We start from the raw sequence: 115343 nt of genomic DNA on the forward strand, positions 1-115343 counted from the left end.
ATAAGAAATTCGGAAATTTATGATACAATTAGATTAACTAAATTTGTGATTTAACATTATGTCTATGGGGGTATCCAGATGGAAATTCAAAAACGAAAGGTCCAAAAAATTTTTGGAAACGTTACAAAGAAAAAGCAGATACATGAATCTGTTCTTCTAGTTGAAAACTCCAATGGAGATGTTTCATATAGTTTTGGGCACGGGGGTAAGAATACAGATACACCGTTCTTAATTGCAAGTATCACAAAGCTGTTCACAACCACTTGTATTTTTATTTTGAGAGAGCAGGGAAAACTGTCATTAGATGATGAAATAACAAGATATTTAAAAAAAGACACGTTAAAGAACCTTCATGTCTACAAAGGTCGAGAGTATTCTAATAAACTTACACTCTCGAACTTATTGTTTCATACAAGTGGATTGCGGGATGTGATTGATGAGGGTAGCAATAAGTCGAAAATACGTGCTCTTAATAAGGATGTGCAAACTGATTTTAATGAAACCATAATAAAGACGAAGGGAATCAAACCACACTTTGCACCGGATATGGGAAAAAGAGCTCATTACGCAAATATAAACTTTGAAATCCTCGGGGAAATAATTGAAATAGTTACTAATTCAACATTGGAAGAAGTGTTTAGACAATTAATTTTTGATCCTTTAGGACTCAAAAATACTTATCTTCCGGAAGATGAGGATGATTTTATCCCGTATATTTATTATAAGGACACTGCCTTTTACCTTCCAAAATCACTTTTGAGCATTCGCGCAAGTGGCGGTTGTGTCTCTACGGCTCGTGAATTAATGGTATTTATCAAGGCATTCTTTAAAGGGAAATTATTTGATAATACTGTTTTTCATGAACTAAAAGTAAACAACAGGCTGCAGGCTTCTATGCTTCCAATTCATTACGGTTCTGGATATATGAGAGTTCCACTAAATGGTTTTGCAACACTTTTTATGGGGAAAGGTGAGTTAATTGGTCATTCTGGTTCAACAGGTTCCTTTGCATTTTATTATCCCGAAAAGGACATGTTTTTTATAGGAGATGTCAACCAAATGGAAAACCCCGCGACCCCTGTACGGCTGGTGATGCAACTTGCCATGTCTATGAAATCATGAAGATTAAAGTATCTTCCACTAACGGGTTCGCTAGTAGAAGAAGACTATACTAAGAATTAGAACTTCCAGATAATCGGAAGTTCTAATCTTTTAATACATATCAACATTAAACTTTAACAGAGCCTTATTTTTAAACCTTTGCACTAACAACGACTATCCTTATGCCCATCCTGTTAGATGATCAGATAAATTCACATACTTCAAATGAGGCATACGAGATAAAAATGTAGGCTTAGTCTTAATCAGGTTATTACTCACATTCAAAAAGCGAAGCTGAGTTAAGTTTTCTAGTTCAGGAGGCAATTCTTCAATACCTGTGTAACTGATGTTTAAAGATTCTAATTGCTTCAATTGACCTAACTCAGGAGGTATACGATTTAATAACAAGTCGGACTTGGCTTTTGGAGCCCATCCTGGCATTGTGCGATCTGAGCTGCCGCAATATATCTTTAAATCTTTCAACTGCTGAAGATTGGCAATTTCCTTCGGAATACATTCCAGATCGGCTGTCATAATCTGTAATCCCTCTAACGTGCGTAACTCAAATAATGCGGGAGGAAGTCTAGTGACATCCTGTTCGAATATTTCTAAAAATTTCAATTGCTTCAATTCACGTATGCGATCCGGTATTTCCACAAGTCGATAGGAAGAGATCGACAAACGGTCACTTTGATGTTTAATGGCGTCATCCAAAAAACATTCGAAATCCCGATGAGATTCTAGCTCAATGAACAATCCTGGAATAAGATCTGCCAGTTGTTCCGCTTCCTCTTCGTTCAATCGGATTCCACACACTTCTTCATGTGAAGTACAGTACAGAAAGTCCGCTCCATTCTCATCCACAAAACACAAGTCTTCAGGCATTTCCGGATGGCACCAGTCAAATAAGCCATTAACCGCCTCTTTTAACACTTTTCCTGCTTCCTTGCAACATCGATATATGTAATATGTCCCTTCAGAATAGTTAGCTCCGCTCTTTGCTTGCATTTCCTCCATACTACATTGTTCTAACAAAAATGGCTTTAATTGAAGCATGACCTCTGCGTAACTATTCCCGTCTTCAAAAGGAGCTTCAACAAGCACAAATTTAACAGTACGCTCAATGACATAATCAATGAGGCGTTCGTATGCCTCTCCCTTGGGATCAGTATAAAATCTCATTTACAACCCATCTCCTTGACATAAAATTCCTTGCATGTTATTTTGACCATATCCAATTCTAGACGACATATGGAAATAAATCACAATGTATCTTAGGTGAACCCATTCTTCTTAGCCGTTGGCTTTCATACAGAAAGAGGTAAACAAGTGTATTTAACAACAAAACTTCTAATCTTTCAATTAAGACCAAAGCAGTGGACGAAAAATCTACTCATTTTTGCTGCCCTTCTATTTTCTTTCGAAAAGATCAACTTCTCAGCTTTCTTGAATACGTTATTAGGATTTTTTCTGTTTAGCTTCATATCTGGATGTGTCTATATATTAAATGATTATGTAGATAGAGAGGCAGATCAAAATCATCCAACTAAGAAGAATCGACCGATGGCATCTGGTGCGCTTAACCCTTATGTGGCTTTAACATTTGGTGGGTTTCTTTTAGTTGCTTCATTAATTGTATCGTATTTTCAGAATCCACTGTTCACTTTACTATTAATAGTCTACTTCGCACTGAATGTTGCTTATTCCTTCATTCTTAAGCATGTGGTCATTATTGATATTATGGTCATCGCTGCTGGATTCGTGCTACGTGCCATTGCAGGCGGACTCGTTATTCATGTACCTTTTACCCCTTGGTTTTTAATTTGCACGATGCTACTTTCCTTGTTCCTGGCCATTGGTAAGAGAAGACATGAATTGTTTCTACTTGAAAATGATAAAATTACACACCGGAAAGTGCTAGAAAAGTATTCATTCCCGTTACTCGATCAGCTCAACAGCATCGTTACGACGGCCACCATTATCAGTTATTCCTTGTTTACCTTCACCTCAGGACGTACGATCCATTTGATGTGGACCATACCATTAGTGATTTACGGTATTTTTAGATATTTATACTTAATTCATATTGAAAATAAGGGCGGTTCACCAGACAAAGTATTATTCGAGGATAAGCCCATTTTGGTTACCGTTATTTTGTATGTCATCAGCGTCGTATTTATTTTAGCATTGTTCGAATAAACTTTTTAAAGCATAGAGGGATTAATCATGTACACTAAAATTGCAATGTTTGATATCGACAAAACGATTATTAGTAAAGATTCGATGTTTCTGTTCGTATGGTATGGGATCAAGAAAAGACCTTTGGCATTTGTGAAGTTGTTTGAAATCGGATTAAAAACATTGTTGTACAAGCTGAGGCTTATACAAGTAGAAAAAGTTAAATCATCCTATTTTCATGCGATCTCTTTTTTGGAGGAATCCGATCTGGAACACTTTTATGATTCTGTCCTAGTACCCTATATTTATCAAGATGCCATGAAAGAATTGAAGAATAGAAAAGAAAATGGTTATCACGTGCTACTCGTGTCCGCCTCCCCACATGCTTATTTGAAGTACTTCAAGAAGTTACCTTATGTAGACGAAGTTATCGGAACCGAACTCATCCAGAATAATGGGCGTTACACACATGTAATCGAAGGCAACAACTGCAAGGGCGAAGAGAAAACGATACGTATTAGCCAGTATTTAAAAGACGCCGGACTCCAAATTGATTATGACAATTCCTGCGCGTATTCTGATTCATTGTCGGATTTACCGATGTTTCGGTTAGTAAAGAATAGATACTTGATTAACCTACATAGTCCAGACTTGGAGGTGCTTAAATGGAACAGATAGGTTATCGCCACGCTGGTAAACTCTTGATGATCATCTCCGCATTTCTCACAGCCACAGGGCAGCTCTTTTGGAAATGGGGTCATTTCAATCTCCTATACATGGCAATCGGATTTCTTTGTTACGGATTAGGTGCTGTATTTATGCTCAAAGCTTTTTCCATGGAAAAACTGTCTGTAGCCTACCCTTTAATGTGCATTAGTTACATCTTTGCTTTGATTTACGGCCAACTGTTTCTTGGTGAAGATATTACCTTGAAGAACACATTAGCTATTGCATTATTAGGGATCGGAGTGACATTAACATCCTATGATAAATAATTGGCTTGTCGGCTTACTACTTATGATGACATTGATGGGGTCACTAGGTAGCGTTTTTTTTAAATATTTCACACTCCGAAGAAAAGTTTTCTATCTTTTAACCGGGTTTATGTTCTATGGTATCGGTGCGCTTCTCAATATTTACCTGTTAAAAGAGCTTCCCCTTACCTTTGTACTTCCGGCCAATGCCTTCACATTTATCTGGACTTTGATATTTGCCAAATGGATTTTCAAAGAAGGCATTGGGATCTATAAAATTGCCGGTGTTGCTTTTATCATTTCCGGTTTAATCTTATTGGTTTTGTGAACGGTTTGCCAAAAATAAACATGATTGGTGGAAACTCATGGTATTCTCGAGCTATTTAATGAAGAATAAGAAGGATAATTACAAAGCTTGTTGGCTGTTTATCGGTTTTCTTCTTTTTTATTTCGGTAACAATGTTCCGTTTTTGATGTATATGAAACAGAACATGGCTGATTTAGCAGGCTATAGCCCTTTTTATGGTGCACCCTTCGTATTTAACATTTTCAATTTCGATCCTTCTATGTATTACGGTTCGGGCAATTCTTCCATTATCCATCCATTGATGAACTTTTTATCCGGTCCATTATTGTATTTTTCTAAATTTTTATTCGGAAATCTATTCTTTCTAGTGATCCAATCTGTTATCAATGCGCTCAGCGTTGTCATGATTTATTATTACTTACGTAAAAGCGGCTCGGACAATGTATTGGCTGTGCTCTTTGCAACTTTTTTCGGCGTAAGTTCATACAATATTTTCACGGCCATGATTCCAGACTCTTATTCTTATGTCCAATTTATTATCATCTTGTCCGTACTGTATTTGCAATACAGCAGAGTTCTTGCCAAGACGTATGTTCTACCTAGCGCTTCATTCGCACTACTTAACTTTGCCGCAACTTCGACCAACATCGTCCCATTTATAGGAGCTTTGTTCTTTAACATGATCGACAGGCGCGATAGCAAGACGTTCAAAAAATTCATCTCTATCCTTTTAACCTTCCTGCTGTTCGTTGTCCTATTTACTTTATTGCAGTCTGTATTATTCGAAGGCCAGACATGGATTAATAACTGGATAACAGGTCTCAATAACGGTGGATTTAGCTATGCTGCCCCCTTTGTATTCAGTCAACATTGGAAAGCTACCTATATGTTAGTGATCAGTCCTATACTGTCACCCGACATGATGCTAGTTGATACGGGAATTATGGCATTCGTAACCGATCTAACGCGTCCTTATCCGTTGTATGTCACCATTATTGGTTTCACTCTTATTATTCTATCAGTGCTTGGATTTATCAAAGGAATTAAATCTAGAGAAACATGGATGCTGGTCCCTTACATTTTCTTCGCGATTCTTCTACATATTATTGTAGGCTTCGGTCTTGCTGTGTTTAAGTTTGATTTGTACTTATATGCCGGACATTATTTATTCGTCTTTTTCCTGCTCGCTGCAAGGTTCATCATGCAGATCAATCACCCCTTTATAAGAAGAGGATTGATAGCAATTATTTTCTTATTTGTTCTTACAACACTGGGTAACAACGTCATTAAACATATTGAAACCTTGAATTATATCAAAGACATCTATTCGGGTTTATGACAGCCATTATTCCGTTTCACCGTTTAGACGGTTAAGAAATTGTAGTGCGCGGGTACTTTTAGGATGTATGAGTACATCCTGCGGAGTGCCTTTTTCTAATATAAGGCCATCATCCATCAAAATAACTTTATCCGCCACGTCAGCTGCAAATTTCATCTCATGGGTAACAATAACCATTGTCATCCCTTCTGCTGCCAACTGCTTGATGACCTTCAGTACTTCTCCGACCAGTTCAGGGTCAAGTGCGGACGTTGGCTCATCGAACAGAAGTACCTCCGGATCAACAGCCATCGCCCTAGCAATCGCTACCCGTTGCTGCTGTCCACCAGATAGTTGGTGTGGATAGAAATCCGACTTTTCAGCAAGCCCTACCTTATCTAATAGCGCCAAAGCTCGCTTCCGAGCATCCCCTTTAGATTGCTTCTGTACTGTGACCGGTCCTTCCATCACGTTACCGAGTGCCGTCATGTGTGGGAATAAATTATACGACTGAAAGACCATGCCTGTTCTTTTTCGCAGTGCCAGAACATGATGTTCCGACACTTTCTTCATATCTGTAAAGTTCAACTTCGTATCACCGAATACAATACTACCCCGATCAGGAAGTTCTAGTAGGTTGAAACAACGTAATAGCGTTGTTTTCCCTGACCCTGAAGGACCAATAATGACAAGTACCTTGCCGGACTCAAGCTTCAGATCAATGCCCTTTAATACCTCAAGCGGACCATAAGACTTATGCAAATCAAGTATCTCAATCAAGCGGGTTCCCTCCTTTAACTTGCAGAATATCTAGCAAGCCTTCTCTCTAAGTAATTTTGAAAAGCAGACAATACGGAGCAGAATAGCAGATAGATAACAGCGACTTCGCAATACAGCAGCAGAGGTTCGTAAGTTGTAGCGACGACTTGTTGTGCAGTTCTGAACATTTCCATATAAGTAATACTTGCGGCAAGTGATGTGTCTTTAACTAGGCTGATGAAGGTGTTCGCAAGCGGTGGAACCGACACTCGTGTGGCCTGCGGCAGTATAACACGGCGCAATGCTTGACCACGAGTCATACCGACTGAGAAGGAAGCTTCCCATTGACCTTTTGGTATCGAAAGGATTGCAGCACGTAGTATTTCTGAGGAATAGGCTCCGACATTAAGCGAGAATCCAATGATGGCAGCCGTTAACGGCTCTAAAATAATTCCAATGGCAGGTAATCCATAAAAAATGATAAATAACTGTACCAATAGCGGAGTTCCCCGGATGACCCATACATAAAAACGGGCGATCAGCTTTGGAGTGGTCCATGAGGAAATTCGGACAAGTGCAGTTAATACTGCCAGCAATAATCCAATAGCAAATGAAATCAAAGTTAGCGGAATGGTAAAAGCTACCCCCGCTTTGAGCAGAGGCAGCAACGAATCGATAACTATCTGTATTTTACGCTCATCCATTCATCAGACATCCTTCTTGGACCTTTGGCAAGCATTCATCCATAGTCCCCTGTTATTTAGAAACGTCCGCACCGAAGTATTTATTAGAAATTTGTAGATATGTTCCGTCATCCTTTATTTCGGCAAGTGCTTTGTTGACTGCTTTAATCAGCTCATCATTTCCTTTTAGGAATACCGCTGCGCTGTGTGAGCCATTCTCTATTTCGTCAACTTTTTTAATCTTCACGTCCGGCTTTTGTTTCTTCAAGTCCAGATAAGATAAGCCGTCATTAATCGTTGCATCAATACGTCCTGAGGTGAGTAGGTCAATCGACTGATTGAACCCATCCGTAGCTACAATCTCCGCACCATTCTCACGAGCTATACCAGATAGATTACTTGTAAGCGATTGGCCAGATTTTTTACCCTTCAAGTCAGCAAATGACTTAATATCTTCGTTGTCTGATCGTACGACGAGCACAGCCTTAGAGACAATATAAGGGTCGGAGAAGTCATATTTGACTTTCCGTTCGTCATTGATGGATACCTCATTAAAAATAACATCAAATCTGTTAGCATCCATTCCTGCAAAAAGTCCGTCCCATTGTGCCTCAATAAACTCAGGTTGTACGTTCATACGCTTAGCTATCGCCTCTGCAATTTCTACGTCGAAACCCGTCAACTTACCATTAGCATCATGATAGGAGAAAGGTGCGTACGTCCCTTCCGTCCCAATACGAAGCTTACCGCTTTCTTGTATCCTATCGAAGCTGTTATGTTCCGTTGAATCAGAAGTCTTATTGTTATTGACATTATTCCCGCAAGCCACAACCAACACCACGATCAGTACTAGCAGAAAATTTATGTATCGTTTGTTCATCATTATCATCCTCTCCATATGTCCTAGATATGAATTGCCGGTGAGTAAATAGGGGTTGTTCAAAAGGTCACTTCATTACACCTCTTGTTTTGTCCTTCTAGGAACAAAAATATCCCCGAACTATGATTAGATAGTTCGGGGATATAACTTAGAACAAGCAATGATTGATTATTTGCGTGAGAAGAACACAGCGAATTCATTATATTCGTAAACACAATCTGCTTCTGCGAACCCAGCGTCGAGTAACCACTTTAGCTGATCTTCTACAGATGCATTTATATCTAGTTTTCTTCGTTCTATTGCGGATTCAACCACTTGAATGGATAGTCCACTCTTGCGGATCGTTGCTTCCCATTCTGCTTTATAACGATTGTCGAGATCGAAAGACGCACCCGCTGCTTGATCGGCGTTAACGAAGATTCCACCATCTGTTAAGAGGCGAAATACGTTGTGAAAAAGAGTTCTTTTATCTTGATGAGATAAGTGGTGAATGGATAGCGATGAAATAACAGCGTCATACCCTTCCTCATCGAAAGAATATGTCGTATAATCTGCTGAAATATATTTCACCTTAGGATCATCTCGGAATCTGACCCGTGCCTCCTTAAGCATCTCCTCACTTAAATCTATCAATGTCAATTCTGCTTCTGGGTATTGTTGTCGAACATAAGATGCGAATAGTCCCGTTCCTGCACCTAAATCCAAGATTCTAGGAGTCTTCTTCTCAACATGAACACATCCCATAGCCACGCCATAGAAATCATCGAAACAGGGAATTAACTTCCTGCGTTGTAAGTCATAGTCCTTTGCCACTTCATCAAATTTCCTTTTAATTGAATCACTCATCTTAGAACCTCCCTTTTTCGAACAATCAGTCAAATCCCGCTTGTAGTTATCCTGTATATTACAGTTATTTTATGACAAACGGAAATATATAAAACAGATCATTCTAATAGGTTTTCCCTATGCGGTATTCTCACGATCATTAATAACGGCCATACATGCTTCCGCAAAACTTTTTCCAAATTCGCGACAAAGGACTTTTTCATCCGTGCTCGGACCATACTCAACCTTAAGGCTTTCCTGAAGCAACATTGCACCACAGGTTCTAAGCTTATCCTCCAATTGATCCACAGCTCCACAATAGATATCGTAACCAGTATCTCCGCTTCCGAATACGGCTGCTCGACTTCCCTGTAAGTCAACCTCATCCATTTCATCACAGAAATCTAAAAATTCATCTGGCATTTCACCATCACCCCACGTATAAGCACCTAATAAATACCCTCTATATTCAAGCAGTTGTTCCGCATGACTATTCTCAACCGTTTTCAACTCAACTTCTGCTCCTGATTCACGAATTCCATCAGCGATCAGTTCGGCCATTTCTTCCGTATTTCCTGTTAAACTTGCATAGATAACTGCAAACTTATTTATCATTAATCATCACCTCATGAGTCATTTGTTTCTTTCATTATAATTGATAATGATTATCAGTGTCAATTAAACAACGATACTTCTCCCATTATTAGGCTTCACGGTATAACTATTACCTATTTAATGATAGAATGGACAAATATTGATCTCGCCTGTAAAGGAATGTAATGATGAAATTAAATCTTCTTCGGAAATTGAAATATAACTGTTTAAAGTTGCTTCGAATCAAAAATTCAGATCATCAAGTTGTCATTGGTTTTTTAGCTGGATTCTTTCACTGCTGGTTTCCTACATTCGGTCTAGGACTGTTCCTTTCTCTTGGTCTTGCTAAATTACTACGAGGAAATCTAGTTGCAGCTATTATTGCGGGGACTTTCGGAACGGTGATATGGCCTTTATTGTTCTATCTAAATTATATAGTCGGTACTATAGTTATGAGTTTGTTCACTTCTCCTTCGGTGCAGATTGATGAAATTATGGATACCCCGATTACGGAACTCGATTATTCTGAATCTGCCTATCATTTTAGTGAACTTGGCAACATGAGTCTTTATTTCATAGAAGGATCGATAATAAACAGTATCCTATTCTCGGTAGTGGCATATTTTATACTACGTTTTATTTTAAAGCGATACCGCAGACCCTTACTTAATTTGCTAAGAAGTACATGAATACTCCCACCACTTACCAACGCTGTCGCTTCGGCTGAAGTGGGGGTTTCTGATGTATCATCCCATTTATTTCAGGATTCTTAAGACCCGTGGAGTTGACACGTTGATGGTCTGGTTACCATCCAACCCCTCTATCCCATTCGCTCCTTTGGCGGATACGTTTGGGAATACTTTTCGCATAATATTGGCTGCGCCGTTCACATCGGCATGAATCAAGCCCTTCGTATTCTTATACAGACCGCGATACATCCGTTTACCTGAGAAGATCCATGTACCCTCTTCACCATACCTCGGCAACGGGTCTTGGTCCAGGAAGCTGGCTTTCGAGGTATACGCCTCTTCGGTCAGGATAACGACAATTCCCTTTTCTGCTGCCTTATACTTCATCATCCGGATGAGCATCTGATGGGGAATATGAGTGAAGGACTGATTGTTTCGCCGTCCGATTCCAGGAGATTTCTTCCATCCATCGTTATGACCAATGACGATCATGCCGATGTTGTGCTCCACTGCCAACGTAATAATCTGATGACTTGCCTTGTGGAACAAGTCTTTGATCCTACGGTGGCGCTTCAAATGGAGCCGTTCTAAGCGTCTAGACGTATGCGCTCCTTCTCGCGGTTCCTTGCCTTGGCGAAGAATGCCAGTATAGTGCGCTTTCATCTTGTTGTAATACTGATTGATCGATTTAACAATCTTGCCCTTCACGATGATCGGTTTCGCTCCGGTGGTCGTGACGATGGTTGCAAGATTGACGACGCCAAGATCAATCGCCAGCACATGTTCTTGTACCGCTTCTTTCTGTTGGATCGGATAAGTGAAGATCAATTCAATCACGTATTGTCCATGCCTTGGAACGACACGCACTTGCATCAGTTGTCCGTCGGTATAACCCAGCTTACCGATGTTCAGTTGCAGCTTGGTCTTTGGAAACTTGAGAAATTTTCGTTCTTTGATCACACAGTCCTGATTGGAGAACTTGACTTCCTTTACTTTATTCCGAGCGTATCCCGGAATATTAGGCTTGCCATTGTACTTCTCAGGATGTTGGCGGTAGTCCTTGATGCTGGCAAAGAAGGCTTTCCAATTGTGGAACACTACTTTCATGATTCCCTGACTACACTGCGTCGGGAGCGCTCGATAATCGATTTGATTCATCACTTTGAACAAAGCGTCCAAGAAATTGTAATGAATAAAGGGACTCTCTTGCGAGGGTAGCTTGAACGGATGGGAACGGTTTTTTTCACTTCGTCGTTCGTTCATGACGTCAATATGCGATGCCAGCGTGTCGAGAACTTCCTGTTGCAACGGCTGTAGTGACTCATTCTTCCCAAAGGCGGTAATAATCTGTCGGATGTAAAAGTTGGTCGTGTTATACAAGTTCTTAGCATCCTGACACGCTTGATCGAGGTGTGCAAACAAGCGATGTCCCGGCTTAATCCACACTTGATGAGTTCTGTACATTGACTTTGAATCTGACAAAACTTCACCCCCTTCCAACTTGTATAATACGAATATATGTTCTATTCTTATTATACCTTTTAAGATTTAGGAAAGGAAGAACATCTTGTGGGAGTTCTCTCGGCGAAAATTGATAGAAATGACTGTTGATGATCTACAAACGGGTAAGTACACAATGAACCTATTATCCAATATTTCCATGGACGATAAACCAAAGTCCCGTGTTCGCATTTCACTTATGCCAACACGGGTCTTTCTATTCATCACTTTACTAGACATATAAGATCTCTTACTGATTATTAAATGCTTCCCCCACGCTTGATCTTCTTGGTCTCATACATACCCACTGTTGTGCTTATGATATACTCAGGCGTAACATTCCCTCTCTTTTGGCGATGACCTTGGATATGAACATCACTTTTCTCCCAATTCTTCCATGCTTCCTCCGATTCCCAGCGAATCATGATCATAACCTCTTCATTTTCTTTACTTATTTTTTCACGAGAATACTAATATCTATTAGCCCATCCATACCTTCTACTGGACTTTCTTGGCTAAATTTTTAAACAACCTTCTCTGCATTACCCATCTCTACCACAATCGTTCTAGTCTGAATAAGCAAATGAATCCCTCCAAAATTTTAATTTATTCATTATATGAGGTTGTTCAAATCGTCATACATCAAAATTGAATTGAGCATCATGTAATCTACTATACGTACCCCCAGCGACTACTAAATCGTTGCGACTACCCCAATAGGAAACAGCCACTTGTATGGCTGATAATATAAAAAAATCAACGTAACACTGAATATCTCCTTTCTAGATGCATGATATTGATAATCATTATCGTAACTATCTATATTAAATCCAAATTGTCCAATCCTTCACATATTAATTAAAATTACGGGTATGCTACACAGCAGGAATAAGATGCTATGTATGAAGGGGATACAGAAGTGAATTCTTCAATCGGTAAAATAAGTTTTTTACAAGTAGCTATGATCCTGTTGTTAATGAATGGACTGATGACCCACGTCATTATCAATCCTATGCTCTTAGATGCATCAGGAAGAGATGCATGGATCACTGTGTTACTGTCCTCGCTTGTTTGTCTACCTTGGTGTGCAATTATTGTCATTATTATGAAGAAATCAGGACAACAGAAATTACTTCCATGGCTTATTGAACGTACAAATCCGATTATAGCTTGGATCATCATCATTCCAGTCTGTATACAACTATACTTGATTGGTGGAGCTACGATATTCCATACCGTCACATGGATTTTTCTTGGTTATTTACCTGCTACACCAAGACTTGTACTCATTGTTCCATTAGTACTTACTTGCTTTTACTGTGCTAAATTAGGAATCCAGACGATTGCCATAGGAGCCGGAATTTTACTGCCATTTGTCATGGCTCTCGGGATATTCGTATCCGTAGCAAATACATCTCAGAAAAACTACGCATTATTAAGACCTTTCGTAGAACATGGTTGGGGACCTGTATTCGAAGGGTTCGTGTATATGGGAGGGGCATTCACAGAATTAATTGTCCTCATCGTGTTACAACATCATTTAAAAACAAAGATACGTTTCTGGCAGCTCATCATACTCGGAGTTTTCCTGCTAGGCATAACCCTTGGACCAATCGTTGGAGCCATCACTGAATTCGGACCTATTGAGGCAGCCAAACAATTCGTATCACCTTACGAGCAATGGCGTCTCGTCAAGCTAGGTGAGTATATCGAACATGTAGACTTCCTTTCCATATTCCAATGGTTAGCGGGTGCCACTATTCGAATTAGTCTTGTACAATTTCTACTGTCTGATCTACTTCCCTTTACAAATCAGGTCATGCGGACTCGTTTCCTTCTTCTCATTGCGACAAGCTATATACTACTAAGCCTCTTACCCATCAATCAGGCAACATTTTATCAATGGAGCTTTAAAGTATATGTTCCTGTTTCCTTATGGATAAATGTGATTCTTTCAATCATATGGCTCTATATTGCGTTATTTACTAAACCACCTAAGGGGGAAGTGAATTGAATTTCTCTAAGGAAGATGCAGAATTGAATTGGACTGAACAGAAAATAAGAGATTTATTTGAGAAATCAAAAGATATCATCATCTTTTCACATCAATTTGATGAGTCCGAATCATCTACTGTAGTATTGATATATAGTGAAGGCACGGTAGAATCTAGTCTTATTAGCCGTACTGTCCTGCCAGAACTACAATCGTTGTATCGAGTGAATAATGAGTTTGTTATTCATAAAGGTAAAATGTTTGGAGAGCTACAACTTGAACCACTAGAGAACAATGTCTCTGAGGAAATCCTCTGTGAGTTATTATTTGAAGGAAATCTGATGATTCTAATTCCGCATATTCATTCTTTCTTCACTTTCAATATGAGTCAACTTCCACAAAGATCTCCTGAGGAATCAAGCACAGAAATATCCATTAAAGGTCCTAAAGATGGTTTTGTAGAAAGCATCGTTGTCAACGTTGCCCTTATTCGCAAACGAATACGGAGTAAGTCACTTTGTTACGAGAGTTATATTCTGGGAACAAGAACTAAGACCAAAGTTGGTTTACTGTATTTCGATGATATTATCTCTCCCAAGATTCTGAAGGAAGTCAAACAACGATTAGACAATATTGATGTCGATGGAATATATAGTATTGGTCAGCTTGAAGAAATGCTATCTGATTCCAAGTATTCTCTCTTTCCATTACTTGACTTTACCGGTCGTCCAGATTTCACAGTAAATTGCTTACTGAACGGAAGATTTGTCATTGTTATTGATGGCAGTCCTATGGTGTTAATTGGACCGGGAACATTCACATTGTTATTGAAATCACCAGAAGATATCCATTTCAATTTTTATTATGTTTCTTTTGTTCGGATCATCCGTGCGGTTAGTTTCTTCTTGTCAATTCTACTTCCAGGGTTTTGGATAGCTTTAACTGGATTACATCAGGATCAGATTCCTTTCTATCTTATGGCTACCGTAGCCACCGCAAGGTTAGGAATTCCATTCCCTGCCCCCTTAGAAATGTTCCTACTTATTATTCTGCTCGAGATCTTTCGCGAAGCAGGCGTCCGTTTACCTAGTTCAATTGGACAGACCCTGACTGTCATTGGAGGGCTAATTATTGGTGATGCTTCTATTCGAGCTGGTCTAGTGTCACCATCTGTCGTTGTTGTTGGGGCGATTACAGCGGTGTCAGGTGTAACATTAGTTAATCAAACTTTAAGTTCCATGGTTAGCATTGTGCGATTAGCATTATTCTTTTTATCAGCTTTATTAGGTTTATATGGACTAATGTTAGGCTCTATCCTTCTTGTAATTTACATGTCTAGGTTACAGAGCTTCGGAGTGCCATACTTGTCTCCTCTTTCACCACCCATTTATAAAGATATGATAAGTACCCTCTTTCGTTTGCCTTGGATTAAAACAAAAAATAGACCCAGTGATTTACACACAATTGACTCTGATCATCAAGGGGATGATCCCACATGATGTATTGTAGAAGGATTATATCGTCGCTTATGCTGATGGCATTGTTATCAGGATGCTGGAATACCAAGGAAATCCAAAATATGATCTATGTTACCGCGATTGGTTATGACTATGTTGATGGGAAGTACATCTCCTATGTGCAAGCTCTTAATTTCAGTAATGTTGCCAAGACGGAAGGAGCAGAACTAGGTAAGAATATACCTACTTGGATTGGAAAGGGTGAAGGAGAGACCGTCATAGAATCCTTAATCTCACTCTATCAAACATCACAGAAAAGATTGTACTGGGGTCATGTCAAGGCCATTATCTTCTCGGAGAATTTATTGAAACACGGTATTCAAGGTGTCGAGGATTCTTTGCTCCGCTATCGAGAATTCAGGTATACCGTTCTGGTATACGGTACAAAAGAGCCTTTACACAATATCCTAACCCAGAAATCAATTCTTAACCTCTCTCCGATCGAGACGATTATGAGTACTCCCAATGATGTCTACACCCAACGGTCATATATTAAGCCCATCTATATTAATGAATTGCTTGCTAATCTGCACGAACCGGCTCTATCTACAAAGCTACCATCCCTTTCTATTGATACAGGTACATGGCATGAAGATAATGCTAAAAAATCGTTACTGAAAATTAACGGAGCTTATTTCCTGAAAAATTATAAATTTACCGGTTGGCTGTCTGAGGATGATCTTCAAGGATCACGTTGGATACAAAGGAAACTCGTAAGAACACCCATTACCATTCCTGACGAAGGCATTCCAACTGCAACGATCCTATTACGCAAACCTCATTTCACTATTACCCCAGAGATTGTTGGTAATGAAGTTAAATACAATATTAAAATTACAGCGCAAGCTCTTATCGAAGAAATGCAAGAACCATTTACCGAAAATACTGTTGAGAAAGAAGTGGAAAAGGCGATTGTATCAGAAATAAAGAACACCTATAAAAAGGGTGTAGAGCAAAAATGTGATGTTTTAAGATTGGAAGAGTCGCTTTTTCGTTCTAATCCTCGAAAGTTTCATGAAATATATCCACATTTGGATAATACCTTCTTGTTAACAGAAGATACTCTCCAAACGATCGATGTTAAAGTCCATTTACTCTATGCCGGGCTATATAAGCAAAGGCCTCGATAGTCACTTTCCTTTCATTTGGGAAGTATATATCCCTGAATTTCCGGAGAATATGTAACTTACCAAGCACGCGATAAACATAAATAGGGCACCCTCAGCACCAAATAACTCAATCCCCATTAGAAAACAAGCAAGAGGGGTATTCGTTGCACCACCAAATACAGCAATGAATCCTAATGCAGCTAGAAAAGGCGCATATAGTTGAAGCACCCCAGCTAACGAATTCCCAAGTGTGGCACCCATGGCGAATAACGGTGTCACTTCACCACCTTGGAATCCTGCTCCCAGAGTAACCGATGTGAAGATCAGTTTCCCCAGGAATGCGAACGGATGAACGTCCCCCTCGAAAGATTGAGAAATTAATGGGACTCCTAACCCTAAGTAATCTCGGGATCCAACTACATATACCATGAGGATAATGATGATCCCTCCAACAGCAGTTTTAATCATCGGATTATGAAAGATGGATGCAAAGGTTTTTTTGAAGAAATGCGTTAACTCGCTGAAGAACATGCTCGTTAAGCCAAAACAAATCGATGCAACAATAACTTTCAGTAATACTATAAATGTAATTGAAGGAACAGTCCCCATTTGGAAGTGAACATGTGTAACGCCCCATAAATTCATCGCAACCCAATTTCCAGTAAAACTTGCTATGAAACAAGGTATTAACGCATCATATCTCATCCTACCTAGAACGATTACCTCTAGTGCGAAGATGGCTCCCGCTACCGGTGTTCCGAATATCGATCCAAAGCCCCCACTAATCCCACACATCAACAGAATTTGGCGGTCTACGGGTCCAACCTTTAGCCATCTGCCGAATTGCTCTGCCAGACTCCCCCCCATCTGAACCGCTGTACCTTCTCGTCCTGCCGAACCACCCAGTAGATGGGTTACTAATGTCCCCAATAAGACTAACGGTGCCAATCTTAAAGGAACAGGCTCATATCCCCTCCCTTGGATTTGTTCAATGATCAGATTGTTGCCTTTAGCACTATTCTTACCGTATGTATAATACAGGTAACTTACGAAAGCTCCACCCAATGGTAATAAGAATAGCAACCATGGATTCGTTAATCTGACATCCGTTACATAATCAAGACTCATCAGAAATATCGCTGAAGCAGACCCTGTTAATAAGCCAACAACGCTACCAAAGAAGATCCATTTCAATAAAAATCGTAACCATGACATCTGGATAAATCTGTTCGAGCTATTTAACACCATCTTCCGCATCCCATCCACTTTAATAAACCCACTTTCTCAAGCGCAAATAACCTCTATTTCCGAAATAGTAGATCATATGCAATAGCTTGTCAATGTTATTTAACCAGATCTGACTAAAGCTTGATTTCTTGATCTGTAATCATTATGATGATAGTTAGAAAGTATAGAGGAGGTTACATTATGACAATGAAAGTAGAATTCTGGTCTGATATTGCATGTCCATGGTGTTATATAGGAAAAAGAAGGTTTGAGAAAGCATTATCTCAATTCGAACATCGTGATGAGATCGAGGTCATCTGGCGTAGTTTCGAGCTTGATCCATCCACACCACGTCAAGGTAAGGATCTTATTGACTCCTTATCTAAGAAGATGGGTAGATCAGTAGATGAAGTGAAACAAATGATGGCTCAAATTACAACGGTAGCTGCGAAAGATGGACTTGAATATCGATTTGATCTTATGAAATCTAGTAATACGTTTGATGCCCATCGACTAATCCACTATGCTGCCGCTCAAGGGCTTGTGGAAGAAGTTAGTGAGCAACTGTATCATGCCTATTTCACTGAAGGTTTGCTAGTTAGTGACATCGATGCTCTTCTTCAAGTGGCTGTGAAGGCTGGTCTCAAGGAGACTGAAACTCGACAAATCTTAGAGAGCGACAAGTATTCTGAAGAAGTTCGCTCCGATGAGAGTCGTGCACAATCTCTACAAGTGAGTGGTGTTCCATTTGTACTTGCTAATGAAAAATTCGCAATATCTGGAGCACAATCAACTGAAGTATTCCTTGATGCCCTTCGTCAAGCTTGGATTGATGCTCACCCGATTACCGTTGTAGGCGGTGCTGGAGATAGCTGTGATGATGGGAATTGTCTTATATAACATCAAGATAAATATCAAAAGAACTCCGCATATGCGAAGTAACGTCTCGCAAATGCGGAGTTTCCAATTATTTTGCGTTTTTCATAACCCAATCGCGGACACGATCGCTTTTAACCGGATGAACAAACATAACCCCCCCTTTTTTCAGCGCCTTTTTTACATCTTTCTTACTAAGCATAGGTTTCCATCGATTATATTGTTTGAAAGATATGGGATATGTGCGTGCTTTAGCACCACATTTCTTTGCCAATGTTGGAAAGATCATCTCGCCCAATGACTCTACCGGACTTTTGGCTAATAATTTTTCTAATTTCTCTCCATCAACTATCTTCAGGATCTTCTGGATTATTGTATAACTATAAGTTTGAAATGGGTTCGATGTTTTGCAAAAATAACTTTCTTTAAAATATTCCTTCCACCGCTTCCAATCCTTAAACATCGACTTCGTTCCCGGAGATCTTGGGTAATCTTTTTTAGGATTATATTTTCTCCAATGCTGCCCCATAAAATCGTACCCTTTCATTTTTTTATAAATATATTTACTAAACCCATCTTTTACAAACATCGTATCTGATTCCAAGTAGACTAGATAGTCATAAGAAATATTCATAATCTTCAGCCATCTGGTGACATCATATAATACTCTTCCGGTTTTTCTGTTTTTTAATGGACTGCTATAAGGACATAACTTTACTTCGTTGTACTTTAGACAGACCTCTTTGCCGAATTCTTTATTCGGGCCCCCATTATATAATACAATAAAGTAGTCTCCTCTAATAAAACGACGAATATTTTCTATTTGATCCATCACAGCCTTCTCATTTTCATGTGCTACCAATGAAAAACAGATCATGAGTTTCATCCTCCTAATTAACCTTTTTGTTAACAAACATTATCATGAAGTCATGAGATTAAATGCTCTTGTCTGCTATTTGTTTATACAGTGTTAACGCCCGTGCTACAGCCTGATCCATATTGTAGTATTTATAATCTGCCAGCCGTCCTGCAAAAAGAACTTTATCTTTGATTTGTTCCGCTTCCTTTACATATTCGCCATAGAGCTGACGGTTCTCCGCGCGCGGAATGGGGTAGTAGGGTTCGTTATTCTGGTTGTCTTCCATCGGATAAACAGTGGTGATTGTTGTATGCGGCGCGATTTGACCAGTGAGGTGCTTTGTTTCAAGAATGCGTGTAAATTCATACTCATTCGTGTAATTGATTGTTCCAGCCTCCTGATAATATTCTTGATTTAATGTCTCGAACTCGAAGCGAAGACTACGATAAGGGAGGCGCCCATGCTTGTAATTAAAGAAAGCATCTATAGGTCCCGTATAGATCATGCGCTTAAACTTAATATCTTCTATGACTGCACGATAGTCCGTGTTCAAGAGAACGCTAATATTAGGATTCTTTAGCATTCGACTAAAGAGATCTGCGTAGCTGTGCTTCGGAATGCCTTGATAGGTGTCTTGGAAATAGCGATTGTCCCTGCTAATATAAACCGGGACTCGCGCAGTGACTGAAGAATCCAACTCATCCGGCTTCAACTGCCAATGTTTAAGGGTATAGTGATAAAATACTTTTTTATAAATATATTCAGCCAAGAAGATGAGGTCTCCGCTTGCGCTTTCCCGAAGTTTTAGTATGGGTACCTTCACGCCGTAACCGTAATGTTGGATAAGCAAATCCTCAAGCTTTTCCGCGTACTTTTGAGGGAAAAGAGCATAGATAGAATTTAGATTAAATGGAACAGGGACTTTCTTGCCATCCACTACGGCTAACACATGATGAAAATAAGGTCTCCACTCTGTAAATTTCGAAAGATAGTTCCATACCATAGAGGAGTTGGTGTGAAATGTGTGTGAACCGTATTTGTGGATCAAGATGCCGTCCTGATTATAGCAGTCGTAAGAGTTACCCCCGATATGATCTCTCTGTTCTATCAATAATACTTTTTGATTCAGTTCAGAAGCGATCCTCTCCGCCAAAGTAGCTCCTGTAAATCCAGCACCGACAATCACCCAATCTACTTTCACGTATATCACTCCTCTATATCAATGTACAATTTAATATATTCAAAATAATATAAGAGGTGCTGTGCAACAGTTTGTTTTTACATAACTATTTAATATCTAATTCGCTTACAAAATGGTTGGAGTCATGAAGTTGGATAAAACCATTGTCCATAGGATTCACAACGTGTCCTCGCCTGAATATGATAATATTAATAGTTTATTTTTCAGAAAGGATGGTAGTAATGAGTGAGAATTATATAAAAACAAGGGATCTGGATACAATTGTGAAGTGGATTAAAAAAGTAGAGAAAATGGATGCTTATCAGAAGCAATTCAGTATTACTCAAGCCTCGCGTAAATTAAAGCTATCCTATAAAGTAATTGGGACAGGAAGAAGCAGGATTGTATTTGACCTAAAAAACGGCTTTGTATTGAAAATTGGCTATTCGATAAAGGGTATAAAAGATAATGCATCGGAAGCTTTATTATATGAATCCTCAATACCGACGATAAAAAGTTATCTTTCTAAAGTGGTAGACCATGGTCATGGCTGGTGCGTAATGGAGAAGATTAATTGGTCAGTAGTTTCTGATACTAAAAAAAACAGGGGTTTAGTTTACCAATTGCGAGATGAATTTTTAAGAGAGGGAATAGCACCAAATGATTTAACTAACAGAAGAAATGATGAACCGAGGTGGAAAAACTTCAACATCGATAATAATGGTCGAATTGTTGTTATTGATTATGCAAACTTTAAAAATAGTATGTAACTCCATCAGGGAAAGGGGCATCTATTATCTTAACTAGAAACACAACAAAAAAACTGTCCGTGATGAGACAGCCCTGACCCTTGCCCTATAGGTGTAAAATATAGTTTTACTAGATTAGAGGCTCAGTAAATCTGATACTTTAAGGACACCACTAAGTTTTCCTTGCTTTGTCATCATGATATATTCCCCAAGCCTATGTTCCTGACGTCTACCTAACTCCTCACGTATGGATTGAACATGAGTTCCCTCCTCTACTATGAGTGGGTTCCGATCCATCAGCTTGGTTACAGGTTCCATATACAAACTATCCATTCCCATAGGACCGACTAATCGCAAATAAAATTTACTGCAGTTCACAAGTCCTACAGGTTGATCTGCTTCGTTACAGACCACGATGCATTCCGCTTCTGGATGAGCGAATAAAACGCGTAATGTATCTTTACATTTCTGATTCGTGTAAACATGGGGACTATCTTGAATGAACTTGGAGAGTTGAGAAAGGGAGAGGCTTTGATCATCCTTAATCACTAACTGTGGACTTTTATAAAGAACAATGGCTGTCATGGTGAATCACCCTTTCCTTTTTATGCTTACAGCTCTATATTAAACTTGAATTATCAAATCTAATACTAGTAATGATTAACTCAATATTAAATTTATTCTCCAGAGATACTGAGCAATTGAAATAAAACCTACAATAATCAACTGAGTATGTCCGGATCATCATAGAAATTGCACACCGAAGAAGCTACCGAAAATTCAGTAGCTTCTTCGATGTGCATCTATTCCGCCTTGATCAGGTTGACTCGTTATTTAAGTGAGTTTTCTATAATTCTTCACCAATAAACTTAACTTCCGTTTCCAAATCGATATCAAATTTAGCTTTAACGGTGTCTCTCACATGATGAACTAGACCAATATAATCGCTTGCAGTAGCGTTATCTACATTAACAATAAATCCAGCATGTTTCGTTGATACTTCAGCTCCACCGATTCGTACACCTTGTAAGCCGCTCTCTTGGATCAATTGACCTGCGAACCGATTCGGTGGACGCTTAAACACACTTCCGCACGAAGGGTACTCCAAAGGTTGCTTCGACTCTCTCAAGTATGTTAATTCATCCATTTTTTCTTTTATGGAGGTATGTTCACCAGGTTGTAGGCTAAATCTTGCCTCTAATATAGTATACAATCCACCTGCAAAAATACTCTTTCTATAACTCAGCGCCATGTCCTCTCGCTTTATGGTCAATAAGTTCCCGCTGGAATCCACCACAAGAGCATCAATGAGCACATCAGCAACTTCTCCACCATAAGCCCCAGCATTCATATAAAGTGCACCACCTACGGTACCCGGTATGCCACAAGCAAATTCAAGCCCGGTTAAGTGCTCATCTAAGGCCATTCGTGATGCCTGTATAATGGATGCCCCACTTTGAGCACATAGTGTATGTTCGGAAACCGTCATTCGTTTTAATTGGGTCATCTGAAGAACGATTCCGCGAATACCGCCATCTCGAATAATGACATTCGATCCATTCCCAAGTGTTGTAATCGTTAGATTACGCTCTGCCGCATATTTAATGATACTTTGAACTTCGTCATATGTAGATGGTTGAACACGAATATCCGCATTCCCACCCATTTGGGTATATACATGATCCTTTAAAGTTTCATGACACTGAATTTCCGCAAGCGGGATTAGTGACTTCAACTCCTTGTAAATCTGGCTTATCTCCATTTCTGTACTCCTCTTCCATGTTATATAATCCTTTACCTATGTTATATCTTATTTTACCATAACATGATAAATGACGATAATCTATGTTAGCTTTCATAACCCTCCAAATCTAACCATTTCAGTTCAGAGTTCATACGTGGGCTACGATTGCTATGAAGTAAACTATCTTAACAGGATTCATTTCAATCCACGCACTCCATACAGAGTGCGACGAAGCATAGTGCACAGTAGACACAATCTACGAAGCAAAGGAGAAATGAAAATGACACAACCAAAATTCAGGGTTTTAGCCTGGAAACTAACAGTTGGCATTATGGTCACGGATGGTTCGAAGTTGACTACACGGAAGAATACAAATTGGAAAAAGGTATTAATGATAGAGCAATGCTTTATACAGATGGTTATCCTGTTGAATGCGAACTAAGCTCAATGGGTCAATTTACTGGTGAAATTGTGAGAAGCAAAGAAATTTATAACGGAGATATCATCAAAGTAAACAAGCTAAGATTTGATAGTTCTGCTCCATTACCTGAAAATTTAAATGTTCAATACTATGGTGGAATGTTTCAACTATTTAGAGGTAAAGAACCATTGATGGGCTTACACCTTCTTTACTTAGAGGACGGGGAAGTTATCGGTACGATGTACGAAAGTCCAGAACTAATTAATGAGTAGTTCGACTGCAAATAAGACACATAAGGCGCAACAAGACAAGAACGCATAAAAAAAGACGCCGCATTATTTGCGCCGCCTACGATTATGTAAAAATCCTAGTAATGCCAATACAAAACAAAATATAGCTATCCAAAATTGATTACCCATAACCACACTCCTTTGTAACTAATACGACATTGAGTAGAAGAAGTTGCAACTATCAAGATTGATTAACAGTACGAAGATTTTGTCCATCAGCAACTTTCATATCATTGACAACTTCAATCCACGCACTCCATACGGAGTGCGACGTTATTATTCATCTAGGGGATCATGACCCGTCAGACTTCAATCCACGCACTCCATACGGAGTGCGACTGCGAAAAGATCACGAAAAGGTACATTTTCAATGATACTTTTTCAAAAATAAGTGATAATTCAAATTATAACACCATCTTTATATCCAGCATTACCCAATTATGGGCCAATATCCGATATATTCAGGTGCGAACCCCCTAGAGATTTCATGTGTGCTTATGGTTCGCACCTGAACTTCAATAACCAATCTACATCTGTAGTTGACTTAACTTTGAATGTTCGACCCTATTATTATCATTCATATAATGATCATTACTCCCAAAGTATACCATATAAGTTAATAAATTATGTTGATTTAATAGTGGCTCAACACTACAATCAGCGCTTGACGATTTCGATAAGATAAAATTACAGTTGTACTCAACTAAACCTTATACCGGTCTTGTTCCGTTGTGAAGTAACTTAAGAACCACCTTGCTACCGTTCTATAGAGCCAACACGAACCGCCGTATGGTATAAAGCCTGCAACGGTACATTTTTTTCCACTTGATCTATCGATTCACTCCAGATGCCTGCGATGATACATCCTTTTTCTTACTAAAGGGACAATCTCTCCTACTTATGATTAAATACCTGCATGATTGCAGGTATATTCTTTATATCATTGGTTTTGAAAGAAAAGCCTGTACTTTCGAGGGAATATGACACTCATCTAAACAATTAGGTAGGAAGAGCGTCTCTTTCTGATTCCGCGGTCTTTAGCCACTAATAAGAGGGATTAGACTTGATGGAATGGAGAAGCACGAAACAGCGAATTATTGATTTCCATTACGGAGGATGCCAGGAAATGATTATTCCATTTACAGGAAGCTACTGTGCGAAATAAGAATACTAGGCGCCTATGATACCGAAACAATCCCTTAGCTCAGTTGAATCTAACTCTACTCTTTGGCGAACAATCCATCCCAAATATGACCTTTATGCGAATTCATCCATGATCACTTGGAAGTATTCACAGCAACGCATCTATAAAGGCGATGAATATTCAGTCTACCGGTTTGATAAGATTTGTTTAGCTAACCAGGGTGAATTAAGCGTAATCTTGAGAAAACTCTATTCATTCATTGATTGATAATCTTATTAATCTTTCCTTCGCTACACCCAGATCGTTACCGTGGCTGCGGCTTTATCAGCTTTATCAGCTGCATCAGCATCAAATTATGCCATTTCCTCACTTTTTCAGATGGTCAAAAAAAAGACCCTTCCAACTATCTGAAAGAGTCCTTTGCATCGTTGAGCGATTATTCCACTGACTTCAAAGCTTCAATCATATGAATCCGCTTGAGCTTAATATGCATGAAAGCCATAACAATTCCTGAGAATAACAGTGTCAATAGTGCAGCATAAAGATAGCTTTGCCACTTGATGATCTGGGCGAACATTGTCGAATCCAGCTCAGCCGTATTCAGAACGAAGCTGTGCAACACAATGCCGAGGCCCGATCCGGCCACTATACCGAGTATACTCAACAATATATTCTCACGGTAAATATACATCGTTACTTCTTTATCATAAAAGCCCAGCACCTTGATTGTAGACAGCTCCCGAATCCGCTCGGACACATTGATATTGGTCAAATTATAGAGCACGACAAAAGCCAATGCTGCTGCCGACACAATGAGCACTAAGGTTACAATGTCCATACTCTTCATCGTCTCGTCGAAGGCGGAACCTACGCTACTAGAGAAGCTGACCGCTGCAACACCTCCATTCGCCGTCAATTGCTCGCCGAACTTATCTTCCCAGGTTTTATCTTCCACGTCATAGTTCAGTAGTTCTGTGTTGAACATCGGTTCATCCCCGAATATGAAAGAATAATACGCTGGTGTCATATAAACATAATGCATCACATAGTTCTCTGTGATCCCCGCGACCTGAATTTTGAATATTTCGTTCTCATTGTCCACCAACGTTAACTGGTCGCCAGGTTCAAGCCCGTACAGTTTTGCTAGCTTCTCCGAGACTATAGCTCCCTCGTCAGTAAGCGCCTGCCCTTCTCCACTCACACGGTCCCGCAACTCCACATATTCGGAGAGAGAATCAACGGATGCAGGAATGAACAGATTCACATTCTGGTCATTTACACCGTCCTCGCGTGCGGCCACCGTTTCCTGCGCTACATTCAATGTTCCAGTTATGGCGGACTCGTCAGCGATCATTTGCTCATAGGCATCCAATACATCGGTAGACACATCTTCATGCAACGCTATAAGTGCATCATATTTCATAATCGTGCCGAATTGCTGTCCTGCGATACTTCCGATCGAGTCCTTGAGACCAAACCCGGTCAGGATCAGTGCAGTACATCCTGCAACTCCGAACACTGTCATGAACATCCGCTGTTTGTACCGGAATAAATTCCGTGCAGTAACCTTCTGCATAAAGCTCATCCGTTTCCATACAAAGGGAATCCGCTCCAATAAAATCCGCTGCCCACTCTTTGGCGCTTTCGGACGCATCAATACGGAAGCGTTGCTGCGCAGCTCTACCCGGGAAGCAATCCAGGCCGTCAATGTAGTGCATAACAGCGCCACAATGATGGAGATGATGGAATACGAAGGATAAAAGCTTTTGATAATATCCGGTAGGTTATATAGTGAACTGTACGCATTATAAATAATGGTTGGGAACAGAGTAAAGCCGACGGCAAGCCCCGCAACCGAAGCGGCTAGACTGGCAAGCGTGCCATAGACCAGGAATTTGGCCATGATATCACGGTTGCCATAACCAAGCGCTTTAAGTGTGCCTATCTGCAGCCGATGCTCCTCGACCATCCGCGTCATGGTCGTAAGGCTAACCAGCGCTGCAATGAGGAAAAAGAACACCGGAAACGCACTCGCAATCGCCGACAATCTGTCAGCGTTGTCTTTATATTCAGCATACCCCGGATTGGCGTTCCGATCTGTGACATAGATCTTGGGGAGCTCCAGCCCTGCTTCCGGCAAGCCGGATAGCGCCTGCTCTACCGCATGGCTGTGCTCTTCGATCAGCGCCTCGTACTCAGGCGTATAAGCCTTCAATCCGGCTGTATCTGTGAAGGACAGATAGGCTTCTGTATAAACCGGTAGCTTGAAGTCTGCCTCGGGAATTGCGGCGAACGCATCCACCGTACCTTTGCCGATCCCGCTGGTGCCCCTGGCGTTCTTCTCGATAAACTGGGGACTCCTAACAAAGCCCACGACAGTATAATCCACTGTTCCGAAGTCGTTTGACAGCTCTGCATTCTCACCATTCTGGCTAAACGTCACCTTGTCGCCCAGCGTATACTCTCCGGTCATCCTGTCATCCAGTATGATTTCACCGGAATGCTCTGGAAGATGCCCTTCAATAATGCTGTACTGGTTAAGCGGATTATCTGTATTGTAAGAAAAGACCTTGAATATTAAAGCGTTGTCGCCGATGAATACATCCGCGCTGTAACCCGGCTGGATCTCATCGACGCCTGGCACATCACTCAACAGTTCTATGTTATTTTTCGTCAGACCATAGGTGGTCTGCACCTTCAGGTCCATCAGCCGCATTTCCTGGTAAAAAGTTTCGGCTGTATCCAGCATATCTGGCCCGGCCGCCTTGATCCCGGCAAAAAAGCTGACACCCAGCATAATGATTGCAAAAATCGAAATAAAACGGGCCTTGGTGTGCCTAATTTCACGAAATATATCTTTCCACAACGATCGTTTTTTCATGGATGTCTTCTCCTTACCATTCGATATCATCAACGGATACCGGCGATGGATTAGTTACCATCTTCCGTACCTTAGCGTTGTTGATCTCTATGACTCTGTCTGCCATTGGCGCAATCGCCAGATTATGCGTGATTACGATGACTGTGGTCCCCGTATTGCGACAGGCATCCTGCAGTAGCTTCAGCACCTGCTTGCCAGTATTATAGTCAAGCGCACCCGTCGGCTCGTCGCAGAGCAATAGCTTTGGCTGCTTCGCCAGCGCTCTGGCAATGGCGACGCGCTGTTGCTCACCCCCGGACAATTGAGCCGGAAAATTATCCAGCCGCGCACCTAATCCCACATCCTCCAGTACCTTACGCGCATCCAATGCACGCGGGGAAATCTGGGAAGCAAGCTCGACATTCTCCAGCGTTGTCAGATTAGGCACCAGGTTGTAGAACTGAAATACAAAACCTACATCATTGCGACGGTAACCTGTCAACTCTTTGGCACTGAACTTAGCAATATCCGTACCATCAACAATGACCTGGCCCTCGTCGGCGGAATCCATCCCGCCAAGAATATTAAGCACGGTCGATTTGCCAGCACCGCTGGGACCGACAATCACGGCAAATTCACCCTTATTAATCTCGAAATCAATTCCATCATTGGCGACAATCATATTCTCGCCCATCTTGTAACGCTTGTACTCACCTTTTACGGTAACAAAGCTCATTCCTCATCCTCCTGTCTCTATCCAAACCTAAACCAGTCTTCGATCTATATCCATCTCAATACGATGTCTGGTGGGGCTATGTATTCTTTCAGTCTATCATAAATACAAAGTCTAAGTCTCTGAGGCTTTTCCTGACGGCATTGTTCGATCGCTCCCCCCAGTTTCACTTTCAAAAGCCTACGATTGGGTAAGCCGGTCAATTCATCATGATAGGTCATCTACTGAATCTTATCCTTCGACCGTTTCTCTTCGCTGATATCTCTAAATATAAGATATGTTCCTTTCACATCTCCACCGACAATGACCGGAATGCTTAACGAACTCAAATGAACATGATGACCCTCACGATGAATGATTTCGGTTTCCATCGTCTGTAATTGCCCTTGCTGCAAAGATGATAAGAATAATCCCTTCCTGATGATTATCGCATAGTGACTTATACCAGCTCTCATGATTGGTGATCTGATCGTCCTTACTATATAGTTGAACAATAAATGCCTATAAAAGAAAGGATACAAAATGAAAAATATGAATCTAAGTGAAGCCGTTGAACGTTCTATACAGTTAAGAGAAGTCTATCATCGTTTAGAGCGCCAATATCATGAAAAAGAATGGACAGTAGAAGAAGATGCGTTAGCTTTCCTGACAGATGCTGGTTTGGTCGGTCGTCTAACTATGTCCCAACAGGGTCGTTGGCCAACAAATGGAGAAACTGCATCTGAACTTGAACATAAAATTGGTGAATGCATGTGGTGGTTGATTATTTTGGCTGAACGTATGAATATTGATAGTAGTGAAGCGTTAGGAAAATTCCTAACCAAAACTGAAATAAAACTAGGGGATTGAGATTGTTAAACCTGTTGGAAGTGAGATATAAGGTCTAACATTCATTAAAAAAAATGCTATAATGATTAAATCAGTGTGTAGAGATATTGGTCTTTTTTTGACTGAAAATATATGTCGCATGATACGTCTGCGATCTGAAATATTATTTGCGGAGATGACAAACATGCACGGAGAAACGAGACTTCCTAGAAACGGAAAAGAAGGTATATTATTTTTATTGATTATTTCAATTATTTCAGTAAATACGATTGCCCCTATTATTGTGGGATTGGAACGTGGTTTCAGTAAGGAAGTGTATATAGATACACTAAAGATTATTCCGTTCATGTGGATAATCGTAGTTTTATCGGTAAGATTAGTTGCAGGACCGATTGTTGGGAAAGTAATGCCGAAATTCATGGGACAAACTGATGGATTTAATGCTAGGGTTCTATTGAATACTTTATTAAATGTCACAGTGTTATCTATTTTACTATCGATTATCGGCACATGGGTTGGGACGAAACAAATAAGCCTAGAACCATTTAAAAACTTCCTTCACATCTGGCCAAGAAACTTTGGTATAGCATTTTGGATTGAACTGTTGGTTGCGCAACCGATAGCAAGATTTGCAATGAAAGCATTACACGCAAGACAGGATCGTAAAACAGAAAGTGTGAATGCGTAACTAGCTGGAACGTTGTAGTCGAATAAAGAAACTTAGGGAACGTCCATGGGGCGTTCTTTTCTTTTGCTCATTTGGACGATACTGCAACATAAATTTCAATCCACGCACTCTCGTGAGAGTGCGACGACGCATATGACACATTATGTACAATAGGAAAATCCGACATAAGGGCCGGCTAATGATCAATTAATGATGGTTCATAAAATATAAAAACCAAACTGCATGATTTTGTTCATCTGCTGCAGCTTGTTGAAACGAATCCTTAATAAAAATATCATTGGTTTTTCTTGATATTCTATGATAAAAGTCAACTGTTTCTTGCTCATCCTTAAATGATGCAAGTACTCTACTTGGAAAGTTATCAGCACATTGTACAGATAGTTGTGGAGAAGGTTGATTTCCCGCAAGAAATGTATAGATATGGGAGAACAAGTGATAGTGTCTAATTTCAACATTTGGAGCCTGATTTGCTAATTGCTCATAGCAGTGAATAGCACGATACTCACCGCTGATGGCCTTGGATATATCGGTAACGATCTCCATGTTTGTTGAAGGCTGTCTAGCGTGATTTTACACCTTTCCATCACTCCTTTTTATCAATGTATGATTAAGCCTAATACACTGAATCTTGTCAACCAACAATATTTCTGATCTTTACTAACTCGTTAATAAAATAATCAAGTTGATTCTTAGTTGATTTACTAGAAGCGTTACGACTACTGATTTTGGTTTTATAATCCTGTTCTAAAGCGTCTAACGCCAATCCGGCAGCTAGCGCGGCGATTCCATCACCTAATGTAGCAATGGAGGCCCCTATAAAAGCCAGCTTGGCAATTTCAATATTTCGTAGCTCCTTATTAATGGCCAATTACTGTACCCCCTATTTTCATATGTATTAATATATGTTCGTAATCACAACATGTTAAAAACTCGTTCGGAACGACGTGTTGCAGTTCTTATATTCTTATAGGTTGGCTCCATTTATATTGCACAGTACGAAGATTGATCCCTTCGCTATTTTTAGCAATATAATATATGGGGAAATCTGCAAATGAATATTATTTATCTGCTCAGGAAAGGTTTCCTTACCCTATAAAATATCACGGCCCTTTAAGAAGGGTTAACTCCCTACTAGGTAGAATATTGAATGTATGAACGGAGGGATCGAATGGATATAAAGAAAGAACTTAATATAGCTGCCGACGCAATCAGACAGTCACCTTAAAGCTCCGTAGCTACAATGCACTTAAATATAATCATTAATTGAAAGGATAATTAAAGATGAGTAAAAGCAAGAAAAAAGATTTAAAACAACTTTGCATGGAAATCATTGAACAAAATCAATCTTTAAGTCAACAAGAAGTTATTTAAATGATTGTCTTAACTTCACAGTCTTTTAGCCCTGTGTATTGCCCTACTGTTTCGGGATCGACTAGCCAATTTTCATTATCAGTCCATATCACATGCTCATCCTTAATTGCTCCGTATAAGTAATATCCATAAGCCCACTCACCGTTATCAAGTCTTTTTCCACGGAACTTGATCTCTCTCTCATATCTCTTCTTCCTCTCTAACTCGCTTAATTTCTTCTTTAAATCGCCGTTTGATAAATTCGATATGTCTATCATTCCGAACGTTCGGAATGTCTATGTGATTGGTTATTTCCCATCTCGGATACAACTGAATTTCCTTTCCTAATGCTTTTTATAGAATATTTACATTTGTTCTGGGAAAGATAATCTTGGTATCTGCACCTAAACCACATAAGTCATAAATTTCTGGAAGGAGGGAAACTCAATGATGAAAATTCTTGCGTCTTTTTTAGCTACATTGAGTATTGCTTTGGTTCTTGTTTTTCCTGCATTTGCAGAAAACAACAACATGAATTCAAACGATATGAACACAAACGAAATGAACACAAACAGTTATAAGGCTAATGCTACAAACGATGACAACGGTACAAATTGGGGATGGCTTGGATTACTTGGTCTTGCAGGCCTCGTAGGTCTAAAAAGTCGCAATCCAGAACGTCATTAAACAAATTTCTAAAGGAGCTAAAATAATGGGTATTTTAAACGGAAATCCCAAAGACGAACCAATGCATTATGGTGAAATTTTTAGTGTATGGAGTAGCTCTATGGTTGCAAGAGGCGCTGTATCATGTTACCAAGCATTTTTAAACCACGCTGGTGACAGAGATCTTTAAAAAATATTAGACAAGCTTATTGATCAAGCAAAGCTTGAGATTACAGAATGCGATAAATTGCTATCTGATAACGGAATTGCCCCCGCACCAATCATGCCTGAGAGACCAACTGCAAAACTCGAAGACATTCGTGCTGGAGCAAGATTTACTGATCCTGAAATAGCCGCTAAAATTTCTGCTGATATCGCTATCGGACTGGTTGCTTGTAGCCAAGTTATGGGTCAATCAGTTAGAGTGGATATTGGTGCTTTATTTGCTAAATACCATCTCACTATGGCGGCCTTGGGTGTTCAAGTACTCAAGATGAACAAAGAAAAAGGTTGGCTCATCCCTCCTCCTCTTCAAGTGAAGAGACCTGAACCTCAAGCTTAAATATAATTTATAGTCCTGCTCATTGAGCAGGATTTTTTTTTTTTTTTGATACTATCCTCTCGGCTGGCCATGGTCTGCTGTGCCTCTGCCAACTCACGAGAGGAATCTTGTATTATCTGATCAAACTGTGAAACGAGCTTACTTAATCCGTCTACGTGCGCTTTTAAAATCACATTATCTTCCTCTGTCTCTACCAACTCTTTACGCAATCCTCCGATAAATTCAATTGCAGGCTTAAACTGTTCTACCTCAAATCCATCTGATAGGACTAGATATTCTCCTATTGGTACTAGATTCTCTGTTGTATTCACCTTTTGAAGAAATTCCGTTGAGAAGGAACCGCTAAACCCTTCAAGAAATCATGTCCTATGTGGCGGAATGCATCTGATTTACAGGTCCATACTTTGCCGAAGTTATCAGGAGAGTCATGTTCCATACACGTATGCATCACGACCATATCGCCTTGCTTGAGCTTGTATTGCTCTTTCATTGTTATCGCTCCTTTATGGTTATTTATTTGATATAATCAAACCGAGGTGAAAATTATGAATGGTAAAGTATTTGTTACTATAATGGTTATTGTTTTGTTGGTAATTGGCGCTTGTGCTATTTATGCAGCGCACCTTATTAGTTCCGTTTAGGGATATGGGTTATATATAACCTCAGCTCTTTTGTACCTACCTTCTTTTATTAGCTTCGAAATGATTTGAGCTGCCTTTATCCATATGACTTTTGTTTCAACCTGTTCACCATCAGCCGAGCGCCACTTAAACTTAATCCCAGTGTGATCATGCATTTCGTTTCGTATTTCTTGACCTATGTGAGATCGTCCACCAGCCAAGAGTACAGACTCTATGTGTTGAGACTCTATGTCCTCGGGTTCACCTTCAGTAACATCTATAAAATCGATCAAACTCATTTACATGGCGGATACGCATCGATCTTGGCTATCATTCTGATGGCAAAAGAAATCGTCCAAGTGAAACCGTAGAGATTGAAGAGCCGTCACTAATGAAAATGTCTGAGAAATGCAAAGGATACAGAGATGTAAGTCGAAAGCTTAAAGATTATTTGGACGATCAACTCGCAGACTTTAAGTGTAGAGTGATCTCAGGGGAATTTATCAAAGCGAGTAACATGACGTTCAGGGAATTTACCGAAAATCATTGGAAACTTAAATATGCCAGTGATCCAGATAACTTATCCGAGTATAGTCTGGTCGTTTGTGATCAACATTTGCGTAATCATATCTACCCCCATTTTAGACATCTGGAACTTTAGGACATTACAACGATACATGTCGTAAATTTCAAGGAGTACTTAAAATCACCCGAAGCGCGAAAAGATGGTAAACCTGGAACGCTTGATGCGGATACACAGCGATATGCTTTAAGAGTCCTGAAGAATGTACTCGAACGAGTAAAAGAATGGCAAGTGATAGCAACCAACCCATGTGATGGAGTAAAGTGACCGAAGGCTACGCAAGTAGAGGTAGAGTTCTATGAAGAGAGCGAAATAGAAGAAGTCTTAATTGCATTAGAAGAGCAACCACTCAAATGTAAACTACTCATACAGGCTGCCTTTTTTGGGGCTTTTAGACGCGGAGAGGTTGTCCCGCTTGAGATTTCAGATTGTGACTTTGGGGACAATAGGATTTTAATTGGTGAAAGTATACCTGCAAAGATTGCGGGACGGCATCCCTTACCACCCAAACACACCATATTCGTAGTGGCGAGATTTTCTAACCGAAAACGGTTTTCGGTACGTAAAGCTTCACGGATTGCGACATACGTCCGCTACTTTCCTATTAGAGAGCGGCATACCAGCTAAAGCTGTAGCCGAACGATTAGGACACAAAAATGAGAAAATGCTCCAGACCACGTATAGCCACGTGACCAAGAGCATATCTGACCGAGCAGCCTCTGAATTTGACAGATTCGGAGAACGCACTAAAAAACATATATAGAAACCGTCCCCATTTCGTCCGCTAGATGATTTCGAGACGGCAACTAACCTCTTAAAGACCCCACTATATCAAGGTTCCTACACATAGCACACCCACAACATTGGCACTCTCGTGAGAGTGCGACGCCAAAAAGCAATGCAAAAGTGTGTTTTCAACGATTTTTTAATGTAAATAAACAAATCAGCACTTTTAAATTACCTCTCAGTTTCCAATTTAACTATAAATGGATATTATTAAGTGATCTTTGGTGCGAACCTCCCAGGGAATTCATGTGTGCTTCAGGTTCGCACTAGATAATTAACGACCATTCAAAATGTAACCTCGTCTTTCTATCTAGATGCTTGATCTTATGTATTTCATTATTTCCTAGTATATCATACCATCCGATTACCCAAAATAAGGTATTGATTGTGAAATTTCAAAATTTTCAACATCTAACCCAATCAGAAGAAAAAGAGTTGCAGAATACCCAACAGCACCGAAGCGGCTAGGAATACTTTTGCGATCATCTCTTTTTTCATATACTTCAGAATAATTCCAATCACTGCCAATGCTCCGAAACTTAGTGCCACGATTCGTGGAATAACGAAGTTACTCGGAGGAGCAGTAACATTCATATAGCTGATAAAACCCGCTATTACTAGCGTAATTCTAAAGATCATACTACTCCACTTAGGGTCTTTTACTAGAAATAACAAAACAATACTGGTAATACTGAGAACTGCAATAACAATTAACATGACGAATAAAACTCCGAGTGCCATAATGTCATCCTCCTTTGGATATTTAATCTATCATAAGAATAATTGGACAGTGATCACTCCCCATAACTTCGAAGTCAATTTGAGCATCCTTTAAGGAAGATCCCATTCTAGAGGAAACCAGGAAATAATCAATTCTCCAGCCAATATTCCGCTCTCTTACCTTTGCCATATAAGACCACCAAGTATACGCGTCTGTCCGATTCGGATAAAAGTGTCTGAATGTGTCTATAAATCCCGATTCCAACATTTCAGTCATTTTACTACGTTCTTCTATAGTAAATCCTGAGTTACCACGATTGGATTGTGCATTCTTAAGATCGATCTCATGATGGGCAACATTTAAATCCCCACATATAATAACGGGCTTGAGTGAGTCCAATTGTTGAATGTAGCTACGGAATCGTTCTTCCCAGGCTAGTCTCAAATCGAGGCGCGACAGATCACGTCTTGAATTGGGAGTATATACATTCACAAGATAGAAGCTCTCGAACTCCAGCGTAATGATTCGTCCCTCAGGCTCTTCATCCTCTTCTAGACCATAGCGTACAGAAATTGGCTTGACCTTTGTGAAAATAGCTGTGCCAGAATACCCCTTCTTCACAGCGTAATTCCAATACTGTGAATATTCTTCGCCCAACTCCAGCACAATTTGATCTTCCTGCAATTTGATTTCCTGAACACAAAATATATCCGCATTCACTTCCCGGAAATAATCATTAAATCCCTTTTTCACACATGCTCTAAGCCCATTTACATTCCAAGATACCAGCTTCATATCGATCTATCTCCTAACATTTCTCATTAACTTCAACAAATCCCCTATCCCAACGCGACAGGATCGTATGGTAACTTGAGTATAACATTATTCCAATAATGGAGCATTGACGCTTACACTAGACTATTTTCAGATTACCTGATGTTGTTAGGAAGTAACCTTTTGTAGTACATTACGTCTAATGCATATAATGAAAATCCCCAGAGGAGGAGTAATACATAAATGAAAAAGTGGATACTTACGTTCGGAATTGTCGCCACCGCTTTTACTATTAGCACAAGCTCGGTACCAGTGTCAGCTACAAAAGAAAAGTCAATTTTGGTAAATTATAAAGATAACGGACTGAGTGCCAATCAGATCATTCTAGAAGGCACAACTTCGGTTCCACTGAGGTCGCTCGCGCCCTCTATGGGTTATACACTAACCTGGAACCAGCCAACTAAAGTAGCTAGACTGATTCGTCCAGAACGTGAAGTTATCTTCACGGTGGGTTCTGACGTGGCGAAGGTGAATGGCTCAGCGTTATCCTTAACGAAGGCACCTCGCATTCTTAATGGTGCTGTATACGTACCTTTAGTCTCGGCAGTAAGTGCAATGGGCGGAAAGACATGGTACAACGATAGCGATGGTAATTTGAATATTATGGATATGCCAAGATCTATTGCTTTTGAGCGACAATCATTATGCCATGTTCAATGATTTCACAAATAGCTATCAGGCATTAATCCAACACAAAGAAATTCAGAAGATAATGGAGTATCACTCCGTCACCTCTTCCTATATTCTTGCTCCCCAACTGATAACAACGCAACTCTTCATGATTGATGGACGAAACCTTCAATATATTACTCAGAATGGTAGTCTCGGGGAACTATTTGAGTTGGAGGAAATCACCGGTCAAACGGGAGATTTTATGGTGGAATATGTCGCACATGATATAGCTCTAGTTCGTGCAATGGATACAACTCAACTATTTGCGATTAACGCCACAACAGGAGTAAGTACCAATCTTAATTTAAAGCTGATTAGTATAGATGACCAAAAGGAATGGAATCGGGTCGATCCTAGGGACCCATATGTTTTATCCGAAATGCTTGTTTTAAAGAAACGTACAGGGAATGTCTTGATGTTTACTTATATACCTCTACCAGAAGGTCAGGTGAAAACAGTACTCTACACGCTCATCTCTAATTAGATTTAATATATTTCATAACAGTTCGAAATTTAATAACCCTCCAATTCATGGTATAATAGAAAAGTTGCCTTTCAGAGAATCGTGTAGTAACGATATATTAGCAAAAAATTACTCCATAACTTGAATATACTTAATGAAAGAGAGGAATTACTAAACCTATGATTATTAAACCAAGAACACGTGGCTTTATTTGTACGACATCACATCCAGTAGGCTGTGCCAGTCAAGTACAACAGCAGATAGAATATGTACAAGCACATCCAGCAATAAAAGGACCCCTTAATGTATTAGTGATTGGAGCCTCCACTGGATATGGACTAGCATCTCGTATTGTCGCAGCCTTTGGCGCACAGGCGAATACAGTTGGCGTCTATCGCCCTAGCAGTGGAAGCGAGAAACGTACAGCTTCCGCTGGCTGGTATAATTCAGCAGCATTTGAGCAAGCGGCGGATGATGCTGGTCTCAAATCATTCAGTGTCACAGGTGATGCTTTTTCTTCAGAGACAAAAGCAAAGACAATCGAAGTGATTCGCACTGAACTAGGTCAAGTTGATTTGGTTATTTATAGTGTCGCATCTGCACGAAGAACAGATCCTCAGACAGGTGAAATGGTTAATTCCGTGCTCAAACCGATTGGTGAACCCTTTACGAACAAAACCGTTAACTTCCATACCGGCGAAGTAAGTGAAATCACGATTGATCCTGCCACGGAAGATGAAATTCATGATACGGTTACTGTCATGGGCGGTGACGATTGGGAACTGTGGATCAATGCGCTTCGCCAAGCGGGCGTACTAGCCGATACCGCTAAGACGATTGCTTACTCCTATATCGGTTCAGAAATCACACAAGCTGTCTACAGAGAAGGTACTATTGGTCGTGCGAAGGATCACCTTGAAGCAACTGCCATCCGCATGAACGACCAACTCGCTATATCGGGTGGTTCAGCATATGTCTGTGTAAGCAAAGCCCTTGTGACACAGTCCAGTTCAGCTATTCCAGTCGTACCATTATATGTGTCCGCTCTATATAAAGTCATGAAAGAGAAAGGTCTCCACGAAGGCTGTATTGAGCAAACCTATCGTCTATTTACAGAACGCTTATATACAAATGATGGCACAGGAACACCCGTAGATGAACAAGGTCGTATTCGCATCGATGACTGGGAACTACGCGATGATGTACAAGCTGAAGTTACGCAGATATGGAATCAGATATCGACCGAGAACATTCACGCACTTACGGATCTAGAAGGCTATCGGCGCGAGTTTTTCCAACTATTTGGTTTTGAATTTGATGGTGTTGATTATGAAGCTGACGTTAATCCCGATGTTCAGGTCCCTCATCTCCTGTAATCCATATTCCTAAGTGTAAGGTTCGTCATTGACGAACCTTATTTCTGTATATATGATTACTCACAAAACAGGAGCTACAAGCCGTCTTATTTGAAACTTTAGCAAGCCTGTTATTTTGCGGGATTGGATTATATTTGTTTGCCTAACGGGAACAACGTATAATGGTATCGTGTCCAATATTTCACAAGATTTTCGCTAGGTCTATATGTCCGATTTCATACTAGGAGGAATGAGTGTTATGCGTTTGGAAAAAGACTTTCTTGGTACGAAAGAAGTTCCATCCAATGCTTATTATGGCATCAATACTATTAGGGCAGCGGAGAACTTTCCGATTACAGGAGAACGAATCCACCCAGAATTAATCCGTTCAATAGCTATGGTCAAAAAAGGGGCCGCTATAGCTAACATGGAGATTGACCAGTTACAAGCTGCTCAAGGTGATGCCATCGTTAAAGCTGCAGATGAGATTATTAGAGGTAAATGGTTCGAACAATTCATTGTCGATCCTATTCAAGGTGGTGCAGGTACTTCCATTAATATGAATGCCAACGAGGTCATTGCTAATCGCGCACTTGAACTAATAGGTAAGGATAAAGGAAGCTATGAAGACATCAATCCGAATAATCATGTCAATATGTCCCAGTCCACGAATGACGCTTTCCCAACGGCAGTACATTTAGCAGTACTGACGATGATTGAGAAGCTACTTGGGACCATGAAGGACTTACATAAAGCATTCAACGATAAATCTACGGAGTTCGACGGTGTTATCAAAATGGGACGAACTCACCTGCAAGACGCTGTACCTATCCGCCTTGGTCAAGAGTTCCAAGCATACGCACGCGTGCTTGATAGAGATATCAAACGTCTTCAAGCCACGAAAAATAACTTACTTCATATTAATATTGGAGCAACAGCCGTCGGTACTGGACTTAATGCCAATACACATTATATTAAGAGAGTAGCAGAAATCCTTGCAGAATTGAGTGGCTTTCCATTAGAACCTGCCGAACACCTTGTAGATGCGACACAGAACACGGACGCTTATACAGAAGTATCAGCCGCTCTAAAAATTTGTATGATGAATATGTCAAAAGTAGCTAATGACATTCGCCTAATGGCCTCTGGTCCAAGAGCAGGTCTAGGTGAAATCACACTTCCCTCTCGCCAACCGGGTTCATCGATTATGCCAGGTAAAGTAAATCCTGTGATGTGCGAAGTGATCAATCAGATTGCGTTCCAGGTCATCGGAAATGACCATACGATCTGTCTTGCGTCAGAAGCCGGTCAATTGGAACTGAACGTTATGGAACCAGTCATGGTATACAATGTACTACAGTCATTAGAAATTATGAACCAGGGCTTTCGTGTCTTTAGAGAGCATTGTATTGAGGGAATTCAGGCGAACATCGAACGATGTCTTGATTATGTTGAGAATAGCGTAGGTATTATTACTGCACTTAGCCCCCACTTGGGATATGAACTGGTAACGAAGATCGCACGTGAAGCTATTACAACAGGTCAATCGGTGCGTAGTCTATGCCTTCAATACCAGGTATTGTCCGAAGAGCAATTAAACATTATCCTTGATCCATTTCAAATGACGAACCCGGGCATTGCAGGTGAAGCATTACTACACAAGGTGCCACATATTTGACTTAATAGAATGGACAATAAGGAGCAACTTTAATGTTGCTCTTTATTTTTTCATCTGGTGATGCTAAATGGTTTAGAATGCTCTCTTTTTCGAAAAATAGATACATACACATGATGCGTATAGATTAATGTATCTAGAATTCTTGTTTTACTATTATGAATTTTTCATATGGTGAATTATGATAATATCGACATCTATTCTAACTCCTTCTCCGAATCGTTCGTTAACCAGATATAACGCAAACAGCACCCTGATCCATTAGGATAAAGGTGCTGTTTGCGTTGTAACGAAATAATAATTATCGTTCAGTTCCCCTTGATGTGTTTTACCATATTGGCTATTCCAGTAAAAGCAAATAATAATGCAACGAATCCAAAACCATAAGTTACCTTCCAATCACTAAGATCTGAGAACGCAACTGCAACAATAAAAGCAATTGCCGCTAAGAAATTTAAAATAGCAACGAATAGATAATTCAAACCTTTCATTAAGAACACCCCTTCCGTATTATAAAGCCCACAGACATCTAAAATTCATCTCTCTATCCAGTGTCCGTAAGAAATATTTTGTAGATATAGCTGCTTCTGTATTGTATTCCTTTAGAATCATTCTTTCAATATTCAACTATATTCCCTATAAAAAAGAAAAGCCACTTTCGCGGCTTCTCTTCTAATTAATTCGATAAATATATGGCGTTATTCTGGCCATCCCATACGACTTCAATTCCGGACAACTCTAGCATATTCCGTAGCGGAAGCATCACTGTCGCACCTTGATATCTTGATGGCGTAATCGTGATAACATTTCCGTTAACCGTCGCTTTGTTCGTAAGTGGCTTATGGGTAATCGTTCGATCCCCAATAGAGATCGTCGCCATCTGGTTCTCATTATTCCACTGTACAGTAGCTCCTAGTAATTCTAGAATCTCCCGCAGCGGAATGTAAATACGAGAATCAACATTCTCAAGCGAGTTCTTTAATTTCTGTTCTACACCGTTAATGATTACTGTTCCTTCAAATATCTTAGAGCCTACTGAGTATCCATTCTTCACAGCTATTTCCTCAAACGTTAAATCAGATGTAGTTATAATAGCATAAGAGTTTACTTTCACTTGAGTAAAGAGCCAATGAACCTCATCATTGTGCATTCGAATACAACCAGCACTTACATACTTACCGATTGAGTTCTCATTACTATTGCCATGGATCGCATACGTCGTTCCTTGTGTTCCGTTCACTTCAAGCCCAATCCATCGATCCCCTAGTGGATTTCGAGGATCTCCACCAGCAATTTTTTCCTTATAATAAGGTCTATTCTTGATTTTGTTCACAATTCTGAATTTACCTTCAGGTGTTAGACTTGGGCTCTTACCCGTACCAACAGCAAATTCCTTTACCAATTTCCCATCTTTAAAATAAGCCAATTTGTTACTCTTCTTGTTCACCACGATCAAATCTGTATTTACTTGATCGGCATTCGCCTCCTCAACATATAAGGGCATCCCAATAAGTAGAAACACAACCACAAGTACAATATAGCGCTGAATAGAATGAAGCAGTTTGCAAAACCTCCTTTATAATAAATATATTAATGGGATGAATGTCCTACGACATATATATGGCGAACAACTTTTTTTAAAATAAGCTCTTTCCTGCTTTATCGTCATAACATCTATTATAAATGGAGATACTACTTCCATATTTTCAAATGGAGGTGTCAAGATTGACGACAAAGGAAAATAAGCTTTCTATTGCCGCTCTCGGCGGTGTGAATGAAATTGGAAAAAATATGTACATGCTTCAATATGGTGACGATATCATCGTTATTGACTGTGGCTCCAAGTTTCCTGATGAGAGCTTATTGGGGATTGATCTAATCATTCCTGATATATCTTATTTACTGGAGAATAGCGACAAAGTTAGAGCCCTCATCGTCACTCATGGACACGAAGATCACATCGGAGGCATTCCTTATATTCTCAAACAGTTGAATATCCCTATCTATGGGACACGCTTAACTCTAGGGTTAATCCAAATTAAACTCAAACAGCATGGTCTTCTCAAGAGTACAAAACTAATCACAATCGATTCTGAATCGAGCTTCAAATTAGGCACGATAAATTTAAGTTTCTTTAGAGTAAATCACAGCATCCCTGATTGTCTCGGTATCGTATTCAATACCCCTGAAGGCACTGTTGTACATACAGGAGATTTCAAATTCGATTTAACACCTGTAAATGAACAGCATCCAGATCTATATAGGTTGGCAAGCATTGGTAACAACGGTGTCTTGGCTCTTTTGTCTGAGAGCACCAATGCGGAACGTCCCGGATTTACCCCCTCTGAGCGTCTCGTAGGAGCACACATCGAAGAGGCATTTATAAAAGCCGAGCAGAAAATATTCATTTCCACCTTCGCTTCCAATGTTCATCGTCTACAGCAAGTCATTGATGCGGCGGTAAAAACAAATAGGAAAGTAGCTTTACTCGGTAGAAGTATGGTGAATGTCGTATCCATTGCTACCGAGCTAGATTATTTACAAATTCCTGAAGGGACATTAGTTGATGCGAATGAAGTTAGCAAAATGCCTTCCCATGAAATTGTTATACTCTGTACCGGAAGCCAAGGCGAACCCATGGCCGCTTTATCGCGTATAGCCAGTTCTAATCATAGACAAGTAGAAATTCTACCCGGTGATACGGTTATTCTAGCTGCTACATCCATCCCTGGTAATGAACGCAATGTATCAAGAATCGTAGATAATCTATTTCAACTGAAAGCCAACGTCATTTATGGATCAGGGTCGGCAACGGGAATGCATGTATCCGGTCATGCTAGTCAGGAAGAAATGAAGTTAATGCTTGCTTTTATGAAGCCGAAATACTTTATTCCTATTCATGGTGAATTCCGCATGCTTCATCAGCACCGTTTATTAGCTGAAACGATGGGTGTAGCCAAGGATAACATCTTTATTGTTAATAATGGAGATGTTGTCGACATTCGAAATCAAGAAGCTTATCAATCTCGAACAATAACGAATGGGAATACTCTTGTTGACGGGTTGGGAATCGGTGATGTAGGAACGATTGTTTTACGTGATCGTAAGTTACTCTCCGAAGATGGCATTCTCATCGTAGTAGTCACTCTTAGTAAAATGGATGGTAAAATCATATCCGGTCCCGATGTTATTTCACGTGGTTTCGTGTATGTCCGTGAATCAGAGCAATTGCTAGACGAAGTACGTCGCATTACAGTGGCAACCATCCATCAATTACAAGAAAAGAACATTACGCAATGGGGTATTCATAAACAAACGATTAAAGAATCGGTTGGAAATCACTTGTATAGTCACACTAAAAGAAGACCCATCATCCTTCCCCTTATTATTCAGGTCTGAGTGGGCTGGAATCGGGAATTCATCGAATTAAGGGGGGGGGGGGAATGAATTGGATTTTTTCAAGAGTCAAGAATCGTTGACAACAGTTGAATGGGTCTTGAGAGCCATCGTTAGCTTTGTCTTTTTGCTACTTGCAACGAAAGTAATGGGACAACGTTCCATTTCTCAATTAAGGTTTCTCGACTTCATCATTGCCCTGACACTCGGCAATATTATCGCTCATCCGCTTTCAGACGAGAGATTAGGTGTAAAAGGCTCTATGCTAACTACCGTCACTCTAATCATTCTATATGTTGCTGCGACGTGGTTGAGCTTAAAATGGCCGTTATTCAGACGTTATCTCGATCCGCCGCCGATTACACTCATTAGAAATGGACAAATCCAATTCCATAACCTTTCAAAAGCAAGAATTTCTATTGATTTTCTGTTCTCTGAGCTTCGGAAAGAAAAAGTAGAGAATATAGAAAAAGTATCCCTCGCAGTATGGGAACCTGGAGGAACAATTTCCGTGTTCATGGATACCCAATATCAACCGCTTACCCCAGCAGATATGAAGCTTGCGAGCCAACCGTTTACCCTCGCAAGACCGATTATCATTGAAGGAAAAGCCAATGCATCCCTTCTTAAAGAAATCGGGAAAGACCATAACTGGCTCACAAAGAAAATATCACCTGCTTATTCAGAAATCGAAGATGTTATATTAGCGACAATCGACGACAACGAAAATGTACGAGTATACACTAACCCCAATGATTCATGAAGCTTTATCAAAGATGACCATTTCCCTGTCTATTCTAGGGAATTGGTTGGATAACTCCTTAAGATTTTTGCTTGGATTATGGACATTCAAACAATTAGTTTATACTAAAGAATGCAAGTTCTTTTCCACAATTAAATACTTTAAAATCCTTAAACAATAGGAGCCGATAGCAACTATGATCTTTCACATCACTTACTTATCACATGGATTGAAGGTAAAAGGGTATCTTAGCTTACCGCATGGGTATGACCTGCCTACCTCAGAGTTAGAGTCCTTCATTGCTCAGTCCTATGGTTCAATGAAGCTTCCCGTAACTGGATTATCCAGTTCTTATCCACCAGCACGCAATGATCTTCGATCACAACAATGGCCTGTCTTGATTTATTGTCGTGGAGGCATCGGTAAATTCGGACGAGTCAAGACAGACTGGCTTGAGCAATTCTCAAATTACGGACATATCATATTCGCTCCTACCTATCGAGGAAATGAGGGTGGGGATGGGCGTGACGAATTCGGGGGCAGCGATCAAGAAGATGTTTTATCCGCATATCGTCTTGTGGAGAGTCTTCCTTTTGTAGATGAGAAACGAATTTCTGTAATGGGCTTCTCTCGTGGGTCTATTAATGCTACACATACCGCAACACACATACCTAAAGTACATAAATTAATCCATTGGGGTGGTGTATCCGACCTTGCCCAGACCTATGAAGAACGAGTGGATCTCCGTAAAATGTTGAAACGAGTCGTTGGAGGCTCCCCCAATAAAATACCTGAATCCTATCAACTGCGCTCTCCTATCTTCATGGCGGATAAAATTCAGTGCCCCGTGCTTATTATGCATGGCACCCAAGATACCCAAGTCGATTTCAGTCACGGACTCAATATGTACAACAAGCTTGTCGAGGCAGGGGTACCCACTGAGTTTCATCCATATGACGGCTACGACCACCATCTTCCACTCGATACACATTTAGTCGCCATTGAACGAATGTTTCAGTGGATTGAACAGTAGGCCCCACACAGAAACGTATGTTCGGCAAACTATTGACATTTTCCATATTAAAGGATAGACTAAGTTTAAATTTAACATGTTAGCGAGCGAAGCACCTCGCAAGATTAGGCGTACTAGCCTTTCTTGGAGGTGCTTTTTCTGCGCTATAAATTTCATGGAATGGAGTTGATTTAATTTATGAATAAGGCAATGGTTAGAGGATTTCGAGGTTCAATATTAATCATTCTTTGTCTATTGATTATGTTACAAAGTAATGTCTCACAAGTGAGTGCAGCGGATCATTGGGATACTGCATTGGAACATGTCAACCATATTTACGATGATTTGACAGTTCTTAAGATGGCTATTTCGTCTGAAAAACAACTTATTCAAGAGCAACGTACAGTGAATAATGATGCATTGAAGCAAGTGAACATAAAGATCAATAACATAGACCTAGAGTTAATAAACAGATTGCAAATTCAATACGATCAGACCTTACGTAAGCATTCTCCGCTTTTAGAACAATACTCAGCACTAACCAAACAAACTACTGCAGCTAAGAAGAATAAAGATAAGAAACTCGCTGATCTACTGAATCTTAAGCGTAATAAGATACTAACTTCTGTGTTAACTGCTCGTTCTGAGGTGAAAGCTACCAAAGATGCACTCGCTTCCGCCAAAAAGCAGCGTTCAATCAAGTTGAAGGCAGTTAAGGAGGTGCTTGCTCCTGTCCAAAATTACAAAAAAATGATTACTGCGGAGAACAAAACAATAGCTACGACGAAACAATCTTATTCGGCAGCAGAGAAACGTTATAAAGCAAGTGTCAAGCAGGGCAATGCCGTTACAGCCGCTGAAGAAATAACGCTTATGTATAACGAAATGCAAAACATTCAAACATCTCAACAACATATTTACGGCTGGGAGAAGCAAATTTCACAGATCATACTACTAACCGAGTCCAAGATTCCTAAGTGACGCTTATCGTTAAAAAGAAAAGGACCACTTCTGTGGTCTTTTCTAATTAATTTGATATATTAATGGCTTTATTCCTGTATAATATATAATAACTAATACAATATACATAAAAATTGGAGTGAATACCATTTATGAATTCTATTTGTATTTTTGCAGGATCTAATCTTGGGGAGCGTCCGGACTATCAAATCAAGGCTACTGAGCTTGGTCATTATATGGCTCAAGAGCAATATCGCTTAGTGTATGGTGGGTCCAATATGGGACTTATGGGAGTGATCGCCAATACCGTCATGGAACAAGGTGGCGAAGCGATTGGAGTAATGCCCAAAGGATTATTTAAGGGCGAAATCGTGCATCAACAACTAACTGAATTTATTGAAGTTGAAGGTATGCACGAACGCAAAGCTATGATGGGGAAATTAGCAGATGGATTTATCGCCTTACCTGGTGGATTCGGAACATATGAGGAGCTTTTCGAGGTTCTATGCTGGTCACAGATTGGTATACACCATAAGCCTATTGGCATATTAAATATTTGCGGTTACTTCGATCCACTGTTGAAGATGATTAATTATGGTGTTCAAGAGGGATTTGCCAACGAATCAAATCTGAGCCTAATTATCGTGTCTAGTGATCCAATAGACCTTATCCAACGCATGGAGAACTATGTTCCACAAGTGATGGATAATAAATGGAAACAGCTTGATTAAGGGTAAGCTCTACCTCATCCAAACAATAAACAACCAGGCATCCTAATGGACTGCCTGGTATATTCATTCAGAACACTATTTCAATCTTCTCACTCATCATCCGAGAACAATATGTCGAAATACCTCTCGCGATGATTTAGGAAATCTCGAGTCAAGCTATAGTGTTCCGTCTCTTCGTATTCAATAGGATCTATAGAGCTTTCCGAAAAATGTAGAATTTGAGCATTCGGGTACGCCATAAGCATCGGCGAATGCGTCGCAATAATGAATTGAGCCTGTCCACTCTGTTCCATCTCCCGAATCAACCTCATAAAGGCTAACTGACTCTGCGGCGACAAGGCTGACTCTGGCTCATCTAACAAGTAAAGCCCCTTCTTATCGAGCCGATTGTTAAAAAACGTTAGAAACGCTTGACCGTGAGAGCGTTCATTTAAGGACTTCCCACCGTATGGACCATAAGCGGAATTACCAATAAAAGGATCATCTGCTAGCTCATCGATATAGTTCGCAAACGTATCAAATGTCTCAGCACGGAAGTAAAAGCCGCTATTCACCTTAGGCATCCAGCTTAATTTCATGATAGATGACAGCGATACATTATCCTTTTCCTTCTGAATGACAAGATCTTTTCCCCCAATAATACTGAAACCACAACAAAGTCCAATGGATTCCAATAATGTGGATTTACCTGATCCATTCTCTCCTGTTAGAAAGGTCACGTTACTCTCTAAGTTTAAGCTTCTCAAGCTACGTATCGCAGGGATCTGAAATGGAAATTGATGTTCATCTTCATGGGATAAGTTATCCCAATCTAGATTTATCTTCTTTAGAAAAGGCATAGTACCTCCTTTAAGTTAAATAAAGAATCCCCCCACAAAAGTAGGAGGAATGTCATCATGTAAAGTTTAAATATAGAATTCGTCCGGAATTCTCCCGAATTTCCTTTTATGATATAGGAGCGGTTCTTTGTTATTACTTTCAATATCGATGATTTCACCTATCAAAATAGTGTGATCTCCCGCTTCAATCGTTTTGAACGTCTTACATTGCATCACTCCTGAAGCTCCTGCAATAATCGGAAGATTATGTTGTGATAACTTCCAATCACAACTTCCAAATCGATCAATATCTCTACTCGCAAATAGGGAACAAATATCGCCTTGATCACCAGATAGTACGTGTACAGCGAATTTATCCGTTTTTATAAAAGTTTCATAAGTTGAAACTCTTTTGTCGATGGACCATAGGACAAGTAATGGATCTAATGATACAGATGCAAATGAATTAACGGTAAGTCCCAGTGGAACTCCTTCTTCATTCACTGTTGTTACGACGGTCACTCCTGTAGGGTAATTCCCCATTACTTCTTTAAAGCGTGATACATTCGTGCTGTTATCCATATTTAAAGCCACCTTTCAACGTATAGAGGTAGTTCAAAAAGTCATCTTTTGATCACGAAGATTACCAAGAAGCTTACTCGACATCGAATATTGAATTCAGCCGGTCCTAGCGTATGCTTACGAAGTATGTTTCCTTCGGAAACATTTCAGGTGCTCACGTAGGTACTGCCAGCGTAGGCTTTCGAAGTCGTTTTCTACGAAAACGTGTAGCTCCGCTCCTCACTCCCTTGCTTCATCCAATCTTCTGAGGCGTTTCGAAGAAACGCAGCCTCGTAAGCATACACTTTAGTGCTGAAAATCCGACTTTTTGAACTCGAACTTATATACCATGAACATTTATTTATCAATTATAACTCAAACAACAAATAAAGACTCAAAATTTTAACAATATTTTAAAATAGGAAAGTTTTTAGAAAAAGCTTCTCTTTAACTTTTCCAATTTTCGCCTTTAAATTAGTGGAGGAGGTGGTTTTGACCATGATTTCTTTCTCTGATCAATTGATTCGCGGGACTCTATCAGTAATCGGTTTTCCATTGACCTTGTTTCAGATGGTATCATCTAGATACCAGTCATATCAATATAAGCCTAGTGGACAAATGATTGAGCTAAACCAGCATAAGGTGCATGTCAATGTATCTGGGAAAGGTTCACCTACTATTATATTGGAGTCCGGCATGGGCGGGTGCTCATTAGATTGGTGTCACGTTCAACCCGAACTTGCTGACATTGCGACAGTGATCTCTTATGACCGCGCCGGATTAGGCTGGAGTACTTCCTCTCCTTTAGAACCAACCTGCCAACAATATGTGAAGGATCTTCGTTTGTTATTGACTGAGCTAGGCAGAAAGCCGCCTTTCTTACTCGTTGGACATTCATATGGTGGAATGATCATGAGATTATTTGCCGCCACGTATCCAGAGGAAGTAATGGGTCTAGTGTTAGTGGATTCCACACATGAGAATAGATACTTATTAGATCAGTCCCATCCACCTAGAAGGAAGCAACGCAAGAATCATTTGAAAATGTTCCGACTAGGCTATTTACTGTCTCCGATAGCCATTCCCCGATTGTTGAGAATGCACATCGGCTCCAAGCGACTTCCTCCTGAGATGCTGAAAATAGCTCGTGCCTTAGGTTACCGAACAACTGCTTATAAGTCCGCATATTTGGAAATTTTGCATACGGGAGAAAGTAGCATCCAACTACAGCAATCACAACCTTTGAGAAAGGATTTACCCGTCATCGTATTAAGTGCCGGTAAACAAACGGATGATTGGAAAAAAGGACAGGTAGATTTATTACATCTTACTCAAATGACCAAACAAATCATCGTAGATGACAGCTGGCATTCAATTCAGATACATAGACCCGATGTAGTGATCCATTCAATAAAGACATTATTGAAAAGGCATCCACCAATTCATTCGCCCGAGAAGTGTCATTAATGAAGGAACAAGGATCAATCGAATGATCGTGGCATCGATGAATATGGCTGCTGCAATTCCGATTCCGAGTTGCTTCACCCCTACGACATCTGCGAAGGCGAATGGCAAGGTGACTGCAATCATAATAGCTGCTGCCGAAGTGATGATCCGACCGGTTGAAGATAATCCTGACGTAACGGCAATAAGGTGATCACCCGTACGTTCGTATACTTCTGACACTCGGGATAACAGGAACACACCATAGTCCATACTGATTCCAAATACGAGACCAAATACAAAGACAGGAATCATAACCGCAATAGGACTAGCTTCAAGTCCAAATCTTCCTTTTTCAAATATAAACACAAGAATACCGAACGATGCACCTAAACTTAATAGATTCATCACAATGGCTTTAAGTGGAATAAGAATGGACCGGAACGCAATGCATAGAACAATAAAGTTCGTCACTCCAATAAATAATAGAATAGAAATAATATGACTCGAAATTTCATCGAATATCTCCTGCTGATACTTCGCCTCTCCCCCAACTTTTAACGATAACTCAGAGGGGGCATCTTCCTCCTCTAAATTCCGTAACCAATCCGAAGCTTCTTTCGAACCGACGGCACCACGTATAGTCATCCGAAAGAGCAGTCTATTATCCCTAAGCACGGATTGTAATTCCGATCCCATCTTGTTCATAAAAGAAGGATTCTGAAGCAACCGAAGTGATTGTTGCTCCGATAACAATGAAAGATGGTCAAACACAGATTCAATTTTAATTACTCCCGGATCTTGTTTCATCCGCTTCACCCATTGATAGGCGTGGAGCCAATCTTCGGTTGTAAATGTGGGATTCTTTCCTTCCGCGATCACAGTAACCTCTGAACTAGAAGTCGACGTAAATTGAGCATGATACACTTCCATCGCTGTTCGTGATTCATATCCTCTAGGGAGTGAACTTTCATCCGGTATGCTTACGACCATATGCCGCAATGGTAAGAGACAACTAAGCAACACGATAGAAGCAAGCAGTACTGATGCGACAGGTCTTTTCATAATGGCGAGTGACCATCGATCCCAAATGCCTAGTGTTTTGGATTTCTGGGGTTTTTGGGACTTCGGGGATTGCTTCTTGTTAGGAACTATTCTTTGAGCAACTATAATTGGAGCGAGGATACTAAGTAGAGCCGGGAGTAGTGTTAAATTCAGTAAAAGCGATATGATTAGAACAACTATTGCACCCGATGCGACGGTCGTAAAGATGGGTAAATCAATGAACTGGATGGCTACTAGCCCTAGAAACACACATGCTGCCGAGAATACTACAGCTCGTCCGGCTGTACTCATCGAAGTTATTAATGCCTGCTCAACATTCCTTCCATGAAGTTCCTCCTGAAATCGACTGATGATCATAAGTGAAAAATCAATACTTAACGCCAATCCAACCATAGGTATCACACTTAATACAAAATTGGAGAGATCCAACACTGTGCCGACGAAAGCCATGATCCCTAGTGTGCCTATAACACCAATAATCCCTATCACAAGTGGGAGCAATGCAAATAAGACTCCTCTGAACGCAAATAACAGTATTACGAATGCTATCGGCAAGCCGATCAACTCCGCTGTCTGCAATCCTTGACGACTCGCTTGATTCACATCGTATTGAATAACGGATTTCCCTGTCACACCCATCGAAATATGCGAGGAAGTGGGAAGTTGCTGTCTAATCTGCTCTATTACAGGTCCGATCTGGTAGGCGTGCTGACGAAATCCAAGAAGTGCATAAGCTACATTCCCTTGTAGCATCCCTTCCCTTTCAAACGGAGATACTTGTGAAGAAAGACCTTCGATGTTACTCATACTCAATAGGACGCTCTCAATAAACTGCTGAAACTGCTGAGTTGTTACTAATGTTTCTTTTTCAAAAACAAGCATAATCGGCTCATCAGGAATTCCGAATTCTGAATATAGTATTTGTTGAACATATGTAGAACTCCCATCAGATTCTAACCCGTGGTCTTTGAGTAGCGTTGGTAATTCAGTAGCATAGGTACTAAAGACGACAAAGAATGCAGTCCACAACACAATGATCCATGGAGAGAAGCGATGTGAAAGAATAGCAAGCATGCGGTATCCCATAAGCAAGCCTCTCCTATATGAAAAATAGTTAACCTTTATATAATTTCAATCGAGTGGCCTTAACTAGATACTTTCCAATGGGCGGGCAGATCCTTACTAGGGTAGGGACACAGCGCGTAATCATAGGCATCGAACTCAATACATGCGCAACCCTTCCTCGTCTGATAAGACCACTAAATTCACGCTCAATCGCTTGTGTATATTCTTCTTGCCACTGAGAATGTGATATCTCTCCACGAAGATAACGATTAGCGGAAGCACAACATAGAAAGGACGAACGTAGTGCAATCGACATGCCATCCCCGCAGAGCGGTGGAATCACCACTGCTGCATCCCCTAGATGTGGAATGACATGCCATGCTAGCGGATGATGTGACAGATGGACTGGAGCGATGGACACTTGTGTACCCTCAACTGAGACAGCTTGTTTCATTCTCTCAACTAATTGAATATTCCCTTTTGAAGCTGATTCAAGTATTTCAGGTATTGTCGTTCCCGCGCCCTTGACGACTCCCTTTTCCAACAACGCAGCCACATTCGAATAACCATTCTCAACAGGAGAAATCCCAATATACCCACCTTTCACGAAATATAACTCCGTAACGGATTCAGGTTGAATTCCCGAATAATGAGATTTGATTCCGACGTAGGAAGGCTTACTCGAATCCAATGGATAAGGTTCATTGAACATATTAGAATGACGATGTGAACCCCAAGCAGCATAAACTGAGCGAGCATGAATGACCTCAACTTTACCATTCTGCTTCATCTTGACCTCGTATCCCTCTTCTTTTTGCTTGATAGATGTCACTGTAACTCCTGTCCGTACGTTTGCACCTGCATGAATAATCGCTTCATGGAGTGCAGAGTCAAGTGAATAGCGACTTATTCCCCTTGCCGTACCTGGTAAAGGAACTTCTACTGAATCTCCATGTTGAAATATAAGTCTCGCTTTCGATATCAGCTGCGGCTGTAATGATTCCATAACGGCATCCAGTCCAAGCTTACTAAGCATCTCTTGAAATTCCGGAGATAGAAATTCACCACAAGTTTTGTGGCGGGGGAACGATTGGCGATCTAACAAGACCGTTCTCCATCCTAGATCTGCTAATTGTTTGGCCAGACTGCAGCCAGCAATTCCTCCACCTATTACGACCGCATCCATTATTTGTGTCATCCACTCTCACTCCGATCTTTATTCTGTACAGAACCCTGAGGAATGACAACAGCATATCGAAATAAAGGTCGCCATGAATAGATGAGTTGTGGGATACCTATAGCTTCTCTTAACATAATCCAATCCGTAGCCCGAAATCCTTTAGCTACAGATAAAGGGGCATCATGTCTTATATAACGATTCGTGGAAACCACACGACTGACAATCCATACAGCTAGCCACGCCAGCCAGTGTCGGTGAATATCGTTAATAACAACGCCAAGCTTGGACGCTTTATGCATATAGGATACGACTTTATGTAGCTCATCTCCCGTAAAATGATGAATAAATTGTGATCCAGTCACAATATCAACACAGGCTTCGGATAAGTACTTCACATCAACTAATCGCACCGATACTCGCGGTTCATCATGAAAAAATTGACGTGCCTCTTCACAGGCTTCTTCCGTAACATCAACTAGTTGAATCGTAATATCAATGCCCTTCTTATCTGCCCATCTAAGAATACGTCTGTTCACATCTCCTGAACCCGCACCGACGTCAAGAATAGTTAAGGCACTCGGCCGATCCGCGAGAATCCATAACTTCTCAATACCATAGATTGTAGGACTCGAGGCTCCAAATATTAGATTCAACATCCTTAAATCACGTAGCGCTTCATGCAGATCTGCTCCACCCATACTGAAGTCGTCCATTAATTCTGGTTCTTCCGCTCTTTTCTGTAACTTCTTAAGAATGAACATGATCTATCTTCCGTTCTTGTAGAATGCTCGTAGGAATATACGTAAACTTTAGTAGTTCTGCCGTTAACCCCGGACCGAAGGCTAACGCTACGCCACTTGAGGATGCAACTTGACGAGTTAGCAGATCCTCACGCATCGCTTTTAATACGAATAGAATTGTAGCAGAAGACAAATTACCATAGTCATGGAGGATGCTTCGGCTAAACTGAACCTGAGCATCGCTTAATTCGAACATCTGTTGTACGATATCAACAATTCCTCTGCCCCCAGGATGTATTGCCCATAAGCTAGGAGTCTTGTCTCCATCTAAGAGTGATTCCATTTCCGCAGTTAGATAGCGACCTAACAACTTAGGGATATTCGTTGATAGATAGAGATCGAATCCATAATTGCCAATCTCCCATATCATTTCTTCACTACACTCAGGTAAAAGAACCGAATGGCCGTCTCCTAATTGAAACAACCCCTTACTGTTCTTATCAGCGGTCCCAATAATGCATGCAGAAGCCCCATCCCCGAAGAACGACGCACCAAATAAAGCCTCGCGATCGCTTGAAGGCTGGAAATGAAGTGTACATAATTCCACACAGACTATTAATATTTGAGCGTTTGATTGTCCTTCCACCAACGTTCTAGCCAATTGAATCGCCTTCAATCCCGCTGCACATCCTTGAAACGTTAATGGAATCCGCTGCACACGAGGAGACAGCCCCATATCCTTGACAAGAACAGCATCCAGCCCTGGAAGGAATTGTCCCGTACAACTTACTGTTATGAGATGGGTGATCTGTGAACGATCGACCTCTGCATCAAGCAAGGCATCCTTCGCCGCTTGTAGGCCTAAGGGGATAGATTCTCTTTTATATATTTCCATCCGTTCTGCGGTAGAAGGGACATCATGAAGTCCTTTTGATGGCAAATAGCGGCTTCTTGATCCATGTCCGATAAGATTAGGTTCACAGGTATACCGAGTGGCGACACCACATTGTTTAAAGATTCTTCTTGCCCACCGTACTGAATTAGGAGAATCGTGTAGAGCTTCCTCTAGTTTATCTAGCACTTCACCTTGTTCAAATCTGTTAGCTGGGAGAGCCGTACCTATTCCAAGTATAGAAATGTTAGGAGACATCGTATCCATCATTAGTCCCATCAACCCCTTGTCCAAAATTTGTACCGATATGACGTAATGGAACAAGTCTATTCTTCAAATAGCTCGTATATGCATGAATCCCCACGGTATCCATGTTATATTGGTTAAAGTGCATGTTCAAAAAGTCGACTTTTCAGCACCGAGAAGATTGGATGAAGATAGGGAGTGAGGAGCGGAGCGTAGGCAGTCCCTACGTGAGCACCGGAAGGACCGGCTGAATTCAATTTTCGATGTCGAATACGCCCCCTGCTATACTTCGGGATCAAAAGACGACTTTTTGAACAACCTCTTAAAGAAATAATAAGCGAACGAGGGGATAACTTTGAAGCATAATATCAATACAGAACCACTCGAGATCGCAATAGAAACTCTTGAGTCAGGTAAACGAATACTGATTATGACCGCTGTTGTAGCGGAGAGAGATGCTGTCTTACGTGGTCTTAGGGGATCTAGTCAATTCGATGTACGAATCGCAGGAGTAGGTTCAGCCGTTGCTGCTGCCAATACAGCTACTGCGCTTGCCTTAGCCGATTATAGTCTAGTCATTAGCGCTGGCATTGGTGGTGGGTTCGTTGGACAAGCAGAGCTTGGCTCAATTGTTGTAGCAAATGAAATTGTAGCCGCAGATTTAGGGGCAGAGACAGCTGAAGGCTTCTGTAGCGTTGATGAGCTAGGCTTTGGGTCTTCTCGTGTAGAAGTAGATTCTACTCTAGTCAGCATAGTAACCGATGCTCTTCATCAAGCAGGTCTTTCCGTTCATACGGGAACCATTCTTACCGTTTCAACAGTGACAGGTTCCTCTGGGAGTGCCCTTGCACTAGACAAGCGTGTGCCCGGGGCGACCGCAGAAGCTATGGAAGGTTATGGTGTTGCTGTAGCAGCACAAATTCATAACGTACCTGTTCTCGAACTAAGAACAATATCCAATGTAGTCGGTCCACGTGATCGAGCAGCATGGAAGATGAAAGAAGCTTTTGAGGCTCTTGAAGCCGCAAGTTCAATATTGCTGGAGGTGTTAACATGAAGATTGCCTTTTCACCGTGTCCTAATGACACTTTTATATACCACGCTTGGGTTCATGGTTTACTCCCTGGTGCACCCGAGTTGGAAGTTACATACGCGGATATTAATATTACGAACACACTTGCGCAAGGAACCGATGGACCTGATATTATCAAAATATCATACGGAGCTTTGCCGTGGGTATCCGATGAATATGCGTTACTTCCATGTGGCGGGGCGCTTGGACGCGGTTGTGGTCCATTAGTACTCACATCAGGCCGTAATGAGATTACGAATGATCCTGCATCACTAGCAGGTCGCCGTGTCGCTGTGCCAAGTGAGACTTCAACCGCTTATTTATTGTTCCGTTTATGGGCAGCACAGAACATCCCCGGTGGAATCGGTGAGATTGTAGTCATGCCATTTGACCAGATTATGCCTGCTGTGCGCGATGGCTTGATTGATGCCGGACTCGTCATTCATGAAGCACGCTTCACCTATCCTGATTATGGATTGTCACTAATGACCGATTTAGGTAGTTGGTGGGAAGAAGATACGCATCTCCCCATCCCCTTAGGAGCCATTATTGCTCGTAAATCATTGGATTTAACTCAAATTTCACAGTGGATTCGTGATTCGGTTGAATATGCTTGGGCTCACCCCAATGTATCGCAACAATACGTCCTTCAGCACTCTCAAGAGCTATCTCCTGAAGTCGCACAAGCCCATATTGATTTATATGTGAATGAATTCAGTGCAAATCTAGGTGATGATGGTTACAATGCCATCAAGGCTTTACTCAATCGGGCTTATGAAGAAGGTATTATACCCAAGACCGATTTCGATTCGCTTCTTTGGCGGGGATAACTGTGATTATATCGGTGATTCTTTCTGGATTTTGGATCGCATATAAGGCCGAGGGGGATTCCCCTCGGCCTCTATTCTATATACTTACTCTATTCAGTAGCAGAACCTATTTTCTGATTCATTCACTCAATGCCTTTACCAAGGCTTCAAGATTCTTCTTCATAACTGAAATATAATTCATATTATTCTGAGTCTCTTCTTTCGTTAACCCTTCTAACGGGTTCAACACGTCTGTTGTGGCACCAATTTCTTTAGCAAGAGTTTCAGCTACTTTGGGATCTGCTAGCGTTTCGAAGAATATCGTTGTCACCTGATGTTCTTTGGCAAATTTCACTATATCTACCATCTTATCGGGAGATGGTTCTTGTTCTGGAGAAAGTCCTGCAATCGCAACTTGAGTTAAGTTATACTCCCTTGCCAAATAACCAAATGCAGCATGTTGAGTAACAAATTCTTTTGTTTTAATATCTTTTAATCCTGCTTTAAATTCTTCATCCAATTGTTGCAGTTGCGCTATATATACCGCTGCATTGTTGTTATAATCTTCTTCATTTACAGGATCAGCCATTACAAAAGCTTCAAGAATTGCAGTTACTTGTTTCTGAGCTAGAACAGGACTTAGCCAAACATGCGGGTCCATTACATGCTCATGCTCAAGCTCATGAGCTTCCTCTTCACCTTCTCCGTGATCATGTGAATGTGCCTCGCCTTCCATGAGAGCAATGCCATGACTCGCCTCAATCACAATACGCTTTTCATTAGAAGCACTTTTAATTGCCTTTTCTGCCCATTCCTCAACGATACCGTTATATATGAATATATCCGCATCTGATACTAATGCCATATCTTTCGCACTTGGCTCCCAATCATGGGGCTCGGTTCCAGCAGGAACAAGAACAACAACCTCTGCATGATCTCCTGCGATTTGCTTACTGAATTCATACATCGGATAAAATGAAGTCACAACCTTCAATTTCTGCTCCATTTGAGCGCTTGCCTCAGGCGTTGATGCCTGATTCGTTGCATTGGTTGACACCACATCATTTTTTCCACACCCTGTTACAATTATTGATGATAACGCTACGAAGGCTAGAGTTTTTTTAAACCATGAATTCATTTTCATTTCCCCTTTATTATAATTTTATTGGTTCTGCATTCTTTCTGTATTGATATTCGGCATTTGTTTGCTACCAATCTTCATAACTATTTTCTTAATCGTAATTCCTGCAATAAGTATTAGTAATAGCAATAGCGCAATCGTTCCTCCTGGTGGTGTGCCCAGTTCATAAGATGCCGTTAAACCTGAGATTACGCCTATCAATCCTATCGCCATCGAGATTAGAATTGCTGTTTGGAAGCTAGGGGCAATGCGAATCGCTAAGGAAGCAGGAAGCACAATTAAAGATGACACCAAGAGGACTCCGACAATAGGCATAGCTGCTGCAACAATCATTCCTGTTAGAATACTGAATCCTAGCGATAACCAATGAACTGGTAACCCTGCTGTCTTGGCTGTTTCTTCATCAAATGTCATCTGGTAAAGTGGTCGTCGGAACAAATAAAAGAATGCTCCTCCAATCAATGCCACGAATACCATCAGCCATAGTTCAGTTTGAGTTACAGCAACGACAGAACCAAATAAATAGGATGTGAAACTCTTACTAACGCCTGTATTAAAACTCATAAGTACTACAGCCGTAGATAATCCACCAATCATAATAATGGCTATCGAAATTTCACTATACGTTTTGTATGATTTCCTGACATATTCCACAGCGACAGCTCCAACAACCGCAACGACGAAACCGGTCAGAGTAGGATTGATGTTCAGATAAGCACCTGCCGCAACACCTGCTAATGAAACATGCGAGAGCATATCCGCCATCAATGCCTGACGTCTTAACATAAGGTATACACCCAGCACGGAAGCAATCAATGCAATGAGCCCACCGGCACAAAATGCCCGCTGCATGAAGTCATAGTGCAGCATTTCCATCTTCCTTCCTCCTTTCGCTCAAGCGCAATAATTCGGTCCAAATAATTCTCCACCTCTGACAGTCCATGGGTAACCATTACAACCGTCTTGCCCTGTTCTTTCACCTGCTGTTGCATCAGTGCATAGAATCCAAGTCGGCTCTCCTGATCCATTCCAGTCGTTGGCTCATCCAGAATGAGTATGTCTGATTCTTGAGCGAGCGCCCTTGCAATACAAATGCGCTGTTTCTGGCCGCCAGATAGCTCACCGATTTTACGATGTCGAAGTTCCCACATACCTACTTGGCGTAATGCTCTTTCAGTCCATTTATAGTCTTCTGCCTTCAACCTTCGTAACCAAGATCCTCGGACAAATCTACCAGATCGGACGAACTCCAATATGGTACTAGGAAAGCCGGCGTTAAATGCAGCAATTTGCTGTGGCACATAACCAACAACAAGCTTCTTCCCTTCCTTATTTATAGTAGATAAGTGAACTTTCCCTTTCCATGGCTCTAATAATCCAAGTACAAGTTTAAGCAATGTTGTCTTCGCCGCTCCATTAGGACCCGTTACAGCGATAAATTCTCCAGCATAAAACTCAATATTTGCATCTTCTAGGCAAGGAACATCACTATAACCAAATACAACTTGTTCTAAAGAAGCTATAAGCAAAACGATCTCTTCCTTTCTGCGATATGGATGAATCTATCTCTAATATAAACAATAGATTCTGAATATCACTTGAAATAAACAGTAATTTTTACGATAATGGAATAAATAAAAAAATCAAACGAAAGCAAACTAGATAATCGTAATTATTACACTTAAAGAGCTTAGCAGGAACCCTTTTATTAGTCAATATAAAATTCCTTATTCATTGAAGCATCCTTTATAAATGTAAGCTGAGGTGCTGAAACAAATCGTCACTGTACTGGATGCTGAGAACGCGCTAGATTATAACAGCCTCTTCTCATCCGATAAACAACTAGTGCAGACGCTTAGACTTCAATTAGAGGTTGCCGATCATATCATTGTGAACAAAACTGACCTTGTGAAGGAATCCCATCTAATATCTACACGAAGAAGAAGCTCCATTAAATAGAGCTTCTTCTTCGTAATTATAGTATTAATCAAACGTTAACGGTTTCTTTTTGACATTCCTCGCATAACCCATAAACTTCGAATCGATGATTCACAATTTTGAATGAGCCCGGTAACTTCAGCGATTGCTCCATTGGGCAATAATCGAACGTCAATGTCTTCTCACAATTGACACAGATTAAATGATGGTGATGATGTGTTGAGCAGCTTTCTTTAAATTTCAAACCGCCATCCATAGAGTAGAATTGCTCCAACGCGCCCATTTCGCTCAATAAACGTAAATTTCGATACACCGTATCAAAGCTTACACTTGGATATGGAATCGTCATCTGATCGTATACTTCTTTTGGAGATAAATATCCATTGGCATCAGTAAATATTTCGGCTAATTTTCTCCGTTGTTCCGTAATCCGCCAGCCGCTTGTCGTCATCACATCAATCATTTGTTTAACTCTCGACGATTTACTGTCCTCATCCACTGTCATGACATTCGTTCCTTTCCCATAGGGTAACGTTATGTTACTCCCCCTATAAGTTGTCTGACCAATGACTCCGGTCAATTCAACCCATGTAACCTCTGCAACCCTATTAGCTATCTCTGATTCCACTATTATACCATAAGGAGCCGTATCTGCTGAACAACGCTGCACAGCAAGTCTAGAAATAACAAACTGATTGGGAGGCATATCATCTTCTCGATACACAAATCCAGTCATCTCGATCTTCTTCTGCTACAACATCTGGCGCTCTTTAACATGATAGCCTGCTCGTTTACTTTGGACACCCTTTTCACACTTCCAACATCATTCTTCAACGAATGATCTTCATTCCAATCTATTCATCCACTCCGATAATTTCTCTATCAACGTTTGAAGTTGCACTTCAAATGTTGTTTTCGTAGGATTGTCTCCCTTTTGCGGACCATAGCTCCCGAATTGGGCATGGTTACCACCTTCAATTACATAATATTCTGAGTATTGTGGGAGATATTGTTTAGCAATCTCGTAAGTTTCCTTCTTCAAGACACCATCCTCCGATCCAGTAAGAGAGATGACAGGTACATCCATCTCAACCAAGCTTCCTTTTGAATCCGGATATGCCGCAAGAAAGAACACACCAGCGAGCTGATCTGGATGGCTAGCCGCAAACCGTGAAGCCATAACGCCCCCTAGTGAATGGCCCCCTATTACAAAAGTATCATTAGGTTCCATACTGAGTATGCCATTAGCTCTATTTCCGCCAAGTACTGCAAGATTCAAGGGCATTTTCACAATATATGTCCGGTATCCTTGCATAGCAAGCTCTTTAGCAAGAGGTGCATAGCTTTTAGGATTTACTAAGCCACCAGGATAAAAGATGACATTTAAGCCATCAGCTTTCTCTGGATCGAATTGAATCCACCGTCTCTGTTCAGACACGGTTATTCCATTGCCACCTTTCATTGCCTCAAGTGCTATCGCATCTGGTGCGTATGGTTTCAGGTAGATCGCCATCACTACACCGATGAAGAGCACTATGAGTAGAGCAAGTTTCCACCAGCGAAAGTGAAACCATTTATCCATAAAATACATCCCCTATGATTTCATAATTTCTAATTCTTCCATAACGCAACAAAAGGAGCAGGAGTTTATTAGCTCCTGCTCATGTAGTTCACATTAAGAGAACCGCTTGCGGTATCCACACTTCCTACATAACTCTTCTACAACTTCTCTACGGGAGAACCCATCATAAAGATTATTCGCCCTCTCACTCTCCACAATTTCAGAGAATGGCGTCTGATTGATGTTCCCTAAATTAATCACACCTTCACCATCCAGACAACAAGGAATGACCGTACCATCTACAAGAATACCCGCTTGGTTACGCAGACCATGGCAGAATCCCTTTCCGTGGTCTTCCTCTTCTTTCAAATCAGGCCATTTAAACTCATGATCTTGATTGAGATAGATTTGTTTGGCAATTTTCACACCACTACCTGGAGCTATCTTTTCTTCAATTTTAAAATCGAGATTAAACTCCGTCTCAATCCATTCGAGAATCTGTCGATTTCTATTTCGTTCGAGGTTAGTGATGTTATCTTCCGTCAAATTCCAAAGTCTAAGTGATACCAGAACATCTGATTTCTCCACAGCCTCTTTCGCAAAATTAAGGACAGACGCTACATACTCTTCCTTATTCGTCGAACCTTCATGACCATCAAAGCTATGTAACGAGAAATTCAGCTGACGTAAGGCTGGTTTCATCATAATTTTATGCTTCGCTTTATGAAGAAGTGTTCCGTTTGTCGTAATATTAACTTTGAATCCTCTCTCGTGGCTTAAATCCAAGAGTTGATCAATTTTGGGGTGAAGCAGCGGCTCACCCTTCACATGGAAGTATAAATAATCCGTATGAGGTTTGATTTCGTCTAATATTTTGGTAAACGCATCGATTTTAATGAAATTAGCTTGTCGCTTTGTCTGCGGACAAAAGGTACATGCCAAATTACACACACTAGTAATCTCAATATAAAACTTCTTGAATTTCTTCACGTACATGCGCTCCATCCTATTCTGTAAGTAACACACTCCAGAAATTCTAACGTAGAAGCTTAGGATAAGCAACCTTAAACTAGTATCTCTTATACATTCCAACAGACTTTGGTTGCGTGTATTCAAACCCAAACTTCTTATATAATCGATCGGCCGGGACTTCTGCAATCAAACTTACATAGGAATCCTTAAATGCGTTCTGGTCTAAATATTGCGTAATTTCAACCATAATTAGTTTACCCAGACCTTTTCCTTGATGAGTAGGATCCACTGCAATATCTACAATTTGATAAAAGCACCCACCATCGCCGATAATTCTTCCCATCCCAATAAGTTCATTCGACTGTCTCAACGTAATGTTAAAGATCGAATGGGTCAATGCTATAGCTGCTCCTGCTCTATCTCTAGCGCTCAAACCTGCTTTAGTCCTTAATTGATTATACTCATCAGGCGTGGGTGGTTCATATATAATATCTATCGTAGTATTCATATCTCTTCTCCCTCTTCTTTCTCAATCATTTCTGGAATAGGATCATACCATTCTGTCGCATTCTTAAACCACTCAAATAGATTCATAACGATAACTTTCAGAATAGCGTAACCAGGTACCGCAAGTATAATGCCGACAACACCAAATAATTTACCAGCAACAATAATAACAAAAATAATCGTAATGGGATGAACTTTTAATGTCTTTCCCATAATTTGTGGAGATATGAATTTCCCTTCGATTAATTGAACGATCGTCCATACCGCAACCATTTTGATCAACATGATCGGTGACGTTACTAGCGCAATGATGATGGCAGGTGTGATAGCAATTGTCGGTCCTAAATAAGGAACCATACTTGTAAAAGCCGCAATGATAGCAAGCACCACGGGATAGTCAATTCCAATAATGAGATAACCGAAATACAGTAGAATTCCAATACAGAAACTAACAATAATCTGTCCGCGAATATATGAACTAATCTGATGGCTCATTTCGCTTAGAACTTTAGATGTATGCGGGCGTACCTTCGTTGGCAGAAGCTTAAGCATATACTGTGGCAATTTCTTTCCGTCCTTCAATAAGTACACTAGAATAAACGGTGCAATAATAAAGGCTAATACGAATTCCGTTACTGCTCCTACAACGGTACTAATCCCTTTAAACGTATTATTGAAAAATGAAGCCGCCTTCGATGAAATCTCACCCATGATATCAGGTGCATTGAATCCGAGGTTATTCTGAATCTGAGTGAATAAATCACTGCCAATCCAGTTCTCGAATATGATCTGAATTTCTTGACTATACATAGGGACATTCTCAACAAATCCCATCACCTGATTACGAATGACAGGAATAATCTCAACAATAAGAATACTCAATAGCCCAATTATGAGTGCATAGAGGATAAGTATAGAATAACCACGCTTAATCTTTCTACGTTCCATGAAATCAACGAGCGGATTGAGTAAATAATAGGCTATGGAAGCTAGTATTATAGGTACCGCCACGGTGCTCAGTATCGTTGTAATCGGTGTAAATATGTAGGATATTTTACTAAATACTAAAATAATTAACCCAACCATTAGTGTAATGAATAGAAACATTAACTTTTTTTGTTGGAGCAGCATAATAGATCGATTCTTGATCCCATTCGGTATTCGTTTCATAATAGTTTATCATTTCCTTTATTTATGGATTGAAATTATGATCATTATCTTCTGACCCAAAACCAAACCAGTACTTAACAAAAATTTGTGTAGGATGCCGCTACGATAACGGATTGTCCTTACGATCGCTGTTGCCCTCCGATTTCTTGATTGTATACCGCACAGCGGTTGAAATCAGAGGGCAAAGGCGAGCGCTACCGCTTCTTCAGGACAATTCCGTCATCTGCGCTGCTTCGTACTTCTCCACTTCATCCGATCCAATCCCTCTTATTATGAGTTTAAGACTGTGGAATCAGAAGAAAACATTCTTCCTACCTACTTGTTCAGATGAGTGTCATATTCCTGCGAAAAGCCGTTGCAGGCTTTATACCATACGGTGGTTAGTGTGGCTCTATGGAAAGGTGGTTCTTAAGTTACTTCACAACAGATTAAGATCGGTATAAGGTTTAATTGAGCACAACTGCAATCGGATCTTATCGAAATAGTCAAGCGCTGATTTTAGTGTTGAGCCAAGATTATTATATACTTTCTTCTATTATAACCACAATCTAAATCATCCGCATCTGCAACTGCAGCTAGTAGTCAAAAGATCACCTTAAAACTAACTCTTTAATGGATATTCAACCTATTACCTCACTATTTTAGACACTCTCGTTGTATTGATCCTCGCCATTCGAGCCTATTGGATCTCCGTAATTCATTTCCTAGTTGCCAGCTATCATCCTTCCAAGTCACGCCTTTAAGTGTATCCTTCACACCTTCGAGAAAGTTGTCAGCATCCGATTTTGATATCGGAAGGATTTCCCTTTCTCCGATGTATCTAAAGTAAGTGCCACATCCGCTCACGAAGATTCCACAGGGCCACTGAAAAACTTATGCTTTTAATTCCGTGAAATGAATTCGAATAAAAAAAGGGGCACTTTCTGCACCAATAAATTGCGCGAAAACACTCTAAACAAGACTAATATTTGCAGAAAGTCAGACCCTATGTTCGAAGTAGCGAAGATGACGGAATTGTCCTGAAGAAGCGGAGCGGTCGCCTTTGCCCTCTGATTTCAACCATTGTGGATATACAATCAAGAAATCAGAGGGCAACAGCGATCGGAAGGACAATCCGTTATCGTAGCGGTATCCTACACCAATGTGTGTGGACTTTTTCAGTGTCCTACCGACGACTTTTTGAACTTCCTCTATAAGGAAGCCATACGTAAATCTTTCGTGAACCACAGTCGATAACTCAACAGACCTAAAACAATGCTAGTAATCGCTGCTGATGCAGTAAAAGCAAACACAATTAAAATCTGATAACGTACTGCTTCTACAGGATCAGCACCCGCTATAATCATCCCAGTCATCATTCCCGGTAACTGGACGATTCCAACCGTCTTCATCCCATCGATGGTTGGAATCATACTTGATTTAACCGATCTCTTCAAGGAATCCTGAATAGCCTGTCTCGCACTAGCACCTAGACACAATAAAGTCTCTACTTCACCACGATTAGACTCAACCTCACGCTTCATATGATTCAAGAATAGACCTGATACAACCATTGCATTTCCAATCGTCATACCACTGATTGGTATAATATATTGCGGTGTTGCTTCTATTATATGTAATCCTAAGAGTAAGGCCATCATCAGAACTTCTGTACAACCAATAGAAAGGGCTATCCGCCAGCGTATGCCAGGTAATCCCTTACCACGTTTACCCGCATTCCAGGCGGCGACCGTGATCATGACTGAAATAATTAACAAGATAAACATAGGATGTTGAGATTGAAATACAAACATCAGCACGTATCCTACTAATAGTAATTGAATCGCAGAACGGATCGTTCCAATCGCAATATCCTTCTCCAAATCGAGCTTTTGCCACATAGAGACTAACATCGTGATCATCACAAATATAAGCGTAAAGCTAAGAGCTATATAGGACATTGAATTTCCTCCTGTGGCGTTAATTGTAAATAACTTCTTGCACTAGCTGTCATGGGATTGTCGAAGAATTCATCACAACGGCTATCTTCTAACAGGACTCCTCTCTCAATGAACCATACTCTTTGACTTATGCGTTGTGCTTGTTCAATATCATGTGTTATCCATATACAAGTTGTCCCTTCCTGCTCTCGCCAATCTTGTAACAGCTTCTCTACCCCTAGCTTGCTCTGCATATCTAGTGAAGCTGTAACTTCATCTAGTAGTAAAATCTCTGATCTTAGCAGTAATGAACGAACGAGGGCAACTCTTTGTTTCTCTCCTCCAGATAATTCAGACGATTTCTTGCCCCAATCCAGATAATCTAGATTTAAAGACGACATGAGCCGCTTCGCTAAGTTATGATCAAAATCTATTTTGTGAAGCTGACTCACGGTTCTTAGATTATCTTCAACACTGCCTGGAAGCATATAAGATTGTTGAGAGACATAGCTGATTCTCCTTCTCCATTCTTGAGGGTCTACCTCAACACATGAACGTCCATATAATCGAACCTCACCATCATCCTGTGCCACCATACGGCATAGAATCCGCAGAAGCGTACTTTTACCTTGCCCTGATTTCCCCAGAAGTGTAATCACTTCTGGATTAGTAATTTGAGATGTAAAGGCGTTTAATATAGGTTGATCTCCGTATCGCTTACTCAATTGATTCATTTCCAATATGCTCGTCAAAGTCACTTACCCTCCATATGTATACAGTAATATAATATTATCAAGATAAATTGAAAGAAGCCAAACCCTTCAAGAGGAATTTGGCTTCTTTCAATTTATATTGACATGAATATGACTTATTTCTTAGATTTAAATATTTCCCCGATAGCACCTAGACTGCCAAGAATCTCAACAGCATTCGAAGGAATAAACACTTTATTAGCAGGTCCTTTAGAAATCTCAGTTAGCGCTTCGAAAGAACGATACGCAAGAACATTCTCGTCAAGACCAGCTTCACGAATCATCTCTATACGATTCTTCTCTGCTTGTGCAACAGCCAAGATCGCCTTCGCTTCACCAATAGCTTCTAGCTCTTGAGCCTGACCTAATCCTTCAGCTTCACGGATACGTGCTTCCTTATCCCCTTCGGCTTTTAGAATTTTACTCTGCTTATCACCTTCAGCACGAAGAATCATGTCTTGCTTAGCAGCTTCTGCTTCAAGAACGATAGCACGTTTACTACGTTCAGCCTTCATCTGCTTATCCATCGCTTCTTGAATATCTCTTGGCGGCTGAATATCAATAACTTCAACCCGCTCAATCCGTACGCCCCACTTCTCTGTCGCTTCATCCAAAGCAACACGGATCTCTAACGATATTTTCTCACGTCCAGATAACGTTTCATCCAACTCCATCTTACCGATGATCTGTCTCATCGTTGCAGTAGATATGTTACGTACACCATACACGTAGTCAGATATCCCGTATGTAGCTTGATCCGGTCCAACGACTTGATAGAATATAATCGTATCAATTTCTACTTGTACGTTATCTTTGGTAATAACCGTTTGCGGAGGCACATTCGCCTGTTGAATACGCAAATCATGGTATACCCGTACATGATCAATCACTGGAATAAGAATATTTAATCCTGGATTTAATAAACGATGAAACTTACCAAGTCGCTCTACAACGCCAACACGTTGTTGTGGTACGATCTTGATAGTCAACGAAATAAAAACAACGACAATAGCGAGAATAATTAGAACAATTACCCAACCATACTCCATTAAGAAACCCCTTCCCATTTGTGGACTTCTAAGACAGTGGTACCACGTTGTACAATAATGACAATTTCATCTTTGCGTAAAAGCTGATCTGAGGAAGCACTCCATGTTTCGTTGCCAACCTTCACGATACCATTCTTACTGACGTCAATTTCTTCAATAACAATTCCTTGCTTGCCGACTAATTCATCAATAACATCCGTGAAACCATCCGATTTACGCATAAATTTGGTCAATGGTTTCGTGAAGAAGGTCAACACCAGTGCTACAATACAACCAAATAACGCCTGAACGAAGAATAAGTCAGGTACTACCAGAGCAATAAGTGCTGCCGCAATCGCCCCGATGCCAATCCATAACAGGTAAAAGGTTAATGTCAGCATCTCCACGACAAACAGAATAACTCCGATGACGAGCCAGATTGCCCATAGTTCCATTGATCTCACCACCTTTTGCTGGATTATATGGAACCCATCAAACAATTATTACTCGCATTATAAGAGGATATTCAAAAAGTCACCTTTTGAATCCGCATTATAATAAAATGCGCTTTCAATAGTTGTTATCACCTCTTATTGGTTCCTTATCTCAGTATACATTATATCGGTATGTGGTGTATTTATTTATTGTGAAATTAGTAACTCATGGAGGATATTACATATAAAAAGGCTTAACACATACTGGCTTAGACACCGTTACGCTATCGCCTGTATATTGTATTATTCCCGACTCTTGGTCAACTCGGAATATCGTAATATTGTTCGTATCTCTATTAGCTACAAAAAGATAGTCACCTTTAGGTGTAAATTCGAAATGACGCGGATGTGCTCCTTCTACGGATACATGTTCTACAAGTGTCAGCTTACCCGTCACTTCATCAAAGGCATACACCACCATACTATCGTGACCACGATTGGAACCATATACAAATTTACCATCTTGTGAAATCAATATTTCTGCACAACCATTGTCCCCTTCAAAATCTGCTGGTAGTGTCGGTACAGTCTCTCGTTCGCTTAATTTACCATGCTCAGCATCATAATTGAAAGACGTAATCGTTGAGTCAATCTCATTAATCACGAAAGCATATGCTCCATTCGGATGAAATGTTAGATGTCTTGGTCCAGCAGCTGGTTGCAGCTTCACAATTCCTTGTTTAATTAACTGTTGCTTGTCCTCATTAATACTATACGCTTGAATAAGGTCTAATCCGAGATCCTGTACGAAAAAGAATCTGCCATCAGGACTAAAGAAAGAGGAATGCGGATGTGGCCGATCTTGACGTTCAGCGAGTACACCTTTTCCTTCATGCTGCGCAACATCCAATAATTCTCCCAAACTACCATCTTCTTTGAGAGAGAATAGACCGATCATCCCCCCGTGGTAGCTAGTAACCGTAAGATACTTCCCTTCTGAATCCCGTTGGATATGGCATGTCGGCGCACCTACACTATCCTTGCGCTGAATGAGCTTCAGTGATCCTGTTATTGGTTCCACTGCGAATTCTACGATCTCACCAATCTTGGTACCTTCCGCGGATTTCGACTCTGAAATAGCATATAGCTTATGTTTAATATGATCCACATTTAAAAAGGTTGGATTCTGCAGTCCAGCAACCTCATCAACGAGTGTTAATTGCCCTGTTCCTTCATCAAAGGTATATACATAAATACCGTTATCTGCCGATTCAGCGTATGAACCTACGAATACGAACAACTTCCCATCATGAACTACCATTAATAACTCCTCCTAATTGTCTTCATCATTTATTAGTTTGTCCAACCTTATTAACTATTTTTTGTATGTCCGCATTTAGTGCCTGAACATCTGGACCTTTGGCAGGTTCATTACTCAATCCGTACTTTTCTTTAAGCTTCAATATTGTATACACTCGATTGTTTAATAGCTCATCTGAAATCTTACCGTTCTTCACAGCATCTGTCAAAGCGTCTATAACCGCTATCCCCTTCTCAACATCATGACCGACGAGCACAATATTTGTGCCTGCAAGTACCGATTGGACAGCAGATTGAGGAAGATCATAATGGTCAACGATGGCTCCCATGGTCATATCATCTGTCATGACAACACCACTGAACCCCAACTCCGCACGAAGGATTTCTGTAATAACGACCTTAGATAATGACGCTGGGAAATCCGGGTCTACTTTTGGCATTAGAATATGTGCAATCATAACGACTTCTGCCCCTTGATTAATGGCATCTTGGAATGGAAGAAGTTCAAGTCTGCGCAAACGATCCAGACTATTCTCGACAATAGGTAAGCCAATATGAGAGTCCACTGACGTATCTCCGTGACCCGGGAAATGCTTCACTACGGGTACAACTCCTTGGGATTGAATGCCATGCATAGTAGCGATACCAAGCGAGCTAACTACCTCTGCCTGATTCCCAAAAGAACGATCCCCAATGACAGGATTATTAGGATTACTATGAATATCAAGCACTGGAGCAAAGTCCATATTCAATCCAAACCCCTGTAATTCTCGACCAAGGATTTGTCCGATTTCATTAGAAAGCTTAGCATCATTCTTCTTCCCAATCACTTTATTCGTAGGTAACTTCATAAATTCTTTGGGCATTCGCGTCACTCGGCCACCCTCTTCATCCACACTCATCCAGAGTGGAACTTTATTGACCTCATTACTGAGTTTTAGATCATTAAATAACCGTAACGCTTGCTGCGTTGACTCCATATTATCTTTATAGAAAATAAAACCTCCGACATGATAATCTTCAATAAATGTTTCACTATCCTCATTATTTATCGTTCCATCTATGCCAACGACAACCAGTTGGCCTATCTTTTCGTCTGTACTCATACTATTCAAGAGATCTTCTACAGGATCAGTGGGTTCGATTGGGACTTCCTCCGGCAAGATACCTTCATCCTCAGATTGTTGTGGCACTTTAGTGCCTTCACCCGCATCCGTTGTTTGATCATCTGGTGCTATATGATTCGTATTCGTTGAAGAATCGAGTTGACCCACATCCTTACTATTACCCGAACTACAACCACCAAGAACTAGCATGACACATATGACGGTTAATCCAATACTCCATTTAATATTCAACCTCAACCTCATCTCATCACCAACCTCTTATATTTAAAAGAAGACGAACCTCCCATTCACAGGAAATCCGCCTTGTGCTTTAAAAAGAATAAGTCCAAAATCGCTCTGTTCCGAATCTTTCTTTCATTTCTTCACTCTCTACCATGTGAGGGTCCGTAGGTAATTGCCACTGAGAACGATGCGATTGTATCGATCCTAGCTTTTGCTTCAGAAAAGGAATGACATCATTCTTAACATCTGGCTCACCTAATATTTGCTCGCAGCCCTTGGTAAATGCTAGGCAGTGGACAACAGGTCTTTGTTCCTTTGGCATCTTAGCAATCGTTCGAATAACAGCTGCTCCAGTAGCATCATGATCGGGATGCACGCTATACTTCGGATGAAAGGTTATGACAAGAGATGGGTTCAATTCGGTTATTAAGGCAGCTATTCTTTCACTCATTTGCTCATGATCTTCAAATTCAATCGTTTTATCATGGTAACCCATCATTCTAATATCTGTTATTCCTATATGCTGACAAGATTCCTCTAGTTCTAATCTGCGAATCTGAGGAAGTGTGACACGGTTAGCGAATAGTGGATCACCCATACTACGGGCCATCTCTCCTAAAGTTAAACAAGCATACGTTACAGGAGTTCCTTCACTAATATATTTGGCTAATGTTCCTGAGAGACCAAAACATTCATCATCAGGATGAGGTAGTACTACTAATATATGACGTTCCATTTGGTTGTACCTTCTTTCTCTGGACGGTTTATGAATCTCTGTCGTGCTTGGCTTGACCATCCATTTCTAGTTAAAATGGTTCTTTACTTAGTTGGAGTGATACGACCAACTTCCCATCATGATCATGACCAGCAAGGATGAGACGTTCTTCATCACTTTCATCCCAGTGAGTTAGTCCTTGTGAATACACCCATCCTTGCTCCATCTTCAGTCCTACACGAAAAGGACCATCACCTTCAATCGAACCTAGCGAATATCGAATCACTCCATTACGGATAAATGTCGATGCAGTGAATTTGGACTTATCATTGTGAGAAGCATAAGCTCCTGTTGTCATCTCTAGATGAATATACAGATCTTGGTCTTTGAATTGCTCAATAACCCGTTGAACGCGTGTCTGATCTATGAGTTGCATCTCTTCTACTCCCCCATTATGAGTCTATAGTAAAACTATTATAGTCCACATTATACCCTATTTCAAAATAATCAAGTAGAACCGGCTGTACCGTCCTTTTTCAAAAAGATTGTACTTTCTTATATTTCAAAAAAAGCCAGACCCTCTCTTCGTAAAAGAAAAGGAGAATGGCTTCTTTATTTATGTGATAACTTGCAATTTAGTTAAATACTAAAACGCGGTCTTCTAGTGGTTGGAATTGTTTCTCACCAGCAGGAGCAAGTGGTTTACCAAATGGCATTTGACCAAGAAGCTTCCATGATGCTGGAATGTTCCAAGTTGCTTTCACTTCATCATCGATAAGGGGATTGTAATGTTGCAAAGATGCACCCAACCCTTCGACTTCTAGAGCAGTCCACACAACCAATTGGAGCATACCTGCGGATTGTAGTGACCAGATCGGGAAGTTATCTGCATACGTTGCGAATGACGTTTGAAGCCCTTCAATAACATCTTGATCCTCAAAAAATAATATCGTACCATATCCATTGCGGAACATCGTCATTTTCTCAGCCGTAGGAGTAAATTGATCTTCTGGAACAATTTTTTTTAGAGTATTCTCTGTAATATTCCAAAGCTTATCATGTTGTTCCCCTAGAAGAACAACCACTCTTGCTGTTTGTGAGTTAAAAGAAGATGGTGTATGTTTTACAGCTTCATTAACGATTTCGTGAATTCTTTCATCGGACACAACAGATTCTTTACTAATTGCATAAATCGAACGTCTATTCTTAATGGCTTCCAAAAATTCTAATGACATTATTAAAGCTCCCTCCTAAATGTTATCTACTTACTTTTATATCATATCTTATTTCTTATCAGAACACAACACATTACTATGCCTCCATTGCCAGTTTGTATTCACATGAGTGAATCATCACTTCGAAGAGGATCCGCAATCTGTAATTTTCACAGAAACATCATATTTAATCTTCATAACAATAAGTATTATATTATTAGTATAATGTACATTATAGGAGATGATCATCATGTTTCAGCATGTAGATAAGAATTACACCAACATTGACTTTAGCAACTCTGACCTACGCTATGGAGAACTTCGCAACTGTACCTTCGAAGACTGTACTTTCCGTGGTACACCATTAGAAGAGGTATTGACCACAGGTTGTCTATTTATTAATTGTGATTTTACGAATGCCACTCTTAATTCCTCTCAACATCATGGTTCGGCATTTACCAATTGTAAATTTCACGAGAGCAACTTATTTGTGTCTAAATTCATAAATTGTAAGATGATTGGATCGGATTTCTTCAAGGCTAGAATGGATGGAATAACCATTGAAGAAGGTGATTGGTCTTACACTAATCTTCGGCATGTTAACTTAGGCAAACAAAATTTACGTAAAGTAAGGTTCTCAGAAGCTGATATGTATGGAGCTAACTTAGAAAAAGTTGACTTCAGAGATGCTGATTTAACACGAGTTCAATTAGGAAAAGCAAATATCCGGAGTGCTGATCTTCGAGGGGCCATTCTAGATGGAATTGATTTTAAAGCATTAGATATAACGGGGGTTAAAATGGACCTTCACCAAGCCGTTACTTTTACGCGAGCTTTTGGTGCGAAAATTGATTAGTTTATAATACGTCGAAGAACATAAATAAAGGCGATTTTTCATTCAGAATAGAATGAAAAATCGCCTTTATTCAAAATATAAGAAAGCACTCATTTCTGCTAAAATAGATGCAGAAAGTACATTTAATTAGCAGGAAAAGTAGGGATAGAGAGAATTAGTTGTATAAACTACAGTTAAAAATGACAATAACGCTGAAATGTGGAGTTTCCAGTAATTTAGATGTCCTCCATGCAACTAAAGTTAGCTTCCAAGAGATTGGGTTGATTTTAGATGTACTTATTACAGCTATAATAGTGAATGGTGATGACGAAATTGTCCTGAAGAAGCGGTAGCGTTCGCCTACAAGCGTGCCTACGGTAAGCTACTTCGGAAGCAAATGCTTTGTCCTCTGATTTCAACCGCTATGCGGTATACAATCAAGAAATCGGAGGGCAACAGCAATCGGAAGGACAATCCGTCATCTTAAACACCTTGCTCAGTCAGTATAATAGGACCTTCTGCCGTAATGGCTATCGTATGTTCATACTGTGCAGATAATCCACCATCCAGTGTTCTTGCTGTCCAACCATCATCATCTAATTTACTACGATAAGTCCCGGTGTTGATCATAGGCTCAATCGTAATAACCATGCCTTCTTTAAGTCTTGGACCTAGATTAGGCGGTCCGTAATGGGGAACTTGGGGATCTTCATGCATATCCATACCAATTCCATGTCCAATGAATTCTCTAACGACAGAGAAACCCTCTGCTTCAGCATACACTTGAATACTGTGTGAAATATCTCCGATTCGATTACCGATGACTGCCTTCTCGATCCCTCTGTATAGAGATTCCTTCGTTACATCCATAAGCTTCTGTGACTGCTCAGATACTTGACCTACAGCGTAAGACCAAGCAGAATCTGCTAACCATCCGTTTAAATTGACGACCATATCAATGGTCACGATGTCCCCTTCTTTTAACTTCGTATGAGAAGGAAATCCATGACAAATAACGTCATTGACGGATGCACAAGTCGCAAAACGATAACCATTGTATCCCTTTTGTTCAGGAGTAGCCCCGTTCTTAATTATAAATTGTTCAGCGAATCGATCGATCTCCAATGTTGTAATTCCAGGAACGATCATCTTGCTAATTTCTCGATGACACGCAGCTAATATATCACCAGCAAGCTTCATCTTCTGAATCTGTTCTTTCGTCTTAATTGTAATCATGTTCTTATCCCTCATTCTATTATGGTCTTCTTATTATAACCAAACTTTCCACTATGGTGAAAAAATTTAAGTCGCTAATATAAAATTATACATCTTATCCTCAAAGTATTCAAAAATCCACCAATGATTCATAGGATGAAAACTTGCTAACATTTCTCAGGGCAGACCAAATATCAAGCGTCTCCGAACCCATATACCAATAGGCATACCCTGCAATACCTTTAGTAGCAATCATTTGAGCTTTAAGTGAGAGCGAACGACTGTCTTCCACCCATATGCTATGCTTCGTTCCCTGTTTCGTATATGTGGCTATAAACTGACCTGTTATATCATTCCATACAAGCTTAGCTTGTAAATTTCGGATAAGTTGACCCTGTCGCTCCAAAGTTAAATCCTCGGACAAGACACCTTGTTTAGATGTAGACCAATCACGCGTATATAAGGGTAGTGCCGCTATGACTTTATTCGAAGGAACAGATTTCAGCAATGTATTCAATGCTTTCTCAAGCCATGGCAATGAAGATACCGACCCGGCTATCGGGGATTGTCCCCAATGCTCATCATAACCCATAAGAACGACATAATCAGCAGCGGCACCGAGTTTCGCATAATCAAAAGCTTCTGTCCAATCACTCCCAAGGTCAGGGGATACATCCATGGATAGAACTGCTCCTTCCCTATGTAGTGCATAAGATAACTCAACTATAAAAGATGTTAAATACTGACGATCCACGGGATTTACATTTTCAAAGTCAACATTAATCCCATCCAGACCATATTTCCTCACAGACGTAGTCAATTGCTGTATGACGCTTCTTCTCATTGTAGAATCAGTCAACATATCATGTGTTAACTCGGCATCCGAACGATTTCCGAACATGGCCCATATTTTCTTCTGATGTTGTTTAGCATAAGTTAGGAGTTGGGAGTCCGTCTTATCTGATACGATCCCATTATTCTGTAAGAAATACCATCTTGGAGTCAACGTATTGATATTGGAAGCGTTGATCTGATCTATAAATTCCGCTGTTGTACTGTCATACTGCCAGCCCATCTGAATCGTAGGTTCTGATAGTCCTTCCGTAATCTCCACTCCGAATGAACTGCTCAGAACCCGATCCAATACGACTGCCGTTTCTTGTCTAGTCATGTCATCATTTGGACGAAATTCGTTACCTTGCCCAATCATAAGTTTATTCTTCTCGATCATGGTTACATAAGGTACCGCCCATTTAGCGATATCACCAGCATCAGCGAAAGTAGGATAACTATCATTTGCTGTTTTCTTTAACTTGACTGCCCGAGTAATAATCGTCGCGACCTCTTGCCGGCTAATCGATTTTTGAGGTTCGAATCTCCTAAGACTAGTCCCATCCACAATGCCCAAGTTGAACCCAGCCTGTACCCAACCAGCATACCAATTCCCTTTACGAACATCCGTAAAGGGGGCAATATCATTATCTACCTGTTCTAATTGTAATAGACGAACGATCATCGTTATAAATTCGGCTCGCGTCACAGGTTGTTGTGGCTCAAATGTGCGCTCAGCCTTACCATTAATAATATTTAGCTTAGCTAATCGAATAATCTCCTTCTGAGCATAGCTATTTGTAATATCATCGAAAGGTAATGCGCTACTCATTGGTTTTGCTATGGCGACGGGTATCGTGGTAAACGCTACAAATATCATTACAATTAGCATTAGCGTCAACATCTTATATAATCGGTTCATTCTCATGAGAAAAACCTCGCTTTTTTTAATAGAATAGATAACTCTTCTATCCTATCAAAATTAAGCAAAGGCTTTTATGATCAAATAATGGAAGAATTATAGAGGTTGTTCAGAATAGACGTTCTTACTATATGAGAAGATTATGATCATGGAATGTTTCACCACTCCTTGCCGAAATTTTCAACCTGTTGTATTATGAGGGACTATGATACATATTATTACATTGGAGGGAAATTAAATTTTGAAAATCAAAATGAAGAGAACAGCACTTATTGGATCGGCACTTGTTTTGTTATTAACATTTTCAGCAGGAGCTTCAGCAGCATCGACATTAGAGAAAATCCAAGCGAACTTGAATCATGGAATATCCTTTTTGTTAGATGGTGAGGCTTGGACTCCGAAAGATCCTAATGGAAACAAGTTAACTCCTATCAGCTACAAAGGTACTACATACGTCCCTCTTAAATCCGTAGCTGAAGCTACAGGTGTCGATGTTGGTTGGGATGCAGCGAAACAACGGATTTCACTAACTACTACAACGTCTACATCTGGTAATACAAGCACCGGTGAAAGAGTTCCGTTTAGCGTAGACAATGTCTCTCATGTGAAATGGAGTGTTGCTACTAACGGAATCACTCGTAATAAGGACGATTTATTGTTTGGAGATACACAGTACAGTGAAGCTTTTATGGTTAGTGGTGTGAATAGTGCCGGTCAAGGTGTAGCCTTTAAAGTTAAAGCAGGCACAACTAAAGTAGGCGTGCTCATCGGATTTAAAAGCTCTGTCACTGACAAAGCAGTTACCGGATCTTATACTATTACCGACAACGAGGGACAAGCATTAGCAACTGGACTGATCAATGACAATGCGTTAGTTGATAATGTCCTGGTATTGCCGAAAAATACGACTGAGCTAAAAGTGACTTTCAAGGGGCCAGCTGGAGAAAAATCGAAGGGCTATATCATTTGGGATGAAAGCTGGTTAGAAAAGTAGTTAACTGAAGCACTAGTCATTGAATACAGAAAAGCCCTGCCAGCATTTAAGTGGACAGGGCTTTTGCTTACCTTAATAAAGGGCCTTAACCATATGATAGTATAGGTGACCGTTAATCGGGATCTCCTTGTCTACTTTAAATCCTGATCTTTGGTACAAGTAGTAGGCTCCAATATTATCTTTAATAACGGCAAGTGCTATTTTGGAGAATTGTCTCTTTCTCGCTTCACTCTCTACAGCAAGCATTAATTCTGTGCCAATACCACGTCTACCGTATATAGGGGATACAGATAAGGTATCTATATAATACTCATCCTCATCAGCTTCTTTATCTAGCACGAAACTTGAATCGTTCTTTAATTGACGTAAGTAATCAACGATCGGTTGATCCAATATGTTAGCATCCGAGCCTGCGTAAGATACGACAGCCCCACCTACTACACCATCCACTTCTTTAACTATAATCTGCTGATAACTTAAACGTCCCTCTTCTTGAACGAAAAATTTCTCTAGAACATTTAGAGCATCTATTTCGTGATCTTGACCTGTCAATTGATGGGCAATATCATGCAAGGCATCATAAAGCAAGCGTGATACGAATGGTGCATCTTCTTTTTTTGCGGGTCTTAACATCTTATATTCCTCCATACTTTTACGTGTTGAACTTAAATTATAACCCATCAAAAAAAATAATGGGAATTAGGGACTGTTTTATGAAAGGTGGGTACACTATAATAATAAGAATGACATTCTAGAAAGCGAGTTTTGCAATGGATATATTAAAAAAAAGGAAGCTATTTCGCTACCTATTAACACCTCCAAAAATTTTAGTCATCGGTTTCGCATTGATCATATTCATAGGCGCTATTCTCTTATCACTACCTGCCGCTTCTTCCACAGGGGTAGCATTATCCTTTGTAGATGCTTTGTTTATGGCTACATCAGCCACCTGTGTAACAGGGCTTGCTGTTATTGATCCCGGAACACAGCTATCTTTATTCGGAGAAATTGTGATGCTAAGCCTTTTTCAAATTGGTGGGTTAGGGTTTACGACCATGGCTACGTTAATTGCTCTAGTATTTAACAAGCGCATATCGATCAAAGAACGCTTAATTTTGCAACAAGCTATGAATCATGGAAGTATGGAAGGTATCGTGCGATTAATGCGCAAAGTCATCTTCTACTCCCTGACGATTGAACTCATCGGAGCTGCACTTCTAGCTATTCGTTTTTCTTTGGACATGCCTATCATTCAAGCGATGTATTATGGCGTATTTCATAGCATTTCTTCGTTCACCAACGTAGGTTTTGATATCCTTGGAACGATTCATGGACCTTTTAGTAGCTTTAGTCCTTATGTTAATGATCCGTTTGTTAATCTAATCCTTATGCTACTCATATTTCTAGGTGGTATTGGCTTTATTGTTATATCCGATCTTCTTGGATTTCGCAAATCGAGAAAACTATTATTACATAGTAAAGTCGTTCTCACAGTGTCCGTTGCTCTTATTGTGGTGGGTACTATCGTTATTTATATTTTCGAATACACAAACGTACATACGCTTCAAGCACTGAGCCAAACTGACAAGATCTTCGCATCTGCATTACAATCAGTTACAACACGTTCTGGTGGAATCAGTACACTTGACATCCCAATGTTACGTCAGTCCACACAGTTCTTTATGATTATATGGATGTTCATTGGTGCAGCACCAGGCTCAACGGGTGGTGGAATTAAGGTTACTACCTTTGCCATTCTCATTGGTGCAGTGTACACCATGGCCCGAGGCAGAGAGGACGTTGTATTCTTTCGCAAGCGAATTGCGAAGGATGTCGTCTACAAGGCCATTACACTTACACTATTGTCATTCCTGCTTGTTATCGCCTTTACCATGTTATTGTCTGTCACAGAAGACCGTCAATTTCTAACTCTTCTATTCGAGACGACCTCAGCCTTTGGAACAAGTGGTCTTTCTATGGGAATCACGCCCGATCTTTCATCCTTTGGAAAGGGGTCGATTACCTTCCTTATGTTCTTAGGCCGACTTGGGCCTCTGACATTAGCCTATGCTCTAACTCCAAAGGCAAAAAAGGAATCGTTCCGATATCCTGAAGGTAAAATTACGATTGGGTAAATGAAAGAACACCAAAGTGCTTCAAGTTCCCTTATAGGATCTTGAAGTTTTTTTGGCACAAGAGGAGAAGATTCAAGTACGTTTGCGTTTAGAGAACAATCCTTGCTTGCGACTAACCAATCCTTTTTCAAGTGCATAACGAGTTAATTGCACACGATTCTCAAGATGTAACTTGTGTAAAATATTCTTCAGATGATTCTTAACCGTAAGATCTGATATCCCTAGTTGCGTTCCAATCTCCTTATTTGTCATTCCTGAAGCAACCCAATTTAATATTTCTCTTTCTCTAGCAGTTAACGGAATATGCTCCTCGCTAGCCAAGGAAGTCGGAAATTCCTTCAATATTTGAAAAGCCAGTTCCCGACTAAGTGGGGCATCCTCTCTCATGATGGCATGCAAATATTCCAACCACGTTGATGGGGACAGATTCTTCAGCAAATATCCTTGTGCGCCCTGCTTCAAAGCTTCAAATAAATGTGCTATGTCATCAGAAACAGTGATCATTACTATTTTGACATAAGGAAATTGTAATTTGATAATCCGAGTTGCCTCAAGCCCACCCATTTCCTTCAAATGAATATCCATTAAGATCAGATCAGGCATAAGTCGCTCCGTTAGGACAATCGCTTCTTCAGCACTTGACACCACACCTATGACTTCAAAATCACTATCTACTGCTAATATTTCGGTAATCGCTTCCCTCGCATGTTGTGAATCATCGACAACGATGACACGATATAAACTCACGATCTGGTCATCCCCTTTCTAATCTCGATGATTGTTCCGTTAGCAACGCTAGGTAGGGACACTGTCCAACCCAGTTCCTGCGCTCTTTCCTTCATAATCCTCATACCATAACGATTCTTATGTACATTGGGGTCCTCTTTGATCCCTACACCGTTATCTTGTATACGAACATGCCATGATTGATCTGATCCTTCACCACGAATGGAAACTGTTGTAGCTTTTGCGTGCTTCGTAATATTAATGAGTGCTTCTCGAATGCAAGCTAGCATCTCAATTTTATGCTTTGTATTTAAACATGAATCGGGAATGGTCCATTCAATAACAGGTTGTAAAGTTAATGTCTCTTCTGCAATCTGTATGATCCGTGCTTTCATGGTGTCTTCATATCTATTATCCTCTATTGTTGCTGGATATCGTAAATTTGTAATCGCTTGACGAACATATCGATCCACTTCGTGAACTGTTTTTCGAATTTCATGTATTTCTTCAATGTCCCCTGCGTTGGTTCTTTTAGAATGAGCAGTATCTAATTGTACTGACAACAAAAATAATGACTGTGCCATCCCATCATGTAGCTCTCTTGCCAAATGATCCCTCGCTTCAAATGCCGTCTTCTCCGCACGTTCATGGTTCAATTCCTCTTGGCTATGTTCTAGCATCCGAAATAGAGGCACCAATAACGTTAGACTGATAAGATACACAATCACAGGTGTCAGTATATTACCCATCTCCATGGAGATGGATGGTAATAAGAAGCTGTGTCTTATATACTCCCATAAACCAACGGTTAACGTAGGTAGAAATAGAATTAACCACTTTATCTGTTTGTACGACATCTTGCCCTCCCTAGTAGAAACGGCTTCGCCATCCTTTTTCAAGGACGGTACCCGGTTCAGCAGAAATATAAGGAATAGAGTATCAAGAATCAATTTCATAATTACGCAACCCGATATAACTGCATCGGCGATTATGAAATTGATTCAAGTGAAACTTATGCTTTCTTATATTTTTAACCGTTCACGTAAAGTAAACACCAACATAACACCCGTGACTTCTGTCATGAGTTGTTGATTCATTATAACGAATAAGCCTCGCAAATACATCTAATGAACTCCAATCTAGCTTCTGGATTCATTTAACAATGCACTCAAACAACCTCACTACGGGTTACAGGCCGTAGTGAGGTTGTTATATACCGGAATCAGTTATCTAACGTAAAAGGTGCGAGATCTTGCTGCATAGGGCGTGGTCTAGTACATGTACTTTGCATGTCATAATGTTTCTGTTCATCTGAAGAATCATGGAATGCCCACATTGCTTCTAGCACATGATATGCTAATTCCCCACTTGCCCGATGTGGCCGCCCACTTTGGATGGCGTATGCCATATCAGCCGCGGCAATTCCTCGCGTATTCTCTATATAACCAAATAATAGCGGTTGTTCAATCCATTCCGACTCACCCATTAGGCGATATTTCACAACTCCACCGAAGTTATTGGGATCCGGCACTTGAAGTGTCCCCTTCGTACCATAAATCTCAATTGGAGGCAGAGTACTTCCACCAAATATGTCAAAGCTCATAATAAGAGTTCCTATGGCTCCTTCTTCAAATTCCATTACACCTGCTACATGGGTTGGAATTTCAACAGGAATTACGTTACCACTCTTCTTCTCACTAGTAATAACTCTCTCATTTAAAGCCTTTCCTGTAATTCCTGTAATCCGTTTAATTGGACCAAGCAGTTGAACAAGTGCCGTTAAATAATAGGGCCCCATATCGAACATTGGCCCCCCTCCTGCTTGATAATAAAACTCAGGATCAGGATGCCATCCTTCATGACCACGACTCATCATAAATGCTGTAGCTGCAATAGGCTTACCAATCAAGCCATCATTAACAAGTTGGAGGGCTGTCTGAATACCTGCTCCATAGAACGTTTCTGGTGCACATCCAACAAGCAGCCCCTTCTCCTTAGCAACTTGCAACACCTTCTGACCTTCATCTCTCGTGACAGCAAGTGGTTTCTCCACGTAAACATGCTTGCCTGCCTCCAATGCTTGTAGACATACCGAAGCATGAACAGCAGGGATTGTGAGATTAATAACCAATTGAATATCTGGATCTGCCAACAGCTCTTCAGGAGTATATGCTTTAGGAATATCATACTCTGAAGCTTTTTCTTGAGCCCTTTGAATATCTATATCAGCACATGCAACTAGATCAATAACCTCGAATTTCTTACAGTTTTCCATATAAATACTACTTATTTTCCCGCACCCGATAATTCCTACAGTTATTTTTCCCACAATGATGTTTCCTCCCGATTGCATTAATAGTTATTATCTACCATTCCAGTGTAAGATTGATGTTGTGCCGAAGCACCATTCTTTTGTTCAGATACTAATTTACCCTCTGCTGCCCAGATGAACCCACGGCGCATCATTTCTGTCACCGGTGGCATCTCAACAATATCGGCATGATGTCCTAAAGAATTGTAGAACACTCTGCCACTCCCCCATCGTTTCGTCCAAACGACTGGCATTTCAACGGCTCCATTAGCAGAATGAGGTCCTGGAACAATGGGAAACATTGTGGACGCTAAAACTTCTACCGCCGGATCTACATGAAGATAATATTGCTCACTCTTCACCTGAAAGTCCTCTATCCCCTCAAGCAGCATACTAGAGCTATATTTCAGATTAACAGTGTATTCAACGCCATCATTTCCTGGATGAGCAACCCATTGCCCACCCGTCATGAACTGCCAATCGACATTGGTACGGAAGGAATCGCACATCCCACCGTGACAACCCGCAATCCCAACACCATTCTGTACCGCTTTCAGGACATTCTCTGCATACTCACTCTTAATCTCACCCATCGTCCATACAGGAACAATGAGATCCAATCCAAGAAGCTTCTCTTGATCAGCAAATGATTCCAATGTATCCGAAATCTCTACATCGAATTGTTCTTTCTCTAGAATACCTTTGAATACGTGAGCAACTTGTTCAGGTTCATGACCATCCCAGCCTCCCCATACGATTAGCGCTTTTCTCATATTGAACACTCCTAAAAGTTTTTTTGAAACTCTACTTCTTTAGTTTACATTTCTGAAATAGATACCCAGCGCCGCTCTTCGACTGAACGTTCAACCGCTTCCAACACAGCTTGACATTTCACTCCATCATGAAAATTCGGTGAAGGTTGTCTATCTTCATCTATAGCATTCATAAGCTCCAACATTTCATGTGTAAACGTGTGTTCAAATCCGATCGTATGCCCAGTTGGCCACCAAGCTTCCGAATAAGCATGTGCAGGATCCGTTGCCAGTACACGTCGGAACCCTTGTACGTCCTCGTCATCATCCGTGAAATATACTTCCAGTTCATTCATCCGCTCGAAGTCAAACTTCACGCTTCCTTTACTACCATTAATCTCGAATGAATTGGTGCTTCGATGTCCCGCAGCAAATCTCGTTGACTCGAAAGACCCGATGGCACCATTTACAAAACGAGTCATGAACAACGTTGCATCATCTACTGTGACCTCTCCCATAGGACCGTCAGTACTTCCTTTGGCGCTTAACCCGGTCATTTCACTAGCCAGTGGTCGTTCACGAATGAACGTCTCGCTCATGCCGATAACCTCTTGCATGTCGCCTACTAGGTAGTGTGCGAAATCAATAAGATGTGCTCCTAGATCACCATGCGATCCTGAACCGGCAATCTCCTTCTGAAGGCGCCATACCAATGGAAAAGTTGGATCTATAATCCAGTCTTGAAGAAACCACGCTCGGAAATGATAAATCTCTCCTAATCGACCGCTCTCAATTAACTTCTTCGCTAATTGAATAGCTGGTGTGAAGCGATAATTAAAGCCGATCATATGCTTAATTCCAGCTTTCTCAGCAGCAACCAACATTTCTCGAGAATCTGCTAAAGTTAACGCTAATGGCTTTTCACAGAAAATATGTTTCCCCGCTTGTACAGCAGCCAGTGCAATTTCCTTATGAACATTACTAGGTGCATTAATATCGATCAGATCAATATCATCTCGTGCAATTAATTTCCGCCAGTCCGTCTCAATCTCTGCCCATCCAAATTGCTCAGCGGCCTGTTGAACTGCGACCTCATCACGCCCACAGATGACCGACATTTTCGGTTTCAGTTTAGCATTTGGGAAGAACATCGGAAGTGCACGATAAGCATTGCTATGTGCTTTACCCATAAATTTGTATCCTACCATACCAATACGAAGTTGCTTCATTCCAATTCCTCCTTTGATTTGGCACTACTAGATTCTCTTACGATTAACTCTGTCGGTAGTTGAATGCGGAAGTCATCCAGCATTACTGACGATTGTTGTAGACGGTTCAATAGATTCTCGGTAGCGACTTGACCCATTTTATAAAAAGGTACCTTAACACTACTCAATGAAGGCGCTGTCACTTCAGCCGAATCTGAATTATCATACCCTACCATTCCCGGAAGCTCATTCCATGGTATACCAAGTTCTCTTAATCCTTGTTGTAAGCCAATAGCCATTCGATCATTTGATGCAAATATAGCATCTACATCATTCAACATCTCATGAACCGATGATGCAGCTATATAACCGCTCTTGCGGCTAAAGTTACCTGTGAACAATAGTGACTCTTTAACCTCTAATCCATGTTCCTGTAATGCTCGCTGATATCCTTCATAACGATCTCGACTGTTGGAATATACTGTAGGCCCATTTATAAAGGCGATACTTTTATATCCCTGATGAATCAGATGTTTGACAGCATCATAACTCCCTTTCATATGAGTGGCATCCACTTCACTGAAAGTCTCTCCATCATAATGCTGGTTAATTAAGCAGAAATGTCTATTTTCCTTTTTCAACTGTTGTAATGCTTCTATTTCCACTTCATTATCTTTAGCACCTAGTATGATCAGTGCGTCAACCTTACGAGTATGGAATAGTTGTGAATAGTTCATCACATCATCTATAGGTCTGAACAATAATAATAGATCATATCCATATTCGTGAGACTTACTCCCAATTCCACTCAGTATTTCCGATAAGAAATAGGTTGAGAACAAATTGACCTTAGGCACATAAGGAAGGATGACACCTATGTTCCCACTTCTACTAGTAGCAAAGTTTCGCGCGAGCGAGCTTGGAGTATAATTCAATTCCTTTGCTGCAGCGATAACTCTTTGTCTTGTCTCATCCTTTATAGGACCAACGTTGTTAAGCACTCTTGATACGGTTGCTTCAGACACCTTAGCTAGCTTTGCAACCTCCTTACGGGATGCGATAACAAGCCCTCCTTATTCAATGATGTACACGCGTACATTTTCTCATGTGATGATCCAGATGTCAATAGTACATCAAGGATCTTCACCCAACTTAATTCGATCTGCTACTTCCTATTCTTCACGCTCTTTATCCATTCATTCGCAATAAGCTGATGACCCGCTGGAGTCGGATGAATACCATCCCATATCCAATACGATTCGTCTGCTTGATGACATGCATCATTGAAGGGCTCTTGTAGCGGAACATAAATGGTGCCATAGGTTTCAGAGATTCTCTTCGCAGCTTCTTGTCTTTGGCGAACTTCATCGTTCCATTCTTTCCAGTTATCCTTCACTTTCCCCGTCGCTGGTAGAATGAATGGCTCACAAATAACAAATTCAATATCCGGCAATTGGGATTTGGTTTCTTCGATTAGTAACTCATACACCTTCTCATACTTAACTGCGGATACTCCAGCTTGCGCAGAGAACCCCCTACCTACATCATTTACGCCAATAAGTATACTTAACACATCCGGCTTAAGGTTTAATGTATCTTCTTGCCAACGTCCAAATAAATCAACAATCCGATTTCCGCTTATACCTCGATTGAAGAACCGATATTGTTGTCCTGGCTGTTCATAACCTAAGAGACTTGCGATAAGAAAAGCATACCCGTGACCCATATCATGATTAATGTCTTGTTCCCGACCGCGTCCTCCATCGGTGATCGAATCCCCTTGAAATAAAATTCTTGCATCTTTATTGAACATAACAACACTCCCTATCTTCATTTAACCGAGTACTAGACGGTCGTCAGACAATTTATGTCCACTTATTTGTTCGAATTCACCAAGCAACTGCTCGACAGTTAGATCTTTCTTTCTCTCTTCATCAATATCTAATATGATTCGTCCACTATCCATCATAATAAGACGATTTCCTAGACGGATAGCCTGTTCCATATTATGAGTAACCATCAGCGTTGTCAGATTCATCTCTCGCACGATACTATCCGTCAATCGGGTAATTAATTCTGCCCGAGAAGGATCTAGTGCTGCGGTATGTTCATCAAGCAGTAAGATTTGAGGATTCGTGAATGTAGCCATAAGTAGACTTAGAGCCTGACGCTCCCCACCTGAGAGCATTCCCACTTTTGCATGAAGTCGCTCTTCAAGCCCGATACCAAGACGTGACAACTGTTCACGGAACAACGCTCGTTTACTAGCTTTCACTCCTAAAGCGAGCCCGCGTTTCTTGCCCCGTGCATAGGCCATAGCAAGATTCTCCTCGATGGTCATATAAGGAGCGGTCCCTGCCATCGGATCTTGAAATACTCGACCGATCCAACGACTCCGACTGTACTCTGGTAAGTAAGTGATGTCTTGATTCTCAATCTTGACATTTCCTGTATCTGGCTTCATTACGCCGGAAATAATATTCATTAAGGTAGATTTACCTGCGCCATTACTTCCAATAACTGTGACGAAGTCACCTGGTTTCAAATGTAATTGTATATCAAATAGAGCAATTTTCTCATCAGGTGTGGCTGGATTAAACAATTTAGCTACATGGTTTAACTGAAGCATTACACCCCACCTCCCATCGTTTGATCTTGACCGATATCCAATATTTCAGCCGAACGCTTCTTAGCCATCTTCTTCTGCTTCATCACACGTCGAGTCGATGGGAGCACGAGTGCCACGATAACAATAATAGCGGTAATAAGCTTCATATCTGAAGCTTCTAACCATTCAACCCGAAGTGCGAGTGCGACAACAACACGGTAAATGATAGAACCAAGAACGACGGAAATGATATGATGAATGACATTTTTAGCTCCAAACACGGCTTCCCCAATAATAACAGAAGCTAGCCCAATGACGATCATTCCTACGCCTCCAGATAAGTCAGCAAAAGAAGATTGTTGAGCGAGTAATGCCCCCGAAAGTGCTACTAATCCATTCGCTAGACTAATACCGATAATTTTGGTCAGATCAGTATTTGCACCAAAGCTTCGAATCATCCGATCATTATCACCAGTAGCTCTTAATGCTAGTCCCAGATCTGAATATAAAAAGCGACCCAATAAAGCTAACACGATGATGACAACAATCGGTATAAGCACGAGTGGCTTTACTGAAGTAAATATCGTATTCAATCCATAAACCGAGATATTAGGTTTACCCATAATTCTCATATTAATGGAATACAGGGCAATCATCATCAGAATACCGGACATGAGCCCATTAATTTTACCTTTTGTATGCAATAGGCCTGTACAGGCTCCAGCTGCGACTCCCCCAGCAAAACCCGAAAAACTAGCCAAAATAGGTGGATATCCATGAGTAATCATCACTGCCGCAATGGCTGCCCCTGTTGTGAAGCTACCGTCAACCGTTAAATCTGGAAAATCCAAAATTCGAAATGTAATATATACTCCGAGTGCCATAAATGCATATAACATCCCGGACTCTAACGCACCCCATAATGAGTCGATCATTATGATTACCTCCTCTTAGACGTAAAGGGAGTGGTCGATTCACATCGGCCACTCCATAACAATAATTTCTGAGTAGTACCTATTCAAACTATTATTACTGGATAATGTTTTCCTCTGCATCTTCTACTTGTGCCTTCATTTCATCCGTTACTTCGATCCCTTGTTCACCCGCAGCTTTTAAATTCAATATCAGATCCAACTTCTCTTGCATGCCCACTGGCATATCTCCAGGTTTCTTACCATTCTTCAGAATATCCACGGCCATTTGACCCACTTGATAACCATGATCGAAATATTTGAATCCAACTGTTGCAAATGCACCCTTCTCAACCGTATCGCGATCACTGGAGAAGAACGGAATATCCTTCTCATTGGCTACTTGAATGATCGCTTCTGCACCACTTACTACCCTATTATCTAATGTAATATAAAAGACATCTGCACGACCAATCAACGATTCTGCTGCCTGTTTCACTTCAGATGTATTAGTAACCGCAGCTTTAACTAGCTTTATATCGTGCTTAGCTAACGCTTCCCCTGCCAGTTTAGACATCATCACAGCGTTCGGTTCACCTTCATTGATAACGATTCCCACGCTTTTTACATTAGGGAAATTTCCCGCTATGAAATCCATCAGCTTGACGATTGCTTCAGGGTTCGTATCAGAAACCCCAGTTACAAGACCTCCAGGATTCTCTAAATCAGTTACAATCTTAGCATCCAGGGGATCTGTAACAGCTGCAAACAATATGTTCTTATCCTTAACTTGCTGTATAACCGTTTGAGCAGACGGTGTTGCAATAGCAAGAACGAGATCAGCATCACCCGAATTAATCTTCTGAGCGATGGTCATATTATTCGTTTGATCATCCTGTGCATTATTATAATCTAACTTTAGGTTATCACCCTCAGTAATTCCGGCATCTTTCAAGGCTTGCAAGAATCCTTCGCGGGTTGCATCCAAAGATGAGTGCTCTACGATTTGAGAAATGGCAATTTTGTAAGTTTTCTTATCCGTATTATCTTTGCTTCCAACGTCCGTTCCAGTGGTGTCATTCGTGCCTTTGGCCCCGTTATTTCCGCAAGCCACTGCTAGAATCATAATGGCAGACAACATAAGTGAGACCCATAGTTTCTTCTTCATTAAAAAACCCCTTTTCTAATGTACATATTTCATTACAAACTGCTCAGTAATCAACTAAAACAGACAAGCATCACCGCAGTTATGATACAACGCGCTAAAGCTTTGACTCAAGCAGAAACGGTTATACCTTTTTTTCAAGAAGTTTACGCTTCCGATGCTAGCAATACTTCGTATCGCTTTAAGGTATCCGTCTCTGCCGAAATATAAGAAGTTATTCCTAATAATATATGTCTCTACAATATCCGTCAATTGCTATATACCTCTCGCCCCTCTGTACTGCTCATTTAATCGAAAGCGCTCTCTTGTGATGAATAATAATAGTACCTGCAGAGTCATCGTGACCATCCTCTACAAAACGATCAACAATCAATTGTTAACCATACATTTCCAAGAAACAAATCCATAAGATCTATCTTCCTATTTTTATACGCATTGACATCAAGTCAAAAATTATATATGATTTCCCTATATTGTTTTTCTTTTAGAGAAAGTTCATAATTAAATATCTTCTACCTGTAAAGGGGAGTAGCTGTACAATAAAGTCGTCAATACGAGAGATCCTTCTCCGGCTTTATTGACAATTCACAACTGTTAGCGAGACCTTTACCAAGAAGTAGGCCCTTTTTAAAAGGCGTTTACTTTTTTGGTAAAGGTCTTTTTTGGTGTTAACCGCATGCTGGGATGGTTATACTTCATGCATAAATATAAACAAGGGGGAAATAACATTGGATTTCGGTTTATTATTAGAGTATGGATGGGTATTACTTGTACTGGTTGGATTAGAGGGCTTACTTGCAGCAGATAATGCGCTTGTGTTAGCAATTATGGTGAAGCATCTTCCAGATGAAGAGCGTAAAAGAGCACTCTTCTACGGCTTGGCAGGCGCATTTGTGTTTCGCTTCGCTTCATTGTTCGTTATCTCATACTTAGTAGACATTTGGCAGGTTCAGGCTATCGGTGCCCTTTATCTATTATTCATCGCCGCAAATCATATTGTAAGAAAAATGGTTTTCAAAAAAAACAAAACAGAAGAAGTGCTGCCCGACGGTTCAACACAACCGAAGAAGAATGCTGGCTTCTGGCTCACTGTTATTAAAGTTGAGATAGCTGACATTGCTTTTGCCGTAGACTCTATTCTAGCAGCTGTAGCATTAGCAGTAACCTTGCCGAAAACTTCACTTCCGAGAATTGGAGGATTGGATGGTGGACAATTTTTAGTTGTTCTTGCTGGAGGTTTAGTTGGAATGATCATTATGCGTTTCGCGGCATCCTACTTCGTGAAGTTACTACATTCTCGTCCTGGTCTAGAAGTTGCTGCCTTCATCATTGTCGGTTGGGTGGGCGTTAAGCTCGCTGTGATCACCCTTGCTCACCCATCCCTGGCCATTGTATCTGAATCATTTGCACATAGCACTGCTTGGGAAATTACCTTCTATGCCGTACTTATCTCAATCGCAACATTAGGCTGGTTCCTAAGCAGCAAGAATGAAGAACTATATGAGGAGCATAACTAACAGTATATTAAATTTTCCTTAACCTTTTACTACTGTTTAGGGTGGAGGATGATAAAAGATGGATTATATGAAATTAGGATCGCGCTTACGTCAAGAACGACATAAGCATAATCTTACACAAGAAAGATTGGCGGAGAAAATCGACGTTTCTCATGCCTATATAGGACAGATTGAACGCGGTGAACGAAGCCTCACTCTCGAGACTTTGATCAAATTAGCAAATCAATTAGATGTCACGGCTGATGAACTACTTCTCGAGTCCCTCAAGATGAAAGACAACCATTTTATTCAGAAAATCACAAAATTATTGCAAGAACGCTCGTTTCATGAACAGCAAATGGCACTGAATATGCTTGAGGTTATGTTTACTCATCTTGATCAAATGGACTCTAGTAAGTAAAGAAATAATGAAGAGGGGCTGCCTCAAAAGTCATTGTTATGACTTTTGGGACAGCCCCTTATTATATACGGAACATTATGATCAGAATCACTTTAACTTGTCACTCTAAAATATAAACTATACAGAAGCGAATATGGAGAAGGAGATGATACTTCATGGGGTCAAATATACAGAAGTACCCACACACATTGTTAGGTGCAGACATTTTGTTAGAAGCTTTACTACTACAACAAGTTGATACCATCTTTGGTTACCCAGGTGGAGCCGTACTTCCAATTTACGATGCACTTTATCAATGCAACGAGATTAGACATATCCTTATGAGACACGAACAAGCCGCAGTTCATGCTGCGGATGGGTATGCTAGAGTTACTGGTAAACCAGGTGTTGCCTTGGTTACGTCTGGCCCAGGAGCAACAAATGCCATCACTGGAATCGCAACAGCTTATATGGACTCGATACCTATGGTCATACTAACAGGCCAAGTCTCCACAGATCTGATTGGACGCGACAGCTTCCAAGAGGTCAATATATATGGTATGACGATGGATATCACGAAACATAACTATATGGTCATGGATGTAACCGAACTACCACGAATTTTAAAAGAAGCTTTTTACATCGCTAATACTGGAAGACCAGGTCCTGTCGTTATTGACTTACCAAAAAATATAATGAACACCTATGCGCAGTTTATCCAGCCAGAGGAACCGATACAAATCAGAGGATATGATCCCAATCCACTAATCGACGAGCTGACAATCCGCCACATTGTGGAGAAAGTTAATCAAGCCAAACAGCCTATCATCATGTGTGGGGGTGGCGTTATTTCATCCGGCGCATCCACCATCGTACGTGAACTGGCTGAATCCGCCCAAATACCTATTGTGAGTACCCTTATGGGTATAGGCGCTTTCCCTTCCAATCATCCGCTCCATTTAGGCATGCTTGGTATGCATGGTACATTTGCTGCTAACAAAGCGATTCATCAAGCCGATCTACTCATTAGTCTAGGAGTTCGCTTTAGTGATCGTGTAACAGGCAAGATGAAGTCATTCTCACCCCATTCATATAAGATTCATATCGATATTGATGCTGCAGAGTTGAATAAAAATTTATCTGTACAGCTACCTGTTGAGGGGAATATTTCAGAAGTTGTATCTCGTCTCATGAAACATCACCCACAAGGAGATACGAAACAATGGGTATCCGTAGCCTCCTCGTGGCAAAAGAGGGTTCCTCGCTTTGATCATTCGAATAGTATGTTGCAACCTCAGAAGGTGATTCAGCTAATCGATGAGATGACAGATGGAAACGCGATTGTCACTACGGATGTTGGGCAACACCAAATATGGACGGCACATCATTATGCATTCAATTATCCACGATCATTTCTAACCTCAGGTGGACTAGGAACGATGGGTTATGGGTTCCCGGCGGCTATTGGAGCGTCATTGGCTGCACCAGATAAGCAAGTAGTATGTATTAGTGGTGATGGAAGTTTTCAAATGAATTTACAAGAATTGATGACGGCGGTAGATTACCAACTTCCTGTCAAAGTAGCTATTCTGAATAATGGTTACTTAGGTATGGTACGACAATGGCAAGAATTATTCTATGAACGTCGCTATTCTTCTGTTCGACTCTCATCTCCCGATTATGTGAGATTCGCACAATCTTATGGAGCTACCGGTCTAAGAGCACATACATTAACTGAAGCACAAGACATTATACAACTCGCTTTCTCCACCCCTGGTCCTGTCATTATGGAATTTGACGTTACTGAAGAAGAGAATGTCTATCCGATCGTTCCACCCGGACAAAGTAATAGTGATATGATTTTTCCTGAATAGTACGGAGATTGAACAATTAAGGGACATCCATCTGTCTGCTTTATCAGCTCGGAATGTCCCTCTTGTTGCTGACATTGGCACTGGAACTGTATCCGTATCTGCAACACCCGATCCTGCTCTTACGAATCAGATGGTCTGGGATATTCAGTGGAACTATCTCGTTCCCTTTCAAAGATGATGATGTGTATTAGGCTTGTTCCTAAGTAGTAAGCATGAAGAACTTCATAAGGATCATAACTAACAGGATCATTCCTATGAGCAATATTACGATACGTAGCGCTTTTAAGGTTTGGTCTCTTTTTCTCTTCATTGGTAGAATTGGTAACGTTGCTGCAACTTCTTCTGTTCTCACTTTATTGTTTCTTATCTGCGCTCTATACGATGCATACAATAGAATTCCACAATGATCACAGAATTTCCCTGTATCACTGTTCTCAAAGTTACATTGTAGACATTTCAATGTTCATTCTCCTTTCATAGATTAGCTGAGCGAAAAATCAAAAAACAATCATATGAGCTATTAAATAACAACCCATTATAGTAATTATATACCATATGAAACTATCAGTAAACACATTGAAACTAACAGTATATTAAATTTTCCTTAACCTTTCACTAATGTTTAGGGTGGAGGGTGATAATTGATGGATTATATGCAATTGGGATCGCGGTTACGTCAAGAACGACTTAAACATAATTTAACCCAAGAAAGATTGGCGGAGAAGATCGACGTTTCTCATGCCTACATAGGACAGATTGAACGTGGGGAACGAAGCCTCACTCTCGAGACCCTGATTAAATTAGCCAATCAATTAGAAGTCACTGCTGATGAACTACTTCTCGAGTCCCTCAAGATGAATGACAACCTTTTTATTCATAAAGTTACAAATTTATTGCAAGAACGCTCGTTACATGAACAGCAAATGGCCCTGAATATGCTTGAGGTTATGTTTACTCATCTTGATCAAATGGACTAAGAAATAACGAAGAGGGGCCGCCTCAAAAGTCATTGGTATGACTTTTGAGACAGCCCCATATTATTATCGTTATCAGTTACTTCTATTCTTTTATTCCTAATCATTCTCCTCAAAGATATTACCTACAATTTCCTCGAGTATATCCTCAACAGTGATTATTCCGGCTGTACCACCATATTCGTCTATAACAACGGCCATATGAACTTTGTTTTTTTGCATTTCAATAAATAATTTATCGGCACCTTTGAATTCAAGGGTAATATATGGCTTACGGATGATTCTCTTGATATCAAATAAATCAGTATCTGTACCATTCTTCAAATAACGAATCAAATCTTTACCATAGAGAATTCCCACAATATTATCAATATCATGCTCATATACTGGAAATCGGCTATATTTCTCCATAATAATAAGATTCGTAATATGCTTAAGTGATGCATCTAGCGGAATAGCCACCACACGATTTCTATGGATCATAATATCAGAAACTGATTTATTATCTAATTCAAAAATATTGTTAATCATCACTTTTTCTAATCCCTGAATCGTTCCATTCTCATTACCTACGTCAACCATCATACGAATTTCTTCTTCTGTCACTTGTTCTTTATCTGCATTAGGATCCATACCTAGCATTCGAACAACCAGGTTCGTTGAAATGCTTAATAATTTAACAAATGGTGATGATACCTTCGACAGAATCGTCAGGGGGCTTATCACGAACAATGAGATAGCCTCTGCCTTTTGCATAGCAATTCTCTTGGGAACCAGCTCACCCAGTACTAATGTGAAATAGGATAGGATGAGTGTGATCACAACCAGTGAGATCGTCTCTAATAACGGTAAAGAAATTGGGATTCCCATTTCATGAAATAACAGTGCAAATCCGCCAGCAAAGCTCTCTGCTGCAAAAGCACTTGCCATAAAGCCGGCTAGCGTTATTCCGATTTGTATCGTTGCCAGAAACCGACTTGGTTCGCTCAAGAGATTTTGCAATAGTATTGATTTTTTATGACCGGTATCAGCCATCGCTTTAACCTTATTGTCATTTATCGTGATTAAGGCCATCTCAGAAGCGGCAAAGAATGCATTTATTAATATAAGTATAAATAGCACAACAAGATTAATAAGCAATTGTATTCCCTCCATATGATTTAGTTTAGTTCCACCCTAAATTTCATATGGAGTACTACATTCTCAAATAATACCAACTATCACCTGGATCATCATCCATTATCTTGTCACCTCCTTAGGCTTTTCGAATATATACTGCCCTAATTATACCAACTAATTATTCAATTTCAAAAAGTCGGTATTGAATGGTTGCTTTTCGTATTTGGTGTCACATTTATTATACAAAAAAAGAAAGACCATCAAGCAGTCTTTCCTCTGGAAGTATTATTTAGCAGATACCCATTTCCTTATATATTCTGAGCATATCTTTCATCTGGAATTTTACTTAGAACGACATAGAGACTGGTCGGAGCATTGCCTGTATTTTTGAAAGAGAAATGCTCGTCCCCCTCGCATGAGATGACATCATCCTTAACTAGATGGGTATCTTCTCCATTCACCGTAACCGTCCCGCTTCCATCAAGTACTAGAATAAATACGGATGCCCCAGGATGTTGATGTGATGGTAGCTCTTGTCCAGGCATAAAGTTTAGTACAAAGACAACACTCCCACCACTTTTGAACAGAATTCTTTTAGTGAATTTATCTTCTAGATATTCTTTGATCGGTTGTAACTCTTTCTTTTCCATGATGATAACCTCCGATTTATGATATTGTCTTCGTTCATATTTCAACTAACTTCATGCTAATAAAATTCTTGTTTAGAACCTAATGTCATCTTAATCGAGTTATGAAGACGTCATTGTGATTTAGGTCACATTAATTGAGAACTGTTCTCAATTAATGTGAGTCATCGTGTTCGTGAATACATTTGTATTTTTAAAAATATACTTAGACTTGGCATAACCATTCTATTGGTGATCGCGTCTATATAGATGTAATCTGGATTAATATCTATATTTTAACTTTGAAAGGATGAGCAGTATTGTTAAAAAGATCTACTCGTACCATTCACCGCACTTCTAAAGTCGCCCTACTTGGAGCGATAACCTGTACTTTACTCATGCCACAAGGATTTGCTTTTGCCGACTCTGTGACTACAACTTCATCTGTATCTGTATCTGGAACTTCATCGAGCTCTGATGCGGTCATGACAGATCGTATGAGATTAGCCATCGCTCCTGGAGAAATGGTCATTTCTGAAGCTGCAACACCAGATCCCGCGAAAGTTAAATTCACAAAAGAAAAGGCAGTTGCAAAGGTTAGAGAGTTATTTCCAGCACTAAAGAATGCCGAAACAACGAATGTCACCTTAGGTAATAACAATACCTACCCTGCCCCTGAGAACCAGATGGTCTGGGACATTCAATGGAGTTATCAGGTAGGCACTTCCGGTTATGGGTTCAATAGTCAAGTGGATGCTATTACAGGGGATTTAATCAGTACATACATTTCATTCCCTCTTGAGAGTGAAGAAGCGTACTATCCCCCAAAGTTGTCTAAAGAACAAGCTTTAATTGAAGCCAAAAGTTTTATTGCTAAAGCAGCCCCATCGATTTCAATAGGTGATCTTCAAGTGAATGATGTAGATTATGGATATGCGAATCAAGCCTTATTCGGACCTGTTCAATATTCATTCTATTTCACAATAAAGAAGAACGGAATTCCTTCTCAAGCGGATGCTCTGAATATAACTATTAATTCCAATGGTCATGTCGTGCAATTCTCTAAACCTTCTGAATCTATGAGTTATCCATCATCTGTCGCAAAGATTAGTGAGGCTGAAGCTAATAAGCGATTCAAAGATGAATTAGAAGTTGGATTATACTATATTCCAATTCGTAAAAACAATCAGAAAACAGACTGGATACTTGGCTATCGCCCAGCCCCTAACTCGACCTACTCTATGGATGCTTTGACAGGAAATAGATTATCCATCGAGGGTACTACGATTCCATCGACATCTATTACGTATTCAGACGTTCCTCAGACCAAAGACAAATTCATTACTCGAAGCAATAAGACCCAACTCAGTGGTGAAGAGGCAGCTCAACTAGTTCAGAAAGTCTTTGTGATACCTGGTGACTTCAAATTACAGCACCAATCACTTTCACCTTATTATTACAACTCTGAGCAGAAGATATGGAATCTAAACTGGAGAGAAAATGTATATTCTGGCCAGCAGACTTATTATAACGCCGAGGTTGATGCAGATACTGGTGAAATAATAGGATTCCGAATCAATGATTTCGGTGAAACTGGATCGAAACAGAACGTCACTATCCCCAATGGACTCACAAAGCTATCCAAAGAATCCGCTAAGCAAAGATCTATCGACTTGATCAACCAGTTATATGCTAATGCTAGTCAAGAATTAAAGATCATTGACCATGAAGATAGCTGGAACTTCTTAGCGGAAAGCAATCAATACCGTTATGAGTTCCAACGCTTCTACAAAGGAACTCCAGTAGGTGATAGCACAGTAACCATCATCTTTGATATCTTCGGAAGGCTGCAATCCTATTCAGCATATCGAAATGCTGGATTGGAAAAGGTCATAGATCAGCCGGTCATTAAGGTATCTAAAGAAGAAGCTCTAGAGTCTTATCTAAACCTATATGCAATGAAGTTACAGTATTCACGATTTGGTGGGTACATCTATAGCAATGCAAATACGAAAATGGAGCTAAAACTAGTCTATACTCCTGAACCTACCGATCCCATTAGATCCTATCAAGTTCTAGATGCTGTCACTGGTAAATGGGTAACTCAATATGAGAACATCGGGAAAGCGAACGGTACCATCACGCCAACAGATCTGTTAGGTCATGGGGCAGAAAAGGCACTTACCACTCTCGTTGACTACGGTATCCTGACACCTGATCAAGATGGAAAGATACAACCTGATGAAGTGATTACCGTAGCCGATTGGCTATCCATGATCGTTAAATCCATAACACCTTATTATGATAGCTACAATTATAGTGCAGAACAAAAGTCAGTTGCCGGTATAGATCCAGACCATTCTATTTATGGCATTGTGAAATATGCCGTGGAGCGTCAATGGATTAAGAACGACAGTACTTTACAACCGGATTACGAACTAACTAAAGAACAGCTAGCCGTTCTATTGACATCCATTGTAAACTATAATAAATTAGCCTTACATCTGCAGAATGATACGACCGTTAGCCAATTCAGTGATGCCAAAGCCATCAGTAACAAAGGTGCTGTTGCAGTTGTTACTAAGCTAGGCCTAATGCAAGGTGAGAATGGTAAATTCAATCCACAACAAACGGTAACCAGAGCACAAGCTGCTACCGTTATTATGAAACTTGTCGAGATCCAAGGTAGGACTGACCAAGCAATTGGTCAGCGTTAATACCTAATTGTAATCTACACAATTAAAGATAAATGTAACGAAAACTTATACTTCCCTATATTTATAAAAATCCCCTAGGTGCGGAACTTCCGTACCTAGGGGATTTTGTCCATGTTAACCGGAGTACTCGCTATTACTGACTACTCTTTCATCTCTTCGAATGAAGCATCATATATTCTAAACATCGTCTTATAGCCAGATTCATCGATCTTTATGCCTGTATCCAGTCGTCCCGTGATTTGTAACGGTCCAGATTTATATCTTAACTTCACGTCATCAGGTACAAATACAATCATGATCTTGTTCCAATACGTCTCATCACCATTATCAAATGGACATTCAGCACCGGGCTCTGGAATAAGCAGAAACCAATGCTTGTCAAAAGAAAGTACTTCACCCATGAACCCTTTGATCGTGACCGTCGATCCTTTCAAGTCCCAGAATCGATTAGAAGGTGTCGTCTGGTCCTCCCCATCGAAAAATTCTGACCAGCCTATACTAGTGTTCCCAGTTGATGTACTCTTAGCTGGCACTGTATGCTTCACTTCACTTTTGGCTGTGATTGAACTATCCTCTGGTGTGGATTCAGTGTCTTTTTTCACAACATCTTTCTGTAGTGAACTTGCTACTAGTTTAGTTACTTGGTCTGCTGCTATATCTTTGTCTTTGTCTTTGTCTTTGTCTTTGTCTTTGTCTTTGTCTTTGTCTTTTTCTGTTTCTGTTTCTTTCACTTCAACTTGATCTTCCGTTATGTTCTCAATCTTGCTAGCCTTTATAGTTGCTGACTCCGACTCAGAAACGGTATTATTCACCAAATCTTCTGAACTATTATTTTCTATCGAGATGGATTCAGCTTGTTCAGCTTGTTCAGGCTCTTCTCCTGCTTCAACCTCTTCACCTTCGGATGCTTCCTGATATAAAGTAGAGAACGACTGCGCTGTTTCTTCCACTTTAATGGATTGACCACAAGCCTGAAGAAGTAACGAAAGTAATAACAATAGTAAGATTCCTAATCTCTTCATCTCTGCCCCCTATGCTTTAAATAATGTGAGTGGATTCATTCGATATGTCTTATATGCAGGTCCAATAGAAGCCATTAACCCCATAATCATGGTTCCTAACACAATGTATATATGGCTTGCTGTCCACAATAGCGGATTGATTTGAATTCCTCCATAAGCAAAAAGTGTATCCTTCAGCAGAAATCCACCCACATGTCCAAGGATCAGTCCTATAATAAGCCCCGTTGTCGTTAAGAGTAATCCTTCACCAATCAGAGTCATCCAGACATAACTCTTAGATTTCCCTAATAGCCTTAACAAGCCAACATCCTTCGTCCGTTCATTCACAGCGGCAACTAGCGATAGTAAAACAGATATAGCAGCTAGCACAATGCAAAGACCTGTCACTATATTTAGAATCTGTGCCCCACTATCCACTAAATTCACAACATCTGCTACAGCTTTACTCGTGTATACGGCTTGAACTTTGTCGATATTATCTAGCTCTTTTTTAAGAGACTGTGCGCCGAGAAGCGATTTAGGTTTTACGAGAATAGCCGTTATTTCTTTGGAATCATCCACCGTTTCATGAACGGCCCAAGCATAATCAACGGTTGTGAATACCGCTCGATCATCTGGCGTATTTAATGAAGGAAGAATGCCAACCACGGTGTATCTAAGATTAGCGTGACTATCAAGCTCTTCTTCATGCACTGTTCCACCGTGCTCGCCTTCATCTTCATCATTCACATGATGAATTTCCTGATCAATCAGACCATGGGCTCCAGCGAATGTATCTCCTAATTGGAGTCCAAGAGTCCTTGCCACATAGGATCCAATAACAACTTCACCTGTCTGCTTATATAAGCCTCCATTTTGGAGTTTCTGATCTCCATACCTTGTAAGGAAATATTCAGCATCGATTCCGACGATTGGATACCCATTGTAATGATCACCTGTCGTCATAGGATAAGCCTTTTCTACTTGCGAATCATCCTTTACGATCTGAAGAACAGATTCAGGAATATTACCTGTAGGTATTCCCACGTGGTAGAACGTACTTAATACCAATTGCTGTTGGCTACCATCTGCACCGATAACGACATCAAATGGTCCATACCCCTTCTTCGCACCTTGCTCTACACTTTCTTGTGAAAGACTGAGGAGCACAATGAATGCGACAGTAACTGCAATAGAACTCATCGTGAGCAAGGAAAGAAATTTGCGGTGAAATATATTTCGAATCAATAGACGAAATAGACTCATTACCCCATCTCCTCCTTAATAGGATGAATTGTCGAAACCACTCCTTCTGGGCTTGACCATCTATCATATAATAAGGAATTCGAATGGTTATGCGCACGGGATTGAACAAGATTCAATTCATGAATATGCTGAACTCGATGAAAGCGATTAGCCATATTTAAGTCATGTGTTACAACGATTAAAGTATGCTTGTCACCGGCACACAGTTCCATCATTAAATCTGTGATCTCATCGGCTGTTTCCCAGTCTAAGCTACCCGTAGGCTCGTCAGCTAATACAAGCAATGGTTCATTGATTAATGCTCTAACGACCGCCACCCGTTGCTGTTGACCTCTAGACAGTTGAGATGGAAGATGGTTCATCCGATCTTGTAATCCTACCTTTTCAAACCAATCACTAATCGATGCATTGATTTCCTTTTTGGATTTCTTAACGGACATAATGATCTCCACATTTTGCCTCGCGGTCAAGGAGGGAATCAGGTGGAAATCCTGTAGAATATAGCCTATTCTTTTACCTCTAAACTCATCTCTCGCAGCCTCCTTTAACAAATGTAAAGGTTGACCATCTACGTATATTTCTCCTTCATCCACGCTCAGAATCCCACTGATTAAGTGCAACAATGAGCTTTTACCTGAACCACTGGGACCGATCAATGCGACTTTATCCCCCTTCGCGACATGCCATTGAGGGATGTTCAGTATAGGGATATCCTTGCCAGCCACTGTGAATTGTTTCTTAATACCATTCATTGTAAGCAACTTCTCGCCACCCCTCGCCACAAAATAATAGAAACAGGAGAATGAATTCCCCTGTTCCTTCTCTTTAACTCACTTTATTTATTTCAATAAAAGTCGTTCGGATAATGTGTCCCACTTCATGGTTTTCCCGGAAAGTTGATTAAAGGCTGTAAGAGGAAGATAAAGAGTATTATTATCGACATCTACCGTAAAGGCTCCATTTTTCCCATTGAATTGTATGGCATTGGTTTTCAAATTGATATTCATTGTGTTCTTTTGATAGACGATTGTAACCATGTCCTTATCAGATGTGTATGTGCCTCCAAGTGCCTCAACTAATGCCTTCGCTGGATAGAGTACTTCTTTCTCACGACTCACTTTAAACTTAGGATACAAATATTTCGATTGCAGCTCAGCTGTTGCCTTTTTCAAATCAACACCAATGACATCGGCACTTGCTAATGCAATCTGTGTATTGTCAATTTGACCTTTCACTTGGTCTGCAATCGGACCGTATGCCCAGACTCCAACATCTACTGCGGAGTGTCCGTGTCCTGACCAACCAACTAGTAAGCGTTTGGAGATGACTGCATTGTACCCGCCCTCACGCTTGTAAGAAGATCCGTCTCCATCCATAATGATTTGCGCTTCTTCATCTGAAAGATCAGTTATCCAAGTATTCCCGGATACAATAGCTTTAATCTCTGCGATAGATTGGGCAGCTTCTAATTTACTAGCAATGCTTTCTGAAGAATGCTTCTGTTTATCCCACAAGTCGATATTCACTTCATATATGTTATCACGAGACAATGACAAGCCACCTGTTTCATGATCGGCTGTTACAACTACCGATGTATTACCATCTTTCTTAGCGAAATCAATAGCCACTTTGAAAGCTGCATCGAAATCAAGAGTTTCCTGAATCATCGACGGCAAATCATTTGCATGACCTGCATGATCGATTCGTCCACCCTCAATCATGATGGCGAACCCCTCCTCATTCGTTGACAAAATTTCAATTGCTTTAGATGTCATCGCTGCTAGGCTAGGAGTATCTTGCGTGCGGTCTGGGACATAATTAACATGTGAACTTCCGAATAATCCGAGTACTTTCGAGTTCTTCGCAGTTAATGCTTTCAAATCTGTCGCCTTTTGAACTACCGTGTAGCCATTAGCTTCAAAATCAGGAATGATATTCTTATCTGTACGTTTGCCCTTTTCATCTTTGGTTACAAAGAAAGATTGGCCTCCACCTAGCAATACGTCTATTCCACTTGTTACATATTGTGAAGCAATAGCGGATTCATTATCCCGACTGCGAACATGTGTAGCATATACAGCTGGAGTAGCATGGGTAATGCGAGCAGTTGTTACTAGTCCAGTAGACTTTCCACTTAATTCAGCAGCTTCAAGTACAGATGCGAATGGTTTGGCTACGTCTTCGTTAGATACACTTATGGCCGCATTGTATGTTTTGTTTCCCGTTGCGAATGCAGTTCCAGCAGAAGCCGAGTCTGTTACAATCCCAGAAACGATAACTCCGCCATCATCTCCTCTATCCGCAAATGTAGTTGCTTGACCTACATAGTATGGATCTATATTCAAACTCTGTTTACTAGCCTCATGTTGTTGATAATATCGTGTTGCAGCCACTTGTGCAGGTCCCATACCATCTCCAATCAATACGATCAGATTTTTAGATGTAGCTTTCTTTGCTGCACTAACTGAAGATTTCTGATTCTCCATTACTATGGTACCTGTAGCGACGATCGATAGTGCCAATCCACCCAAAGCTAAACGTTTGAATATTTTATTCATTCATTAATCCCCTCTCAAACTATGTTTCTGATAGATTATCAAAACATATCGTTCTTGATTTGATAATCTGTCATTTAAGACCATCTTAATAGTAAAATGTGTTCGAAATGTTAAATGAAATGAGGATTTTGATTAAATATAAAAAAACAACCAACCTTATATGGTCAGTTTCAATTGAAAACATTTATTAGCGCTTTGGAGATTCGCTTATGTTTCATCTTATTGGAGAACCCTCAAGTCCCATCATTTCTAAAAAAAAAGGACGCTCATCAGGTGTATTATTCGGTGTATGCAATGCTAATAGAAGCTTTCCCTCAAAAGTACGAAACACCATTCCATGACCACCATCATTTTGATATACGGCTTCATTCGCTTGTATCCACGGTCCCTTTATTTCACCCGTAACCGATTCTGCAAGACCAAGCGCATACGTGTTATCGATAAAACTCGCCCATAGCATACGGAGTTGTCCCTTGTTCGTACGGAATACATATGGACCATCGGTAACATAGTTGATAGTGTCCGGATAACGTGGTGAAATAAAGGGTGTCGTCCACGCTGCATCGGAAGCTGTAAACAAAAGAATGGGTTCACCTATAGTAGAATGTAAATCATCACTTAGCCGAACGATACATACTTCTCCATCACCCACTTGCTGCCATTCATGACAGAAAACCATCCAAGGAATTCCCTGCTCGTCTACATGTAAAGAACCATCTAATGAACTCCATTCCTTCGGTGTGACAGGTCCATCACTATGTAGAGTAAATGGGCCCAGCAACTGATCACTTACTAATATAGCTGTACCTAGCAAGTCATTATCTCTTCTACGAAATGTTGCAAACATATAGTATTTATCCTTGTAAGCATAGACTTCTGGAGCCCAAAAATTTTTGTCTGCGAAGAAGTTTTCATCAGGACGAAATACAGGAAATGGCCCCTCCCAGTTACTTAAATCTGTACTTACGTAAGCATCAAAACCAGTCCCTTTTCCCCAAATATTAGCGTCTGTACTTCCATACATATAGTATTTGCCTTCTTCCTCCCTTGGAACGATAAATGGATCACGAATTTGAATATCCTTTATAGTTAGTAGATTCATAAGTAACTCTCCTCCTTACTCATAGGTTGGATGAACGACACCAATATCTCGAACAGTCACAAGCTGACCATCCCTATAGTCAAGCTGCTCATTACCCTTCACTGTAAAAGAAAGCTCAAGTCCTTCAAATTTCAACTCACCACTAACCGATTGAAGAGTCATCCCAATAATGCTCTGCAATTGACCATTACGATCAGTAACCACTCGAATTCCTGACGGAAATACTAGCTTTAGCTCTCCATTACGATAAATTTGACATTCAACACTTGTATTAATAAATTCAAAGGTATGGTCATTTACCTTCCTACGATAAGCAAGATCACCTGTAATCTGCTCTCCATGATCCACATCATATGGAAGTACACCTGTGAACCATACCGTCTCATCTCTTGTTGGTAGAATACCTGATAGTCGCTCAATATAATCTAATACAGCAAGAATGGCTGGAGAATAAACCTCTGTGAAGCCCTCCTCGCCCGTCCATGGACTTATTGCTTGAGAGAATCTCGTCATTCTCGCCATCGCAGCCATAATAGGGAACATCACCCATGTTAATTCAACATAGCGATGATGATGCTCAAAGGCATGAGCAGTACGGATAATACTCAAGAAGTTACTTGGTCCTGCCCAGCTATTATAGCTATTATGTGGATCGTATCTCGGATCATCCAATGCAATAGACGGATATGGGTATTTAGCAAAGAATTTTCTAGTATTTAATAAATATTTACTTAACATGTTCTCGAAAAATTCTGAATTCCCAACTTCACAAGCCATCACTCGCAAGAGCACATCAGATTGTATGCGTACATATTGATCATTCCGATCACGATCATAGAAGAAATAATCTTCCTCATCAAAGCAATACTGGAATAGGCTCTTTAAGCTTTGCTGCGCTTTCTCGTCCCAGTGGCTTCCATCTTCCCCTAACTCCTCAGCCATTGTCGCTAAGTAAAGTCGCTGACAATATACATTTGCCGTTAAATCGGGTGCTAGGAACGGAAGGATTGGCGAATTGGGATTACATTGCGTTGAATCATTTAGATGTGGAGTATCAGCAACATGCCAGAAGCGTGGAGACAAATCATGACCTGTATCAAAAGCGCTAAATGCTTCTACACAACCTGTTTCTCTCGTATTTCTATATTGCACTAACCAGTCATCGTATTTAACCATTGCATCGTACATCGTACGTAGAAATAGTCTGTTCTTACCATGCAGCTTATAGTGATTCCACACACTGCGAGCAAGTGGAGTCACCAGCTGAATTTGACGATACGAGGGCCCGTCCTTTGTAATTTTATAAGGGAGCATTCCATCTTCTCGTTGATATTTGGCAAAGGATAAATAAGTTTCCTCAGACACAGAAGGCAGAAAGCGTGATAATAGCTCCGCATTAATTGTACCTGTACTTTCCAGCCAACAGCCGAAATAAATTCCACCCTCATGCAACATGGGTTCTTTAGCCAGTGTGGGTACGATACAATCTAATAGCTTACGAATTGCTTGATAATAGACGTGTTCAAGTTTATTACTTTCTGCAACGAAAGAAACATTGAATGCTTCCCATTTCTTCATCACATCATGATCCGTTTCTTTTCCAAGTTCCCCCATTCGATCTTCTACAGATAATGACCGCAACCTTTCTAATAAGGCACTCTTTCCCATATGACCTATTCTCCTTTATCTCGACTCTTAATGGGTAATAAAGCAGGCTGCCATTCGGTAGCCTGCTTTATCTAGGATATGAACGACCTAATTATTCACTCACATTACTAGAGAAAATTGTAATTGTTCCTTCATAGAAATCTTTAACCGCTTGTTCAACTGTCTTGCGGCCAAAACCAATTTCTTGAATGGTTGTTTTTCCTAGCTTGGTGAATTCAGCAGATCCTGGAGGGTTATAGCTGACTCCAAAAGGCTCTGTTTTCGTTGCTTCTGATACACGGCTAGTATAGTCGTATACGATTCTATCTACATCATCAGCAGCTGCTTCTAATACATCACGATTTTTGCTTGTAACGGGTACACCACGATTATTACGAAGAATTTGCGCTGCTTCACTATCATTTATAAAGAAATTAATAAACAATGCCACTTCCTCTGGATGTTCCGTTTTAGCAAAACCAGATAATCCTTGACTTGATTCAAATATAACACCCGTTCCTTTGTCACCGCGCGGTAATTGTACCATCGATAATTTGTCAGTCGTTAGACTTTGTAGTGCAGTTAACTGATTAGAAGCAAGTAAATTCATTGCTACTTGGCTAGTAACCATTAGTGATTTACTAATATCATCTCCAGGGTTAGAAATAGCTAGTTCAGGTGTTACTACACCACCATTTGCTGCAGTATCCGCCCAGTATTGGAACCATTTCAATGCGGTAGCTTCATCAAATCCAAGTGATTCTTTTTCCATATCATAGATTTGCTTTCCACTTTGTTTGAAAAATATATCTAATCCTTCAAATGTAAAATCATAAGTACCATATGCATTGGGACCTAGCTTGTCGCTTATTTCTTTACTGATTCGTGCGTAGTCATCCCAATTCCAACCATCCTGGGGAATAGCCATACCCGCTTTTTCGAACATCGTTTCATTAATAACAATACCTCGAGCGTTCGCTCCAGCAGACACATGCAGCAATTCGTCTTTAATCGTACCATATTCAATCATTGCGTCATCCATATCTGATAAATCCAGTTGGTTGCCAACATAGGCATCTAAAGGAAGCAACACATCTTTAATCGCATAGTCTACTACATTCCCACCTAGGAAGAAGATATCTGGCGCCGTTCCTGATGCGAGTTGAGTATTGATTTTATCCCAGTAGCCAGAAGATGGAGCAAATTCGCCGACAATATCAATGTTTGGGTATTTAGCTTCAAATAGTTCGACAACTTGATTTGTTATATCGGCACGTTCCTGATCTCCCCACCACATAAGCCGCAGTTCCACTTGTTTTACAGCTGGAGTATCTTGCTCTGTGGAGGCATTTTCTTTCGTATTCGTATTCGTATTCGTATTCGTATTTCCACTACTGGTATTACTAGTACTAGAACATGCTGCAGTAAAAATCATGAATGCTGACATCAATACGATTAACCATCCTTTTTTCATTTCGATCTCCCCTTATCACAATATGAAAGTGCTTACGTAGGTAATGATAGCGTTTATTTCCAAAAACTTAATTTCATTATTTCGGGTCTTCATACATGTTTTTTTCAGGACCACTCATTCCTCACTTAAATCCTGTTGTCGCAATTCCCTCAAGGAAGTACTTCTGGAATATAAGGAAGATTGCTGTAATTGGCACTAATGACAAGGCTGACATAGCTAGCAATGCTCCCCAATCTGAAGATCCAGATGGGTCAAATAATGAACGGATCGCTAACTGAACAGTGAACAAATCAATTTTGCTAATGTAAATCATTTGACTAAAGAAGTCATCCCATGTCCAGATGAATGTGAAAATAGCAGTTGTGATAAGCGCAGGTACAAGTAAGGGAAGCATGATTTTAACATAAATTTGTTTTTGACTACATCCATCAATGGTTGCACTCTCATCCAATTCACTAGGAATACCACGGATGAACTGTACCATCAATAAAATAAAGAATGAATCTGTTGCTAACCACTTCGGAACAACAAGAGGCAAATAAGTATTAATCCAATTCAATTCACTAAAAACGATATATTGTGGAATTAATGTCACATGGTAAGGCAACATAATCGTCACAAGCATCATAGCAAACCAAAGTTTACTAAATTTAAATTTTAATCGAGCAAATGCAAAGGCTGCTAATGAACATGTAATCATGTTACCCAGTACACTCATAATAGAAATAAACGCGGAGTTTAGAAAGAATCTACTGAAAGATATTCCTTGAAATCCTTTCCAGCCGTTAATGTAATTATCCAATGTAAACTCACTTGGCCACAATCCTGGTTGAGAAAAAATGAATTGATTCGGTTTAAAGGAACTACTAATTAACCAAAAGACAGGATACAGCATCAGAACGCCTAATCCGATAACAAACATATGGCGAATCCAACGGGTTGTAGTTGTCTTAGACATTGATTATTTGCCTCCTTTATCATCGCCGTAGAACACCCAATATTTCGATGTGGCAAAGACGACCGCTGTCAAAGTACCGATCATAATAACCATGACCCACGCTAAAGCAGATGCATAACCCATATCAAAGAAAGAGAATCCTTTCAAATAAAGGTAAAGCGTGTAGAACATCGTAGCATTAAGCGGACCACCACGCCCATCACCAATAACAAAGGCTGGGGTAAATGCTTGGAAGGAATTAATTAAGCCCATAATAAGATTAAAGAAAATAACAGGTGACAATAATGGAAGTGTCATTGTGAAAAACTGGCGAACCTTACTCGCTCCATCAATAGAGGAAGCTTCATAAATTTCAGCAGGTACCTGCTTTAATCCAGCCAAAAAGATAACCATTGCTGAACCAAACTGCCATACTGATAAAGTAATTATCGTGTATATAATATAATCGGGGTGAGCGATCCAAGAAGGACCGGTAATACCGAATAACGATAGAAAATCATTAACAATCCCTTGACCATCAAAGATTTGACGCCAGACGATAGCAATGGCAATACTACCGCCAAGTAACGAAGGAAGATAATAGACTGTTCGATAGATGCCTAGACCTCGCATTCCTTTGTTCAAGGCCATCGCTACTAACAGAGCAAAAATCAGCTTAAATGGGACAGATAGAAACACATACTTGAAGGTTAACCACATTGAGCTCGTGAAGATTGGATCATTGGTAAAGATTTGAACATAGTTGTCAAGACCGATCCATTTTGGGGAATTAAAAAGATTATATTTCGTTAATGAGAACAATAACGATGCAATCATTGGACCCACCGTTAAACAGAAAAAACCAATGAACCATGGTAACAAGAACAAATATGCTGTTCTATTCTGCTCTCGTGCCATATTTCCATGTGATAAGCGCATGAATAACAATCCTCCCTAATCTAATATAGTCAAAAGCATAACTCATGACTTAATAATAGAGAGAATTGTTATTAACTTGAATTCTATTTCTTCGGGGAAGTACTATCACTTTTTCTAGGTAATCTTTGACGATAGTCGGTAGGTGAGGTTCCAAAAACTTTTTTAAACTTCGAACTGAAATAGCTGGGGTTAGAAAAGCCCGTTAATTCAGCGATATCCCATAGTCCCAAATTTGATTCCTCCAGTAGCTTGCAAGCATGTTTCATTCTAACATCAGCAATATATTGGACATATGTTTTCCCAACCTTACTTTTAAATAACTCCGAGAAATACGAGGGATTGTAATTATACTTTTCGGCCAACATCGGTAAAGTAATTTCATACATATAATTGTCATCTATAAAGCTCTGAGCTTTTTTAATAACAGATTGCTCATCTGTCACTTCAGCATTCACTACATGTTGATGAATGTGATTAGCGATTTCCATCAGGAATACATTCGCCTTTTCAATGGTGTCCAGACTTAACGCGAATTCAGGTCTAAGCCATATTTGTTGGGCGCTCCTTAGTGATGTATTCGTTTCATGAGCGATACTTTCAATCACAAGAAACAACTGAAAAATTGACTTCACAAAGCTACTTTTTGATTGCCTATATGCTTCTTGTAATTGGATCTCAATAACATCCTTAAAGGAGGACATTTCACCCCGAAGATGCATTCGTTTCAATGCTTGTATATCACTGCCCTGCAAGTTCAATTGTCCTTCTTCTAGCTTAATTTCACTATTCTGCACATGACTTACTTCCATATTCCAGGATAGAAGCGCGCCCATATAACCTTCATTCCACTTGCTGTAACCACAAACTGGTAAACTGCTTCCAATAACAAGCTCAAATAGCAGTTTAGAACTTACTATTTCTCTCAACTTATCCGTTAATGTAGCCTTATTCATTTCATTATCTAATGAAATGATGTGGAGTAAATTGGGGTAATTATTATCTTTAAATAGAATACTTGATTCCGTTGTTAATGCAATGATTTCTCTGCAAATCAATTCAAATGGAAACTGATATTGCTGCGGCACTCGGTCAATACCAACTTCATCGTTAATAGATTGCTGCTTCAAACCAAGCGTAAGAAAAATAACAGACTGATGTTCCCAGTTGTTCATACGAAAGAGCTCTGCTCGATTGTGAATATTGAAATTCGTTTCCCCTTTAGCTATACGCAGTACAAAATTTTCACACATCTCCAAAAAAAACATAGATAGCTTCCATTCAGTAGCTGTCGTTTTCTTAAATTGTTCACGTTCATTATCTAGCTCAAGCTTCACTCGTTGTAGAACTTCCGTTAATTCCTCGGACATGATAGGCTTCAATAAATAATCACGCGCATTTCCACGAACAGCAGCTCTTGCATATTCGAAATCATCGTATCCAGTCAATACGATCACCTTAATACCTGGATATTTCTCCTTACAATAATCAAGAAAAGCAGATCCATTCATTACAGGCATATTCATATCTGTAAGTACAAGATCAACAGCATGATTCTCCAAAAATTCCAATGCCGCCGCTCCATTACCTGCCTCTCCTACAATCTCTAGCCCTATTGAATCCCATGCCACCTTTAATTTCAATCCATTTATGATCTCTTGTTCATCATCTACAATGAGCACTTTAAACATTATTCTCTCTCCTTAACCGGTAGAATCAACTTTATTTCTACACCACCGAGTTCACTGTTATCTATCTCATACTGGAATAGCTCTCCATAATAAAGTTTACAACGAACAAGTACATTACCTAGTCCTATCTGATTCATTCCACCCATCAGTAATTGATTTGATTCGGCAATATCAACAAATGCTGTAACCTTATCTAGTTGCTCTTGTGCAATACCAGGACCATTATCGGCAATAACGATGACTAATCTCTCTTCTGCTCTAGTAATGTGGAGATTGACTCTTGCAATCTCCTGGGTCTGGAAACTATATTTGACTGCATTCTCTAATAGCGGCTGGATAATAAACTTCGTCATCATTACCCCTTCCAGTTCCCCTTGTTTGCTCACTTCAATTTCAGCACGATCCTTATAACGAAGATTAATAATAGCGAAATAGTGATCAACATATTTCAGCTCATCAGTCAATAATACGAGATCATTACTAATCTTCAATGAATAACGCATCATTTGACCTAATGAATGTATAATCCTTTCGGTGTCCCTTCCCCTATTCTGTAGAGCAAGACTACTAATTAACTCCAACGTATTGAACAGAAAATGTGGATTAATCTGCATTAATAACGCTTTATATTCAGCCTGCTGTCGCAGTAACTTTAATTCAAATTCGTTTTTAATATGTTGTCTTAATTGTTCTACCATCTTACGGAAAATTTCTGATACAAACCCCATTTCTGTTCGAACGACTGACTCTGATTGAATACGGAGTTCAGCTCGGTTAAATTCTCCCCGCTGTACGTGTCGCATAGCGACCACAAGAGAAGTTAACGGTTTTGATATACTATGAGATAGTACAATAGCGACAAGGACTGATAGTACAAGCAGGAATGATGCAATAATAATAATATTTTTACGAAGACTAAAAAGCTCTGCATATAAATCGTTTTCTGATACGATTCCTATTAATACCCACTTCGTCTTCGGTAATTTTTTATATACTAATATCTCTTTTGCGCTACCTTTACCATCTGAATAAATCGTTCCTTGAGTCTGACCGTTAGCAATGATGTTCTGTACATGATTAGCTAATTGTTTATCATCTGGAAATTCTGACTGTGTTAACAATGGTTGCCCATACCGATCCAATAAAAAAATCGTTCCATTTTGACCTAGATGAATACGATTTAAAGGCTCTAAAAAATAACTTTCATTAACATTCACTTTTAGTAAGCTTTTGGAAAGTTCTGGTTGGAACGTATCGATCGGCATGGCCATACCAATTACTGCATGATTATTATTTTTCATTACTTCAACTGCATCTACATGCGCACTTGACCAATAAAAACTTTGATCTTTAAATTCTTTATACCATGTCTCCCTAATAAAAAAATCGTTCTTTCCTATTAAATTTGCGCCGTTTATCCATAAATTATGATCTCGATATACGGTTACACTCGACACACTAGAGTAGCTATTCGTCGTTTTGGTTAAGTAATCACCTAATTCCAAATTGGAAAGCATCTTGTCGCCTTCTGTTGAAGAAGAATCAGATAATACTTTATCCCAGTCATCAACGACATCACTATTAAATACAAGTGAGGCCAAATCATAAACTTGCATTTGCACCATTTCAATATACGCACCGTACTCCACCATTTTTTCTAAAGCAGAAGATTCAATATAGGAACGAATAATGGTGCGTGATTCATTAAATAAGAACAATGCAATGGCAGAGAATGATACAAATATTAATATTACGAAAGAAGTAATTAGCTTATTCCTTAATGAATATACAATAATCCATTCCCCTTCCTTATATTGGGATTACGCCTTTAACTAGATCGGTAATAGCGCTTTCATAAAACGATATCATATTATTATTGGTAAATTTGCAGGAGATCATGGTGTTACCCTAATGACAGAGCTATCACCTTTCCACTAAGCGTCGTTAGAAGTATCTCATTCATTTCAATTCGCACATTCAATATTTCACTGGGGTTATCTAAACTATGATCTCCCGTTCCTCTTCCTCCCGGTTCGCCAAACACAGCGGAAATCAGCCAATGTGTACCCGGAGCTAGGCTCGTCTTCAACGTAGGAATAACAGTACGTGGTTGTAGTATATTCGTATTCGCTTGCGGATAGATGAGTTCAGCGACATCATAACCACGTAAACCTACAATACCGCTGCTTCCTAGATAACATGATGCAGTAATACCGACTCTATCGTCGTCGTCATTTACCTGAAGATCAAGCTCATTCCCTAAAGCAAATCCACCTTCAGCTACATTCAGATTTCTCTGTGTGCATACCTGGTGGATTCGAATATGCCATGGGAGCCCCGCTACAATCCATGTCTGGATCTCTACGTCTTTCCATGGTTTCCACCTCGAATATAGTACATTGTCATCGATCCGAGATTCCTCATTCATCCTTCTGACTCTATATAAGTTATCTCCTTCGCTGAGAGCCAGCATCGAATCGAATGCACCTTGACCCAGTCCCCATTCTGCTCTAGGGACGCTGAATCCGAATACATTAGAGTAGGTGAACTTCTCATACTTAGCCGAGGTATGTGTATGTTCATTCGTGCTAAGATGACCACTATTAAAAGCTGTCACATGATCTGTCTCCTCTTGCCGACAAATAACAAGATGAGCCGGTGACTGTATGGACAATGTACTCAACTGTGGTAATGGTAGTTCTTCACTAACCCAGAATGGATGATCGTCAGACAGCGCTAATGGCAGGAACGCCTTAAGTGCCCAGTACGGTGAACCTGGTGCATTGTAATTCTCAGCCATGATTAGATTGGGATACACGTAGCCGATCGTGAGTAGTCCAGAATGACTGAATATGGGTTGCTTAAACCACCAGCGTAAGTTTCTTAGAATCAGTCCTTTTAATACACCTAGGGGAATAGCGTCTACCTCTGCGTCTACCATCGCACTCCAGAATGCCGATTGAGCAAATCTGTAGGTCAAGCTTCTTCCATAGGGAATAGCTGAACCGTCCGGGGCGAACCAATGTATGAAGTCTTTGGAGAATTCTACTGCTCTTAGCTTAAATCTAGCAGATCTCTCAGGATCTTCATCCGACATTAGCTTCGAATACAACAATCCATAATAGTGAAAAGCAATGGGAACGTAATAGTCGCTATGACCTCCGACCCCGTCGCTATACCATCCTTGGGTCAAATAGAACTCATCGATACGATTCAGATTTCTATTCATCTGTTCATGATCATATGGAAGGCCTACTTTACGAAATCCCAGATTCACCAAGACATGAAAGAACAACCAGTTACAATCATGGCAGGGATGACTATTGATCTGATTCAGCCAATGATATAGATTTGATTTCTCTAGCTCATCTAAGGGATCCCATATTTTATTTGGAATCAGAACTAAGGCATAGCCGAATACAGCCATCTCAACCAGCCGTTGATCATAATCGCCAACTGCCCCCCAGTATTCTTCATGCTCAGCATTGGTGCCGTTACGTATCCCTTCAAGACATGTATCCCAGAGTTCATGATCCCCTCCACCTGCTAGTAACGGAACCATCCCCCATAATACTCGGGAGAAACCCTCCATATCAGTTATCAAGGAATGATTACCAGCTCCAGTAACTCCAAGTTTCAACCTAGAGCTCCCTTCGCTATAAAATGGCTTAATAGGATCTAATATTTGCCGCAAGGCCTCTTGTAAATCTTGTTTACTTTGTAGTGGATTCGCATTAAACATGTCCCATTGTTTGTACATCATCCAAGCTCCTTTACCATCAGCTTATCTATTTAACCGATCCTAAATCGTTTTATTCCCAGTAGAATGGCCCTTTCTCTTTCAATC

At 40.3% G+C, this 115343-nt stretch carries 118 protein-coding genes and 4 pseudogenes (2 of these 122 cut by a window edge); 42 read left to right on the top strand and 80 right to left on the bottom strand.

Annotated elements, in window-relative coordinates:
• Window positions 1-54 (top strand): annotated as a pseudogene (locus AC1TO8_RS00610) (IS1595 family transposase); its annotated part reaches 699 nt to the left of the window's first position; the annotation flags it as partial.
• Window positions 55-78: 24 nt separating this feature from the next.
• Complete coding sequence (locus AC1TO8_RS00615) at window positions 79-1122, top strand: serine hydrolase domain-containing protein (RefSeq protein WP_482053693.1); 1044 nt, start codon at window positions 79-81, stop codon at window positions 1120-1122.
• 159 nt (window positions 1123-1281) lie between these two features.
• Here the strand turns inward: AC1TO8_RS00615 and AC1TO8_RS00620 are convergent, their stop codons facing one another.
• Window positions 1282-2283, bottom strand: coding sequence for a leucine-rich repeat domain-containing protein (locus AC1TO8_RS00620; protein ID WP_482053694.1), 1002 nt, complete (start codon window positions 2281-2283; stop codon window positions 1282-1284).
• Between the two features lie 147 nt (window positions 2284-2430).
• Here AC1TO8_RS00620 and AC1TO8_RS00625 point away from each other — a divergent pair, with 147 nt between their 5' ends.
• From AC1TO8_RS00625 to AC1TO8_RS00645, 5 genes are read left to right on the top strand one after another with little or no spacing between them, the layout of a single operon-like run.
• Window positions 2431-3300, top strand: coding sequence for a decaprenyl-phosphate phosphoribosyltransferase (locus AC1TO8_RS00625; protein ID WP_482053695.1), 870 nt, complete (start codon window positions 2431-2433; stop codon window positions 3298-3300).
• Between the two features lie 27 nt (window positions 3301-3327).
• The gene (locus AC1TO8_RS00630; protein ID WP_482053696.1) at window positions 3328-3957 is read left to right on the top strand and encodes an HAD-IB family hydrolase; all 630 of its coding nucleotides are present in this window, start codon (window positions 3328-3330) and stop codon (window positions 3955-3957) included.
• Complete coding sequence (locus AC1TO8_RS00635; RefSeq protein WP_482053697.1) at window positions 3945-4274, top strand: EamA family transporter; 330 nt, start codon at window positions 3945-3947, stop codon at window positions 4272-4274. Before AC1TO8_RS00630 ends, AC1TO8_RS00635 begins: the two co-directional genes overlap by 13 nt.
• Window positions 4264-4581: an EamA family transporter gene (locus AC1TO8_RS00640; protein ID WP_482053698.1), complete on the top strand. Its 318-nt coding sequence runs from the start codon at window positions 4264-4266 to the stop codon at window positions 4579-4581. The genes AC1TO8_RS00635 and AC1TO8_RS00640 overlap by 11 nt, the downstream gene beginning before the upstream one ends.
• 58 nt (window positions 4582-4639) lie before the next feature.
• Window positions 4640-5899 (top strand): DUF6080 domain-containing protein, encoded by a 1260-nt coding sequence (locus AC1TO8_RS00645; RefSeq protein WP_482053699.1) that lies wholly within the window; start codon window positions 4640-4642, stop codon window positions 5897-5899.
• Window positions 5900-5905: 6 nt separating this feature from the next.
• Here the strand turns inward: AC1TO8_RS00645 and AC1TO8_RS00650 are convergent, their stop codons facing one another.
• The 5 genes from AC1TO8_RS00650 to AC1TO8_RS00670 form a co-directional block, all read right to left on the bottom strand.
• On the bottom strand, window positions 5906-6658 hold the full coding sequence (locus tag AC1TO8_RS00650; RefSeq protein WP_482053700.1) for an amino acid ABC transporter ATP-binding protein: 753 nt from the start codon (window positions 6656-6658) through the stop codon (window positions 5906-5908).
• Between the two features lie 14 nt (window positions 6659-6672).
• On the bottom strand, window positions 6673-7341 hold the full coding sequence (locus AC1TO8_RS00655) for an amino acid ABC transporter permease (protein ID WP_482053701.1): 669 nt from the start codon (window positions 7339-7341) through the stop codon (window positions 6673-6675).
• A 52-nt stretch (window positions 7342-7393) separates the two neighbouring features.
• Window positions 7394-8200 (bottom strand): amino acid ABC transporter substrate-binding protein, encoded by an 807-nt coding sequence (locus AC1TO8_RS00660; protein ID WP_482054460.1) that lies wholly within the window; start codon window positions 8198-8200, stop codon window positions 7394-7396.
• 168 nt (window positions 8201-8368) lie between these two features.
• Complete coding sequence (locus tag AC1TO8_RS00665) at window positions 8369-9046, bottom strand: class I SAM-dependent methyltransferase (protein ID WP_482053702.1); 678 nt, start codon at window positions 9044-9046, stop codon at window positions 8369-8371.
• A gap of 117 nt (window positions 9047-9163) precedes the next feature.
• A complete protein-coding gene (locus AC1TO8_RS00670) occupies window positions 9164-9637 on the bottom strand; it encodes a flavodoxin (RefSeq protein WP_482054461.1) in 474 nt (157 codons plus the stop codon).
• A gap of 167 nt (window positions 9638-9804) precedes the next feature.
• Between AC1TO8_RS00670 and AC1TO8_RS00675 the strand changes: the two genes are divergently transcribed.
• The gene (locus AC1TO8_RS00675) at window positions 9805-10308 is read left to right on the top strand and encodes a DUF2062 domain-containing protein (protein ID WP_482053703.1); all 504 of its coding nucleotides are present in this window, start codon (window positions 9805-9807) and stop codon (window positions 10306-10308) included.
• Window positions 10309-10374: 66 nt separating this feature from the next.
• Here AC1TO8_RS00675 and AC1TO8_RS00680 read toward each other — a convergent pair whose 3' ends face one another.
• Window positions 10375-11772, bottom strand: coding sequence for an RNA-guided endonuclease InsQ/TnpB family protein (locus tag AC1TO8_RS00680; protein ID WP_482054462.1), 1398 nt, complete (start codon window positions 11770-11772; stop codon window positions 10375-10377).
• 296 nt (window positions 11773-12068) lie between these two features.
• Window positions 12069-12233 (bottom strand): antibiotic biosynthesis monooxygenase family protein, encoded by a 165-nt coding sequence (locus AC1TO8_RS00685; protein ID WP_482053704.1) that lies wholly within the window; start codon window positions 12231-12233, stop codon window positions 12069-12071.
• Window positions 12234-12727: 494 nt separating this feature from the next.
• Here AC1TO8_RS00685 and AC1TO8_RS00690 point away from each other — a divergent pair, with 494 nt between their 5' ends.
• From AC1TO8_RS00690 to AC1TO8_RS00700, 3 genes are read left to right on the top strand one after another with little or no spacing between them, the layout of a single operon-like run.
• Window positions 12728-13822 (top strand): endospore germination permease, encoded by a 1095-nt coding sequence (locus tag AC1TO8_RS00690; protein ID WP_482053705.1) that lies wholly within the window; start codon window positions 12728-12730, stop codon window positions 13820-13822.
• Complete coding sequence (locus AC1TO8_RS00695; protein WP_482053706.1) at window positions 13819-15300, top strand: spore germination protein; 1482 nt, start codon at window positions 13819-13821, stop codon at window positions 15298-15300. Before AC1TO8_RS00690 ends, AC1TO8_RS00695 begins: the two co-directional genes overlap by 4 nt.
• Window positions 15300-16448 carry a Ger(x)C family spore germination protein gene (locus AC1TO8_RS00700; RefSeq protein WP_482054463.1) on the top strand — a complete coding sequence of 383 codons (1149 nt, stop codon included), beginning with the start codon at window positions 15300-15302 and terminating at the stop codon, window positions 16446-16448. The genes AC1TO8_RS00695 and AC1TO8_RS00700 overlap by 1 nt, the downstream gene beginning before the upstream one ends.
• Here the strand turns inward: AC1TO8_RS00700 and AC1TO8_RS00705 are convergent, their stop codons facing one another.
• Window positions 16449-17642 (bottom strand): voltage-gated chloride channel family protein, encoded by a 1194-nt coding sequence (locus AC1TO8_RS00705; RefSeq protein ID WP_482053707.1) that lies wholly within the window; start codon window positions 17640-17642, stop codon window positions 16449-16451.
• Window positions 17643-17855: 213 nt separating this feature from the next.
• Between AC1TO8_RS00705 and AC1TO8_RS00710 the strand changes: the two genes are divergently transcribed.
• Complete coding sequence (locus AC1TO8_RS00710; RefSeq protein ID WP_482053708.1) at window positions 17856-18554, top strand: DsbA family oxidoreductase; 699 nt, start codon at window positions 17856-17858, stop codon at window positions 18552-18554.
• Window positions 18555-18621: 67 nt separating this feature from the next.
• On the opposite strand, the gene AC1TO8_RS00715 is transcribed toward AC1TO8_RS00710, so the two are convergent.
• Entirely contained in the window at window positions 18622-19416 is a 795-nt protein-coding gene (locus AC1TO8_RS00715; protein WP_482053709.1) for a hypothetical protein, read from the bottom strand.
• 49 nt (window positions 19417-19465) lie between these two features.
• Window positions 19466-20590, bottom strand: a complete 1125-nt coding sequence (gene glf / locus AC1TO8_RS00720) for a UDP-galactopyranose mutase (protein WP_482053710.1) — start codon at window positions 20588-20590, stop codon at window positions 19466-19468.
• Between the two features lie 221 nt (window positions 20591-20811).
• Between glf and AC1TO8_RS00725 the strand changes: the two genes are divergently transcribed.
• Window positions 20812-21339: a hypothetical protein gene (locus AC1TO8_RS00725; RefSeq protein WP_482053711.1), complete on the top strand. Its 528-nt coding sequence runs from the start codon at window positions 20812-20814 to the stop codon at window positions 21337-21339.
• 114 nt (window positions 21340-21453) lie between these two features.
• Here AC1TO8_RS00725 and AC1TO8_RS00730 read toward each other — a convergent pair whose 3' ends face one another.
• Complete coding sequence (locus tag AC1TO8_RS00730) at window positions 21454-21903, bottom strand: CBS domain-containing protein (RefSeq protein ID WP_482053712.1); 450 nt, start codon at window positions 21901-21903, stop codon at window positions 21454-21456.
• 262 nt (window positions 21904-22165) lie between these two features.
• Window positions 22166-23080, bottom strand: a complete 915-nt coding sequence (gene murB / locus AC1TO8_RS00735; protein WP_482053713.1) for a UDP-N-acetylmuramate dehydrogenase — start codon at window positions 23078-23080, stop codon at window positions 22166-22168.
• A 357-nt stretch (window positions 23081-23437) separates the two neighbouring features.
• On the opposite strand from murB, the gene AC1TO8_RS00740 reads away from it, so the two are divergent.
• Window positions 23438-23755, top strand: coding sequence for a YopX family protein (locus tag AC1TO8_RS00740; protein ID WP_482053714.1), 318 nt, complete (start codon window positions 23438-23440; stop codon window positions 23753-23755).
• 1598 nt (window positions 23756-25353) lie between these two features.
• On the opposite strand, the gene AC1TO8_RS00745 is transcribed toward AC1TO8_RS00740, so the two are convergent.
• Genes AC1TO8_RS00745 through AC1TO8_RS00760 form a run of 4 tightly spaced genes read right to left on the bottom strand, consistent with a single transcriptional unit; the run spans window position 25354 to window position 28965 of the window.
• On the bottom strand, window positions 25354-27798 hold the full coding sequence (locus AC1TO8_RS00745) for an ABC transporter permease (RefSeq protein ID WP_482053715.1): 2445 nt from the start codon (window positions 27796-27798) through the stop codon (window positions 25354-25356).
• 13 nt (window positions 27799-27811) lie between these two features.
• On the bottom strand, window positions 27812-28513 hold the full coding sequence (locus AC1TO8_RS00750; RefSeq protein WP_482053716.1) for an ABC transporter ATP-binding protein: 702 nt from the start codon (window positions 28511-28513) through the stop codon (window positions 27812-27814).
• Between the two features lie 44 nt (window positions 28514-28557).
• Entirely contained in the window at window positions 28558-28731 is a 174-nt protein-coding gene (locus tag AC1TO8_RS00755; protein ID WP_482053717.1) for a diguanylate cyclase domain-containing protein, read from the bottom strand.
• Window positions 28732-28965: a hypothetical protein gene (locus AC1TO8_RS00760; RefSeq protein ID WP_482053718.1), complete on the bottom strand. Its 234-nt coding sequence runs from the start codon at window positions 28963-28965 to the stop codon at window positions 28732-28734.
• A 67-nt stretch (window positions 28966-29032) separates the two neighbouring features.
• On the opposite strand from AC1TO8_RS00760, the gene AC1TO8_RS00765 reads away from it, so the two are divergent.
• Window positions 29033-29359: a MazG-like protein gene (locus tag AC1TO8_RS00765; RefSeq protein ID WP_482053719.1), complete on the top strand. Its 327-nt coding sequence runs from the start codon at window positions 29033-29035 to the stop codon at window positions 29357-29359.
• A 163-nt stretch (window positions 29360-29522) separates the two neighbouring features.
• Entirely contained in the window at window positions 29523-30026 is a 504-nt protein-coding gene (locus tag AC1TO8_RS00770; protein ID WP_482054464.1) for a DUF2798 domain-containing protein, read from the top strand.
• Window positions 30027-30212: 186 nt separating this feature from the next.
• On the opposite strand, the gene AC1TO8_RS00775 is transcribed toward AC1TO8_RS00770, so the two are convergent.
• The 3 genes from AC1TO8_RS00775 to AC1TO8_RS00785 form a co-directional block, all read right to left on the bottom strand.
• Window positions 30213-30569 carry a ferritin-like domain-containing protein gene (locus AC1TO8_RS00775; protein WP_482053720.1) on the bottom strand — a complete coding sequence of 119 codons (357 nt, stop codon included), beginning with the start codon at window positions 30567-30569 and terminating at the stop codon, window positions 30213-30215.
• Window positions 30570-30657: 88 nt separating this feature from the next.
• Entirely contained in the window at window positions 30658-30894 is a 237-nt protein-coding gene (locus AC1TO8_RS00780; RefSeq protein ID WP_482053721.1) for a translation initiation factor 2, read from the bottom strand.
• A 499-nt stretch (window positions 30895-31393) separates the two neighbouring features.
• On the bottom strand, window positions 31394-31654 hold the full coding sequence (locus tag AC1TO8_RS00785; protein ID WP_482053722.1) for a YopX family protein: 261 nt from the start codon (window positions 31652-31654) through the stop codon (window positions 31394-31396).
• A gap of 169 nt (window positions 31655-31823) precedes the next feature.
• On the opposite strand from AC1TO8_RS00785, the gene AC1TO8_RS00790 reads away from it, so the two are divergent.
• Both AC1TO8_RS00790 and AC1TO8_RS00795 read left to right on the top strand, forming a co-directional pair.
• A complete protein-coding gene (locus tag AC1TO8_RS00790; protein WP_482053723.1) occupies window positions 31824-32063 on the top strand; it encodes a WGxxGxxG family protein in 240 nt (79 codons plus the stop codon).
• Window positions 32064-32088: 25 nt separating this feature from the next.
• Window positions 32089-32604: pseudogene (locus AC1TO8_RS00795) on the top strand (DUF3231 family protein).
• Here the strand turns inward: AC1TO8_RS00795 and AC1TO8_RS00800 are convergent.
• Both AC1TO8_RS00800 and AC1TO8_RS00805 read right to left on the bottom strand, forming a co-directional pair.
• On the bottom strand, window positions 32601-32915 hold the full coding sequence (locus tag AC1TO8_RS00800) for a hypothetical protein (RefSeq protein WP_482053724.1): 315 nt from the start codon (window positions 32913-32915) through the stop codon (window positions 32601-32603). The pseudogene AC1TO8_RS00795 and the gene AC1TO8_RS00800 overlap by 4 nt on opposite strands.
• Window positions 32912-33094, bottom strand: coding sequence for a hypothetical protein (locus AC1TO8_RS00805; protein ID WP_482053725.1), 183 nt, complete (start codon window positions 33092-33094; stop codon window positions 32912-32914). Before AC1TO8_RS00805 ends, AC1TO8_RS00800 begins: the two co-directional genes overlap by 4 nt.
• Before the next feature lie 527 nt (window positions 33095-33621).
• Between AC1TO8_RS00805 and AC1TO8_RS00810 the strand changes: the two genes are divergently transcribed.
• Together AC1TO8_RS00810 and AC1TO8_RS00815 are read left to right on the top strand one after the other, a co-directional pair.
• Complete coding sequence (locus AC1TO8_RS00810; RefSeq protein ID WP_482053726.1) at window positions 33622-33885, top strand: hypothetical protein; 264 nt, start codon at window positions 33622-33624, stop codon at window positions 33883-33885.
• A gap of 478 nt (window positions 33886-34363) precedes the next feature.
• Window positions 34364-34570 (top strand): annotated as a pseudogene (locus AC1TO8_RS00815) (tyrosine-type recombinase/integrase); the annotation flags it as partial.
• 443 nt (window positions 34571-35013) lie between these two features.
• Here AC1TO8_RS00815 and AC1TO8_RS00820 read toward each other — a convergent pair.
• Both AC1TO8_RS00820 and AC1TO8_RS00825 read right to left on the bottom strand, forming a co-directional pair.
• Window positions 35014-35334 (bottom strand): hypothetical protein, encoded by a 321-nt coding sequence (locus AC1TO8_RS00820; RefSeq protein WP_482053727.1) that lies wholly within the window; start codon window positions 35332-35334, stop codon window positions 35014-35016.
• A gap of 22 nt (window positions 35335-35356) precedes the next feature.
• Window positions 35357-36109, bottom strand: a complete 753-nt coding sequence (locus AC1TO8_RS00825; RefSeq protein WP_482053728.1) for an exodeoxyribonuclease III — start codon at window positions 36107-36109, stop codon at window positions 35357-35359.
• Between the two features lie 222 nt (window positions 36110-36331).
• Between AC1TO8_RS00825 and AC1TO8_RS00830 the strand changes: the two genes are divergently transcribed.
• From AC1TO8_RS00830 to aspA, 4 genes are all read left to right on the top strand, one after another.
• A complete protein-coding gene (locus tag AC1TO8_RS00830; protein ID WP_482053729.1) occupies window positions 36332-36808 on the top strand; it encodes a copper amine oxidase N-terminal domain-containing protein in 477 nt (158 codons plus the stop codon).
• Window positions 36777-37304, top strand: coding sequence for a hypothetical protein (locus AC1TO8_RS00835; protein WP_482053730.1), 528 nt, complete (start codon window positions 36777-36779; stop codon window positions 37302-37304). Before AC1TO8_RS00830 ends, AC1TO8_RS00835 begins: the two co-directional genes overlap by 32 nt.
• A 158-nt stretch (window positions 37305-37462) precedes the next feature.
• The gene (gene fabV / locus AC1TO8_RS00840) at window positions 37463-38659 is read left to right on the top strand and encodes an enoyl-ACP reductase FabV (RefSeq protein WP_482053731.1); all 1197 of its coding nucleotides are present in this window, start codon (window positions 37463-37465) and stop codon (window positions 38657-38659) included.
• Window positions 38660-38897: 238 nt separating this feature from the next.
• Entirely contained in the window at window positions 38898-40316 is a 1419-nt protein-coding gene (gene aspA / locus AC1TO8_RS00845) for an aspartate ammonia-lyase (RefSeq protein ID WP_482053732.1), read from the top strand.
• A 305-nt stretch (window positions 40317-40621) separates the two neighbouring features.
• Here the strand turns inward: aspA and AC1TO8_RS00850 are convergent, their stop codons facing one another.
• A complete protein-coding gene (locus tag AC1TO8_RS00850) occupies window positions 40622-40804 on the bottom strand; it encodes a hypothetical protein (protein WP_482053733.1) in 183 nt (60 codons plus the stop codon).
• A 185-nt stretch (window positions 40805-40989) separates the two neighbouring features.
• Window positions 40990-41817, bottom strand: a complete 828-nt coding sequence (locus AC1TO8_RS00855) for a L,D-transpeptidase family protein (protein WP_482053734.1) — start codon at window positions 41815-41817, stop codon at window positions 40990-40992.
• Window positions 41818-42038: 221 nt separating this feature from the next.
• Here AC1TO8_RS00855 and AC1TO8_RS00860 point away from each other — a divergent pair, with 221 nt between their 5' ends.
• From AC1TO8_RS00860 to AC1TO8_RS00880, 5 genes are all read left to right on the top strand, one after another.
• On the top strand, window positions 42039-43712 hold the full coding sequence (locus tag AC1TO8_RS00860) for a ribonuclease J (protein WP_482053735.1): 1674 nt from the start codon (window positions 42039-42041) through the stop codon (window positions 43710-43712).
• A 49-nt stretch (window positions 43713-43761) separates the two neighbouring features.
• Window positions 43762-44472: a DUF421 domain-containing protein gene (locus AC1TO8_RS00865; RefSeq protein WP_482053736.1), complete on the top strand. Its 711-nt coding sequence runs from the start codon at window positions 43762-43764 to the stop codon at window positions 44470-44472.
• Window positions 44473-44647: 175 nt separating this feature from the next.
• Entirely contained in the window at window positions 44648-45484 is an 837-nt protein-coding gene (locus AC1TO8_RS00870) for an alpha/beta hydrolase family protein (protein ID WP_482053737.1), read from the top strand.
• 177 nt (window positions 45485-45661) lie between these two features.
• Complete coding sequence (locus tag AC1TO8_RS00875; RefSeq protein WP_482053738.1) at window positions 45662-46444, top strand: hypothetical protein; 783 nt, start codon at window positions 45662-45664, stop codon at window positions 46442-46444.
• A 131-nt stretch (window positions 46445-46575) separates the two neighbouring features.
• Window positions 46576-47154, top strand: coding sequence for an LOG family protein (locus tag AC1TO8_RS00880; protein WP_482053739.1), 579 nt, complete (start codon window positions 46576-46578; stop codon window positions 47152-47154).
• A gap of 89 nt (window positions 47155-47243) precedes the next feature.
• On the opposite strand, the gene AC1TO8_RS00885 is transcribed toward AC1TO8_RS00880, so the two are convergent.
• Together AC1TO8_RS00885 and AC1TO8_RS00890 are read right to left on the bottom strand one after the other, a co-directional pair.
• A complete protein-coding gene (locus tag AC1TO8_RS00885) occupies window positions 47244-47993 on the bottom strand; it encodes an AAA family ATPase (RefSeq protein ID WP_482053740.1) in 750 nt (249 codons plus the stop codon).
• A 66-nt stretch (window positions 47994-48059) separates the two neighbouring features.
• Window positions 48060-48554 (bottom strand): flavin reductase family protein, encoded by a 495-nt coding sequence (locus tag AC1TO8_RS00890; RefSeq protein WP_482053741.1) that lies wholly within the window; start codon window positions 48552-48554, stop codon window positions 48060-48062.
• 477 nt (window positions 48555-49031) lie between these two features.
• Between AC1TO8_RS00890 and AC1TO8_RS00895 the strand changes: the two genes are divergently transcribed.
• A complete protein-coding gene (locus AC1TO8_RS00895) occupies window positions 49032-50000 on the top strand; it encodes an alpha/beta fold hydrolase (RefSeq protein WP_482054465.1) in 969 nt (322 codons plus the stop codon).
• Here AC1TO8_RS00895 and AC1TO8_RS00900 read toward each other — a convergent pair.
• The 4 genes from AC1TO8_RS00900 to AC1TO8_RS00915 are packed head-to-tail and all read right to left on the bottom strand — an operon-like array spanning window position 49953 to window position 55185.
• Window positions 49953-52127 (bottom strand): MMPL family transporter, encoded by a 2175-nt coding sequence (locus AC1TO8_RS00900; protein ID WP_482053742.1) that lies wholly within the window; start codon window positions 52125-52127, stop codon window positions 49953-49955. The genes AC1TO8_RS00895 and AC1TO8_RS00900 overlap by 48 nt on opposite strands.
• A gap of 28 nt (window positions 52128-52155) precedes the next feature.
• Complete coding sequence (locus tag AC1TO8_RS00905) at window positions 52156-53304, bottom strand: NAD(P)/FAD-dependent oxidoreductase (protein ID WP_482053743.1); 1149 nt, start codon at window positions 53302-53304, stop codon at window positions 52156-52158.
• On the bottom strand, window positions 53301-54047 hold the full coding sequence (locus tag AC1TO8_RS00910; RefSeq protein WP_482053744.1) for a methyltransferase domain-containing protein: 747 nt from the start codon (window positions 54045-54047) through the stop codon (window positions 53301-53303). The genes AC1TO8_RS00905 and AC1TO8_RS00910 overlap by 4 nt, the downstream gene beginning before the upstream one ends.
• Window positions 54034-55185: a type III polyketide synthase gene (locus AC1TO8_RS00915; RefSeq protein WP_482054466.1), complete on the bottom strand. Its 1152-nt coding sequence runs from the start codon at window positions 55183-55185 to the stop codon at window positions 54034-54036. The genes AC1TO8_RS00910 and AC1TO8_RS00915 overlap by 14 nt, the downstream gene beginning before the upstream one ends.
• A gap of 373 nt (window positions 55186-55558) precedes the next feature.
• Here AC1TO8_RS00915 and AC1TO8_RS00920 point away from each other — a divergent pair, with 373 nt between their 5' ends.
• Window positions 55559-56221, top strand: a complete 663-nt coding sequence (locus AC1TO8_RS00920) for a futalosine hydrolase (RefSeq protein WP_482054467.1) — start codon at window positions 55559-55561, stop codon at window positions 56219-56221.
• The gene (locus tag AC1TO8_RS00925) at window positions 56218-57066 is read left to right on the top strand and encodes a 1,4-dihydroxy-6-naphtoate synthase (protein WP_482053745.1); all 849 of its coding nucleotides are present in this window, start codon (window positions 56218-56220) and stop codon (window positions 57064-57066) included. The genes AC1TO8_RS00920 and AC1TO8_RS00925 overlap by 4 nt, the downstream gene beginning before the upstream one ends.
• A 118-nt stretch (window positions 57067-57184) precedes the next feature.
• Here the strand turns inward: AC1TO8_RS00925 and AC1TO8_RS00930 are convergent, their stop codons facing one another.
• The 3 genes from AC1TO8_RS00930 to AC1TO8_RS00940 are packed head-to-tail and all read right to left on the bottom strand — an operon-like array spanning window position 57185 to window position 59715.
• Window positions 57185-58183, bottom strand: a complete 999-nt coding sequence (locus tag AC1TO8_RS00930; protein ID WP_482053746.1) for a metal ABC transporter substrate-binding protein — start codon at window positions 58181-58183, stop codon at window positions 57185-57187.
• Between the two features lie 24 nt (window positions 58184-58207).
• Window positions 58208-59062 (bottom strand): metal ABC transporter permease, encoded by an 855-nt coding sequence (locus AC1TO8_RS00935; RefSeq protein ID WP_482053747.1) that lies wholly within the window; start codon window positions 59060-59062, stop codon window positions 58208-58210.
• The gene (locus AC1TO8_RS00940) at window positions 58999-59715 is read right to left on the bottom strand and encodes a metal ABC transporter ATP-binding protein (protein WP_482053748.1); all 717 of its coding nucleotides are present in this window, start codon (window positions 59713-59715) and stop codon (window positions 58999-59001) included. The genes AC1TO8_RS00935 and AC1TO8_RS00940 overlap by 64 nt, the downstream gene beginning before the upstream one ends.
• Before the next feature lie 235 nt (window positions 59716-59950).
• Here AC1TO8_RS00940 and AC1TO8_RS00945 point away from each other — a divergent pair, with 235 nt between their 5' ends.
• Window positions 59951-60145, top strand: a complete 195-nt coding sequence (locus tag AC1TO8_RS00945; protein ID WP_482053749.1) for a GTP-binding protein — start codon at window positions 59951-59953, stop codon at window positions 60143-60145.
• A 28-nt stretch (window positions 60146-60173) separates the two neighbouring features.
• Here AC1TO8_RS00945 and AC1TO8_RS00950 read toward each other — a convergent pair whose 3' ends face one another.
• The 16 genes and pseudogenes from AC1TO8_RS00950 to AC1TO8_RS01025 form a co-directional block, all read right to left on the bottom strand.
• Window positions 60174-60629 (bottom strand): Fur family transcriptional regulator, encoded by a 456-nt coding sequence (locus tag AC1TO8_RS00950; protein ID WP_482054468.1) that lies wholly within the window; start codon window positions 60627-60629, stop codon window positions 60174-60176.
• A pseudogene (locus AC1TO8_RS00955) lies at window positions 60627-60860 on the bottom strand (TIGR03943 family putative permease subunit); the annotation flags it as partial. The pseudogene AC1TO8_RS00955 and the gene AC1TO8_RS00950, both read right to left, overlap by 3 nt.
• A gap of 108 nt (window positions 60861-60968) precedes the next feature.
• Window positions 60969-61706, bottom strand: coding sequence for an alpha/beta hydrolase (locus AC1TO8_RS00960; protein WP_482053750.1), 738 nt, complete (start codon window positions 61704-61706; stop codon window positions 60969-60971).
• A 93-nt stretch (window positions 61707-61799) separates the two neighbouring features.
• Entirely contained in the window at window positions 61800-62675 is an 876-nt protein-coding gene (locus tag AC1TO8_RS00965; RefSeq protein WP_482053751.1) for a radical SAM/SPASM domain-containing protein, read from the bottom strand.
• A gap of 79 nt (window positions 62676-62754) precedes the next feature.
• A complete protein-coding gene (locus AC1TO8_RS00970) occupies window positions 62755-63165 on the bottom strand; it encodes a GNAT family N-acetyltransferase (protein WP_482053752.1) in 411 nt (136 codons plus the stop codon).
• Window positions 63162-64334: an AI-2E family transporter gene (locus AC1TO8_RS00975; RefSeq protein WP_482053753.1), complete on the bottom strand. Its 1173-nt coding sequence runs from the start codon at window positions 64332-64334 to the stop codon at window positions 63162-63164. Before AC1TO8_RS00975 ends, AC1TO8_RS00970 begins: the two co-directional genes overlap by 4 nt.
• Window positions 64335-64970: 636 nt before the next feature.
• Window positions 64971-65180 carry a RusA family crossover junction endodeoxyribonuclease gene (locus AC1TO8_RS00980; RefSeq protein WP_482053754.1) on the bottom strand — a complete coding sequence of 70 codons (210 nt, stop codon included), beginning with the start codon at window positions 65178-65180 and terminating at the stop codon, window positions 64971-64973.
• 344 nt (window positions 65181-65524) lie between these two features.
• Window positions 65525-66274 carry an ABC transporter permease gene (locus tag AC1TO8_RS00985; protein ID WP_482053755.1) on the bottom strand — a complete coding sequence of 250 codons (750 nt, stop codon included), beginning with the start codon at window positions 66272-66274 and terminating at the stop codon, window positions 65525-65527.
• Window positions 66262-67005, bottom strand: coding sequence for an ABC transporter ATP-binding protein (locus AC1TO8_RS00990; protein ID WP_482053756.1), 744 nt, complete (start codon window positions 67003-67005; stop codon window positions 66262-66264). Before AC1TO8_RS00990 ends, AC1TO8_RS00985 begins: the two co-directional genes overlap by 13 nt.
• Before the next feature lie 116 nt (window positions 67006-67121).
• Window positions 67122-68054 (bottom strand): SPFH domain-containing protein, encoded by a 933-nt coding sequence (locus AC1TO8_RS00995; RefSeq protein WP_482053757.1) that lies wholly within the window; start codon window positions 68052-68054, stop codon window positions 67122-67124.
• A complete protein-coding gene (locus tag AC1TO8_RS01000; RefSeq protein ID WP_482053758.1) occupies window positions 68054-68488 on the bottom strand; it encodes an NfeD family protein in 435 nt (144 codons plus the stop codon). The genes AC1TO8_RS00995 and AC1TO8_RS01000 overlap by 1 nt, the downstream gene beginning before the upstream one ends.
• 217 nt (window positions 68489-68705) lie before the next feature.
• Window positions 68706-69788: a lactonase family protein gene (locus AC1TO8_RS01005; RefSeq protein WP_482053759.1), complete on the bottom strand. Its 1083-nt coding sequence runs from the start codon at window positions 69786-69788 to the stop codon at window positions 68706-68708.
• Window positions 69789-69813: 25 nt separating this feature from the next.
• The gene (nagZ, locus tag AC1TO8_RS01010) at window positions 69814-71145 is read right to left on the bottom strand and encodes a beta-N-acetylhexosaminidase (protein ID WP_482053760.1); all 1332 of its coding nucleotides are present in this window, start codon (window positions 71143-71145) and stop codon (window positions 69814-69816) included.
• 79 nt (window positions 71146-71224) lie between these two features.
• A complete protein-coding gene (gene bshB2 / locus AC1TO8_RS01015) occupies window positions 71225-71872 on the bottom strand; it encodes a bacillithiol biosynthesis deacetylase BshB2 (protein ID WP_482053761.1) in 648 nt (215 codons plus the stop codon).
• Between the two features lie 70 nt (window positions 71873-71942).
• Window positions 71943-72287 carry a YojF family protein gene (locus tag AC1TO8_RS01020; RefSeq protein ID WP_482053762.1) on the bottom strand — a complete coding sequence of 115 codons (345 nt, stop codon included), beginning with the start codon at window positions 72285-72287 and terminating at the stop codon, window positions 71943-71945.
• Between the two features lie 199 nt (window positions 72288-72486).
• A complete protein-coding gene (locus AC1TO8_RS01025; RefSeq protein ID WP_482053763.1) occupies window positions 72487-73086 on the bottom strand; it encodes a nitroreductase family protein in 600 nt (199 codons plus the stop codon).
• Window positions 73087-73315: 229 nt separating this feature from the next.
• Here AC1TO8_RS01025 and AC1TO8_RS01030 point away from each other — a divergent pair, with 229 nt between their 5' ends.
• Both AC1TO8_RS01030 and AC1TO8_RS01035 read left to right on the top strand, forming a co-directional pair.
• Window positions 73316-73921 (top strand): pentapeptide repeat-containing protein, encoded by a 606-nt coding sequence (locus tag AC1TO8_RS01030; protein ID WP_482053764.1) that lies wholly within the window; start codon window positions 73316-73318, stop codon window positions 73919-73921.
• Window positions 73922-74100: 179 nt separating this feature from the next.
• Entirely contained in the window at window positions 74101-74253 is a 153-nt protein-coding gene (locus AC1TO8_RS01035) for a hypothetical protein (RefSeq protein WP_482053765.1), read from the top strand.
• Window positions 74254-74383: 130 nt separating this feature from the next.
• On the opposite strand, the gene map is transcribed toward AC1TO8_RS01035, so the two are convergent.
• The gene (gene map / locus AC1TO8_RS01040; RefSeq protein ID WP_482053766.1) at window positions 74384-75136 is read right to left on the bottom strand and encodes a type I methionyl aminopeptidase; all 753 of its coding nucleotides are present in this window, start codon (window positions 75134-75136) and stop codon (window positions 74384-74386) included.
• A 109-nt stretch (window positions 75137-75245) separates the two neighbouring features.
• Entirely contained in the window at window positions 75246-76874 is a 1629-nt protein-coding gene (locus AC1TO8_RS01045) for an S-layer homology domain-containing protein (protein ID WP_482053767.1), read from the bottom strand.
• A 235-nt stretch (window positions 76875-77109) separates the two neighbouring features.
• Here AC1TO8_RS01045 and AC1TO8_RS01050 point away from each other — a divergent pair, with 235 nt between their 5' ends.
• Window positions 77110-77862: a stalk domain-containing protein gene (locus tag AC1TO8_RS01050; protein WP_482053768.1), complete on the top strand. Its 753-nt coding sequence runs from the start codon at window positions 77110-77112 to the stop codon at window positions 77860-77862.
• A gap of 72 nt (window positions 77863-77934) precedes the next feature.
• On the opposite strand, the gene AC1TO8_RS01055 is transcribed toward AC1TO8_RS01050, so the two are convergent.
• Window positions 77935-78495, bottom strand: a complete 561-nt coding sequence (locus AC1TO8_RS01055; protein ID WP_482053769.1) for a GNAT family N-acetyltransferase — start codon at window positions 78493-78495, stop codon at window positions 77935-77937.
• A 137-nt stretch (window positions 78496-78632) separates the two neighbouring features.
• Here AC1TO8_RS01055 and AC1TO8_RS01060 point away from each other — a divergent pair, with 137 nt between their 5' ends.
• Window positions 78633-79997, top strand: coding sequence for a TrkH family potassium uptake protein (locus tag AC1TO8_RS01060; RefSeq protein ID WP_482053770.1), 1365 nt, complete (start codon window positions 78633-78635; stop codon window positions 79995-79997).
• Between the two features lie 72 nt (window positions 79998-80069).
• Here the strand turns inward: AC1TO8_RS01060 and AC1TO8_RS01065 are convergent, their stop codons facing one another.
• The 10 genes from AC1TO8_RS01065 to AC1TO8_RS01110 form a co-directional block, all read right to left on the bottom strand.
• Window positions 80070-80744 carry a response regulator gene (locus AC1TO8_RS01065; RefSeq protein WP_482053771.1) on the bottom strand — a complete coding sequence of 225 codons (675 nt, stop codon included), beginning with the start codon at window positions 80742-80744 and terminating at the stop codon, window positions 80070-80072.
• A complete protein-coding gene (locus AC1TO8_RS01070) occupies window positions 80741-81580 on the bottom strand; it encodes a sensor histidine kinase (RefSeq protein ID WP_482053772.1) in 840 nt (279 codons plus the stop codon). Before AC1TO8_RS01070 ends, AC1TO8_RS01065 begins: the two co-directional genes overlap by 4 nt.
• A 365-nt stretch (window positions 81581-81945) precedes the next feature.
• Complete coding sequence (locus tag AC1TO8_RS01075) at window positions 81946-83052, bottom strand: Gfo/Idh/MocA family protein (protein ID WP_482053773.1); 1107 nt, start codon at window positions 83050-83052, stop codon at window positions 81946-81948.
• Window positions 83053-83075: 23 nt separating this feature from the next.
• Window positions 83076-83807: a ThuA domain-containing protein gene (locus tag AC1TO8_RS01080; RefSeq protein WP_482053774.1), complete on the bottom strand. Its 732-nt coding sequence runs from the start codon at window positions 83805-83807 to the stop codon at window positions 83076-83078.
• A 44-nt stretch (window positions 83808-83851) separates the two neighbouring features.
• Window positions 83852-85015, bottom strand: coding sequence for a Gfo/Idh/MocA family protein (locus AC1TO8_RS01085; protein WP_482053775.1), 1164 nt, complete (start codon window positions 85013-85015; stop codon window positions 83852-83854).
• Complete coding sequence (locus AC1TO8_RS01090) at window positions 85012-86055, bottom strand: LacI family DNA-binding transcriptional regulator (protein ID WP_482054469.1); 1044 nt, start codon at window positions 86053-86055, stop codon at window positions 85012-85014. Before AC1TO8_RS01090 ends, AC1TO8_RS01085 begins: the two co-directional genes overlap by 4 nt.
• 104 nt (window positions 86056-86159) lie before the next feature.
• Window positions 86160-86828, bottom strand: coding sequence for an SGNH/GDSL hydrolase family protein (locus AC1TO8_RS01095; RefSeq protein WP_482053776.1), 669 nt, complete (start codon window positions 86826-86828; stop codon window positions 86160-86162).
• On the bottom strand, window positions 86829-87623 hold the full coding sequence (locus tag AC1TO8_RS01100; protein ID WP_482053777.1) for an ABC transporter ATP-binding protein: 795 nt from the start codon (window positions 87621-87623) through the stop codon (window positions 86829-86831). It abuts the gene before it with no gap.
• Complete coding sequence (locus tag AC1TO8_RS01105; protein ID WP_482053778.1) at window positions 87623-88537, bottom strand: ABC transporter permease; 915 nt, start codon at window positions 88535-88537, stop codon at window positions 87623-87625. Before AC1TO8_RS01105 ends, AC1TO8_RS01100 begins: the two co-directional genes overlap by 1 nt.
• A 94-nt stretch (window positions 88538-88631) precedes the next feature.
• Window positions 88632-89681 (bottom strand): ABC transporter substrate-binding protein, encoded by a 1050-nt coding sequence (locus AC1TO8_RS01110; protein ID WP_482053779.1) that lies wholly within the window; start codon window positions 89679-89681, stop codon window positions 88632-88634.
• Between the two features lie 725 nt (window positions 89682-90406).
• Here AC1TO8_RS01110 and AC1TO8_RS01115 point away from each other — a divergent pair.
• From AC1TO8_RS01115 to ilvB, 3 genes are all read left to right on the top strand, one after another.
• Window positions 90407-91195 carry a TerC family protein gene (locus AC1TO8_RS01115; RefSeq protein ID WP_482053780.1) on the top strand — a complete coding sequence of 263 codons (789 nt, stop codon included), beginning with the start codon at window positions 90407-90409 and terminating at the stop codon, window positions 91193-91195.
• A 58-nt stretch (window positions 91196-91253) separates the two neighbouring features.
• Window positions 91254-91595: a helix-turn-helix domain-containing protein gene (locus tag AC1TO8_RS01120; RefSeq protein ID WP_482053781.1), complete on the top strand. Its 342-nt coding sequence runs from the start codon at window positions 91254-91256 to the stop codon at window positions 91593-91595.
• Window positions 91596-91750: 155 nt separating this feature from the next.
• Window positions 91751-93448, top strand: coding sequence for a biosynthetic-type acetolactate synthase large subunit (gene ilvB / locus AC1TO8_RS01125; protein WP_482053782.1), 1698 nt, complete (start codon window positions 91751-91753; stop codon window positions 93446-93448).
• Window positions 93449-93647: 199 nt separating this feature from the next.
• On the opposite strand, the gene AC1TO8_RS01130 is transcribed toward ilvB, so the two are convergent.
• Entirely contained in the window at window positions 93648-93908 is a 261-nt protein-coding gene (locus AC1TO8_RS01130; RefSeq protein WP_482053783.1) for a hypothetical protein, read from the bottom strand.
• A 184-nt stretch (window positions 93909-94092) separates the two neighbouring features.
• Between AC1TO8_RS01130 and AC1TO8_RS01135 the strand changes: the two genes are divergently transcribed.
• On the top strand, window positions 94093-94425 hold the full coding sequence (locus AC1TO8_RS01135; protein WP_482054470.1) for a helix-turn-helix domain-containing protein: 333 nt from the start codon (window positions 94093-94095) through the stop codon (window positions 94423-94425).
• Between the two features lie 96 nt (window positions 94426-94521).
• On the opposite strand, the gene AC1TO8_RS01140 is transcribed toward AC1TO8_RS01135, so the two are convergent.
• Window positions 94522-95562, bottom strand: a complete 1041-nt coding sequence (locus AC1TO8_RS01140) for a hemolysin family protein (RefSeq protein ID WP_482053784.1) — start codon at window positions 95560-95562, stop codon at window positions 94522-94524.
• 287 nt (window positions 95563-95849) lie between these two features.
• Complete coding sequence (locus AC1TO8_RS01145; protein WP_482053785.1) at window positions 95850-96191, bottom strand: cupin domain-containing protein; 342 nt, start codon at window positions 96189-96191, stop codon at window positions 95850-95852.
• A 296-nt stretch (window positions 96192-96487) separates the two neighbouring features.
• On the opposite strand from AC1TO8_RS01145, the gene AC1TO8_RS01150 reads away from it, so the two are divergent.
• Entirely contained in the window at window positions 96488-98884 is a 2397-nt protein-coding gene (locus AC1TO8_RS01150) for an S-layer homology domain-containing protein (RefSeq protein WP_482053786.1), read from the top strand.
• Between the two features lie 140 nt (window positions 98885-99024).
• On the opposite strand, the gene AC1TO8_RS01155 is transcribed toward AC1TO8_RS01150, so the two are convergent.
• The 13 genes from AC1TO8_RS01155 to AC1TO8_RS01215 form a co-directional block, all read right to left on the bottom strand.
• Complete coding sequence (locus AC1TO8_RS01155; RefSeq protein ID WP_482053787.1) at window positions 99025-99906, bottom strand: hypothetical protein; 882 nt, start codon at window positions 99904-99906, stop codon at window positions 99025-99027.
• Window positions 99907-99915: 9 nt separating this feature from the next.
• On the bottom strand, window positions 99916-101151 hold the full coding sequence (locus AC1TO8_RS01160; protein ID WP_482053788.1) for an ABC transporter permease: 1236 nt from the start codon (window positions 101149-101151) through the stop codon (window positions 99916-99918).
• Window positions 101151-101933 (bottom strand): ABC transporter ATP-binding protein, encoded by a 783-nt coding sequence (locus AC1TO8_RS01165; protein WP_482053789.1) that lies wholly within the window; start codon window positions 101931-101933, stop codon window positions 101151-101153. Before AC1TO8_RS01165 ends, AC1TO8_RS01160 begins: the two co-directional genes overlap by 1 nt.
• 57 nt (window positions 101934-101990) lie before the next feature.
• Window positions 101991-103709, bottom strand: coding sequence for an alkaline phosphatase (locus AC1TO8_RS01170; RefSeq protein WP_482053790.1), 1719 nt, complete (start codon window positions 103707-103709; stop codon window positions 101991-101993).
• A gap of 214 nt (window positions 103710-103923) precedes the next feature.
• A complete protein-coding gene (locus tag AC1TO8_RS01175) occupies window positions 103924-104811 on the bottom strand; it encodes a glycoside hydrolase family 43 protein (RefSeq protein WP_482053791.1) in 888 nt (295 codons plus the stop codon).
• A gap of 15 nt (window positions 104812-104826) precedes the next feature.
• Window positions 104827-106479, bottom strand: a complete 1653-nt coding sequence (locus AC1TO8_RS01180) for an MGH1-like glycoside hydrolase domain-containing protein (RefSeq protein WP_482053792.1) — start codon at window positions 106477-106479, stop codon at window positions 104827-104829.
• Window positions 106480-106570: 91 nt separating this feature from the next.
• Window positions 106571-107932 (bottom strand): ABC transporter substrate-binding protein, encoded by a 1362-nt coding sequence (locus AC1TO8_RS01185; RefSeq protein ID WP_482053793.1) that lies wholly within the window; start codon window positions 107930-107932, stop codon window positions 106571-106573.
• 121 nt (window positions 107933-108053) lie between these two features.
• Window positions 108054-108890 (bottom strand): carbohydrate ABC transporter permease, encoded by an 837-nt coding sequence (locus tag AC1TO8_RS01190; RefSeq protein WP_482053794.1) that lies wholly within the window; start codon window positions 108888-108890, stop codon window positions 108054-108056.
• Between the two features lie 3 nt (window positions 108891-108893).
• A complete protein-coding gene (locus AC1TO8_RS01195; RefSeq protein WP_482053795.1) occupies window positions 108894-109808 on the bottom strand; it encodes a carbohydrate ABC transporter permease in 915 nt (304 codons plus the stop codon).
• An 83-nt stretch (window positions 109809-109891) separates the two neighbouring features.
• Entirely contained in the window at window positions 109892-111496 is a 1605-nt protein-coding gene (locus AC1TO8_RS01200; RefSeq protein ID WP_482053796.1) for a response regulator transcription factor, read from the bottom strand.
• Complete coding sequence (locus tag AC1TO8_RS01205; RefSeq protein WP_482053797.1) at window positions 111496-113214, bottom strand: sensor histidine kinase; 1719 nt, start codon at window positions 113212-113214, stop codon at window positions 111496-111498. Before AC1TO8_RS01205 ends, AC1TO8_RS01200 begins: the two co-directional genes overlap by 1 nt.
• A gap of 185 nt (window positions 113215-113399) precedes the next feature.
• Complete coding sequence (locus AC1TO8_RS01210) at window positions 113400-115256, bottom strand: DUF2264 domain-containing protein (RefSeq protein WP_482054471.1); 1857 nt, start codon at window positions 115254-115256, stop codon at window positions 113400-113402.
• 52 nt (window positions 115257-115308) lie between these two features.
• A protein-coding gene (locus AC1TO8_RS01215; RefSeq protein WP_482053798.1) for a glycoside hydrolase family 88 protein crosses the window boundary here: on the bottom strand, window positions 115309-115343 show its 3' portion. The gene runs 1099 nt beyond the window's last position; 35 of the gene's 1134 nt are visible here — the last part of the coding sequence; its start codon lies off the right edge, out of view; the stop codon is at window positions 115309-115311.

The sequence above is a fragment of the Paenibacillus sp. Y859 genome, assembly GCF_056786405.1.

What these genes read in the sequence shown, in the direction of transcription:
- map (WP_482053766.1), bottom strand. Translation starts at nt 75,136, where the DNA reads ATGATTACAATTAAGACGAAAGAACAGATTCAGAAGATGAAGCTTGCT.
- AC1TO8_RS00925 (WP_482053745.1), top strand. Translation starts at nt 56,218, where the DNA reads ATGAAGATTGCCTTTTCACCGTGTCCTAATGACACTTTTATATACCAC.
- AC1TO8_RS00900 (WP_482053742.1), bottom strand. Translation starts at nt 52,127, where the DNA reads ATGGGATACCGCATGCTTGCTATTCTTTCACATCGCTTCTCTCCATGG.
- AC1TO8_RS01190 (WP_482053794.1), bottom strand. Translation starts at nt 108,890, where the DNA reads ATGTCTAAGACAACTACAACCCGTTGGATTCGCCATATGTTTGTTATC.
- AC1TO8_RS00870 (WP_482053737.1), top strand. Translation starts at nt 44,648, where the DNA reads ATGATCTTTCACATCACTTACTTATCACATGGATTGAAGGTAAAAGGG.
- AC1TO8_RS01060 (WP_482053770.1), top strand. Translation starts at nt 78,633, where the DNA reads ATGGATATATTAAAAAAAAGGAAGCTATTTCGCTACCTATTAACACCT.
- AC1TO8_RS00765 (WP_482053719.1), top strand. Translation starts at nt 29,033, where the DNA reads ATGAAAAATATGAATCTAAGTGAAGCCGTTGAACGTTCTATACAGTTA.
- AC1TO8_RS00810 (WP_482053726.1), top strand. Translation starts at nt 33,622, where the DNA reads ATGTCTGAGAAATGCAAAGGATACAGAGATGTAAGTCGAAAGCTTAAA.
- AC1TO8_RS00985 (WP_482053755.1), bottom strand. Translation starts at nt 66,274, where the DNA reads ATGTCCTATATAGCTCTTAGCTTTACGCTTATATTTGTGATGATCACG.
- AC1TO8_RS01120 (WP_482053781.1), top strand. Translation starts at nt 91,254, where the DNA reads ATGGATTATATGAAATTAGGATCGCGCTTACGTCAAGAACGACATAAG.
- AC1TO8_RS00910 (WP_482053744.1), bottom strand. Translation starts at nt 54,047, where the DNA reads ATGTTCATTCTTAAGAAGTTACAGAAAAGAGCGGAAGAACCAGAATTA.
- AC1TO8_RS00885 (WP_482053740.1), bottom strand. Translation starts at nt 47,993, where the DNA reads ATGCCTTTTCTAAAGAAGATAAATCTAGATTGGGATAACTTATCCCAT.
- AC1TO8_RS01210 (WP_482054471.1), bottom strand. Translation starts at nt 115,256, where the DNA reads ATGTACAAACAATGGGACATGTTTAATGCGAATCCACTACAAAGTAAA.
- fabV (WP_482053731.1), top strand. Translation starts at nt 37,463, where the DNA reads ATGATTATTAAACCAAGAACACGTGGCTTTATTTGTACGACATCACAT.
- AC1TO8_RS00935 (WP_482053747.1), bottom strand. Translation starts at nt 59,062, where the DNA reads ATGGAAATGCTGCACTATGACTTCATGCAGCGGGCATTTTGTGCCGGT.
- AC1TO8_RS00665 (WP_482053702.1), bottom strand. Translation starts at nt 9,046, where the DNA reads ATGAGTGATTCAATTAAAAGGAAATTTGATGAAGTGGCAAAGGACTAT.
- AC1TO8_RS01195 (WP_482053795.1), bottom strand. Translation starts at nt 109,808, where the DNA reads ATGCGCTTATCACATGGAAATATGGCACGAGAGCAGAATAGAACAGCA.
- AC1TO8_RS00630 (WP_482053696.1), top strand. Translation starts at nt 3,328, where the DNA reads ATGTACACTAAAATTGCAATGTTTGATATCGACAAAACGATTATTAGT.
- AC1TO8_RS00820 (WP_482053727.1), bottom strand. Translation starts at nt 35,334, where the DNA reads ATGGCACTCGGAGTTTTATTCGTCATGTTAATTGTTATTGCAGTTCTC.
- AC1TO8_RS00615 (WP_482053693.1), top strand. Translation starts at nt 79, where the DNA reads ATGGAAATTCAAAAACGAAAGGTCCAAAAAATTTTTGGAAACGTTACA.
- AC1TO8_RS01100 (WP_482053777.1), bottom strand. Translation starts at nt 87,623, where the DNA reads ATGCTTCAGTTAAACCATGTAGCTAAATTGTTTAATCCAGCCACACCT.
- AC1TO8_RS01085 (WP_482053775.1), bottom strand. Translation starts at nt 85,015, where the DNA reads ATGAAGCAACTTCGTATTGGTATGGTAGGATACAAATTTATGGGTAAA.
- AC1TO8_RS00730 (WP_482053712.1), bottom strand. Translation starts at nt 21,903, where the DNA reads ATGACAGCCATTGTTCTTTATAAAAGTCCACAGTTAGTGATTAAGGAT.
- AC1TO8_RS00710 (WP_482053708.1), top strand. Translation starts at nt 17,856, where the DNA reads ATGACAATGAAAGTAGAATTCTGGTCTGATATTGCATGTCCATGGTGT.
- AC1TO8_RS00950 (WP_482054468.1), bottom strand. Translation starts at nt 60,629, where the DNA reads ATGACAGTGGATGAGGACAGTAAATCGTCGAGAGTTAAACAAATGATT.
- AC1TO8_RS01000 (WP_482053758.1), bottom strand. Translation starts at nt 68,488, where the DNA reads ATGGAACTATGGGCAATCTGGCTCGTCATCGGAGTTATTCTGTTTGTC.
- AC1TO8_RS00655 (WP_482053701.1), bottom strand. Translation starts at nt 7,341, where the DNA reads ATGGATGAGCGTAAAATACAGATAGTTATCGATTCGTTGCTGCCTCTG.
- AC1TO8_RS00680 (WP_482054462.1), bottom strand. Translation starts at nt 11,772, where the DNA reads ATGTACAGAACTCATCAAGTGTGGATTAAGCCGGGACATCGCTTGTTT.
- AC1TO8_RS00995 (WP_482053757.1), bottom strand. Translation starts at nt 68,054, where the DNA reads ATGGAGTATGGTTGGGTAATTGTTCTAATTATTCTCGCTATTGTCGTT.
- AC1TO8_RS00850 (WP_482053733.1), bottom strand. Translation starts at nt 40,804, where the DNA reads ATGAAAGGTTTGAATTATCTATTCGTTGCTATTTTAAATTTCTTAGCG.
- AC1TO8_RS01135 (WP_482054470.1), top strand. Translation starts at nt 94,093, where the DNA reads ATGGATTATATGCAATTGGGATCGCGGTTACGTCAAGAACGACTTAAA.
- AC1TO8_RS00930 (WP_482053746.1), bottom strand. Translation starts at nt 58,183, where the DNA reads ATGAATTCATGGTTTAAAAAAACTCTAGCCTTCGTAGCGTTATCATCA.
- AC1TO8_RS00960 (WP_482053750.1), bottom strand. Translation starts at nt 61,706, where the DNA reads ATGGATAAATGGTTTCACTTTCGCTGGTGGAAACTTGCTCTACTCATA.
- AC1TO8_RS00675 (WP_482053703.1), top strand. Translation starts at nt 9,805, where the DNA reads ATGATGAAATTAAATCTTCTTCGGAAATTGAAATATAACTGTTTAAAG.
- AC1TO8_RS01020 (WP_482053762.1), bottom strand. Translation starts at nt 72,287, where the DNA reads ATGCAACTCATAGATCAGACACGCGTTCAACGGGTTATTGAGCAATTC.
- AC1TO8_RS00905 (WP_482053743.1), bottom strand. Translation starts at nt 53,304, where the DNA reads ATGACACAAATAATGGATGCGGTCGTAATAGGTGGAGGAATTGCTGGC.
- AC1TO8_RS00640 (WP_482053698.1), top strand. Translation starts at nt 4,264, where the DNA reads ATGATAAATAATTGGCTTGTCGGCTTACTACTTATGATGACATTGATG.
- AC1TO8_RS01175 (WP_482053791.1), bottom strand. Translation starts at nt 104,811, where the DNA reads ATGAATCTACTAACTATAAAGGATATTCAAATTCGTGATCCATTTATC.
- AC1TO8_RS00635 (WP_482053697.1), top strand. Translation starts at nt 3,945, where the DNA reads ATGGAACAGATAGGTTATCGCCACGCTGGTAAACTCTTGATGATCATC.
- AC1TO8_RS00620 (WP_482053694.1), bottom strand. Translation starts at nt 2,283, where the DNA reads ATGAGATTTTATACTGATCCCAAGGGAGAGGCATACGAACGCCTCATT.
- AC1TO8_RS01155 (WP_482053787.1), bottom strand. Translation starts at nt 99,906, where the DNA reads ATGAAGAGATTAGGAATCTTACTATTGTTATTACTTTCGTTACTTCTT.
- AC1TO8_RS01105 (WP_482053778.1), bottom strand. Translation starts at nt 88,537, where the DNA reads ATGATCGACTCATTATGGGGTGCGTTAGAGTCCGGGATGTTATATGCA.
- AC1TO8_RS01030 (WP_482053764.1), top strand. Translation starts at nt 73,316, where the DNA reads ATGTTTCAGCATGTAGATAAGAATTACACCAACATTGACTTTAGCAAC.
- AC1TO8_RS00705 (WP_482053707.1), bottom strand. Translation starts at nt 17,642, where the DNA reads ATGTCATGGTTACGATTTTTATTGAAATGGATCTTCTTTGGTAGCGTT.
- AC1TO8_RS00645 (WP_482053699.1), top strand. Translation starts at nt 4,640, where the DNA reads ATGAAGAATAAGAAGGATAATTACAAAGCTTGTTGGCTGTTTATCGGT.
- AC1TO8_RS01045 (WP_482053767.1), bottom strand. Translation starts at nt 76,874, where the DNA reads ATGAGAATGAACCGATTATATAAGATGTTGACGCTAATGCTAATTGTA.
- AC1TO8_RS00880 (WP_482053739.1), top strand. Translation starts at nt 46,576, where the DNA reads ATGAATTCTATTTGTATTTTTGCAGGATCTAATCTTGGGGAGCGTCCG.
- AC1TO8_RS01185 (WP_482053793.1), bottom strand. Translation starts at nt 107,932, where the DNA reads ATGAAAAAAGGATGGTTAATCGTATTGATGTCAGCATTCATGATTTTT.
- AC1TO8_RS00760 (WP_482053718.1), bottom strand. Translation starts at nt 28,965, where the DNA reads ATGAGAGCTGGTATAAGTCACTATGCGATAATCATCAGGAAGGGATTA.
- AC1TO8_RS00875 (WP_482053738.1), top strand. Translation starts at nt 45,662, where the DNA reads ATGAATAAGGCAATGGTTAGAGGATTTCGAGGTTCAATATTAATCATT.
- AC1TO8_RS01200 (WP_482053796.1), bottom strand. Translation starts at nt 111,496, where the DNA reads ATGTTTAAAGTGCTCATTGTAGATGATGAACAAGAGATCATAAATGGA.
- AC1TO8_RS00785 (WP_482053722.1), bottom strand. Translation starts at nt 31,654, where the DNA reads ATGATAGACATATCGAATTTATCAAACGGCGATTTAAAGAAGAAATTA.
- bshB2 (WP_482053761.1), bottom strand. Translation starts at nt 71,872, where the DNA reads ATGGAACGTCATATATTAGTAGTACTACCTCATCCTGATGATGAATGT.
- AC1TO8_RS01035 (WP_482053765.1), top strand. Translation starts at nt 74,101, where the DNA reads ATGACAATAACGCTGAAATGTGGAGTTTCCAGTAATTTAGATGTCCTC.
- AC1TO8_RS00790 (WP_482053723.1), top strand. Translation starts at nt 31,824, where the DNA reads ATGATGAAAATTCTTGCGTCTTTTTTAGCTACATTGAGTATTGCTTTG.
- AC1TO8_RS01005 (WP_482053759.1), bottom strand. Translation starts at nt 69,788, where the DNA reads ATGGTAGTTCATGATGGGAAGTTGTTCGTATTCGTAGGTTCATACGCT.
- AC1TO8_RS01180 (WP_482053792.1), bottom strand. Translation starts at nt 106,479, where the DNA reads ATGGGAAAGAGTGCCTTATTAGAAAGGTTGCGGTCATTATCTGTAGAA.
- AC1TO8_RS00915 (WP_482054466.1), bottom strand. Translation starts at nt 55,185, where the DNA reads ATGGATACGATGTCTCCTAACATTTCTATACTTGGAATAGGTACGGCT.
- AC1TO8_RS01145 (WP_482053785.1), bottom strand. Translation starts at nt 96,191, where the DNA reads ATGGAAAAGAAAGAGTTACAACCGATCAAAGAATATCTAGAAGATAAA.
- AC1TO8_RS00750 (WP_482053716.1), bottom strand. Translation starts at nt 28,513, where the DNA reads ATGAGCTTTGTTACCGTAAAAGGTGAGTACAAGCGTTACAAGATGGGC.
- ilvB (WP_482053782.1), top strand. Translation starts at nt 91,751, where the DNA reads ATGGGGTCAAATATACAGAAGTACCCACACACATTGTTAGGTGCAGAC.
- AC1TO8_RS00685 (WP_482053704.1), bottom strand. Translation starts at nt 12,233, where the DNA reads ATGATTCGCTGGGAATCGGAGGAAGCATGGAAGAATTGGGAGAAAAGT.
- AC1TO8_RS00830 (WP_482053729.1), top strand. Translation starts at nt 36,332, where the DNA reads ATGAAAAAGTGGATACTTACGTTCGGAATTGTCGCCACCGCTTTTACT.
- AC1TO8_RS00770 (WP_482054464.1), top strand. Translation starts at nt 29,523, where the DNA reads ATGCACGGAGAAACGAGACTTCCTAGAAACGGAAAAGAAGGTATATTA.
- AC1TO8_RS00895 (WP_482054465.1), top strand. Translation starts at nt 49,032, where the DNA reads ATGATTTCTTTCTCTGATCAATTGATTCGCGGGACTCTATCAGTAATC.
- AC1TO8_RS00745 (WP_482053715.1), bottom strand. Translation starts at nt 27,798, where the DNA reads ATGAAAAAACGATCGTTGTGGAAAGATATATTTCGTGAAATTAGGCAC.
- AC1TO8_RS00660 (WP_482054460.1), bottom strand. Translation starts at nt 8,200, where the DNA reads ATGAACAAACGATACATAAATTTTCTGCTAGTACTGATCGTGGTGTTG.
- AC1TO8_RS00975 (WP_482053753.1), bottom strand. Translation starts at nt 64,334, where the DNA reads ATGAAACGAATACCGAATGGGATCAAGAATCGATCTATTATGCTGCTC.
- murB (WP_482053713.1), bottom strand. Translation starts at nt 23,080, where the DNA reads ATGGAGATAAGCCAGATTTACAAGGAGTTGAAGTCACTAATCCCGCTT.
- AC1TO8_RS00755 (WP_482053717.1), bottom strand. Translation starts at nt 28,731, where the DNA reads ATGACCTATCATGATGAATTGACCGGCTTACCCAATCGTAGGCTTTTG.
- AC1TO8_RS00855 (WP_482053734.1), bottom strand. Translation starts at nt 41,817, where the DNA reads ATGCCCTTATATGTTGAGGAGGCGAATGCCGATCAAGTAAATACAGAT.
- AC1TO8_RS01095 (WP_482053776.1), bottom strand. Translation starts at nt 86,828, where the DNA reads ATGAAGATAGGGAGTGTTGTTATGTTCAATAAAGATGCAAGAATTTTA.
- AC1TO8_RS00700 (WP_482054463.1), top strand. Translation starts at nt 15,300, where the DNA reads ATGTATTGTAGAAGGATTATATCGTCGCTTATGCTGATGGCATTGTTA.
- AC1TO8_RS01170 (WP_482053790.1), bottom strand. Translation starts at nt 103,709, where the DNA reads ATGAATAAAATATTCAAACGTTTAGCTTTGGGTGGATTGGCACTATCG.
- aspA (WP_482053732.1), top strand. Translation starts at nt 38,898, where the DNA reads ATGCGTTTGGAAAAAGACTTTCTTGGTACGAAAGAAGTTCCATCCAAT.
- AC1TO8_RS01110 (WP_482053779.1), bottom strand. Translation starts at nt 89,681, where the DNA reads ATGAAGAAGAAACTATGGGTCTCACTTATGTTGTCTGCCATTATGATT.
- AC1TO8_RS00805 (WP_482053725.1), bottom strand. Translation starts at nt 33,094, where the DNA reads ATGAAAGAGCAATACAAGCTCAAGCAAGGCGATATGGTCGTGATGCAT.
- AC1TO8_RS00825 (WP_482053728.1), bottom strand. Translation starts at nt 36,109, where the DNA reads ATGAAGCTGGTATCTTGGAATGTAAATGGGCTTAGAGCATGTGTGAAA.
- AC1TO8_RS00890 (WP_482053741.1), bottom strand. Translation starts at nt 48,554, where the DNA reads ATGGATAACAGCACGAATGTATCACGCTTTAAAGAAGTAATGGGGAAT.
- AC1TO8_RS00725 (WP_482053711.1), top strand. Translation starts at nt 20,812, where the DNA reads ATGAGTGAGAATTATATAAAAACAAGGGATCTGGATACAATTGTGAAG.
- AC1TO8_RS00970 (WP_482053752.1), bottom strand. Translation starts at nt 63,165, where the DNA reads ATGAATACTACGATAGATATTATATATGAACCACCCACGCCTGATGAG.
- AC1TO8_RS01080 (WP_482053774.1), bottom strand. Translation starts at nt 83,807, where the DNA reads ATGAGAAAAGCGCTAATCGTATGGGGAGGCTGGGATGGTCATGAACCT.
- AC1TO8_RS01025 (WP_482053763.1), bottom strand. Translation starts at nt 73,086, where the DNA reads ATGTCATTAGAATTTTTGGAAGCCATTAAGAATAGACGTTCGATTTAT.
- AC1TO8_RS00715 (WP_482053709.1), bottom strand. Translation starts at nt 19,416, where the DNA reads ATGAAACTCATGATCTGTTTTTCATTGGTAGCACATGAAAATGAGAAG.
- AC1TO8_RS01160 (WP_482053788.1), bottom strand. Translation starts at nt 101,151, where the DNA reads ATGAGTCTATTTCGTCTATTGATTCGAAATATATTTCACCGCAAATTT.
- AC1TO8_RS01070 (WP_482053772.1), bottom strand. Translation starts at nt 81,580, where the DNA reads ATGTCGTACAAACAGATAAAGTGGTTAATTCTATTTCTACCTACGTTA.
- AC1TO8_RS01055 (WP_482053769.1), bottom strand. Translation starts at nt 78,495, where the DNA reads ATGTTAAGACCCGCAAAAAAAGAAGATGCACCATTCGTATCACGCTTG.
- AC1TO8_RS00775 (WP_482053720.1), bottom strand. Translation starts at nt 30,569, where the DNA reads ATGGAGATCGTTACCGATATATCCAAGGCCATCAGCGGTGAGTATCGT.